Here is a 115,343-nt window from a genome sequence, read left to right as displayed (position 1 = left end):
GATTGGTTGGTATATGCGCAGTGTGTACACCAAAGAGCATTTATTAAAGGAAAAGCACAATCCGAGCTATTTGAGCTCTGTGGAGTTTCATCTGGAGCAACTAAAGATTAGTAACGATATCAATGAAATAGCAGATTGGGCAGACGTACTCATCTTTGTGATTCCTTCTGCTTTTATTCATGCTGAACTCCAGAAACTAACCACAGATATTAAAGACAAAATTGTAGTGTCTGCCGTAAAAGGGATTATCCCAGAATCTGGCTTATTAGTTGGTGAACACTTCCATGATATTTACGGAATTGCTTTTGAAAATATTGGTGTCATCGCTGGACCTTGCCATGCTGAAGAAGTTGCTTTAGAACGCTTATCGTATTTGACCATTTCTTGTGCTGACGCTCAAAAAGCACAAGCCATTGCAGATTCTTTATCGAGTCGTTATATAAAGACCAAAATCAGTGATGATATAATTGGTACTGAATATGCCGTAATGCTGAAAAACATATATGCCATTGCCGCAGGAATTGCGCATGGTTTGGGCTATGGAGACAACTTCCAAAGTGTATTGATGAGCAATGCCATTAGAGAGATGAAGCGTTTCATAAAGAAAATGCACAAGATGAAACGCAATATCAATAACTCGGCTTATTTGGGAGATCTACTCGTTACTGGCTATTCGGTATTCTCTAGAAACCGAATGTTTGGAAATATGATTGGTAAAGGCTACACGGTAAAGTCTGCACAAATGGAAATGAACATGGTCGCCGAAGGTTACTATGCTACTAAAAGTGCTCATTTGCTCAACCAAAAAAACGAAAAGAAAACGCGTTTGCCTATTATCAATGCGGTTTATGACATCCTTTATGAAGGGAAAAACCCTAAAAAGGTGTTTAAAAAGCTAACTGAGAAGTTGGATTAAAGCATTACATAATTTAATGAGGAGAGCTGAAAATTTAGAAAACTTCTTATACAATCAAACTACTGAAGAATCACTTGCAAATTACTTTGGGTTAAAATATCTTCATACGAATGGTCACATTGTTAGAAACGAAAAAGGATGGCGTGACAATGAACTAGAAATAGATTATATCTGGATAGCAAAAATCAACTTATCGTTTAAAGAACCTCTTGGATTGATAACTATTAAGTACAATAAAAGTAGTTTCCGTGATATTCATAATCCAGAAAAACTTTCTCAAGCAATTTTTTTATTTAATGAAAATGGTAGTATAAAAGACATCTATTCTGAAGAGTTAATAAGCACAACCAATGACCCTATATGGAATATGAAAAATCTAAGTTTAGCTGATGATAATAGGAGTATAACTTTAGATGGTGTTTCTTACAATTATTGTATTATAACGCAAAATGTCAAAACTCAAATTATAGCAAATAACCCAAATAGCTCTGAATGGAAAAAATGGGAAAAAGAAATTTGGGATTTAGGGAAAAAACTCGCTGCTAGCTCTGGTAAAGAAAAAATAATCAACCTATTTAAATAAATCCCTTCATCACAACTATTCTTGTTCTTTTTTAAAAGAGTATTATATGAAAAAACTTCTTTCTTTTATTTTTAGTTTAGTTTTCATTCTTTATTCTTATTCACAAGAGTCACAAAATCAGAATCTAATTTTCACTGGAAAATCAATTGATGATGCCATCAAATTTGAAATAAAAATTAATTCTAAGGTTGAGAAAAACTATGCAACAATCGTATTAGCTCCAGAACTTTATCCATATGTAGATAAATACGAACTAGTTAATCCTAAACAAATATCAAGAGTATTACCAAAAAACATTCCTGCTAATGTCGAATATTTCTATGATAAAAATTCTAGAGAAATAAAGTACACATCATACAAATGGGCATTTATAAATAAAATTGACGACAAGACTTTGTTTGACAGGAAAAAACTTAAAGAATTAGTTGAAAAAGAATGTGGTGAACTTGAAACTTATACTAAGCTGTTTTCTGAATTAGAGGAAATAATTACTAAAAAATACGCTTTAGGGAAAAAGTCTGTTTTAGAAAACAAACCAAAAGACAAATTGATAGAGTGGGAGAATGCAAATTCTAAAGGAACTTTGAAGTTAGAATTTCAAGATTGTAGTAATAATAAAAATTTATTACCTGGATGGTTCGTAGTCAGCTTTATCGAATATTCAAAATAATAAATGGAGACATACAGAAGGATTATTGAAATAGTTGATGCCAATATTATTTATTGCCTTATTCCAATAATCTTGACATTAATGCTTGTCGAGCTTTTCTTCAAAAATCGATTCGAAACAAAAAAGGCCCTGAATCTAGTTCGTTGGACAATTATTTTCTACGCAATCGTCACATTTACTGTTTATTTGATTGGAATGGCTATTTATCCTGATGAATATGCGTTTATTAACCGAGCAACTGGGCCTTATGCAATAGCATATTGGATTATGTTTTTCGGTGCTTTAATTTTACCTCTTACTTTATTCGTTAAAAAATTAGCATCAAAATTTTGGTATGTTCTTTTAGTCGCATTTGGGATGAAAAGCGGATTATATTTTGAAAGATTTGTAATTTTTGTAACTAGCTTTCATAGAGATTATTTACCCGAAAATGAGAATACCAAGCTCATAGATTTACTCTCTTTTGATATTGGTATCATATTCCTTCAAGGTATGCTAATCGCTATTTTGACTTTGATACTATTAGAAATAATAAAAAGAAGTGCAAACACAGCATGAGGCGATAAACTCTACCTCACCAAAACATCCTTTACCTCCAGAACGTTATCTAAAAGGATATTATATTTTTCTTAAATTGATTGATGTAAGGAAGATTCCTTTTATCAAATAGTTGGGTTTAATTATGAAAACTAACATTATAACATATTTGTTATTTCTAGCTTTTTTACTGATTTCTTGTAAGCCAAAACAAAACTTAGTTTACGAAATTAGTTTTCCTGGTTTTTTCGGGAATGAACTTGATTTTTTAGGAAGTTTTAAGTCGTCTAGTAAAATAGAAAATGAGCAAAAAATATTTCATTACGATAGTTTAAATTTAAAAACTGTACTAAATGAAAAAAACTACGAATTTTGGATTGACAACATATTGGTTTACTCTATGCCGACAAAAATTGAGAATGAATGTCGAGTTATAGAAGTATTTAAGAAAAATTTTATTCTAATATCCTCTGGTAGTTGTGGAATAGCAACACCTGATTTTGTTGATAGAAACAATGTTAAAGTAATTGATTTAAATTCACATAAGGTTTACAATTTTTCACTTAATGAGTTTCGGCTAACTAGGTCTATTAAACGTTCCAGAATCGGTTATCCTAATTCAAAAAAATACTTTGGTATTGTAAGTTTTGATTTAGATTTTAATAAAATGAAAATTTATAATCAGTTTTCTGGAACACTGGAAATAAATCTGAATGAAATAACTAAGCTCAACAACGAACACAATTAACTGTCTTTATCGTTGTTTATTTTATCGCATACGTGTTTGTTTACTAAATTAGTTGCTCAAACACGCAACTAATCATACTCAAAACCGTTGTAAAACATTAAAAACTAAATGAAAATTACATTAACAATAATTGCTGCAATTGGAATCATCTTACTAATAGTTTCTTGTGGCAGCAAAACAAAAAAAGAAGAGAGGGAAACGATTATGATTGACCCAAGTGAACTAATACCTGGACCAATCCAGCATAAAGATTTATCCGAAAACCAATTAACCAAAATTAAATCGATTCATAAAACTTTCGAAGAAGTTTATCCTATAAGTCTGGAAGAGACAATAACGAACTTTAAACGTGACCTCAATATTGACAAAGAAATTAACCTTTGGCTGAAAATGGAAGAAACGTTTCAAAATATTATAAATGAAAAAGAATACGGAAAAACTGAAGAAAGAAAAGAAGTTTTTAAAATTATCCTCATGCGAACTATGATGCCAAAACATGAAGTAAAGAGTAATTTAGAAATTAAAGAATTATCAGAAAATGATGCTGATTATGTGCTAGATGAATTTGAATCGCGAATGAATAAATAAAATGCATTACAACAATGATTATAATTCATTTTGGCAAAGAGCTAAAACAATGTTTAATTTATAAATCAAAAAGCTGGATTTTGTTGTACGTAATGTTGACCCAAATGAGAAACTATTTTCTTTTATTAATGTTTTTGACTTTTATATCATGCGATACAAAAAATCATATTGAACTTGATGGGAATTGGATAATAACAAAAATGACCTACAAAGGCAAAATGGTATATCCAAAAACTATAAATCAAACAGTTCGGATTGTATATAGCGGATATGAAAACTCTGAGAGTATGACTTTTCGAATATCTGACTCGACTCTGACTCTTCCTGGTTTTGAATCGGAACAATTGAAAACAGAATTTGCTTTTGAAAAAGGAAAGTTAAAAATTGATTCTAATACTACAAACTCCGAATCTGCATTGACTAATGAAATTTTTAGCGGAATTTATGAATGGTCATTTTCGAACACCGAAAAAACATTGGGATTGAAATCTGATAAAACAAATATTGATTTGATAAGTCAAAAGAAAATAATAAGCGACGCTGTTGATAAAACATTTGAAGGATTTTAAACACTAAGAAGAACAACATGTTTAGCTCATTGCTGCTAAATTCCTTATACAAAACTACCTCACCAAAACACCCTTTAGCTTCATCAACGGAATGGTTTGTAGAGCATTCTCATTAATCGTGTTCTTTCTGAATAGATAGGTTTTATCAAACATGGATGTGCCTTCAAAAAACGTTACTTTAAATTCATTATTTAAGGCTAATACCTCATCTTGTAAGAATTCAACCTTGGCATAAGACTTTGCAGGAAGTTTATCTAGCTTGTGACGCATCAATGAGGTTTCTCTATCTTGGTCATAGCCTTTCGTAACGATTAAAACCATGTCTAAATCAACCTCTTTATCGTTGATGATATAGGCATTCCAATCGTTGGTTCTATGCGTTTCGTTAAACTCACGAACTACAGCGACATAAACGTCTTTAACTTCTGGAATTTGAATGTCTTTTTTCATATTCTGCAATGTCGCTTCGAGAACCTCAGCGACCATGAAGAGATTTATTACTGATGCCTGAGGTTCTCGAAGGCATCATGTTTAGTTCACTATAAGCTACTCTTAAACTGTTTCAAGAAACGCACATCGTTTTCACTCAATAAACGAATGTCACTGATTTGATGAAGTAATAGTGCAATACGATCGATTCCCATTCCGAAGGCAAAACCAGAGTATTCTTTAGAATCAATACCACAGTTTTCCAATACATTAGGATCTACCATACCACATCCCATAATCTCTAACCAACCTGTTCCTTTAGTCATCTTGTAATCGGTCTCGGTTTCGAGTCCCCAATACACATCGACCTCAGCACTAGGCTCAGTAAACGGGAAGTATGAAGGACGTAATCTAATCTTGCTCTTTCCAAACATTTCCGTAGTGAAATATTGAAGTGTTTGCTTCAAATCAGCAAAACTTACATCCTTGTCAATGTACAAGCCTTCAACTTGATGGAAGAAACAATGCGAACGTGCAGAAATAGCCTCGTTACGATATACTCTACCAGGAGAAATCGTTCTGATAGGTGGTTTGTTGTTTTCCATGTAGCGTACCTGTACAGAACTTGTATGTGTACGCAATAAAATATCTGGATCGGTCTGAATAAAGAAGGTATCCTGCATATCTCTAGCTGGATGATATTCAGGTAAGTTCAGTGCTGTAAAGTTGTGCCAATCGTCTTCAATTTCTGGACCTTCACTCACATTGAATCCTATACGAGAAAAGATATCAATGATTTGATTCTTCACTATTGAAATCGGATGACGAGACCCAATGTTGATAGGCGCTCCAGGACGTGACAGATCGCCATAAATACCTTGTTCTTCTTGTTGGCTTTCAAGCTCAGCTTTTAGTGTATTGACTTTGTCTTGAGCAGCTACTTTTAAAGCATTAATGGTTTGACCAAACTCTTTTCTTTGGTCTTTAGCAACATTTTTTAATTCAGCATAAAACTCATTTAGCAATCCCTTCTTCCCTAAGAACTTAATTCGGAATGCTTCAATTTCATCCTTAGTCTGTGCTTTAAATGCTTGTGCTTCTTCGGTTAATGCTTTAATCTTGTCTATCATTGATCTAGCTCAAAAAATTGAAAGGCAAATTTAATAATTATTAGTCTATAAACTCTGTTTCGACAAAATAGTTTACAATGGCCTCTTTCATTAAGATGCTTTGCTCACCTGCTTTAAGGAATGGTAATTCTTCTTTTACTTTGTAGTGTGGCCATCCCTCTTCATCCACAAAATCGAATTCGTAATAACCATATGGTTCTAGAAGTTTGCATATTGCTATATGCATTAAGTCTAGCTTATGATCCTTCTTGAATTTTCGATCCAACTGCCCAAGTTCCTGTACACCAATAAGGTAGATAATGGCGTCCAAATCCAAAGTATCTCCATCTGCAAATTGCGCAGATAACTTGTCGACTACCAGGCCCCATCGTTCTTTTAATTGCTCGTCTCTTGCCATAATTGAGCGCAAAGTTACTGACTTATAAAATATTGAAGAAGAATTATCGTTATAATCCTATCAATCTATTTTTTTAAAGCTATTACAATACATTACTTTTAATCTTAGGGATTTCCCATAAATTTGTAGAAATCTTGGTTTGTATGACTGTAATTGATATTGTATTAGGCGCACTGTTGTTATTCGGATTAGTGCGTGGTCTGTTTAAAGGCCTTTTCGTAGAGGTTGCCTCTCTTTTGGCACTCGTGCTTGGTGTATATGGTGCTATTCACTTTAGTAATTTTGCTGCAGATTTTCTTCAGAGTCGAACCGACTGGACAGAGAAAACGATAAACATTACTGCGTTTGCAATCACGTTTGTGATTATTGTATTGGCAATAAGCCTTGCAGGTAAAGCATTGACAAAGTTAGCAGATTTTGCTTCGCTTGGTATCCTCAATAAGCTTTTGGGCGGTGTATTTGGCGCAGCTAAAATTGGACTTATTCTCAGTGTGGTATTGATTGTTTTTGATCGTATGAATAATACCTTGCCTTTTGTAGATGAAGAAGATGTTGAGGATTCGGTACTCTATAAACCTGTAAAATCCATTGCACCAATTCTATTTCCAAGCATCATTAATTCTGAAAGCTCAGAAACAGAGGTAGAAACTGAAACACAAGTATAAAAAAAGCCGTTGCACTTCGACTCTGCTCAGTGACCAACGGCTTTTATTTTCTGTATATATATCTTATTAAAGCATTTCTACTTTTCCTGTCTTAAGACTATAAACACCTCCAACAATTTGGATCTCTCCATTGTCTTCCATCTCTTTTAGAATTGGAGATCTTTCACGAATACGATCCATCGTTAAACGTACATTGTTAGCCACAGTAGCAGCAACAAAATTTGGATTAGACGAGTTTGCTTCACCTTCAACCTCTTCCGAAGATTTGTGAACTGCTGGCATAATGTTATCTAACATTGCAGTTATATTTCCTAGCTCTACGCTATCGCAAGCAGCTTTTACAGCACCACAAGCTTCATGACCCATAACAAGCACTAACTTACTTCCTGCTACCTTGCAAGAATATTCCATACTTCCAAGAATATCTACATTCTCAAAATTACCTGCAACTCTAGCTACAAAGATATCTCCAATAGCTTGGTCTAGTACAGTTTCAACAGGCACTCTTGAGTCTATACAAGATAGTACAACAGCCTTAGGGAATTGCCCAGATGTTGTTTGACTTACTAATGCGCCATTGTCTACTGCTTGTCCATTACCGCTTGTAAATCTATTGTTTCCTTCTAATAAATCTTGCAAAACACCTGAAGGCGTTAAAGCGCTTTGCATGTCTTTTGTTATTGCTATATTTTTCATTTTCTGTTTTTAAAAAATTATACTTGATCTTTTATATTTTCTTTTACCCAAGCCAGACATTCATCAAACGACTCAAAAATGTGCGACTCTGGTATAAAGTCTGGTATAATGTCGATACGTTCCATCATGTACCGTGGTTGTTTTAATAAGCCCACAAACAGAACTTCGACATCTTTAGTTTTTAAATCTTGAAGCATATCTTCCATAGCATAGAGCCCGGATTGATCCATATACTGCATACGCCCAAGACGCATGATTACAGTCCTGGCTGTGTCTGGAATCTGTAGCGATAATGCTTGAAAATCACTTGTAGAGCCAAAGAACAGAGGTCCTTTAATGTGCTTAATGAATACCTCTTCCTTAAGGTTTTCAGGGAAATCTTTTTCGTCTGCCCATGCTTTTTCTTTCTTCAAATTCTTGACATCAGACCGTTCGGCAGTGAGATCTCCAATCTTTTTCATGAACATTAAGGATGCAATTACTAAACCAATACCTACTGCAAATACTAAATCCCAGAACGAAGACAATATCAATACAACTAGCATTATAACAACTTCTGAACTAAACCTAATTGGTCCTAATTTGATATCCTTAGGTAACGATGGAATAGCTCTTAACCCTTTATAATCCATAACACCTATACCAACTGTGATTAGAATTCCTGCTAATACTGCTGCTGGAATTTTAGAAGCCAACGGTGCAATCGCTAATAAGATTACAAATAAAAGGATACCTGCAATCATACCAGATAATTTTGTCTTACCTCCAGAATTGATATTTACAACAGTTCTGATAGTTGCACCTGCTCCTGGTATTCCTCCAAAGAGTGACGCAATACTGTTTCCAATACCTTGACCTATCAACTCTTTGTTTGGCTTGTGCTTAGTCTTGGTCATGTTGTCTGCAACGATACTCGTTAATAATGAATCTATTGCTCCTAATAATGACAGCGCTAAAGCGGTAAAAATATACGGCTGAATACTACTGAGACTGAAATTGGTAAAAATTTCAGTTTTAAGCTCTGGTAGACCTTCCGGAATTTCAGGAATTGGTCTATAATCCAAACCTCCTAAAATAGCAATGGCTGACATTACAATGAGCGCCACAAGTGTGCTAGGTATTTTTGTAGTTATCCGCTTAAACCCATATATGATGAAAATGGTTGATAACGCTAATATTAGTTCTAGCCAATTAATATGCTTTAAAGCTCTTGGCAATACTTTTATGGCTCCCAAAACACCTGAAGCATCTTTACCTGCTAAGGTTTTTGATTCCATAAGAATATCATCTTGAGTTATCTTTTCTGCTCTGCTTATGGTCTCTCTAAAATCTTCTAGTACAAGAATTCCTTCTCCTGCTTCATCCTTGAGAATGTTTTCTAAAATAACTTCTTCGGCTTGCGGTTTATACTGGTTTACAAAATCCATATCTTCTTTTGGGTAATACCCTATTGAAGGTAGAATTTGCGTTACCAAAATAATGACTCCAATGGCTGTCATGAAACCTGAAACTACTGGATATGGTATGTACCTTATGTACTTACCCAGTCCAATCATTCCAAGACCTATTTGCATTAAACCTGCTAATAAGAACACTGTTAGTATTGCAGGTAAGGCTTTTTCAACACTTCCATCATTAGCTGCAATAATCCCAGCTATAATAACCATACTTACAGCTGTCATAGGCGCTGTAGGCCCAGATATCTGTGTGTTTGTTCCTCCAAATAACGCTGCAAAAAAGCTAATGAAAATAGCACCGTATAGTCCTGCACTTGGACCTAGACCAGATGATACACCAAAGGCTAATGCTAGTGGTAAGGCTACAATACCTGCTGTGATACCACCAAATGCATCACCTCTAATGTTCGAAAAAAGATTCTTCATATGAATTCCTGATTTTAGTCAGTTATTTCTCTGAAAATACGTTAATTTTTCAAAATGAGAAAATAACACTTAAATCAAAAAAAAACATTGGCTAAAAATTAACAAACGTTATCATATTCAATTGGTCTCTACTCGACATTTCAAAGAACTGATTCATGTACCCTAATTCGAAGCGTACATTTTTATTTAACCTAAACCCGACTCCTCCATATAAACGGTTTCTGTCAAAAATACTCGATTCGGTATTCAGGAAGATTTCATTGTAAGCTGATAAATACCATTTACTTGGCTGATCATCTTCTGTTGAACACAACGGAATATTGAAGCTTAGGAAGTAACGGAAACGCATTCTAAAGTCATCTTCTACAAAGCGTTGTTCAAACCTGTAGCGATGGCTAAGACCTACTTTTCCTATTTTTTGTTTTGTAATAAACTGTTGGTAAATACGATGTTCGTTGACACTAACTTTATCGTCTCCAACATAGTTTTCTGAAGCAATAAAACCATAACCTAGTAATACGTTGTTGTTATTTTCGGAAAGGTTGTAACCAATACCTGTTCTTAACAGTAATTGTTCTAAATCGCCAATGGCATCGTAGTTACGATATTGCACTTCATGATGCCAATTCCACTTTTGGTCAATCTGCTTATTTCCAAAATAAATAATCCAGTTCCCAAAGGAACTATCTTGACTCATTCCAAAAAATGGAAACACCAAACAACAAATTATTACTAGGCTAAACTTGGTTTTTATACGCTTCACTTTAGTTATCTCTTTAAATTACACTTTATCTATTGCAAAATACTAAACTTAAGCAACTTCTTGTTTCTTAGAGAGTAAAACTGGCACTTCAAGCTTTTTAATCACTTCAGACATTTTACCAGCCTTAGATTTATTGTCAGAGTTCTCTCTATCTAAACAAACCAAATTGATATTATTCTTTTGCAAGTAATTAGATAAATTCTTTAACGAGTTATCATTTTGTTCAAAAACATATTCAACTGTTTTATTACCAGAAACACTTTCGCTCTTCTTTTTATCAAAAGAACTATTTACAATATTGAATGATTTTAATGGTGTTTTGGCATGGCCTAGTAGTTCTTCAGCAAAATCAACTTTAAATACATCTTGCATGTTATTGATTAATCCTAATGACAACTCTTTGTTTGGCTCTATTGTATTCTTTTCTGAAGCTATTAAAATGGAGCCTTTGTATTTTTTCAAAACAAAATCTGTGACATTGTCTCCTGAAAACTTCAGTGGATTGGATTTTCTCTTGCCCAAAACAACAATATCTGGGTTAGACTTATTGATATGATTTTCTATCTCTACCTTAACATTCCCGAATGAAAAAGTAGAATTGATTTTCATGTCATATTCTTTGGAGACAGTATCTATTACATTCTGAATCTTTTTTTCAGTAGAGATATGTTCTCGGTTTATGGTTCTCATAGCAGACAATTGATTGTCTTGATCTACGATTTCTGTTGGCTTCTTTACATAGAAAAGCTCTATATCTGCATCAATCATCTTAGCTAAGCCTACTGTACTCTTTATTGTGCTTTTTGTTGAACTTTTTAAGTCTGAAAGCACTAGTATTTTATATTTATTTTTTTTCATGATTTATTTTTTAAGCTGATTTTGGTCTTAGTTTGAAAAACTCGATAAAACTATCTGGGTTTTCTATAATTCCTCGTTCAGAAATTAACTTAATATCAATATTCCTCTCTTTGGCTTTGAATGCAAAATCTTCAAGAATTTCAATAATATCATTATCGAGATATCTTGTCTTTCTTACATCTAGCTCCAAGTACGTGTCTATTGGAAGGCTATCTAATTCTTTTAAGATTGCTCCCTTGTTGAAGAATGTCACTTCTTCTGCTAAAGTCATTTTTATTTTGTGCTTACCGTTACTCTGATCTTCAATATGTAAGAAGTGAGAATTTTGGTAGCTCTTTATTAAGATCACAACAATACCTACTGCAAGTCCAAGTCCAATTCCTATTAATAAATCTCCAGTAATTACCATAGGTAAAACTGTAGCCATAAAAGGTATAAATTGCTTCCAGCCTTGGTCGTACATCTTTTTGAATAATGAAGGCTTAGCTAATTTGAATCCTACAATCAATAATACCGCTGCTAATACAGATAGCGGAATCATATTTAGCAGTCTTGGGATAAGGATTATTGAAGTCAATAAGAAAAATCCATGGATTATTGCAGACATTTTACTTCTTCCTCCAGATTGAATATTAGCAGAACTTCTAACGATTACCTGAGTAATTGGAAGTCCTCCAATCATCCCAGAAACAATGTTTCCTGTTCCTTGAGCTAATAACTCTCTATTGGTTGGTGTAACGTTTTTGTGCGGATCTAATTTGTCTGTAGCTTCAACACAAAGAAGTGTTTCTAAACTAGCTACTAAAGCTATTGTAAATGCCACAATCCATATATCTGGATTGGTTATAGCAGCAAAATTTGGAAAGCTAAACTGGTTTAAAAATGAGCTTGTATCTTCTGGTACAGGAACACTTACTAAGTGTGCTTCTGTGATTGCCAAAGTCTCGCTAGATTGTGTAAATACAAAGAATAAAATCCCAAATACTACAGCTACTAAAGGTCCTTGAACAATTTGAAATATCTTAGCTTTTTTAGCCAATACTTTCTCCCAAAGTAATAGAATTAAAAGTCCAATGACTCCTACGATAGTCGATCCAATTTGGATCTGATCGAAAATACTTAGAATCTGGCTAACTACTCCTTCTCCACTTCCTTTGAATAGTGTAAAGGCCTTATCATAACCAAAGAAGTGCGGTATTTGCTTTAAGATAATAATGATACCAATACCTGTAAGCATTCCTTTAATTACTGAGGATGGAAAATAGTATCCGATAATACCTGCTTTTAGAAGTCCGAATATTAACTGGATAATTCCTCCAAGAACTACAGCAAGTAAAAAGTTTTCAAAACTTCCAAGAGTAGCAATTGCAGCTAATACGATTGCTGCCAAACCTGCTGCAGGCCCACTAACTCCAATATTGGATCCACTTAAACTACCAACTACTATACCTCCTACAATCCCTGCAATTAAACCAGAGAACAGAGGGGCTCCACTTGCCAATGCGATACCTAAACAGAGTGGCAACGCCACAAAAAATACCACAATACTAGCTGGCAAGTCATTTTTTAAATACTTGAACATAAAATATACGTTTTGCCTCGGCGTTATTGCCAAGAACTATAATTAAACTAAAAATTGATTGGTGCGCGAGGTGCGCTAAAAACGGGATTAAACGACGTTTTGTTCGGGTGGTGGGGATACCAATTCCTTGTCGTTTGATGAATAGGATTTCGAATAATAAGCTTCTGCCAATGCCAACTGTTCCGAAAGCATATTATACAAAGGGAATAAGTCTTGAAATAATTTTACTTCTTTATCTTTGGAGGATTCTTTCCCTTCCTTGCCTTCTTTCTCTTCTTCTTCAGCATCCAAAAACAGGGAAGCCTCAGCATTACAGTCTATAACCGACACTATTGTTGGAGCCGCAGTGACTCCAAGTAATATGGTTATAAAAAATAACGTGATTAGAGATTTGAGCATTGGTTTTTTAGTTATCGAAACAACAAATATAAGTTTTTATTTGTTAAACAAATATTAAAAAACCTTAAACAGTTCAATTATAGGAGTTTATTGATTTTTCGTTCAATTTTCTTGAAAATATTTAAGCTCAAAACTTCGCTAATATATTCGACTTTCCCGTTCTGATCTATTATCATATTATAGGGATAATGGGGTATTTTAAATCTTTTACTAAGCTTTCCGTCTGAAACTACAGTATAATCTAATTGATGCGTTTCTAGGAACTTCGTTAGCGATTTTTTATCATTCCAGGCTACTGCAAAAAACTCTACTGGCTTGCCTTCGAACTTTGCTTTTAACTTATTCAAATCAGGAAACTCTTCGACACAGGGTTTACATTGAATAAACCAAAAATTCATAACGACTACTTTTCCCTTTAACGAGCTTAAGGTATGCTTATTCCCTTCAATATCTTCAAAACTTAATTCGGTAAGTGTAGAGCCATCAATCTCTTTTCGTTGCTTTTCGTTTTCTTTTAGAATGGCTTTATACTTTTCTTCTTGTGCTTTCCTAAACTGTACTTTTTTGTCTTGGCAAAAGGTGTTTACGGAGAGTAAAAAAGAAATGGTTAGGGCAAAAATCTTAAATATCATTATTTTAAAAAGGGTTATAGTGGCTTTATATCCTCGCTTTCCACCCAACCTTCGTTGCCGTTGGCAAGTTGAATCTTTTTCCATTGGTCAACAGAATCTAAGACTTGGACTTTGGTGCCTTCGTGAAGACGGAACGATTCTTCGCTCCTTTTATTAGGCTCACTCATAACTCTACTTTCTTGAGAAAACACTATGGCTGGCTTATCTTTTTTTACTAGGTTGTACTTTTTGAAAGCGAATGATAAAGCAATAAGCCCAATAAATAAAACTAGAAAGCTACTTACGAAGCTTAAACGCTTTCGTGTTTCGCTATAAGAAAAATAATATAGTAAGAACAACACTATTGAGAGTATTACTAGAGCTATGGATATCTTTGACCAATTATCAAAGGAGAAGGTATTGGTAATATCCTTCATTATTTTTGAAAACCCAGCTTGTGGTAGTACCTCGATATCATCAATAGTCATATTTCTTGCAAAAGCTGCATTATTCCTAATGTCCTTATCATTTGGCGCAAGACGTAGTGCCTTTTCATAATTATAAATGCTTGGCGCTATATGATTGAGTTTGTAGTGCGCATTTGCCAAGTTGAAATATACTTCTGCGGAATGTTTACCATTTTCTAAGATTAGATTATAGGCATCAATAGCTTCTGCATATTCTCCATCATTGTATAAGGCATTGGCTTTTTCGAATAATGCTTGGTTCTGAGCAATTACAAAATTGCTAATCAACAGTATTACTATGTATGATAAATACTTCATGTAATGTCTATACGCTATCTAATTTGTCGATCTATTGCCGAAATTGCATCAGCAGACCTACTATAATCTTGTTGCATTGTAACATTGGTCGTTGGTGTATATCTCGCCAATTCGCAACTTTCTAAAAGCGAGATAAACTCTCCAACTACATCTTGCTCAACACTTCTATCACTAAGCAATGTTTTAATCTTATCCTTACTCATTTCACTGGTTTCAATAGCTAACTTCGCCTTCAGGTAATTGTGCAAGGCCTTTTCTAAAGCAATGTAAAATGCTTCTTTCTTTCCTAAGGCTTTCTTAGCTTCTCCCAGATATTTCTTAGCCAATCTATCGGCTTTTCTTATTCTATTACCATGTACATCTGCATCTCTTTCGGCTTTCTTTCTACGGACAACTATAGCTATTGGTATGGCTAAAAACGGTGTTAGTAAAAGTGCCCAAAAGGTTGTGGTTTTAAAGAAATACTTAGGCTTTATTGATGTGAAATTTGTACTGGTTTTAATGAACGCAAACTGATCGCCTTTAAGGGTTACTGCTTGTTTCGTTGATGTGTTTGAAGACGTGTTAGAGTTAGACCCATTGAGAGGTCCATCTAAAACATCGATAACAATCTCATCAGAATTTAAACGTCTGTAAGTCTTGGAGTTTAAATCAAAATAAGAGAATGAAATACTTGGTATTGGATACTTCCCTTTGTATTGAGGTACAACGGTATAGCTTTCACTCTTTGTCCCTTGCATTCCAGATAATGGTGTACGAATCTTATCATTCTTTTCTGGTTCGTATACTTCTAGCGAGCTTGGTAAGGTAAGCTCTGGTAACTCAAAAAGTTTCAAATTTCCTTTCCCCGATACTTCTACTTTTACTTGTAAAGATTCTGAAGCATCTAATTGAGATTTTGAAGCTGAAACATTGAAATCGAAATCCCCAACCGCTCCAGTAAAATCTGATGGTTTTCCAGCTTCTGGTAATGGTTTCACATTAATGGTTCTACTACCTGCAGAAACCACCTTATGAACCTGAGTCATTATACGACTACCGAAAAGATCTCGTCTATTAGTAGGAACTTCGACGGTAATATCTAAACTCAATGGCTCAATATCCAGTTTTCCAATTTTTTGAGGATAGAGTACAACGCGCTTTAAAACCACATAGCGATACTCTTCTCCTTTAAAGGTTCCTGTTTCTGCTTTTATGGCTTTTACTGGGATGTTCTGACTCCAGAAATCATTGTATCTAGGGTTGTCGATTTCTCTCCAGTTACTCACTCCTGTCGAAGGGTGAACGTATAGTTTGTATACGACAGTAATTGGTTCGTTGAGATAGGGTTTAGTTTTGGAAACTTCTGCTACCAAATGAACATTTTCTGAGGCAACATAGTCTGCATTATTACCATCTTTTGGTTTTGAAACTGCAGCGGTAACTTCGACCGTTACTGGAATAGTTTTGTAGATATTACCTTCAATTTCTATTGTGGCTTGCTTTATAGTAAACCTGCCTCGCTTTTTTGGTGCTAAGAAATAGGTATATGTCTTTTTGTAAGAGCGTTTTCCGCCTACCCACGAATTACTTACGGAAGTGTTTGGACCTCCTATAACTGCAAAATTTTTGAAACTAGGTGGATTAAAGTTGTCGCCATCTTTGTCCATTTCGAAGTCTATTCGAAGGCGTTCATTAATCCCTAATTTTTTCTTGCTTACTTTGGCTTCGAACTTAACTTGGGAAAATAAAGATGTTGATGATAAAATCATCAAGCATACGAATATGGGCTTCAACATCTTCATTCTAAATAGCAATTGCGTTGTTTACCAATCTTTATCTGTTTTTATTTTTTGGCCTTTTTGTTTCTTGGCATTCATCTTCTCTTGAACTTTTTGTTCTTTATCATTCATGGCCTGTAGCAAGTTCTTTATTTGCTGCTTAGATAATTTTCCTGGTTGTGGTTTTGGCTTTTGCTGCTTTTTCTCCTTATCACCTTTGCCCTCATCTTTTTGATCTTGCTTCTTTTCATCTTTTGGCTTTCCGTTTTCATCTTCCTTTTCTTCGCCTTTTTCTTTCTTGTCTTCTCCTTGATCTTTTTTCTGCTCTTTATTATCCTTATTCTCGTCTTCCTTCTTTTGCTGATCTTCTTTGTTTTGGTCTTTCTGATCCTTCTTATCTTCATTTTCATCTTCACCACCTCCGCCTTGGTCTTTGGCGCATTCTTTTGCTAAAGCAAAATTGTAGCGGGTTTCATCATCTGTAGGATCGTTTCTCAATGCATTTTTAAAGGCTTCAACAGCTTCTTTACACATTTCATTCTGCATCAAAATATTACCAATATTGTGATAGGCTTTGTGTTTTTCTTCTTTCGTCTTAGCTAATATGGCTGCTTGCTGTGTTCTATATAGCGCCTCTTCAAAATTACCTTTGTTATAATATGAGTGTGCTAAATTGTAGGTGCCTGCTGCATTGGATTGTTCTGAAATGGCTTTACGATACTCCATCTCTGCAGCTACAAAATCACCATCTACCAAATTATTTCCTTCGTAAATGAAGTTATTGGCTTTCTTCTCCGCCTTTATCTTTTCTTTATCCTTTTTCTCTTGTGAAAAAGATATAAAGACACTCAATGATAATAAAACTGTAATGACTGTTCTCATGTTCATTAGTATTATTTCTTTTGAATGAATTTAGTACTCAAATACACTTGTTCCCATTTTCCGTCCTTATAACTTCCTACTTTGAAATTATAGGTTGAATCATCTACATATTCCCACATATCTGTTACAATACTAGTGCCATATTTATATTGATAGACAATATTCTTACCCTCTTGCATAACGGTACCTTCTGTAACACCTCCAAAAACATCGAACTCCCAAAACTTGATAGTATTAGACGATTTATCAAATTTTCTAATGCCTAAGTTTCTGTCTCCTATTTTTGTTTGTTCGGCATCAACAAACCCTTTAGATTTTGCTGTAACTATGGCTTTGCCTAAATCATACTCAAAAGTCACTTCTTGCTTAAAAGCACTTCCATCTCCCCATTTACCTTCTGCATACCAGGTTTTGTCCACCAGATTATCGAAAACTGAAAGTTGGGAATCTTGAGCCGCCATTATTAGTGGTAGACCAAGAAAAAAGAGTATGTATTTAATTTTGTTCATGTTTTGTGTTAACCAAGATATTAAACCTATTCTGTAAATCGTTTTAATGTTTTCTTAAAAGTTTTCATTGAATAGATTAAGTTTCTTTAACCAGGCTGTTTTACGCTCTAAAAGGAAAATGTCTAAAAACAGTAATAAAATCCCTAAACCTAAAAACCACTGGAACTGTGATTTGAAGTCTGCAAATTGTTTTGCTTCAAATTCTTTTTTATCCATTTGTATTAGAATATCCTTAATGGATTCTACAACATCCTTGGTGCGTTTTCCATTAATATAGGCTCCATTTGCTTCATCTGCTATAGTTTGAAGCGTCTCTTCATTGAGCTTAGTAATTACCGTTTCGCCATTATTGTCTTTCTTGTAATTCAATACAACACCATTTCTCTTTATAGGAATTGGTCCTCCTTTAGGGTCTCCAACACCAATAGTAAATATCCTGATGCCTTCTTCACTGGCAGCTTCGGCAACTTCAGCAGCTTCATTACTATGGTCTTCTCCATCAGAAATGATGATTAAAATTCTACTGGTTTGCTCGTCATCGCTGTAATAAGTTCTCGCTAATTGTATGGCTTCGTTTATGGCTGTTCCTTGAGAAGACAGCATATCTGTATTCATGTTTTGTAAAAACATCTTAGCCGAAGCGTAATCTGTTGTGATTGGTAATTGCGGAAACGCCTTACCTGCATAAGCAATGATACCAATTCTATCACTTACCAGATTATTGATGATTTGCGTTACCAACTGCTTAGATTTTTCTAATCGGTTTGGGGCAATATCTTCAGCCAACATACTTTTGGATACGTCTATGGCAAATACAATATCTACCCCTTGACTCCTTACAGTCTCTAACTTAGTACCAATTTTAGGGTTTACTAAAGCAATTGTAAGGCATGCAAAAGCCAAACTCAGTACTACGATTTTTAGTGCTGACTTGAATAACGACTGGTTTGGGCTTAACCTTTTCAATAAGGTAGAATTAGCAAACTTGCGCTGTGCGTTTCGCTTCCAAATTTGTAAAATGAGGAACAACAAAACTAGCGTTGGGATTGCCAACAGTGTCCAGAACCATATTTTTTCTTCTAATTGATACATTTACTAAATGCTTTAAATAAAGCTTCTGAAAATTGTAAAACGCAATAACAATTCTAACATCAATAAAAGGCCAGCCAGTAATACTAACGGTCTATATTTTTCTTGATAATTATAGAATTTAAATTCTTCTATTTCTGTTTTTTCAAGCTTATTAATTTCATCATATATCTGAGCTAACTTTTTGTTATCAGTCGCTCTAAAATATTTTCCTCCTGTAACTTCAGCGATTTCTTCTAACAGTTCTTCATCTATTTCTACCTGAACTCTTCCGTAGTGAAAATCACCATTATGTTTAAATGAAATTGGAGATAATGCCATACCATTGGTTCCTAATCCAATTGTATAGACTTTAATCCCAAATTCTACTGCTAAATCCGAAGCAATCTTTGGGTCAATCTCACCAGAATTATTCACACCATCTGTTAATAGAATAATAACCTTACTTAAGGCCTTACTGTCTTTCAATCGATTTACAGATGTGGCTAATCCCATTCCTATGGCTGTACCACTTTCTATAATTGTATTGTACTTCACATCATTTAAGGAACGTAATACAATGGCTTTATCTGTCGTAATTGGCGTTTTTGTAAAACTTTCTCCTGCATATTCCACCAAACCAATTCTATCATTAGGTCTTCCTTTAATAAATTCTGAGGCTACATCTTTGAGTGCTTCTAACCTGTTTGGTTTAAGATCTTTGGCCAACATACTTGCTGACACGTCGATTGCCATTACAATATCAATACCTTTAGTTGTCTTTGTCTTAGAACTCACATCTACAGTTCTCGGTCTTGCCAAAGCTGTGATTAATAATCCAAGGGCTAATAACCTGAACACAAATAGAAGATGCCTGAATTTTGGGAGTATTGAACTTCTTACTTTAAAGCCTTTAAGGCTAGACATTTTTAGTTCTGCTGTTTGACGCTTGTATTTGAATAGATACCATATCAGGGCCAGAGGCAATAATAACATTGCCCAGAATAACTTCTTATTTAAAAACTCAATCCCTTCTAGCATTATTCGTCTTCTTTTTGTTCTTTTTCTGGTTGTTTATTTTGAAGCTCAATGGAATCTATGATGCGTTCTATCATTTTGTCTGCATAAACATCATCTTTCTTCCAAACTAATACAATCTGCTGAATTACATTTTCATTAGAAAAGGTAAGCATCGTATAACTTCCTTCGTTAAAATCATCTGGGATAACTGTTGGAAATTCTGCTGTACCATGAGTTCTTAACCCTTCTGCTCCATTTGGTGTAACAAACTTATCATTTTTAGTAATAATGTTTTTTACCCCGTTGCTTTCCCAAGTCTGTAAACTTCCTTCAATGGCTAAGCTCAAATCAATTTCTTGTTGTTGCTCCTGTTCGTCTTTGGATGCTGGTTGATTTATTCTTGTCGTGGCAACAACAATATTGAACTGATCAATTAAACTACCATATCCAAACATGGCAATTTTCACCTTATCCTTCATCTCTGGAGGAAGTGGTGCTTCCATACGCTTAAGCACTTTTGGTGTTTCTATAGCGATAGGTGGGAAACCATATTCACTTTTTACCCAATCACCTTCAAGCAATTCTTTGCTTTCGTGACCTATGACTGTATCTTTTACATACTCAAAACCATACTTAATCCCAAATCCAACAAATGTCGCTACGAGTAAGAATAGTGAAATGAGAGTCGTAATAAGGATCTTCTTGCGTTTCTTTTTTCGCTCTTGTGCTTCTCTGTATTGCTGATCTAGTAATTTTTCTTCTTCTGTAGGTTCAGGCAAAACTGCTTTAACCTCATCAACTTCTTTGGCTACTGTAGATAAGTCTATTTTTGCAAGTTCTATATCTGGAGTAGACTTGGCGAACTTTACTAAATCTGCACGTTTTAGAATGGTATCAATATTTTTTATGGTATTGTTTGAAAAATCAAACTGATTTCCATCTTTTAGCAAGTTTAAGCGATCAATCAATTGATCGGTAGTACTTTCTAAAGCGTGGTCATAAACTTTTTCGTCTAAAAATTTCCTTATGATTAGTGTTAATTCAGAATAAAAACGTTTTATCTCCGAATTTTCTAAATAATTACTGTCTTCTAGTTTTTGGATAGCGAGTTTGGCTCTATCGTAAGGTGGCAATAATGCCTCTTTTTCTTCTTCAGTAAGAGGTTTTTGTCTCCAAATGAACCAGTATAATAAGAACGCTACTAACCCAATGATAAGCAGTGTGAGAAGTAAGTATTTCCACCAATTACCTCCTCTTTTGTCTACTTCTATAATTGGCTTTATGTCATAAAGCTTTTGCTTAGAGGTGTCTACTTCAACATTATTGACTTCAACCCTCAAAGAATCAGTAAAGAACAATTTTTCGCCTACCAGAATCTTTTGTTTGGGAATAATGTAAGCTCCAGAATCGAACTGAGTAAGCCCATATTTTTTGATGAGCTTATAGCGTGCATCTTTTTTGGTCGTATCAATTTTGTATGATTCTATAACTTCTAAAGGCAAAAAAGTTTGTCCTTCTGGGAATACTACAACTTGTGTTGTATCTGCTTCAACCTGAATTTCATACTTAATTTCTTCACCTATTTTAATCTTTGTAGAATCTATAGATGACGTGACTTGGGCTGTTAAGGCATTTGTGAATAGCAACAAGAAAGTAACGGACAGAAGGCATATTCTGCTAAAACTACTTTCAATACTATTTGACTTATCTCTTTTCACTTATATCTTACTACTTTTAGAACTATCCTCTTCGCTTAAAATATCCCAATAACTTTTTCACATAACTCTCATCTACTCTACAGTTTATTGTTCCTGCTCCAGATTTTGAAAAACTATTTTTATAATAGTCTACTTTGTCTTTGTAGAATGTTGAGTAATTCCTTCTCACACTTTTTGAAGCTGTGTTTACCAACAATAGCTCTCCTGTTTCTTCATCTTGCATTTGTACCATTCCTAAATTTGGAATCGCTTCTTCGTGCTTATCATAGATTCTAATTCCTGTAACGTCGTGACGTCCTGATGCTATTTTTAGAGTATGTTCATAATCATCTGCAATGAAATCGCTCATTAAAAAGACTATGGCTTTCTTTTTCATGACGTTGGACAAGAATTTCAAAGCCTCTGCAATATTGGTTTGTTTGCTCTTTGGCTGAAATTCTAAAAGCTCTCTAATAATCCTGAGAACATGTGATCGTCCTTTCTTTGGTGGTATGTACAACTCAACCTCATCAGAAAACAGTATGAGACCAATCTTATCATTATTCTGTGTTGCAGAAAATGCCAAGGTTGCAGCAACTTCTGTAATGATTTCATTTTTGAATTGCTGCTCTGTTCCAAATAATTCTGAACCAGAAATATCTACCATGAGCATCATCGTAAGCTCTCGCTCTTCTTCGAATACCTTTACGTAAGGTTCGTTATAGCGTGCTGTTACATTCCAATCGATGTTTCTTACATCATCACCATATTGATACTGTCTTACTTCAGAAAAAGTCATACCTCGCCCTTTGAAGGTAGAATGATATTCTCCTCCAAAAATGTGATCAGACAAACGGCGTGTCTTAATCTCTATCTTTCGTACTTTCTTAAGTAATTCCTTAGTATCCATTGTTCTTTTTGTCATTCCGCACTCGATGCGGAATCTAATGCATTTAAGCTCTTGAAATAATTATGAGATTCCTGCTTTCCCTTCGACTGAGCTCAGGGTGACACACAGGAATGACAATCCTATGGCACTTCTATTTCGTTAACGATTTTATTAATGATGTCTTCTGAGGTAACATTTTCAGCTTCTGCTTCGTATGTAATGCCAATTCTATGACGAAGTACATCATGTACTACTGCTCTAACATCTTCGGGTATGACGTACCCTCTTCGCTTAATAAATGCATAGCACTTAGCAGCAGTAGCTAAATTGATACTTCCACGAGGGGAAGCACCAAAAGAAATTAAAGGTTGTATTTCGGAAAGTTTATATTTTTCTGGGTATCGTGTTGCAAAAATGATATCAAGGATGTATTTCTCTATCTTTTCGTCCATATACACATCTCTCACTGCTTTTTGAGCTTTTAGGATTTGCTCGATGGAAACCACAGGGTTTACTTTTTCGAAGCCTCCCTTTAAGTTTGCTCTAATAATCAATTGCTCTTCATCGATTTTTGGATAATCAATAACGGTCTTGAGCATAAAACGGTCTACCTGAGCTTCTGGTAATGGATATGTTCCTTCTTGCTCCACTGGGTTTTGAGTTGCCATTACCAGGAATGGTTTGTCCAAGATGAAAGTTTCGTCACCAATTGTTACTTGCTTCTCTTGCATTGCTTCAAGTAAAGCGGATTGTACTTTGGCTGGTGCTCTGTTGATCTCATCCGCTAAAACGAAATTGGCAAAGATTGGCCCTTTCTTTATAGAGAAATCATTTTCTTTAATGTTGTAGATTAATGTACCTACGACATCGGCAGGTAATAAATCTGGGGTAAACTGGATTCTACTAAAACTTCCGGCTACTGCCTGAGACAGTGTGTTAATCGCCAAAGTTTTTGCTAGCCCAGGCACACCTTCTAGTAGAATGTGACCTTGACCAAGTAATCCTATTAATAAGCGTTCGACCATTTCTTTTTGGCCAACGATAACCTTGTTCATTTCCAAGGTCAGTAAATCGACAAAAGCACTTTCCTGTTCAATTTTCTCGTTAATCGACTTAATATCAATTGTACTGGTTTCTTCCATTTTTAAAAATTTTTAAAGTCCCGAATATAATTAGTGAAATCGAGGCTTGCAAATTGTTAAAATTATTTCGGGGATGCTGTTAACAATTGGTTAAAAATTCAGTATTTAAAACAGGTTTAAGACTTTTTAGTTTTCTATTTTTAAAGTTTAAGAAAAGCTTATGAATTCTGGAGATTTTTCAAAGATTATTGCTGGAACCATGACCTGGGGAAAATGGGGTAAGGCAATGGACTCAAAAAGTATGATATCAATCATGAATCATTGCCTTGATCAAGGCATTACTACTTTTGACCATGCCGATATTTATGGCGCCTATACTACTGAGGCTGAATTTGGTGATGCTTTTGCCAATAGTGGGATTAATAGAAGTGATATTCAAATTATTAGTAAGTGTGGCATCCAATATCTGTCTGATAACAGATCTAACAAAGTAAAACACTACGATTATAGTAAGGATTATATCATTTGGTCTGTTGAGCAATCGCTTCAAAACCTAAAAACTGATTACTTAGATCTTTTGCTTTTACATAGACCTAGCCCATTGATGGTTGCCGAAGAGATTGCAGAAGCGATTACGCTTTTGAAAAAAGAGGGTAAAATAAGAGGCTTTGGCGTGTCTAACTTCACACCGAGTCAAATGGAAATGGTTGGACTAAGAGCTGATGTAGATGTAAACCAAATTGAATTTTCCTTAACGCAATTTTCGGCCATGCATGATGGCACTCTGGATTACATGATTACAAATGGCATTACACCAATGGCTTGGTCTCCTCTTGGTAATGTGTTTAGAGAAGACACTGAGCAAACCAGAAGGATACATCGACAGCTTGGTGAGCTTATGGATAAATATAATGCCACTGAAGACCAATTGTTATTGGCTTGGATTTTGAAACATCCTTCGGGAATTCATCCAGTAATCGGAACTACAAATACGCAAAGAATTACTGATGCGGTGGCGGCTACAAAGATAGACTTGGAGCTCGAGGATTGGTTTTTAATATTGGTTGCTAGTCAAGGACACAAGGTGCCTTAATTATTAGTGATTATGGTTGAAGATTTAAAACATGAATTCACGTCACTTGTAAGCGAGTATGCAAATAGTAATGATTGTTACGTCTATTATGAAGAACTAGCACGTGCATATAATGGTAACAATCGACATTACCATAACTTAAACCATATAGCGCACATGCTCAACTTACTCAATGATGTTGAAGCTTATGTTTTTGATTTAGATGTTCTAAAATTAACCATCTGGTATCATGATGTTGTTTATTCTTCAAGAAAAAATGATAATGAAGAAAAAAGTGCAGAATTAGCCAAAAATCGATTAAATTCGATCAATTTTGATGGAAATCGAGTAAAAATCATTCAAAATTTGATTATTTCAACAAAAAAGCATGAGGTTATTTTAACTGAAAATGATGATAATGCTTTCCTTTTGGATATTGATTTGTCGATTTTGGGTTCAGATTGGGAAACTTACTTAGAGTATTCGAAAAAAATAAGAAAGGAGTATGCCATCTATCCTAACTTTATGTACAAAAAAGGAAGAAAGAAAGTTTTGAGTCATTTCTTGGAACGAGAACATTTATACTTTACTAATTATTTTAGAAACAAACTTGAAAACCAAGCCCAAGAAAATCTGAAGAAAGAACTTAACATGCTATGATCAATAAACGCCTACTCATAAAAAATCTGTTAGCTCACAATGATGAGAATAGTTTTTATGACAAAAAGCGTAAAATTGATATTAGCGAAAAAGAGGGCAAGGCAAAATTCTTAAAACATATTTGTGCACTATCCAATAGTAATCCTAAAAATAATTCTTACATAGTTATTGGTGTACAGGATGAAGATAACAAGATCATTGGTGTAGACTTTTTTGATGATAGTAAAATTCAGAATTTAATTAATGCATATTTAGACAATCCTCCTATTGTTCAGTATGAGAATATTCCTTTTCCACATTTACCAGATCATAAAGTCGTTGGTTTAGTAACCATTAGACCTATAGAAAAGCTAACATCTCTTAGAAAAAACATCTGGAAATATTATGGAGGTTCTGTGTTTTTTAGGGATGGAAGTATGAGCATGCCCAAGGTATTTGACATAAAGATTGAAGATGTCAACTCAGAGATTGTTTCTGCTATTGAAGCTCATGCCCAAAACAACATTGAATACACCTTAGATGGTGTGTTTGATTTTATGGAGAAACGTCGCGATTTTAATCCGCAATACAAAGTGTTTAAAGAATATTTTGTGGTTTGCTGGTCTGGGCAAAAAAAAGCTATAAAGGGAGAAACATTTTTCTCTAGAGTAGATATTGAGCTTATCAATGAGCAAGTGCGCTTGTTCTTTTCGACTTTAGATGAAGTGACTATTTCTTATGACTCTGACACATTTAAAATTGTAGAGTATGTAAGTCTGGGATTGCAGAATTCTTTTAAATATTATCCTTTGGAAGAGACGATAATTAGTTTTGACAATAATGCTAATTACAGTATCGATTCAAAATTATTGTTCGAACCTCCTCAATACGATAAAAAACCATTGTACCATATTCTCAATGCTAATAATGCACTTCTGGAGAAACTAAAAAAAGGTATCACATTAACCAAAAACGAAGAGCAAGATGTTCTTAATCTACCTGCTACATATCTTATTTGTTATCTGAATAACTTTAATGATGCCTTAGAGAAACTTCATGAAGCAAAACCCTATTTAAAGTCTAAATATAAGACTGCTTATATTTCATATAAAGAAGCAATTCGTATTTTGAGAAAAGTAAAATACAGTTAGGTTTTACAAACTTAGCCAACTATACACTATTTTTTACCAACTATAAATTTTAAGGCAAATTATCGCTTTATTTTTACGATGTTTATAGCGCTATTAATCAATGAGATAAATCTTGTAGGAGCTGATATTATTCAGTTAATACAAGATTTTTTCTTTTAATATAACTCGGTGATTTTAACGATAAAATACCTTAAAAATCGATGAAATTTTTGCAAATACCGTTAGTAGATTATTTCTGCAATTTGTAGTTTTTTTTAGAATTCAATCCTCTTTATTACGATTTTTGTCTTGCTATTAATCAATAAAATAAATCTTGTGAGGAGAGGCGACGGTCTTACTAAGCAAGATTTTTTTTTCGCCCTAATTTGGAGTAATTGTAAATTCTAACACTTGTGGAATTACGTGACACTGATCTGCCGTAACTTCGATAACCTCTGAAGTAAATGTTTGATATCCTTCTCCTGTAACTTCAATCGTATAATTACCTGCACGTTCTCCTGCTCCAAAGAATCTACCACTATTATCAACTCGCATTAAAGGTTCTTGATATGTTCCATCTATTGCTGTCACTGTTATATCTTCAGTGATTTCTGCATTTGTGGAACTGTCTATTATCGTTACATCGAGCCCATACACAAATACTAAAGTACATATCACTTGGTCGCCGTTATTATCATCATCATTATTACAACTAAAAACAATAGTAAATACTAACAGTAGGCAAAGAATTCTCTTCATGGCAAATCAATTTTATCTTTAAGATGCAATAAACTAAAAAAGGTTGCGTAGAATTTTAAATAAAATCTAAGGTTTGGAAGGCTCCATTGAGTATTAAATCATCATCTGCTTCGAGCCACTTTTTTAATATGGTAGCGTATATTCTTCTAAAGTCAATTTCATACTTAAGATCACCATTTTCATCCAAATCTTCAAGGCTTACTAAGTCATTGTAAAACCCTTGGGTTTTTAAGTTTTCCCCTATTATGAAAACATTATTTGCGGTACCATGATCTGTTCCATTGGCTGCGTTTTGAGCAACTCGGCGTCCAAATTCCGAGAATGTCAAAATCAATGTATCTCTAAATGTGTCTTGAGATTTTAAATCATCAACAAATGCTTCAATACCTTTAGCATATATATCTAAAAGCCTCTTCTGTCGATTGGCTTGGCTCGCATGTGTATCGAATCCATCTAAGGATGTATAGTAAATCGAAGTGTCTAGTCCAGAATTGATAAACTGGGCTGTAGTTTTTAATTGCTTCCCAAAGTTATGGCTTGGATATTCGGCTGTACCTAACTTAACCTTGGTTTCCTCATAAATATATTTTGCGGAAGATTTTGCTTCTATGAATGTCTTATACAAATACCCTAGGTTATGCTCGCTTAAATGTGTATCGTTATAATGTTCAACAATTTTATTCAAAAATGGATCCCTGGATGTATTATACAATACCCTATAATCCTTGGTTGCTATTCCATTCTTATAACTTCCTTTCATTGCTAAAGAAAGTGCTTCGTTAACTTCTATAGCATTGTATGGCTTTTTACCATATTTGTCTAAGTACCTTCCAATCCAACCGTTTTGCAAGTACACATCCGAATCACTTGCTGATTGCCATATGTCCATAGATCTAAAATGTGAACGGTTAGGGTTTGGATACCCAACATTGTTAATAATACAAAGATGACCATCATCCCATAATCGTTCCAAAGGTTGTAGGCTTTGATGTAATCCTAGCGTATCATTCATTCTGATAATATCACTGTCTATAGCTAGACTAGGTCGGGCTTTATAGTAAAAATCATTTGTGTAAGGAATTATAGAGTTCAAACCATCGTTCCCTCCAGTGAGTTGAACTATTACAAGTCTTTTAAATCCTCTGGTTCTGAAACTAGTATTATCTAATGCCTTAACAAAGCTAGGGACTAAAACTACGCTACTTGCTAATGCCGAATTCTTTATAAACTTTCTCCTATCCATAATTAGCACATTTGATATTCTGGTAAAGACATTAACTGTATGCAATAATCTCTTAATGACGACTTATTGAGAGAACGTAAAAATGCTTCAGTACCATTATTCAGTTTTGTGTTCAAAAGATTTTGTTGCAACGTTGCATTAGAATAATGCCCATAGTTACTAAAGAATGCATCCCAGTTGGCTTCTACTTTAAAAGGCAATTTCTTCTTGTTTTTTTTGAAATAATATTTCCTAAAGGCATCATTAAAATCTCCTTTTTCTTTATGAGGAATTTGAGCATGGTTAACCAATAATGAAGCCATTCTCAATCGTACCATTATCGTATTAACGTCTATCCAAGAGCTTCCTCCTTTCCAGCCAGCAACATTTGGTGGTCTTAATAATACTTGACCAAGTAGATGCTGAAGCTTCATCAAATCTCTTTCTCCTTTGAACTTTAAAGGAATTGTTCTATGGACTCCAACTAAAAAGTCGATAGGTGATTTTATTTTAGTGCCAATATTTTTCTCATCATAAAACCAATCTTGTAGAAATACGAATCGCATCAGTTTACTAATGTCATAATCTCCATAGAATACACTTACCATCTCATTAATATGCTGCTTAACGATGTTTTCATTAACGAAATAGCGATATATTTTTTCACAAATGAATCGTGCACACTGCTTTTGTTCTAAAATGATGTCTATAATGTTGTCACCATCAAAATCTCCTGTTTGCCCAAAGAATGTTTTCTGCCCATAATCATGTTGAAGTCTTCTCAAAACAAAGTCTCCTCTAAAATTATGGTTATACCCAGTAAATGCTCTAGCACTTTGTTTTATATCTTCTTCAGTATAATTGCCTACTCCAAGAGTAAATAGCTCCATTAATTCTCTCGCAAAATTCTCGTTAGGTTTACTTTTTCTATTTTGCTTTGCATTAAGGTATTTTATCATAGCAGCTTTTTTTGAAACTGCCTTTACAAATTCTCCAAAATTACCTAGAGCATTGACCCTGAGAACATTAATAAATTGCTGAATATGCATTGCATTGCTTTCTTGGCAAACAAAATGGTTAGCCCAAAATAAAGTCATTCGCTCTCTTAATTGAGCTTTATTATTAGCTATCTCAGTAACCCAAACTTTATTGAGTTCTACACCTTTTTTTTTATTGAACTCAACAATCTTCAATCTAAGCTCCTTATTTTTCCTAAGCTCTAAAGGATTCTTAATACCCTTCAACTCAGACAAATCAACAGATATCTTCTTCACCGATTCCGATTCAGTAAATAATTGATCAACAACTTCTTGTCTAGTAAGGTTTTTTAAATTGAATAATTGATTTGGTAGGATTCCAAATCCTGCACGCCAATATAAATGTTGAATATGACTCGTCTGCATAACTTTAAGACCAAGATAGGTGATTAAGGTTTAATCAAAAGCTTCAAAAGTCATTCCAAAAGTCTAATATTATTGTATCTGACCTAGAATTAACAATATTACTGGAGCAAAACCAACAAGCGCAATACGAAACTTAAGTTTTGACTTCCTAAAGCTTAAAAACAGTATTAATGGTAATATCATAAAAACTATGGTGTAGATTATGAGGGCTATCCAGTCTCCAGGCATAGTGAGATATTCAAAGGTTCGTATACCTTCATCAAGGTATGCAACAACATTACACAGTAAAAAACTGATGATAACTAGTAGAATGAGTTGCCTTCGTTCCATAAAAAAACCGTTTGAATATCAAACGGTTTTTAGAATTAATATATTGTTACAATGTTCTATAAATCGAACTTAATTCCTTGTGCTAAAGGCAAATCAGTTGTATAGTTAATTGTGTTGGTTTGACGTCTCATGTATACTTTCCAAGCATCAGATCCAGACTCACGTCCTCCACCTGTTTCTTTTTCACCTCCAAAAGCACCACCAATCTCAGCACCTGAAGTTCCAATATTAACATTGGCAATTCCACAATCAGAACCAGCATGAGATAAGAAACGTTCTGCTTCACGCAAATTATTAGTCATAATTGCAGAAGATAATCCTTGCGCAACACCATTCTGTACATCGATAGCATTTTCAACATCTCCAGAATACTTCAATAGGTAAAGTACTGGTGCAAAAGTTTCATGCTGAACAATTTCGAAAGCGTTATCTGCTTCAGCAATAGCAGGCTTCACATAGCACCCACTTTCATAACCTTCACCTTCTAAAACACCACCTTCAACAACAATGTTTCCACCTTCTTCAACAACTTTATCTAAAGCTGCCTGATACATTTTCACTGCATCTTTATCAATTAATGGCCCAACATGATTGTTTTCATCCAATGGGTTTCCGATTCGTAATTGACCATAAGCATCAACTACTGCATCTTTAACTTTATCATAAATGCTTTCGTGGATAATTAAACGACGTGTAGACGTACAACGTTGTCCTGCAGTACCAACTGCTCCAAATACTGCACCAATTACAGTCATTTTTATATCAGCATCTGGTGTTACTATAATAGCATTGTTTCCACCTAGTTCTAATAACGATTTTCCTAATCGCTCACCAACGGTTTTAGCAACAATCTTACCCATTCTCGTAGATCCTGTTGCAGACACTAATGGAATACGCTTGTCAGTAGTCATCATTTCACCTACTCTATAATCCCCATTGATAAGACAAGAAATTCCTTCTGGCAATCCATTTGCTTTAAAAACCTCAGCAGCAATATTCTGGCAAGCCACACCACACAAAGGTGCTTTTTCTGATGGCTTCCATATACACACATCACCACAAATCCAAGCTAGAGCTGTATTCCAAGACCAAACTGCAACTGGGAAGTTGAATGCTGAAATGATTCCAACAACACCAAGTGGATGATATTGCTCATACATTCTATGTCCTGGTCTTTCAGAATGCATCGTAAGACCGTGTAGCTGACGCGACAATCCAACAGCAAAATCACAGATATCAATCATTTCCTGTACTTCCCCAAGGCCTTCTTGATAACTCTTACCCATTTCATAGGATACCAACTTACCTAGAGGCTCTTTTAGCTCACGTAACTTTTCTCCAAATTGTCTTACAATTTCGCCACGCTGTGGTGCTGGCATCACACGCCATGTTTTGAATGCTGAAGTTGCAGCATCCATAGCTTTATCATAATCTTCACGAGTCGATGACTTTACTTTTCCTATCAATTGTCCATCTACTGGAGAATAGCTTTCAATTAATTCACCATTAGAAAACCAATTAGAACCTGTAGAAGTTCCTTCATTTATAGCTTTTACGCCTAGTTGCTCTAAAGCTTCTTGTATTCCGAAATCAGTTGCAACTGCTTCCATATATATCGTTTTAGGTTGTTATTAAAATGTGTCGCGAAGATACTAAAATTAGTATAGTTCATTTCTTAAAAAACATTATAAAATATTACCTTTAGAAACCATCTTTTTAATTAATGCTATTATGAAAAAAATAAGCTTTCTTTTTATTGTGATTCTATTCTGTTTTGGATGCTCCAATAAGACTTCTAATTCTGAAACTAAAACAGAACAATCTACTGAATCTGACACAATCATAAAGCCAGAATTTGCAATCATAATTCATGGTGGTGCAGGCACCATCTTGAAGAAGAATATGACTCCAGAAAAGGAAGCTGCTTACAAAGCCAAATTAGAAGAAGCCATAAGAACTGGTTACGAGATATTAAAAAATGGAGGGACAAGTTTGGATGCTGTAACCAAAACTATAAATATTATGGAAGATTCGCCGTTGTTTAATGCTGGTAAAGGTGCGGTATTCACCAATGCGGAAACCAATGAGTTAGACGCATCTATCATGGATGGAAAAACATTGAACGCTGGAGCCTCAGCAGGAACTAAAACCGTAAAGAATCCTATTGACCTTGCCAGAGCAATTATGGACAATTCTCCTCACGTTATGATGGCTGGTGTTGGAGCAGAAACCTTTGCTAACGAACAAGGTTTGGAAACAGTAGAGCCTGAATATTTTTACACCACGCGAAGATTTGAGTCTTTGCAGCGTGTTAAGGCTAAAATGAAGGCAGAAGAAAAAGATATTGATACAGAATCGGCTTTCTATGACCCAAACATTAAAGATTCAAAATTTGGTACTGTTGGGTGTGCTGCATTGGACAAAAACGGAAACTTAGCTGCAGGAACTTCGACTGGTGGCATGACTAATAAACGTTGGGGACGTGTTGGAGACTCACCAATTATTGGCGCTGGCACTTATGCTAACAATGCTACTTGTGCTGTATCGAGCACAGGTTGGGGTGAGTATTTTATTAGAGCTATGGTCGCTCACGATATTTCTGCACTCATGGAATACAAAGGATTGTCTTTAGAAGAGGCTGCAAAAACTGTTATTAGCAAAGTTGGTAATCTTGGTGGTGATGGTGGTATTGTTGCAGTTGATAAAAATGGAACTATGGTTGCTGAATTTAATACTGCTGGGATGTATAGAGCCACAATGAATGATAAAGGTGAGTTGGTAATCGGAATCTATGGAGAGTAATTATGGATTCTGAAGATATCAAAACGAAAATCCTCGAAGAAATTGCTAAAACTGAAAAGCAGATTGAGGACTACGAAAACCTAACCAAGCCTATTTCTCCTAGTGATGCTATTGGTCGTGTAAGTAGAATGGATGCCATCAACAACAAAAGTGTAAACGAGGCTTCTTTGCGACAAGCTAAGCTAAAGCTCGTTAACCTAAATCGTGTTTTAGACAAATTTGGGACTGAAGATTTTGGCATTTGTTTGAAATGCAAACAACCGATTCCTGTTGGTCGAATCTTGATTAGACCCGAAAGTTTATTGTGCGTTAATTGTGCTAGGTAATCACCCTCTAAACAAGAAGAAATCATCTTTTATGTGTTCGATCTTGGAATCGTCATTGGTAATGATATAGTCAATGGCTTGGTCAGTAAAACTTTTACCCTTTTCGGTAAGTGAAACAATATTATTATCAATCTCAATCATATTGTTCCTGATGGCCAAGTCCAGAACTGTTTTAGAGCGCACTTTTTGCCAATTGATATGCTCATTTAAGTGATTGACATGGCGTTCACTTTCCTCATTATGATTTCTAAGATGGAGTAAGAATGTTAATAAGGAAACTTCTGTACGTTGTTGTTTTTCACGATACAAAACAGCGATAATTCCTTTTGAAGGTGCAAACAAATAGACCATTAAGAATAATAGTCCTAAAACTGTTGTAATCGATCCAGCTATAGATGCATCTAACCAATGCGCTACCCAATACCCTAGAATAGCACTAAACACACCAAAAACACAAGCTAGTAATAACATCTTCTTGAGGTCTTTAGTAATGAGGTATGCCGCCGCCGCTGGTGCAATCATCAACGCAACTACTAGAATTGCCCCGACTGCGTCAAAGGCACCAACCGTTGTCACTGAAGCTACTGACATCAATCCATAATGCATAATTACTGGTGAGAATCCTAACGATGCTGCAAGACCTGCATCAAAGGTACTTACCTTCAACTCTTTGAAAAAAGCAAATAGCAATCCAATAGTTACTAATAATATACTACCAATAATCCACAAGGATTTTGGTCCAAGATCAACTCCCGAAATCAAAAACCTATCAAAAGGAGCAAATGCTAATTCCCCAAGCAATACTGCATCAACATCGAGGTGTACATCATTTGCATTTTTGGCGATCATAATAACTCCTATACTAAACAATGCCGGAAATACCAATCCAATAGCTGTGTCCTCTTTTACTAATCCTGTCTTTTGAATATACTCTACTAAAACTACTGTGATAATTCCTGTGATGGCAGCTAGTAATATTAATAATGGCGAATTGAGATCGTGCGTAATGAAGAAACCAATAACAATTCCTGGCAGAATAGAATGGCTAATGGCATCGCTAATCATGGCCATTTTCCTAAGTACTAAAAATGTTCCTGGAATAGCACAAGCAAGAGCTACCAAACTTGCAATCAATTGTATTTCTATTTGTGCACTATTCATTGTTTGCTTGTTGATTATACAAATTTGCTGCTGTTTCAAAACCATCTTTGGTAAGACTCCAATTATTGCCTTCAAGGGTTATGTAATCTTTCTTTACAAGCTTCTGCAAAGTTCCTTTTGTAAATCCTTGAAAGTTATTCAATAACCTAATAGCGTGAGGATGGGAAATGTCTTCATGCGTTTTGGCAATGTCATGCATAAACGCCAAGGTCTTGTGCAACTGTAAGTCACGACGATTTTTGATGAATCTTATTTGTTTGAACAATAATCCTCTACTAGGAGAAAACACAAACGATACTATTACAAAAACTGCTGCAACTATAACTATTACTGGTCCTGTGGATAAGTTATTTTGACTAGCACTAATTGCCGTCCCAAACACTCCTGAAAATGCTCCAAATAATGCTGCCAAAAACACCATCTTGGCTAAGCTATTGGTCCATTGTCTTGCCGCCGCAGCTGGTGCTAACAACATTGCACTCATAAGCACCACACCAACGGTTTGTAACCCGAGTACGATTGCTAAAACAATAAAACTTGTGATTAAAATATCTATTGCCTTTGTATTAAATCCTAAGGTCTTGGTATAATCTGCATCAAACAAAAGTATCTTGAATTCTTTCCAGAATAGCAATAAGATTAAGAGACAAATTCCAGTGACAATTGCCATCAACCACACATCACTTTCTACTAAGGTTGCAGCCTGTCCGAATAGATACTTATCCAATCCTGCCTGATTGGCATTGGGTTGCTTCTGGATAAAGGTCAATAGTAACATCCCAAAGCCAAAAAACAAAGACAATATTAATCCTAAAGCTGTGTCTGATTTCAAGTGCGTTTTGGTAATAATGCCTCGTATCCAAAACGTGCCTATAAGTCCACTCACCAAAGCACCCAATAATAAAATATTACTATCCTTTGCTCCTGTAATCAAAAATGCAATAGCGATTCCTGGTAACGCGGCATGTGAAATAGCATCACCAAGTAAACTTTGCTTTCTGAGTACGGCAAAACTCCCTAACATACCAGTAACTGCACCAAGGATTGCTGTACCCAACGTTATAGTTCGTAAGGTATAGTCTGTAAAGACAAGTTCTATGTATTCTAGTATATCTATTCTTCTTTGCTTTTGTCATTCCGCACTTGATGCGGAATCTATTTAAGTTTCAGTTTTTGCAGAATCTCAATTCTTATCATGAGATCCTGAATCAAGTTCAGTATGACATAAATATCATTCCTGAATACTTACCTTATAATTAATACCATAGGTCTTAGTAAGGTTATCATCATTAAATATATCCTTTACTGGACCAGTAGCAATTTTCTTCACATTCAAAAAAGTTACCCAGTCGAAATACTCGGGAACTGTTTGTAAATCGTGATGCACGACAATCACTGTTTTTCCAGCTTTTCGTAATTCTTTCAATATGTTGATGATTGCTATCTCAGTGGTGGCATCAACCCCCTGAAACGGTTCGTCCATAAAATAGATTGAAGCGTTTTGCACTAAGGCTCTAGCTAAAAAAATACGTTGCTGTTGCCCTCCAGATAATTGGCTGATTTGCCTGTTTTTGAACGGTAGCATCCCAACTTTTTCTAAGGCTTCTAAGGCTGCCTTTTTTTCTTTTTGATGTGGGCGCTTTATCCATCCTAAGCTTCCGTAAGTTCCCATCATCACCACATCTAATGTCGTGGTTGGAAAATCCCAATCTACACTTCCTTTTTGTGGTACATAGGCAACCTGTTTGCGTTGTTCATCGTAGGGTTTCCCATAGATACTTATGCTTCCTGCAATGGGTTTTAATATTCCTAATACCGCTTTAATAAGCGTAGATTTTCCTGCACCATTAGGTCCAACTATAGCCATAAGTACACCTTCTGGGATCTCAAGATCTATATCCCAAAGTACAGGCTTGTAGTTATATGCTACAGTAAGGTCATCTACTTTTACAGCTATATTCTTCATAATTTAATTCTATTGTCATTCAGAAGGAGGAACGACTGAAGAATCTTATTACGCTTAAACTACTCTCTAGATTCTTCGCTACGCTCTGAATGACATTCAATTCATTTTAATGCATTAACTATAGTATTCACATTATACTCAAACATACCTATGTAAGTCCCTTCAACAGTTCCTGCACTTCCAAGCGCATCCGAATATAAAGTGCCTCCAATGACAACTTCATGATTTTTTGATTTTACAGCTGCTTGTAATGCTTCAATGGTTCGCTTAGGCACTGAGCTTTCTACAAAAATAGCCTTAACATTCTTTTCAATAATAAATGCCGCCAACTTCTGGACATCTTGAACTCCCGCTTCGGTTGCTGTTGATAACCCTTGAAGCCCAACTACTTCAAATCCGTAAGTTCTTCCGAAGTAATTAAAAGCATCGTGTGCTGTAACAAGAATGCGCTGCTCGGCTGGTAAGGTTTCAATAATACTATTGATATCACCCTCTAGCTTCGATAGTTTTACTAAATAGTCAGCTTCATTCTTTGTATAGGCTTCGGCGTTTTTTGGATCTTGCTCCGAAAGTACCTGAGTAACTTTCTTTGCAAACTGCTTGAAGTATCCAATATTGAACCACACATGAGGATCAAAATTTGACGCAAAATAATCTGATCCTATTAAAGTGCTTTTATCTAATTCTTCTGTCAATGCAATTGGTGTTTTACCTTGTTGCTCCATCTTTTCGAACACCTCAACCAACTTACCTTCTAGGTGTAGTCCATTATAGAAAATGATATCTGCATTCACCAGTTTGGTTACGTCACCTTCGCTTGCTTTGTATAAATGTGGATCGACGCCGCTTCCCATTAGTCCTTCTACATTAATCAAATCGCCTCCAATATTCTTTACCAAATCGGTAATCATAGTCGTAGTAGTCACTACATTGAGTTTACCATTATCTTCTTTAGTATTCTTACAACTGAATACTGCTAATACTAAAGCTATTACAAATACTTTTTTCATCATTCTAAAAATTTCCAAATTTAAGCCCTATAAAAAATGTTCGTGGTCGGTTAGGACCATAGATAAAGTCTGAATCTCGAGTTGGACCAGAATCGAAATCGTCTTGATAGCTACCAAACAAGTTTTGTACACCTCCGCTCAATTCGACATGAAATTCTTTCTTTAAATCAAAATGATATGTCAATTTAGTGGTCATGTCAAAAAAGGCATTAGTATCTACCAAATCCATAAAACCAGATTCTCTCACCACAAACGGAACCACCATTGGTCCTGTGTAGTTTCCTGTGATATCTAGTTTAAATGCCTTATTAATATTCCAATAAGACGTTAAAAAACCATAAACATTTGGCGTTCGAACAAATTCATCGATGATTACATCGGTTTCATTTGGGACGGAACCATCAGTTTCAAACAGAATTTGTGCTTCGTCATATACTGCCTCTTGAATCGTTATACCTGCTTGAAATGCTAGCGCAGGACTAGGAACAATACTAAGTTCAACATTAGCACCTGCAACATAAGCGCTAGAACCATTTCTGGTTTCTTCCAAAATAGAACCATTAGGTAATGATGTTCCAGTACTAACAATCGTGAAAGGATTTTCGAGTGACGTGTAAAAGCCTTCAACCAAAAGGTTAGTTTGGGTTTTTCCAAAGTCCTTGGTGAAATCCAAAGACGCCGTAAATGCATTTGAGAATTCGTTTTCTAGATTATTGCCCAAAATCACAAAACGTTGTTCTCCACCAACCGAGGAAATATGTAAATCTTCATTAAAGGCTTGTGGTGCTCTAAAACCTCTTGCATAACCTCCTCGTAGTTGCAGCTTATCTGTTACATTATAAAGCAACGTAAGTCTAGGACTTAAAACGGTTTGAGACACATTAGAGGTTCTTGAAATATCCTGAATATTATAAAACCCATCCACATTTACATGATCAAGTCTTGCGCCCAAAAGAGCTATGAATTTTTTAGAAGGTTTCCACTCATATTGACCATAAAAACCAAAACTATTAACCTTTTGGTCAACGACTCTGTTATAGCCTAAAATTTCATCATCTGTATCATTTAGCTGATATTCTAATCCTGTAGTGATCACATCATTATTTTTGAATTTATGGCTAAACTTTGCTCCACTAACGAATGCTAAATCTGTTGTTGCTCCAAAAGCATTATTGGCGAGTTCAAAATCCTCAGGAGCAGTACCTCCTCCTAGACCACCATAATAGCTATCTCTATCAGTATGTTGTATAGAGGTATAGATTGAAAACGTGTTGGTGCGCTCATCATTAAACAACTCATAATCCAAACCAGAAAATATTGTGTTATGATCTAATTCTTCAGTAATATTCGTGAACTGAGGCGCAAGTTCTAATTGATCTCCACCTCGCCTGTACTCTCTAATGGCTGTAAAATCAAAACCAATACGGCTGTTGTCATTAGGTCTCAAAAACGCTTTTGCGCCAAGCGAATTATTTTCTAAAACAGTTATTTCAGTAAATCCATCACCATTGGCATCAAAACCATCTCGATTTCGGTAAATTCCATAAAACGTTACTCCACTGCTTAAGTCGTCACTCACAATTGAGGCATTAAGATTTACGTTACGATCTGCTGTTTTCCCATCAATCAATGCCAATGTAGAAGACACTTCCCAATTATCATCTGTCGGCTCCTTGGTAATGACATTTATGGTTCCTGCAATAGCGTTCGACCCAAACAATGCCGAGCCTCCACTTCTTACAACTTCAACACGGTCAATAATGCTTACAGGAATTTGTTCTAATCCGTAGACCCCATTTAATGCGCTAAACACAGGGCGACTGTTTACCAATATCTGAGTATACTGCCCTTCGAGTCCATTCATTCGAACTTGAGTAAAGCCACAATTTTGGCAATTGGTTTCCATACGAACACCTGGTTGAAAATTCAACCCGTCAGCAAGTGTAAAAGACTGTGTTGCCTTAAAAACTTTTGGTGTTAAGACTTTCACGATAACTGGGGCTTCTTTTTTGCCAATTTGGTTTCTGGTGGCACTTACAACAACCTGATCTAAACCAAGCGCATCTTCAATTAACTCAAAGTTTAGTGTTTTGCTTTCATTTACATTTAATCTAAATTCCTCTTCCAGAGTACGATAACCTTGTGACTTTACAATCAATATCAGGTTTCCTGAACCAACTGAAAGTTCATAATTCCCATTTTCATCAGCTATGGTTCCTGTGCTACTGTTTTTAATATAGATTGAAGCATAGGGAACTGGGCTATTATTTGAGGTCACTTTCCCTGATATTTGTTGTGCAAAAATCAAGAAAGGTGATAAGAAAAGTAGTAATGCTATATTATACTGCTTCAGTAACATAAATAATTGTAGTGAAATCTTGGTTAAGTAAAATGGTATTATTGCTGATGCTGATTTGAGTCATTTTGTTATTGCTGAATTGCTTCACCACTTCTAATGTGTTTCCAAATCTTAATCCGTTCATAGCGCAAAAGTCAAAGAACTCTTTATCATCACTCATCAATCGGGAAATGGTATATCGCCTACCTTCTTCAGCTCCAGATAAAGCTATAGAAGTATCTTTTGTAGTAATTTCACCATCGGCGTTTGGGATGGGATCACCATGCGGATCGAATTTAGGATACCCTAAATACTCACTGATTTTATCAGCAAGAAAATCTGAAGTTTCGTGTTCTAATAATTCTGCTTCACGGTGAATATCATGTAAGCTCATATCAAACAACTTAAATAAAAACGATTCCCAAAGACGGTGTTTTCGTATCACTGAAAGTGCCATCTTTGTTCCTTTATCGGTCAATTGAAGTTCCTGATACTTCTCGTACTTTAGCAAACCTCTTTCAGCTAACTTTTTTGACATATCCGTTGCTGCTGCATTAGATATACTCAGTTTTTTTGCAATTGTTCCAGGCTTAGTGTCTTTATGATCCTGATGCTTATTTTTATAAATTGCTTTTACAAAATTTTCTACAGCTACCGACATTTGTATACTTTAATTAATTTTTAAGTAAGCTTAAATATTTTTCAAAGATAGCTAAAATTATTGTATTGATAATCCTTTTCTAAATCAGTATCTTTTGTGCTTATTTAAAAGTCCACTATTATGCGTAAAATATGCGTTGTTGTCATCAATATCCTTTTCATCCAATTGAGTGTTGCTCAAGTGGAAAAAGAACCTTTTCAGTTTCTTGATGTTTTTGAATTAGAATATGTGTCTGATCCTCAGATTTCACCAAATGGTGAGCAGATTGTCTATAATCGTCGTGGATTTGATATCATGAAAGATGGTTCCAAAGGATCACTTTGGGTTATCAATGCCGATGGTACTAATCACAGGAAATTAACCTCTAGAGAAGTTGGAGAATCCCAGGCCAGATGGTCACCCTCTGGAGATCGTATTGCATTTTCTAGTGCTACTAATGAAGGGAATGAATTATACATGTATTGGGTAGCTTCTGGTCAAATTGCAAAATTATCACAGTTGCCTGCATCTCCGGGTTCGCTTACTTGGTCACCTGATGGTAAACACTTAGCATTTGTAATGAAAGTTGAAACTAAAGCACCTGTCATTGCGAAAATGCCATCTGCACCCAAAGGCGCCGAATGGGCAAAACCAGCACGTATTACGGATCGCCTAAAGCACGAAGCTGATGGTAGTGGTTACATTACTCCTGGATTCTCTCATATTTTTTTAATTTCTGCTGAAGGTGGCACAGCCAGACAAATCACTTCAGATAATTTTAATCATGGAGGTGCATTATCATTCTCTCAAGATGGAAAATCCATTTATTTTTCATCCAATAGAAATGAAGATTGGGAGTATGATTTTAGAAATAGTGAAATCTATAAAGTAGATACTCAAACAAAAGTCATACAGCAATTAACTTCTCAAAATGGTCCAGATTATAATCCAAAAGTATCTCCCGACGGACGAAAAATTGCTTTTATAGGATTTAAGGATAAGGTACAGGCCTACCAAACCAGAAAGCTATTTGTGATGAATAGCGATGGTTCGCAACGCAAATTAATATCGGGTAACTTAGATAGAAGTGTTAGTAACATTACCTGGGATAAACAAGGAAAAGGATTGTACTTCATATACGATGACAAAGGGAATACCAAAATTGCACACATTAGCCTAGGTGGAACCGTTAAAACTATTGCTTCAGATGTTGGCGGAACCACACTTGGTAGACCTTATGCTTCTGGTTCTTATTCGGTATCAAATGATGGTACTATAGCTTATACTGAAACTCGTCCAGAATTTCCAGCAGAGTTAGCAGTGGTATCTCAAAAAAACAAATCCTCTCGCATTACCAACCTTAACGAAGACATCTTAGGACATAGAACCTTGGGCAAGGTAGAAGAAATCTGGTATAAATCCTCTTACGATGGTCGTGATATTCAAGGTTGGATTGTAAAACCTCCAAACTATGATGCCTCAAAAACATATCCTTTACTGGTTGAAAATCATGGTGGTCCAATTTTAAATTATGGTGATCGATTTACAGCCGAGATACAATTGTATGCGGCAGCCGGCTATGTGGTATTTTACCCGAACCCTAGAGGAAGTACAAGTTATGGTGAAGAGTTTGGTAACCTACTTTACAACAATTATCCAGGACAGGATTATAATGATGTAATGGATGGCGTGGACGCTTTAGTGAACAAAGACATTGTAGATAATGACCGTTTATTTGTAACTGGTGGTAGCGCTGGTGGAATCATGACTGCTTGGATGATTGGTAAAAACAACAGATTTAAGGCTGCTGTGGTGGCTAAGCCAGTGATGAATTGGATAAGCAAAACTCTGGTTGCAGACAATTACTACGGTTATGCTAATTCAAGATATCCAGGTCAACCTTGGGAAAACTTTGAAACCTATTGGAAATTTTCACCAATATCCTTAGTAGGCAATATCGAAACACCTACAATGGTCATGGTTGGGTTAAATGATTTACGTACACCACCAAGTGAAGCAAAACAACTGTATCATGCCTTAAAGCTGAGAAAAATAGAAACGGTATTGGTTGAATTGCCTGGCGCATCGCATGGCATTGCAAGACGACCGAGTCAACTGATAAGTAAAGTAGCTCATACTTTAGCATGGCTGAAGAAGTATGATGAATAAAAGATGCATCTCGAAGTAACTGCCCAATTACCTTAGATATTATTTAGTACCTTTAAAAGGCTATTAATTGGGTTATGCAACGTGCTCTACTATTTATATTTTGTCTTGTTACATGTCATATTCTTGCCCAAAATCAAGAGGTAAAAATTCTTGATTCTATTGATCGATCTATTATTGAACTGACCTTAAAAAAAGCAGATGATTTCTATAAGACCAATTTAGATAGTGCGCTTTACTATATAAATGAAGCCAAAAGCCTTATAGAACCATACGATGATGTTGAACTAAAAGCTAAATCCTTACTTTACCAATCAAAATACCTTCTCTATAAAAGAGAGTATGGCAATATTATTCCTTTACTGCAACCCAACATTAATAATTACAGGTTATTAAGTTATGAGTCCCTAGGTAGAACTTATAAAGATATTGGGCATGCCTACAAGCAAGAATGGATTCCAGATAGTGCTTTGGTAAACTATATTAAGGCACTAAAGTGTTTTGAAAAATCTGGAAATAACAGAGATATTTCATTGACGTATTTGTCTTTGGGCTTGGTTTATTCTAAAATGGGCAATAAAGAATTGTCTAGTGATTTCTACGATAAGTCAATGGCTTATTCTGAAAATTCCGAGGTTATTAAAATGCACAAAGAGCGAATCACAGATCAACCGATAAGACCTGTTACTTATCAAGGAACTATTAACCTATCATTAGATATTGCTAAAATCGCGCAAGAGAGAGGTGACAAACGGCTTTTGGCCGTCACATATTCTGATATCAAAAAAGACTATTTCAGAATTAAAGATTATAACAAGGCTCTTGAGTATGCCGAGAAAGAATTAGTAATAAGAAACGAAACTAAGTTCACATCAACCATTCCTGTTACACAATATTTTATTGGTAATATTCATTTGATCAATAACGATTACGGTAAGGCGATTGATAAGTTTAATGACGCTTTACCCAAAGCTACAGACAGCTTAAAATTATCTATTTATAAAGGGTTAAAATCTGCTTATGTAAATACTGGAAACACTAAAGAAGCTCTGAAGTATATGGAGTTATATGATGTTTTAAAAGATTCGATCAATATTTCAAAAACAAAGGCCACGATTGCTGAAATCACTTCTAAGTACAATGATGAGCAGCAAAAGCAAGAAATTCAAACACTAAATTTTCAAAATAAAGCCAATGCTGAAAAAATTTCAAACCAGCGTCTAACGCTTTTCAGTATAATTGCCGTAAGTGCGCTACTGCTTTTACTCGGTGTTTTCATCTATAGAAACTATCGTTCTAAACAAGAGCTCAATTATTCGCAACTCAATTTCAAACTTCTTCAAACACAATTGAATCCTCACTTTATGTTTAATGCTTTAAACGAAATAAAGTTAAACTTGGATTCAAAAGACGCTAAGAAAAGTTCTGAACACTTAACAGCCTATAGCAAGCTAATGCGTTTGATTTTGGAAGGATCTAATGAAGATTTTGTAACGCTTCAAGATGATATTAGTTTAATTTCCAATTTTCTACAATTACAGCAACTCGTATATAACCACAGTTTTGATTATGACATTGAGGTCGATGACAATTTAGATCTCAATTACCTCAAGTTTCCACCAATGCTAACACAACCTTATGTTGAAAACGCCATAATTCATGGTGTAAAGCAAATTGAAAATGGCGAGATTAAGATCAATTATGCCCAAAATAATGATGCCATAGTCGTAACTATTTCAGATAATGGAAAAGGAATTGTTGACAGTAAAACTGTAAATGGTAAAGCACTTCATAAGTCACTTGGGACAACAATTACCAAACAACGACTAAAAAATTACAAATCACTGTATAACTTTAATATTGAAACTAAAACTGAAAACTCTAATGGGACACATGTAACCATTACCTGTCCTATTCAAACCGTATAAGCTAATGGCTGTATCTTGCTTGATTATAGAAGACGATAAAACGCAAAGCGACTTTAATAAGGATACGTTACAAAGTCATTTTGAAGGCATTGGTACTATTGACCAATCCTACAATCTTATTGAGGCAGAGCATATGCTTACTAAGAACGTGTATGATATTATTTTAGCAGATATTCATCTAGGAGATGGAAATGTATTTGAATTGCTGAAGAAAATACCCCTTAAAAAATCCAAAATCATATTTACGACTTCATACAGTGAGTATGCTATTGATGCATTTAAGTACAGTGCCATTAGTTATCTTTTGAAACCTTACACAGAGAAAGATCTAACCGACGAAGTTGCAAAGACCATTACCATAATTGATCAAGAAAGCTATCATAAACAACTCGAAGTTCTATTTTATAACCTAAAACCTCAAAACCAATCGCAGCGTATTGTCCTTAAAAATCATGATTTAATTCATGTTGTTGACCTACAAGATATTTACTACGCTCAGGCAGACAATAACTACACACATTTTTATTGTGATAATGATAAGAAGATTTTAGTCTCCAAATCTCTAAAAACGTTTGAAGCGGAGCTTGTAAAAGAACAATTCTTTCGATGCCATCATTCTTACCTCATTAATCTTCAAAAAATAAAAGCACTTCACAAATCAGCAGACGCTGTCATTCTGGACAATAATACTACCATCCCTGTTGCAACTAGAAAGAAAAAACTACTGCAACAGCTTTTAAAGTTTTAACACTTACCATTAAAATCTCTACACTTACAACTCCATACCCTGTAGCCAGTAACTCTTTCATTTTCAAAGGCTTTAAAACCATACTTTTAATAGGCAAATCCTTTAAATTTCTGAGTTATGAAAACAAAAATTACACTTATAATTACGTTTATATTAGCGCAATGTCTTTGCCATTCTCAACTAATTGATGTTGATCATTGTGTCTCTGCAAGTAATTTACTTCAATCTGGTACTGTATCTGTTATTGATCACCCTGTTTTAAATGGTGATCCCGATAGTAAAGTAGTATTACAAAAAATACGATTAGAAGATAATGGCATTGAAATCAATAACCCTGGCAGTATCTCTCTGGGGTACGATAGTGCTTTACAGCGCTGGGTAATATTCGATGAAGATAATTCGCAACTTGTTGTTAATGCATGTTACAACATCATAAGGGTGGGGGATGGAAAAGATTATGCTTTCGAGGTAAAATGCGATGCTGCTTCCATAGATCCAGCATTTCCAAATAGCTGTACTATTGACTATCCCGAAATTAATGATGATAGTAATTCTAGATGTATCTACTCATCAGTTAGGGATTTGGACAATGTCATTAATGATCTCGACATCGATTTATACTATAATTATTTGTCCCCAGGGAGCTGGATCCTATGGACATTGACCTCTGCGACCCTTCCTGTCAATGCTAACTTCAACCTTATTTGCAATCCACCGGGAATGATCTATTATGAGCATTATAGTGATTTCAGTAATATAGATAGAGTAATCACTTCCGTGACGGTTTTTTCACTTTGGACGATATTGACACATCCATTACTGGACAATAACCCAAATGCCAAAATTTTTGTTTCCCATAGACGAGAGCCTTCTACGGACTTCTTCCTTGATTCCCATTCTGTAAAGTATAATTCTATTACTGGCTTTTGGCAAATTCACTGGGAATTAGAAACACTTACTTCTAGTGACCTTATCTTCCCTACTAATAGATTTTGGAATGTGTTTATTGTAGATGATTCTTTAAGTACTAATGAAACTACTTTGTCATCAACTACAATTCACCCTAATCCTTCAAATGATGTATTTAATTTAGAATCAGAAAAACCAATAACTGAAGTAACACTATACAATCTTTTAGGGCAAGAGCTTCAAACCATTTATGGTAATGGAAGGCAAAACTTTCAAATAGACCTTACTAATTATCATGCTGGACAATACTTAGCCAAAGTAAAGCTGGATAATAATATAGAGACCGTAAGACTGGTGAAAAACTAGATTTTCATTTAAGAACAACCACAACCATCATTGCCACAAGCTTTGGTGGTTTTGGCTTTTTTAGGTTTCCAAAGAAATTTTTGAACCAAAAACCAAACAGCAGCAGAAACTGTTAGCACAACCAATATGTTTTGTATAATTTGATTCATTCCGTAGAAGTTTCCGACAAAGTTATGAATTCCTAGTCGTTTTACCTCCCAAAATCCTTTCAACTTCATTAAATTTGCAGGCATTATTGACAGGGCATTTTTTAAATGAATTGCAATGTCATTCCGACTTGGTGACTGAGCGGAGTCGAAGTTAAACAGAAGAGTCTTGTAAAAGATTTCTCGACTGCGCTCGAAATGGCACCATGATTTAAAATTATAAATAACACGAAATGTATAGGAGTCATACTTGTGGCGAATTGAGAGCTACTGATATCAATAAAGAAGTAACACTATCTGGTTGGGTTCAAAAAACACGTGATAAAGGATTCATGGTTTGGGTGGATATTCGTGATCGATATGGTATTACCCAGTTGATATTTGATGAAGAACGTTCTTCAAAAGCATTGATGGAACAAGCCCAAAAATTGGGTAGAGAATTCGTAATCCAAGCAAAAGGGACTGTTATTGAACGTGCTTCAAAAAACCCTAATATACCTACAGGTGATATTGAATTATTAGTATCTGAACTCAATATCCTTAATGACGCTTTATTACCTCCATTTACAATTGAAGATGAAACCGATGGTGGAGAAGAATTGCGTATGCAATATCGTTACTTAGATATTCGTCGCAATCCTGTGAAGAATAACCTCATCTTTAGACATAAAGTTACCCAAGAAGTTCGCAACTATCTATCAAAGCAATCTTTTGTTGAAGTAGAAACACCTTATTTAATTAAGTCTACGCCTGAAGGCGCTCGCGATTTTGTTGTGCCTTCACGAATGAATGAAGGTGAATTTTATGCATTACCCCAATCGCCGCAAACCTTTAAACAGTTATTAATGGTTGGTGGCATGGATAAATACTTCCAGATTGTGAAATGCTTTAGAGATGAAGACTTGCGCGCAGATAGACAGCCAGAATTCACACAAATAGACTGCGAAATGGCATTTGTAGAACAAGAAGACATCTTGAATACTTTTGAAGGTCTTACACGTCATTTATTGAAAGAAATCAATGGTGTTGAAGTTGATACATTTCCACGTATGACATTCGATGATGCTATGCGCCTCTACGGAAACGACAAACCAGACATTCGCTTTGGGATGGAGTTTGGAGAGCTCAATGCAGTTGCACAACATAAAGATTTTAATGTCTTTAATAATGCTGAACTAGTCGTAGGTATCGCTGTTCCTGGCGGAAATACATACACCAGAAAAGAAATTGATAAACTTATCGATTGGGTAAAACGTCCGCAAGTAGGTGCTTTAGGCATGGTATATTGCCGTTGCAACGATGATGGTACGTACAAATCGTCTGTAGATAAATTCTACGACCAAGACGACCTTGCAAAATGGGCAGACGTAACTGGTGCAAAAGCAGGTGATTTGATTTGCGTATTGTCTGGAGACACCAATAAGGTTAGAGCACAACTTAGTGCTTTGCGTATGGAGCTAGCGGAACGATTAGGTTTACGTAAGTCAGATGAATTTGCTCCGCTATGGGTCGTCGATTTTCCACTTCTCGAATGGGATGAAGATACAGAACGTTACCATGCGATGCACCATCCATTTACATCACCAAAACCAGGTCAATTAGAATTACTAGACTCAAAACCAGGAGAGGTAAAAGCCAATGCTTATGACTTGGTATTGAATGGAAATGAAATCGGCGGTGGTTCTATTCGTATTCATGATAAAAGTACACAAGCCATAATGCTGAAACACTTAGGTTTCTCCGATGAAGAAGCGAGAGCGCAATTTGGATTCTTAATGGATGCTTTTGAGTATGGTGCACCTCCACATGGCGGTATAGCCTTCGGTTTAGACAGATTAGTAGCTATCTTGGGAGGACAAGAAACCATTAGAGATTTTATCGCGTTCCCAAAAAATAATTCTGGTCGCGATGTGATGATTGATGCGCCTGCGCCCATTGACAATGAACAACTGCAAGAATTGAATTTGAAGTTGGATTTGTAACCTTCTATCAATTCTATTTGGTGACTGAGCGGAGTCGAAGTCAAGTCGAGAAATCTATTTACTATTTTTTGAATTCCTGCTTTCGCAGGAATGACAAGTATTTTTATTAGCTTTAATCCATGGCAAAGCCAACCTTGCTAAAGCGATTCCTTATCTGGAAATACAAACATATTTCCCAACGTAACTTTGTCCTTATTCTAAGTGGACTCATTGGGTTTATTGCAGGATTAATCTCTGTAGTACTCAAAAACCTAACATTTGGTATCGCTTGGCTTCTGGAAAAGAGCATTATTTTTTCTGAAAACAAAGCTTATTTTATTTTACCAGTTCTAGGATTGGCTTTGGTGTACATTTTTGTAAAACGTATTTCCAAAAAGCCTTTAGAACCGGCAATTCCGTCCATCCTGTATGCCTTGTCCAAACGTAGTGGGAAGATTGCCTCGAACAAAATGATTTTGCCTTTAATCACTGCACCACTGACCGTAGGTTTTGGAGGTTCGGTTGGTCTACTTAGTCCCGCAATATTTTCTGCTTCAGCTGCCAGTTCTAATATTGGAAACTTATTTCACATTAGCAGAAAAACCCGAACGCTACTCATTGGTTGTGCAGCGGCAGGAGTGATTGCAACGAGCTTTAAATCACCTATTGCGGCAGTAATCTTTGCTATAGAAGTATTTAGTCTTGATTTAACTTTTGCGTCTTTACTGCCACTATTAATAGCATCATTAACTTCTATCATCACATCCTATTTTTTTGTGGGAAATGAGATCCTATTCAAGTTTCAGGTTACAGAAATATTTGAAGTGAAAGATACTCTGTTCTATATCCTTCTTGGGATTGGTACAGGAGTAGCCTCCATATATTTTTCAAAAATATACTTTGCGATTTTTAAATTTTTTGACCGCTACAATACACGTCTCAAAAAGCTACTAGTTGGTGGATTAGCCATTGGTATTATGCTATATTTTATTCCACCACTTTATGGTGAAGGATTTAGTTTTATTAATAACCTCCTATCTGGCAATCATGTGGATGCTTTGGGTAAATCGCTCTTTGATAATTACATTGATAATATTTGGATTGTCATTGCATTACTTATTGGCATTACCATTTTTAAAACAGTAGCCATGACCACAACATTTGCTGCTGGTGGAACCGGCGGAATAATCATTCCAACTTTAGTAATGGGAAGTTCTTTGGGCAATGTTGTTGCAAAAATCATCAATAATCTAGGCTTTGGCTTTCAGGTTTCGGAATCTAATTTTACGCTTATCGGTATGGCTGGACTTATCGCTGGTGTGCTTCATGCTCCGTTGACTGCTATCTTCTTAATTGCGGAAATTACAGGTGGCTACGAACTCTTTGTGCCTTTAATGCTTACCGTTTCTATGTCCTTCCTCATCACCAAGAATGCAATGGAACATACTATTTATACCAAAGAACTGGCAGAACAGGACGCTTTACTCACTCATGACAAGGACAAAAGTGTATTGACCCTAATGAATTTGGATAGCGTAATTGAACAAAATTTTATTGTATTACATCCTGAAACTTCTTTACGAGATATGCTGCATGAAGGCGTTGCAAAATCTAGTAGAAACCTCTTCCCTGTTATTGATGATGGTGAACGTTTAGTTGGCGTTCTCTTGCTTGACGATATCCGAAATGTAATGTTCGATCAAAGTTTATACGATTCTACTTCTGTTGAAACCTTCATGAACAATCCACCAGACGTGATTATCTACGAATCGGATTCCATGCAAAAAGTAATGCAGAAATTTCAAGGATCTGGAGCATGGAATCTACCAGTTGTTAAAGACGGAAAGTATTTTGGTTTTGTGTCAAAGTCAAAATTACTAACCGCTTACAGACGCGAATTGATTAATTTTACCAAATAATTATATCAATGAAGCTTTCTTCAATCCATATTGTAATTATTGTCTTTTCCTGTTTTTGTATGTCTTGCAATAGACCATCAAAAGACGAAAATGGGATTCTACTTTTTGAGAATTTAGAATCGAGAACCGACACCCATTGGACTGCTGGACATTCTTCATTTTGGTTTCCAACTCAAAAAAGAACTGGGCCATATATGTATTTGGGAGATGAAAAATATTCTGGCCCAATAGTTAAATACCACCCGAATGGCAAACTAGAATTCAAAGGCACATATGATTATGGTTTTAAGTCCAATGAGTGGTCTTACTATGATGCCGAAGGCAATCTATTCTCTGTTGAAGAATATGGCGATTTTGGAACGTTGCATGATAAAAAAGTGTTTTTCCCTGATGGAGAGTTAAAACTGAAACTCATACAGAATCGTTCAAATGATACACTATATTTTATTGAACGGTATGCCGATGGTTCTCTGAAGTATATGCATCATTTTCATTCCTTAGAAAATGATATTGAACGGTATAAACGTTTGAATGAAAAGGGTGAAATCTATGAATTTTTTAATGAGGATTCCATTTACTATAAATTAGATCCTGAAACACTAGAACCTATTAAGTCTGGAACTTTTATGAATGGTAGACGTGTTGGCTCATGGTTATCCTATTTTGACAATGGCTTATTAATGGAGTCAAAAAACTATCAGGATGGCGAATTGCATGGCGATTATAAATCGTATCACTATAATGGCAGTATCAATCGTTACGGCACCTACATCGGCGGTGATAAAACCGGGGAATGGATTGAGAAATATGATGATGGAACTACTAAAATAATCGCCAATTTCAAGAGAAATAAATTAGAAGGACAATACAAAGAGTTTCATGAAAATGGCGCTCTCAAAAGCCTTAAAGAATACTATGCCGACCAACGTATTGGAACTTGGAAAACATTTTACGATGATGGTACGTTGATCAGAGAAACCAATTATGACTAATTAAAATTAATGTCAGTAAAAGCCAAAAAACACTTAGGTCAGCACTTCCTTAGAGATGAAAATATTGCTAAAAAAATAGCTGACTCTCTTAGTCTAAACAACTACAATAAAGTCTTGGAAATTGGCCCAGGAATGGGTGTTTTGACAAAGTATTTGTTGGAAAAAGATATTGAAACATATGTCATAGAAATCGATACCGAGTCTGTCGAATACCTCAAAGCCAACTACCTTAATCTTGCTCCCAGAATCATAGAAAAAGACTTCTTAAAGTATGATTTAAATGCAGTTTTTAATGGTGAATCTTTCGCCATTATAGGAAACTATCCTTATAACATTTCTTCGCAGATTGTGTTTAAAACCTTAGACATGCGAGATCAAATCCCAGAGTTTTCGGGTATGTTCCAAAAAGAAGTTGCCAAACGCATTTGTGAAAAAGAAGGTAGCAAAACTTATGGTATCCTTTCGGTATTGACCCAAGCATTTTATGATGCAGAATACTTGTTTACGGTTCCACCTTCAGTTTTCAATCCGCCTCCAAAGGTAGATTCAGGTGTCTTGCGTCTTACCCGAAAGGAAAACCATACACTTCCTTGCGATGAAAAACTCTTCTTTAAAGTTGTAAAACAAGCATTTCAGCAACGTCGAAAAACACTTCGTAACAGTTTAAAAACATTCAATCTTTCCGATAATTTAAAAGCAAATGTTATCTTTGGCCAGCGTCCAGAGCAACTAAGTGTAGAGACGTTTATTGAACTCACACAGCTTATTGAACAGGACGCATAATTTTTTCATACTGAAAAAGCGTGTCTGAAGAAAAAGAACATATCGCATTTGAGATAAGTGATGAGCTTATAGAAAAGGTACAGCATCTCATTGAAGCAAAAAATGATGATGAAACTAGGGACTTTTTTAATGAGTATCACTATGCTGATATAGCCGAAATTTTAGAAGAACTAGATTTCGACCAGTCTGTCTATGTGATAAAACTTCTTGATTCTGAAAAAACATCAGACATTCTTGCAGAGCTCGATGAGGATCTTCGTGAAAAGATTTTGAAAAAACTTTCCGCAAAAGAAATTGCGAAAGAGATTGACGAGTTAGATACAGATGATGCTGCAGATATCATTGCCGAACTTCCTGAAGAACGACAAGAGATCGTAATCTCTCAGATTGAAGATGAAGAGCACAAAGCTGACATTCAGGAGCTTCTTAATTATGATGAAGATACTGCCGGTGGTCTCATGGCAAAAGAGCTGGTAAAGGTCAATGAAAACTGGACTGTAACACAGTGTGTTCGCGAAATGCGTGCTCAAGCCGAAAATGTGACCAGAGTACACTCTATCTATGTGGTGGATAATGATGAAAAGCTTATTGGTCGTTTATCACTTAAGGACTTATTGATGGCTCCAGACAGAGCCAACATCTCTAGTGTTTATATCCCAAAAGTAGATTATGTTCATGTCGATGATGATGATGAAGAAGTTGCCAAGGTGATGCAAAAGTATGACTTGGAAGCAATCCCTGTAGTCGATGATAACAAAGTGCTTCTAGGACGTATTACGATCGACGATATTGTTGATGTCATTAAGGAAGAAGCTGAAAAAGATTACCAACTTGCGGCAGGTATTACACAAGATGTAGAATCTAGTGATGGTATTATTCAGTTAACGAAAGCACGATTGCCATGGCTCTTCTTAGGATTAGTTGGTGGTGTTGGTGCGTTCTTAATCATGGAAGGCTTTCAACAAGCATTTGAGAAGTATGCCGTATTGTTCTTTTTTACACCGCTAATTGCTGCAATGGCAGGAAATGTAGGTGTACAGTCGAGTGCAATTATTGTTCAAGGATTAGCCAATGATGATGTAAAAGGCAGTATCAATAACCGATTGCTTAAGGAAATGTTCTTAGCTGCACTTAACGGTATTATCCTAGCCATATTCCTTTTCTTTTTTGTGTGGTTGTATGATGGCGATGTCAATAAAGCATTTGCAATTTCTGTATCGCTTATTGCTGTGATTATCGTTGCAGGTCTAGTTGGTACATTCATCCCACTATTTTTAGACAAACGTGGTATCGACCCTGCCATAGCTACTGGTCCTTTTATTACGACTAGTAATGATATCTTCGGAATTCTTATTTATTTCTGGATTGCCAAGTTAATTTTAGGCATTTAGTAAATCTACTATCTCTTGATATCCTTTACTTTTAGCAATATCTATTGGTAAAACACCTTCATTATCGGCTTGATTGACAGCTCCTAATTCAATTAAAAGTTTTATAATCTCTAGATGCCCTCCCTCAACTGCAGCATGAAGCGGAGACTTACCATCTGAATCTGTTTCATTGATATCACTCCCATTATTAATCGCCTTTTTGACCATAAACATTTTTCCAACTAAACAAGCATATAAAACTGGTGGTACTGGTTTAAAACTGGGTAATGAGGATAGTGGTGATTCATAAGAATTGTTTTTAGCATTCATACTTGCTGCAATAGATAAAAGCAACTCATCTTTGTCTAGCTCATTTTTTTCCTTATCCGTTAATTCAATTTTATTTTTCTTTTTTCTTCTGAAAAACCACTTCATACTTTTTGTCAGTCTTAATATTTTAAAGAAACTAATATAAACATTTGTCCTCTTTTAAGCATTTTGAAAATGAGCCTTAGCCAAAAAGCTTTTGTATTTTTACACTATGAAAGCAATAAATATCAAAGACAAATTTTCTAAGTTCAGTAAGAATTGGCATCCTCATCAAGTAGCAGTGGTAGATAACATGCAGGTGATTTTAGCTAAGCTAAAAGGTGAGTTTGTGTGGCATAGTCATGATAATGAAGATGAACTTTTTCAGGTTATAAAAGGCACTTTACATATGCAATTTAGAGATAGAACCGAAGTCGTTAATGAAGGTGAATTTATTGTAGTCCCAAAAGGTGTTGAGCACAACCCAACGACTTTAAATGATGAAGAAGTTCATGTACTACTGTTTGAAAAAATAGACACAGCGCACACAGGTAATGTTCAACATGAACGTACGCAAACAGAATACCCTAAAATCTAAGCATGACTATTCTTCATATAGATTCTAACCATCCCTTATTACTAGAGCAACTAAATGATTTAGGCTTAACCAACGAGGAAGATTATTATAGTTCAAAATCGGAGATTGAAGCAAAGATTCATAACTATGACGGAATTATTATACGTAGTCGATTCAAAATTGATAAGCCCTTCTTAGATAAAGCTATCAATCTAAAATTTATCGGTAGAGTTGGTGCTGGATTAGAGAATATTGATTGCGACTATGCAGAACAAAAAGGTATTCACCTCATTGCTGCTCCAGAAGGCAACAGAAATGCAGTCGGCGAACATAGTCTTGCTCTACTTTTGGCGCTTTTTAATAAAATTACCAAAGCCAATGCCGAAGTAAACAGAGGATTATGGCTAAGAGAGGAGAATCGTGGTGTAGAACTCGATGGAAAAACTGTTGGGCTTATTGGTTATGGTAATATGGGAAAAGCTTTCGCGAAAAAGCTGAGAGGTTTCGATGTTGATGTACTCTGTTATGATATAAAACCAGATGTCGGTGATGAGAATGCAAAACAAGTTTCACTAAAGGAACTTCAAGAAAAAGCAGATGTGTTGAGTCTTCATACGCCTCAAACTGAATTGACTATCAATATGGTAAATTCAGAATTTATAAATGGGTTCAAAAAACCATTTTGGTTAATAAATACAGCTCGAGGAAAGAGCGTAGTTACAAAAGACTTAGTCGCCGCATTACAGTCTGGTAAAATCTTAGGTGCTGGATTGGATGTCCTGGAATATGAAAAATCCTCGTTTGAAAGCCTTTTTAATTTGGAAGTGCCTGAAACGTTTAGATACCTCATTGAGGCAGATAATGTCATTCTTTCTCCACATGTTGCAGGTTGGACAGAAGAAAGTAAAATTCTTTTAGCACAAACAGTTGTCGATAAAATTAAAAATTTTGTCGCTCGGAAAGCATAATAAAATGTTAGTTCGAATAAAATTGTGTTAACAATCGATGCTTAAAAACCTCGTTAAATTGACAAATTTCTTCTGCTCTATTAATTAGATTCTTCGCTACGCTCTGAATGACATTAATTTCGGCTGTGATTCAAAAGAAATGAAAAAATTTAAAGACATCTTTTAAATTCTATCGTTCAGGAAAGACCAATTTTTATTGAATTCCGATATTATATTTTCTTTTTTCTTTCGACTCAATCCTTTAATTTGTTTTTCTCGCTTTATAGCATCATTTACATCATGGAAATGTTCATAATAAATAAGAAAGAAACATTTGTACTTAGCAGTAAAAGCTTTGGAAAATGGCTCGGGATTTTGATGAAAGAATAATCGTTCTTTGAGATTATTAGTGATACCAGTATAGAGGACAGTTTTAGATTTATTAGTTAGTATATAAACATAATAATTATGAGATCCTTTTGTTTTCATCCTTCCAAAATAACTAAAATAGAGATTCTTCGCTGCGCTCTGAATGACATTAATTTCAACTGTCATTCAGAAGGAGTGAAACGACTGAAGAATCTATTTCAAAATACTACACGATCCTCTGTTATATTACTTTGTCTTTAATGACAATTAACTTTGTATTTTTATACCATGAAGAAAACCGTTTTAGTTTTTTCAGCTTTAATCATTTCATTGCTTTTACTCTTTCAGCTTGGTCAATATTCTATCATTTCTAAAGACATGAATATTGAAATCGTCATTGCTGTAGTGGCTGTTGTTTTTTTCATTATTGGTGTTTACCTCAACAAAAAGTCACTACATAAGAATCGGGTTGAATCTATCGAAATTGATTCAAAAAAAATTGAAGAACTAGACATTAGTAAACGTGAATATGAAGTGCTTCAACTGATCTCCAAAGGATTCTCTAACAAAGAAATTGGTGAAAAGTTATTCCTTTCGGAAAGCACTATAAAGACTCATGTGTCTAACTTACTCGTTAAACTAGACGCAAAACGACGCACGCAAGCTATTCAAATTGCTAAAGAGCTAAGAATCCTTTAAAATCCCTATTTTTAGACTAAAGTATGAGTGCTTTGGTACTTTAGTATGACCACTTTTTTTCTGCCTAGAGATACATTTGTGGTGTTCAATTTTAATAAATCAGTCATTATGAAAAATTCAGTTTTAAAGTATGGTTTTTATGGTCTTTTAACCGCAGTTGTTCTATTTCTATTAGCACTTTGGTTAGGAAAAGGGTTAAGTTATACTACTCAAGAGGTTCTAGGTTATACAACCATGGTAGCTTCGTTATCTTTTATTTTTTTCGGAGTTAAACATTACAGGGACAAAGTAAATAATGGTTCGGTATCATTTGGTAAAGCACTTGTTATTGGACTCCTTATTTCTGCTTTTGTAGGATTAGGCATCGGAATAGGAGATTACATCTATACGACTTCCATTAATCCAGATTTTATGACCGAGTATATGGATTATACTTTGAAAGGTATGGAAGAAACCTTAAGCCCTGAAGAATTTGCTGTAAAAAAGGCAGAACTAGAACAGCAAATGGAAATAATGGGTCGTCCAATTATGTTAGCTGTTGTAATGTTTGCAACGGTCTTTGTTATAGGACTGATAATTTCATTAATTTCAGCACTTATTTTACAACGTAAATAAAATTATACATTATGCATTACGACGCATCATCACCAGAAGACTATATCAGTCAGGTTCCTGAAGAACGTCAGGATATTTTAAAGCAATTGAGAGCTACAATTAACGATAACCTCCCTAAAGGTTTCGAGGAAGGTATTCAGTATAAAATGATAGGCTATTACGTACCACATTCTATTTATCCAAATGGATATCATTGCGCACCAGAAGAGCCACTTCCATTTATGAGCTTTGCATCACAAAAGAACTCTATCAATTTATATCATAGCGGTATTTATGCAAATCCGGAATTACACAAATGGTTTGTGGAGGAGTATCCAAAACACAGTAAGTATAAGCTAGACATGGGAAAGAGCTGTATACGATTTAAACGTATTAATGACATCCCTTTCGATCTTATTGCCGAATTGTGTACAAAAATGACCGTTGAGCAATGGATAGACTTGTATGAAACTAACCTCAAAAACAGCAGAAAAAAATGAAACGCGTTACTGGAATAGGCGGAATGTTCTTTAAAACTAAAGATCCAAACGCTACAAAAGAATGGTATAAAAAACATCTTGGATTCAATACCGATAATTACGGTTGTACCTTTTGGTGGAAAGACAAGGAAGGTAATGATTGCTCTACGCAGTGGAGTCCATTCCCAGCAGATACAAGCTATTATGAGCCTTCAAAGAAAGACTTCATGTTTAACTATAGGGTTGATGATTTGGTTAAGCTTTTAGAGGTTTTGAAAGAAGAAGGTGTAGAGGTTATCGGCGATATTCAAGAATACGAATATGGAAAGTTTGGTTATATCATGGATAATGATGGTAACAAAATAGAGCTCTGGGAGCCTGTAGATGCTGCATTTCAGTAAATCTGTAACATAATTGAAGTAAAATATACTAATAATATACAATTCATAATGTTCTGAGTTATAGACTGAATGAATTTTTTTAGTAATTTTAAAACCCTAATCGTAATTCAATTATTATGTCAGATGAAAAAAGTTTGGGCGACGACCTTAATGATATGCTAGGCGACGCCAAAGAAGGAGCTAAGAAAGCAGCAGACAAAGCTGGTGAGTTTGCCAGTGATGCCGCTGATAAAGCCAAAGAGTTTGCTAGCGACGCTAAAGAAAAAGCTTCGGAGTTCGCCGACGACGCAAAAGAAAAGTTCAATGAATTTTCTGATGATGCCAAGGAAGTGATGAGTGATGGTAAAAATGTAGCCATCATTGCTCATATTACGCTTATAGGGTGGATTATAGCCTTAATTATGAATAGTGGTGAAAAGAAATCCGAATTCGCCTCATTCTACATTAGACAAATGTTAGGTATATTCATAATAGGTTTCATCTTAGGAATCATTCCTGTGATAAATTTATTTGCATGGATCCTTACGCTAATCCTTTGGATTATGAGCTTAGTTGGAGCAATTGGCGGAAAGAAAAAGCCAATCTTCTTACTTGGAGAGCAATTCCAGGATTGGTTTAAATCCTTATAAAATATAAAGACCAGAGCTATACGTTCTGGTTTTTTTATAATTTTTATTATCGTAATATTGCAATATTACGATAATATTGTATCTTTGTACCATAAAACAAACATTATGGGAGTTTCAAAGTTTAGTATTCATACAGAAAACATCAACCAAATCGCAAGCATTGCCAAGGTATTTGCACACCCTGCTAGAGTTGCTATCCTTAAGCATATTAGCGAGCAAGAAGGTTGTATTTGCAATGACTTGGTCGAGGAAATAGGACTGTCTCAAGCAACTATTTCTCAACATCTTTCAGTAATTGATGGTGCTGGCTTATTGCAAGGCACCTATGAAGGTAAAAAGAAATGCTATTGTTTGAATATAGAACGCTTTGAAGAATTCCAAAACTTATTGAACTCATTCTTTTTAACGACTAAATCCAATTGTTGTTAGAAATAAATATCTAAGAATTTCATATTAATCTATAATATCATGAAAACACAAGAATTTTTAAACCTGCTAGAATCCAACAAAGACAAATCTCTGGTTTTTGAATACACTCCAAACCAGTACGTTGGAGCCAATTATCACATCACAGAAGTAAAACATATAAAAATAGATTCTGTAGATTGTGGGGCAAGGACAGATGCCTGGAACGAAACTATTATTCAATTATGGGAAAGCCCTAAAGAGTTGGACAAAAGAGAGTATATGACAACGCTCAAAGCATTAGGTATACTAAATAAGGTAGGTAAGATGAAACCTTATGATCTAGATTCTGAAGTAAAGTTTGAGTATAGTAATGCTTCTTTTCATACAGCGCAACTATTTGTTAACGATTTCGACATACAAGGTCAACATCTTATTGTTAAGTTAGCCGTAGAAAAAACAGATTGTAAGGCAAAAGATGCCTGTGGGGTAACTGAGGCACCTCTGACTGTAGAGGCCATGCAAGGTGAGCCTTGTTGTACACCAGATGGTAACTGTTGCTAAATAATATTAATAATTAGTTTCTGAATTAAATTCAGAATAACAAGCATATGGAAAACATATTAGTCCTGTGTACAGGAAATTCGTGTAGAAGCCAAATGGCTCATGGGTATTTAAACCATTTTTTAGATAATAGAAGTGTCAAAGTTTATAGTGCTGGTATTGAAACGCATGGTTTAAATCCAGGTGCTGTAATGATTATGAAAGACGATGGTATCGATATTACGAGCCATACTTCTAATCATGTTGATGAATACTCGGATGTTGATTTTAATTACATTATCACTGTTTGTGATCATGCCAATGAAAACTGTCCTTTTATTCCTAGTAAAAATGCTAAGCGATTACATCATAACTTCTTTGACCCTTCGAAGGTTGAAGGTACCGAAGATGAAAAGTACAATGCTTTCTTAAAGGCCAGAAATGAAATAAAACAGTACTGCCAAGAGTTTTCTCAAGAAAACTTCAACTAATAAAAAAAGCCTTGCTGATTTAGCAAGGCTTTTTTTATATACTCTTTATATAACTATTTCTGCATATTCTTTGCTTCAATACTAAGCGTAGCATGAGGCACAAGCTTTAATCGTTCAGGATTAATGAGTTTTCCTGTAACTCTGCAAATTCCGTACGTTTTATTCTCAATTCTGATCAACGCATTCTTAAGATCTCTTATGAACTTTTCTTGCCTAATAGCCAATTGAGAATTTGCTTCTTTACTCATCGTAGCACTTCCCTCTTCGAACGCTTTAAACGTTGGTGAAGTATCATCTGTACCATTATTATGATCGTTCATATAAGCACTTTTAATTAATTGTAAGTCGTGCTCTGCTTTATCTATTTTTTCTTGTATAAGTACTCTAAACTCTTCTAACTCTTTGTCTGAGTACCTGTTGTTTGTATCTACTGACATAGGCTTAATGTTTTTGTATAAACAATTTTGTATTGATATCGTCGAAAGCTATATCTATACCATTGTTTACAGTGTCCATAATTTCCAGTTCTTCGGTTAAGGTTTCTGTTTTAATATAATCAATATTAGAATGGACGGCATTTACAATGGCATCATTACTTTGAAGTACTACGTCTATTCTATCTGTTACCTCAAACCCTGAGTCTTTACGTAAATTTTGAATTCGGTTTACGAGCTCACGTGCAATACCTTCTTTACGTAAATCGTCAGTGATTGTAACATCTAGAGCAACTGTAATTCCTCCCTCACTTGCAACAAGCCATCCTTCTATATCTTGCGATGTTATCTCAACGTCACTAACTCCTAAAATAATATTTTTCCCGTTAATGTCAATAGCTATTTCGCCATTTTGTTCTATTTTTTTGATATCCTCAGCCGAAAACTGGTTTACAGCACCAGCAATAAGCTTCATATCCTTACCAAATTTTGGCCCTAATACCTTAAAGTTTGGCTTTATTTGCTTCACCAAAATGTCTGATGCATCGCTCAAAAGCTCAATCTCTTTAACATTAACTTCATGTTTTATCAATCCTGAAACCGCTTCTATTTCTTGCTTTTGTGATTCAGAATCAACAGGAATCATTATTTTTTGTAGTGGCTGACGCACTTTTATTTTTTCCTTAGCCCTTAACGATAATACCAATGAAGATATTGTTTGGGCATTCTCCATCTTACGCTCCAGAACTTTATCTACAAAACGTTCGTCATACTTAGGGAACTCGGATAAATGAACACTTTCGAAGTTTTCTTTATTGGTCACAGACATTAAATCTAGATAGAGCCTGTCCATAAAGAAAGGGGCGATTGGCGCTCCCAATTTAGCTATTGTTACCATACAGGTATAAAGTGTCTGGTAAGCCGAGATTTTGTCTGTTTGGTAATCGCCTTTCCAGAAGCGTCTTCTACTTAATCTTACATACCAATTACTTAAGTAATCTTGAGTAAAGTCCGAAATAGCTCTTGCAGCTCTTGTAGGCTCGTACTCTGCATAGAACTTATCTACTTTATTAATTAGTGTATGAAGTTCTGAAAGTATCCAACGGTCAAGCTCTGGTCGGTCTTCAATGGCTATATCATCTTCGGAATAGTTAAATCCATCGAGATTTGTATACAGACTGAAGAATGAATAGGTGTTATATAATGTTCCAAAGAATTTTCTTTGAACTTCTTCAATTCCAGGAGAAAACTCTTCAAAGTCTTCACCCTTTTCTTCATCTGGTTTTTCCCATGAAAACTTGAGATTATCCCAAGGATTCGCATTCGCGATCATATACCAACGCGTGGCATCTGACCCATATTTGTTTAAAGTGTAAAACGGATCAACTGCATTGCCTAAACGCTTAGACATTTTCTGACCGTTTTTGTCTAGTACCAATCCGTTAGACACAACATTTTTGTAAGCTACTGAATCAAAAACCATTGTTCCAATAGCATGCAGTGTATAGAACCAACCTCTTGTTTGGTCTACACCTTCTGCAATAAAATCGGCTGGGAAAGACTTGTTGTTATCTATTAGCTCTTTATTTTCAAAAGGATAATGCCATTGAGCATAAGGCATACTTCCTGAATCGAACCACACGTCTATAAGGTCACTCTCACGATACATTGGCTTCCCTGTTTCTGAAACTAAAACGATTTTATCAACAACATTTTTATGAAGGTCTACAGTATCGTAGTTGCTTTCAGACATGTTCCCTACTTCAAAATCCTTGAAGATATCTTCATCCATCAAACCTGCTTCTACTGCTTTAAGCATTTCAGCTTTAAGTTCTTCAATAGAGCCAATACATTTAGCCTCCTTACCATCTTCTGTTCTCCAGATTGGTAACGGAATTCCCCAAAATCGTGAACGAGACAGGTTCCAGTCATTGGCATTTGCCAACCAGTTCCCAAAACGTCCTTCTCCTGTAGATTTTGGTTTCCAATTGATGGTAGTGTTTAGCTCATACATTCTTTCTCCAACGTCTGTCACTTTGATAAACCACGAATCTAAAGGATAGTAAAGAATTGGTTTATCTGTTCTCCAGCAGTTAGGATAGCTGTGTTTATATTTTTCAACCTTAAAGGCTTTGTTTTCTGTTTTTAGTTTGATTGCCAATTCGACATCTACAGATTTTTCAGGAGCTTCTCCATCGTCGTAATATTCATTCTTTACATACTTCCCTGCAAATTCTCCCATTTCTGGTCTAAAGCGTCCTTGAAGATCTACCAAAGGCACTAAATTATCGTCATTATCTTTTACCAACATTGGTGGCACTTCTGGTTTGGCTTGCTTCGCTACCAAGGCATCATCGGCTCCAAAGGTTGGTGCAGTATGTACAATTCCGGTACCATCTTCAGTGGTTACAAAATCTCCAGTAATAACTCTGAATGCATTTTCTGGATTATCATTTGGCAAGGCATAAGGCAATAATTGTTCGTATTTAATACCAACTAAATCTTTTCCTTTGAATTCTTTAACCACATAAAATGGTATCTTTTTATCTCCAGACGTATAAGCCAATAGGTCTGATTTCGCTTCAACCTCAACATACTTTCCTGAGAATTGTTTTCCAACTAGGTTTTTGGCTAAAACCACATTCATTGGTTCGAATGTATACTGGTTGTAGGTTTCAACTAAAACATAGTCAATCTTTTTCCCAACGGTTAATGCTGTATTACTTGGCAAAGTCCAAGGTGTTGTCGTCCACGCCAAGAAATAGATTGTACCTTCATTTTGAAGAAACTCAGGCAAGGTATCTTCTATAGCTTTGAACTGTGCAACTACAGTCGTGTCTGTAACGTCCTGATAGGTTCCTGGCTGGTTTAATTCGTTATTACTTAAACCTGTTCCAGCTTTTGGAGAATAGGGTTGGATGGTGTAGCCTTTGTACAACAAATCCTTATCATAGATTTGCTTGAGCAACCACCAAACCGATTCCATATATTTGGATTTATAGGTAATGTACGGATCGTCCATATCTACCCAATATCCCATTTTCTGGGTAAGGTCGTTCCAGATGCCTGTGTAGCGCATTACCGCCTTTTTACAGGCTTCGTTGTATTCTTCTACGGAAATCTTTTTGCCAATATCTTCTTTGGTAATTCCTAGCTCTTTCTCCACTCCAAGCTCAACAGGGAGACCATGAGTATCCCAGCCAGCTTTACGTTTTACCTGAAACCCTTTCATGGTTTTGTATCGTGGAAATATATCCTTAATGGCACGTGCCAAGACGTGGTGTACACCCGGTAATCCATTTGCTGAAGGTGGCCCTTCAAAAAATACAAATGGCTCCTTTCCTTCTCTAGTGCTTACACTTTTTTCGAAGATATTATTCTCTTGCCAATAGCTTAGAATCTCTTCTGCTACTTTTGGCAAGTTAAGTCCTTTATATTCAGGGAACTTTTGGCTCATATCACACTCGTTTTTAACAAGAGTGCAAAATTATGAATTTTGACGGAATTTGTTTGCTTTTAACACTAAGCAAATAGCCTTATTGAGGGAATTATTACTTAGAAGTGGTAATAATTAAAAATATGTTGGTGAGTTTAGCTTAGTAAACTCACCAACATTGCTATCATCAATGTCTTAATTAATTATGATTTTCTTTGTCTTGGTTCTATTATCGGTAGTAAAGTAAACGATATAAGTTCCTGTACTTAAGCCAGATATTTGAATACCATTATCTAATGCCTGAGCTGAAAGGTTGTCGTATTGTTGTACGATTTGCCCTTGAATATTGATCAGCATTAATTTATCTACAGCCTGAGTAAGGTCTTTAACAAACAACTGATCTGTTTGATTACTATAGTAAATCAAATTGTACTCATATTCAGACTCCTCAATACCTAAGCTATCTTCTTCTGATTGGAATACGATTTCGAATCTAGAATCAAATTCTCCTGCTTCTGAACTAAAACTACATCCTTGACTGCTCAAATCGTAATAGATTCCTGTAAGGTTATCTTTAAGATATATCTTTTGGTCTTGTGCTATGTTCTCTAGTTCTGTTATTTTCAATTCATAAGAATAGTCTCCAGATGCATTAAGCACTAGTGGCACCACTTTATCAGGTGTAATATCTGAATAAGCTTGCATAAGCATCTTCTGACCATCTAATACTGTACTAAGATCGTCAGCATTGTCATCTGCATTTTTCGCATCGTAACCATAATCGTATTCGTCAGTGGTAAACTCGCTAAACCCTAATAGTAATTCTCTTCTAGTTTGAGGACCATCAACTGAGGTAAACTCTAAACGAATCTTCTTCATCAATGGACCTTCTTCTACTTCTTCTTCATTTTCATTATCTGTTTCGTCTGCCGAAGTAGTTGCTTCACTTTCTTCGCTAGTTCTAAAGAACACTGAACCATTATTGTAGTTACCGTTAGCATCTGCTTCTTTGATGAACACACGTTGCGAGTTATTGAATTCTATATTACCAGAAGCTACAATTTCTGTCATGAAACCTTGTCCAACAGGAAGGTATTTTGTTGGTGTTTTAGTTCCATCTTGTGAACCATTGTTAGCACCTTCAATTCCTACGAACTGATATGCTCTTACTGATCCTAGTTTGTTTACTTGGGCATAGCCTCCGTCATATTCGTCCAAGTTGTGAGACGATCCACTCCATTGTTGCCATAGTTGTAATGTACCATCAATTATTCCTGCATTGTCATCTATAAACTGATGAATGTCTAAAGCTGAAGGATATGGATTACCTAATAGGAAATCTGTTTTTGACACACCAAACTCTGAACCTGGTGCAGCATCTGTAACGCTCACTAAAATAGTTCCATTGTTTGGCTTTCCTTCAAAAATGTATTGTTGCTCGCTACCTGCGTTTCCTGTTCCTTTCTGAGTATACCCAACACCTGGGTCTAAAGTGGTCAAAGAGTTAATGCGGAACCAATCGAAATAGGTTAGTCCGTTAATGTAAGTATAGGTCCATCGTGTACTGATTTTTCCAACTTCATCATGCTCGGCAGTAAATTGCACATTACTTCCGTTGCCTTCTTTTAGCATGTTTAGTGCAAAAGTAGTATTGTTTGCATTGTTACTAGAGGCGTTGTTATTGGTCAAAGTAGTAGCTGCCTGTGTTCCAACTGGTGAAGACCAATAGTTATACCAATATACACTTGTATTTCCTTCTTGACGACGCAATATCTTTCCAGATGTTGACGTCACTAAGTCACTATTTTCAGTTTGAATTAATTGAGAATCATCTTCTAAATCTAGAGTTCCGTTTAGTTCTAAATACCAACTATTATTAACCTGATTATCATTAGAAACAGTCAGTTTTTTGTTGTTATCAATGATTAGACCTAGGTTTTTGTGAGAGTTAGACGTGGTAACGTTTCCACTAATTTGTACGATACTCCAATCTTTATTACTACTTACATCTTCTATATCCCAAACATTACCATGCAACCATGTGTTTTCGTTTGTCCAGTTTCCATTAGAATCTGCAATGTATGGCATTGGTGCAGTTTGCTCTTGAACTGTTGTAATGTGATACAACCTCATCTGCTTACCATAACTTGAGTAATCTGAAGTTGTATTATTCTTTATATCACGCATTGGGTAGTAAGCAATCAGGTTGTTCCAAGATATTGTACTCTGCGTGTCCATATCGATAATATCTTTATCGATAACTGACCCTCTTACATTACCTGAATTGTTTTCAATCTCTTGATATACCATGCGTTGAATCTGGTCTTCTGTAAGCACAACATCAAATACTCTAACTTCATCAATAGCACCCTTAAAATATTCTCTATCTGCTGAAGCTCTGGAAGTACGGCCTACTTCAAACTTGCTTGTACTAAGCCCAGTAGTTATGATGTTTTTTCCTGTAACTCCAGAATTGTAAGTTCCTTTTAGCTTACCATCAATGTATATATTCATCACTCCAGTAACATTAGAATATGTTCCTGCGATATGGTGCCATTCGTTTCTTGGTAAAGCCGCAGAAGATACAGATCGCATAGGATTACCTTCTACCATAATGGAGAATCTCGGTAATTCACCATCTTTAAGCCATAGCTTACAGCCTCTATCTTCACCAGCAATAGTTGTTACACCACTGTTAGCATTATCGATTTTTACCCATGCCATTATAGTGACAATCCCTGTTCCTTCTATGAATGAATCTGTAGATAAATAATCGTCTATACCATCAAAATCCAATAAAGCATTTGCAGCTGGGTTAGTATCGAATAAATCTCTGTAATCTAGGTCTCCACCTGTATTAACATCACCGTCAGCATCTGGTAAAATTGAAGATGAAGGATTACTAATTTCATCATTAGGATCTTGTCCATCATTAAGGTTAGACCCTTCAAAAGCATTGTCTAATCCATCGGAATCTGTATCTACACCAAGTGTAGAGTTTGCCATTCCGTTTTCTTGAATATCCGGAATTCCGTCGGCATCTGAGTCTAAATCTATAATATCATTAATCCCATCATCATCTGTATCCACAGGAGTTAATCCACTTCCGTAGACTAATAGCATTCCTTTTCCAGTATCTACAGCTCCAGTAGGAGCGATATATCCTATAGTCAATTGGGCTTCAACATTATCTGGAATACCATCATTATCTGAATCGATATCAAGTGAATCTATCAATCCATCACCATCTGTATCTCTTGTCGAAAGACCATTTAATTCATCTTCATCAGTAACACCATCGTTATCATCATCAATATCACATACATTAGAAACACCATCGCCATCTGTATCAGTAGGGTCTAAACTACAAATCACAGTAAGATATGATACCTCGTCATCACACGAAGCCCCTGGAGGGTCTACTAATGAGCAATTTTCTGAAATAGGCATATTAACACCATTACCATCTATTGTACACCATTCGATGTTACTACTATAGTTACCAGAATTTGAATCTTCTATATTTCCGTTTTGAGAAAAAATACTTCCTATACCAAATGTTCCTTGCGGGCTACTACTTTCATCCTTATAACCATCATTACACATTTGGATACGTCCGTAATTGAAGTTAACGGTTCCTTTTTTATTGAGAACGTTACCATTAACTGTAATTATTAAACCAAAGTCGATATTAACAACATCTGTAGTTTCTTCAATCTCAATAGAACCTGAATCCAATCTAAGAATGTGGTTTACATTCAGGGTATTATTTCCTTGAAGTTTTAACGTAGCACTTCTTGTAACTCTATGATTGATATTAACAACATCATTCGATAAGTTAGATGGAGGAACACCATTAGCATCCCATGTGGATGCGCTTGTCCAGTTACCGTCTTGTACCGTTGTAAATGTTTGTCCTTTAACTATTACTGTAAAAAGAACAAACAACATTGAGAGTAGTGTTGTTCTCATAAGCAGGATTTTATAATAAATGTAAAGGGGACTAATTAATATGAGGTAAAACTACTCCGAGAACCACAGTAATTAAAATATCCTCGATAATCGGCATTAATACAGTGATTATTGTAAAAAAAATCGATGAAAGGGAAAAATATCCGATAATATAAAATTGATTATCAACTAATTAGATAATTTATAATCGACAAAATGGACAAAACACCTATAAATGACCAATCTTAGACTAAAAAGCCTACCACATCTTCAATCTTAGAGATTTTTTGAACTTTTATTGATGTGTTTTTTAATGAAATGGTATTGTATTTAGATACAAATATGGTTGCATATCCTAGCTTTTCTGCTTCTAAAATACGTTGCTCTACACGTTGTACAGGACGGATTTCTCCAGATAATCCTACTTCGCCTGCAAAACATATGTCACTTTGCAATGGTTCATCTTCATTGGATGATAAAATCGCAGCAACTACAGCCAAATCAATTGCTGGATCATCGACCGTAATGCCTCCTGTGATGTTTAAAAAGACATCTTTTGCTCCGAGACGAAAACCAGCTCGTTTTTCTAGAACAGCTAATAGCATATTGAGTCGTTTGGCATTAAATCCTGTGGCACTCCTTTGCGGAGTTCCATATACTGCTGTACTCACTAATGCTTGTACTTCGATAAGCAATGGCCGCATACCTTCTAGAGTTACTGCAATGGCATTACCAGATAATGCTTCGTCCTTTTTGGAAATCAATACTTCGCTTGGGTTTACGACTTCTCGTAAGCCTGAACCTTGCATCTCATAGATGCCTAGTTCATTGGTAGACCCAAATCGGTTTTTATTGGCTCTAAGAATTCTAAAAACATGGTTACGATCACCTTCAAACTGAAGTACAGTATCGACCATATGCTCCAATATCTTTGGTCCTGCGATATGTCCATCCTTAGTAATATGCCCAATTAGTATCACTGGTGTATTGGTTTCTTTGGAAAACTTCATCAATTCGGAAGCACATTCTTTGATTTGCGAAATGCTTCCTGCTGAAGATTCTATATAATCGCTATGCAACGTTTGAATTGAATCTACTACCACAATATCGGGCTCAATGGCTTCAATTTGTTTGAAAATGTTTTGCGTTTTGGTTTCGGTAAGGATATAGCAATTACTATTGTTTGGGTTAATGCGTTCGGCGCGCATTTTTATTTGCTTCTGACTTTCTTCTCCAGAAATATAAAGTGTCTTATAGGGTAGTTTTAAAGCAATTTGAAGCAGTAGCGTACTTTTTCCTATTCCTGGTTCGCCTCCAAGCAATGTCAACGACCCTTGTACTATTCCTCCGCCAAGTACACGATTGAATTCTGAATCTGAGGTTTGTAGTCGAGTCTCTTTTGTGGAATCGATTTCATTGATTAACAATGGTTTTGAAACACGCTTAGAATTTGAAGTAGATGATTTCCAATCGTTTTTTTCTGCTTTTTGGACAACCTCTTCAACTATGGTGTTCCATTCTTTACAAGTAGTACATTGTCCCTGCCATTTTGCATATTGGCTGCCACAATTTTGACAAAAAAAGGTAGTTTTTACTTTAGCCATTTATTGTCTAATTATTCTCTTCATTATTTTCCTCATTCTCCTCCTCTTCTTCTTTCTTCTTTTTCTCTTTTGCCTTTTTTTCTTCTTCTTCTATCTTTTTAAGTTCTTTTTCTAATTGCTTCAGCTCTTTATCATCTCTTTTTTTCGCTTTTTCGGCTTCCTTCTCTGCGCGCTTCTTCTCTTTCTCCGCAATCTCTTGCTCTTCTTCCTCCATAATTAAATTTTCTAAGCCTTCAATTTTAGTCATGATGAAGTCTACTGTAATATGCCCTTCTTCATTAAGCTTTAAAGCTTCTTCATAGTTCTTCAACGCTCTCGCTTTTTTGCCATTTTTTTCAGAATAAACTCCAGAATAATAAGGCCCTAACATAGATTCTGGGTCCTGCTTTTTGGCTAAGGCAGCCAAGCCTTTAAACGACTCAATATCTTTGCGTTCTTCTGCTACTTTTGCAACTTTTTCGAACTCTTCTAAAGGTATTGGTTTGTCCACTCCAAACATCTCATTAATGCCTTTGTAGCGTTCAATAAGGTATTTATCTAAGGTACCTTCGTATGGCACAACTTTTTCTTTGATTTCCTTATCATTTAATGGTTTATAAAGATTGAAAATTTTATCGAACGCTCTAGTAATACCGCTAGTTACTAAGGTGTAGTGCGATTCGTTATCAAAGTCATCGAAGTAGTAGGTAATTTTGTCATTATTAACCTCTTGAAGCATTTGATTGGCTTGCAAAACACCGTCTCGTATTGGTCGTATATCATTATCGCTAGTTGCCATATAATAGAAGAAGTCGTTTTCCATCCATGCTAATCTCGCCGCCAAGCTTTCACTAATATTTCCTCTAAAATCAGGACTCAAGTTTACATAGGCTTGAAACAAAGGATTTGGTTTCATGATAAATGCATTTGCGAAACTTCCCATAGCATTGTGACCTACAACAACTCTAAAATTACCTGTATTATACTTCCCATCTATATATGGTATTAACTCGGTCTCTACAAACTCATAAAATTCCATACCAGATTCGTATGGTAATCCCGTGGCTTCATCAACATAGGAATCGTAAAATCGATCTTTGCCTTGCATAATACCAACTATTATAGAGCTTGGCATATCGTCAAAATAGGTTTGAAATTCTACTTGCCCTACAACTGGCTCAAATAGATAATCGCCATCAAAAACAATAATCAATGGATGCTTTAGCTGGGATTCTTCGTCATAACCCTTGGGTAATTTGATTTTTAGTTGTCGGGTCGTATTTGTTTTAATCGACTCAATGTCTTCATAGATGACTTGCGCGTTTATAGAAAAGCATAAAAAACATATGATGATAGAGGCTATTGTCTTTTTCATGATTAACTGATTTAATCGGTTGCTTAGGTTAATTCTTAAGTTCTTCTTTAAGACCATAAATTTTTTCTAGCATCATCTCTTTATCGATATACTGAGATGGCTTCAACATTAATCCTGATTGGTATGTTTTTAGTGCTCTTTGTAGTTCCCCATTCATTTCGTAGTACATTGCTGAATAAAATGGCCTAATCATAGATTCTGGGAATGACTTCCCAGCTAATGCAGATAGGTTTTTTAATGATTCTATATCATCTTTCTTTTTAGAAGCGGAAGCAATGGCTCTAAGGTCATTCTCTGAAACTAACTTTTTAAATCCATAGATGTTTTCTACATCTTGATATTTCTTCATTAAATACTCATAGGGAGAACCTTCAAAAGTGAGTACTTTTTCTGTGTACTCTTTTCTGGTAATTGGCTTGTAGAGGTAAAATATACTATTCAATGCTTTGGGTATTCCTCGTCCTACCAAAGAATAGTGGTTAGCATCTGTAAATTTATCATACTTATAGTGAAACTTTTCGTTTTCTACAGTAGAGAGCTTGAGGTTACAGGCTTCAATATCGTTTCTGAGCATAGCTATATCTTCGTCTGCTGTAGCCAAATAATAGAACGTATCTTTAGTTACATTAGTTAGTTTTTCTTGCAGCTTATCTGCCAGTTCTGGGATAATTTCTGGACTGAGGGCTATATATGCGCTAAAAACTGGACTTGGTTTAAACAGAAAATAGTTCACAAAATTTGCACCTTGTTCATGACCTATAATAATTCTAAACCCTGAGGTATTGTAGTTTTTCTCTATGAAAGCGAGAAGTTCTTTCTCTACAAATTGATAAAATTGGTCTCCGGTTTCTGTTGGTAATAGATTTAGGTCGTCATAGACAAAATCATCTTCGCGAGTATCGCTTTGCTTGATTCCGACAAGTATGCAGTCTGGCACATCTTCCCAATAGGCTTGGTAATCTATATTTCCAGCAACAGGATCGAACAAATAATCGCCGTCCAAAATCACTACTAGAGGATAGCCATAGGCATCTTTAGCATCATAGTTTCTAGGGAGTTGGATTTTTATTTTTCGCTTTTCGCCTAGTTTGTCTGAATCAATTTCTTTATAAATTGCTTGCGCAGATAGAGTTTGGGTCATAACACAAACCAAAAGCAAGGTGATAAGGTTTCTCATTTTGGTAAGATTGAATGTCAAGGCAATTTAAAAAATTATTCCTTAGCAATCTTGTTCTTTCTATTATAAATAGGTAAATATAATAGTGAAGTTCCCCCGAGAATAATGATCATCAATGTTTGAGACGCCCACATTATCCAGCCAAATGCAAAGCTAGGGTCTTTTGCTATCCCAAATATTGAAAATGCAGCGAATACTGCTGCTGGAAATGAACCAATACCTCCATTGGTCGCTGCTATACTAAATGAAGCAGAAATAAACCCAATAAGAATTGCGCCTAAGGAAACGTCTTCTAAGCCTGGTATTGCCAAGCTTGCAGAATAGAACATGGCTAAATACATAATCCAGATAAACAAAGTATGAAAAATGAAAGCCCATTTCTGTTTCATCTTAAAAATAGAAACAGCGCCTTCTATAAGACCATTGACAAACTTTTTAACTTTAATTGCCAATTTAGATTTTCCTGTTTTTATAAACCTGATAAAAACGAGAGCTGCCAATGCTAATGCGGCTAGCCCTATACCTATTATAGTCGGGTTGAATCGCTCTGCAAAAAATTGATAGATAAAGTCGAATTGCAGAAATAACGCAATAACGATAATCAATACCATAACTAGCATATCTGCAATTCGTTCTGAAACTATGGTACCAAATCCTTTTTCAAAAGGGACGTTTTCATAATTGGTTAAGATTGTAGCTCTTGCTACTTCTCCCGCTCTTGGAATAGTGTAGTTAATAAGATACGTAGCCATTACAGCCATGAAACTATTCGGAAACTTAATCTTATATCCTAAAGGTTCTAGCATGAATGGCCATCTGTAGGCTCTTGACAAATGGCTTAAAACACCAAAACACACACCAATAACCACCCATTTTTTATCTGCATTTTGCCAATATTCCAGGATTGTTGATAGTGGTACTTTTGACAAAGAATACCATACTAAAAAAACTCCCAACAAAATTGGGAGTGCTATTTTTAATATTTTCTTCAATAATTTCAAAAGTTACTTTAATAAGTTTGTAGCCTCATCTGGAAAAACTACTGAAGGCTTAAATGTTTTTGCTTCTTCAATATCCATAAACGCATACGTCATAAGGATCAATGTATCTCCTTTAGACACTTTTCTTGCTGCGGCACCATTTAATGTGATTTCTCCAGAGTTTCTAGGCCCTGGAATAGCGTAAGTTTCCAGGCGCTCACCATTATCATTATTCACAACTTGAACTCTTTCTCCCTGAATGATATTAGCAGCATCCATAAGGTCCTCGTCTATGGTAATGCTTCCTATATAATTAAGATCTGCACCTGTAACTTTTACACGGTGAATCTTGGATTTTACAACTTGAATTTGCATGAGGCAAAGATAATTATTTTAAAGCGATATTATCGATAAGTCGTATATCGTCTGCATATGCTGCAATAAACGCTCTGTAAGATTTTGTTTTAGACTTTCTTTTGATAGGTTTTAAGGTTTTTTCGTCTGCTATTATGAAGTATTCTAGTTCTAATAAGTTGTGTTTTGCAAACTCATCTTCGACCCATTTCGTCACCTTAGTGGCACTTTTCGAACCAAATTTTGTTTTAGCAGCTTTTAGGGTTTTATAGATAAAGGGTGCGGCTTTTCTATATTCTGGCTTCAATCGTTCATTTCTCGAACTCATGGCGAGACCATCATTCTCTCTATGTATTTTGCAACCAATGACTTTAACGGGAATATCATAGTTTTCTACAAGTTTTTTAACGATCTGTAACTGCTGAAAATCCTTCTCTCCAAAGTACGCAAAATCTGGTTTTATGATTTCGAACAAACGTTTCACAATGGTTCCTACACCATCAAAATGTCCTTTTCTGAATCTTCCTTCCATCTCATGTTCTAAGCCCGAAAACTTAAAGTGCTCTGAAGCAACATCGTCACCATAGATATCATCTACGGTTGGTGCATATACTATGATTTTGTCTTTTGAAACTGTCTTTAATAATGTAACATCGCGCTCTAATGTTCTAGGATATTTCTTTAGATCTTCAGCATTATCAAATTGAGTAGGGTTCACAAAAATGCTGACAACTACATGAGTGTTTTTATGAAAGCCCTCTTTTATTAAAGATAGGTGTCCATCGTGCAAAGCACCCATTGTCGGCACAAAACCAATGGAATTATTGTTCTCCTTTAGCCTTCCTACTAAACGGATTAATTCATTTTTATCTTGAAAGACTTTCATTATATAACAAAAAATTAACAGCTAGCAAACTTAAGATTTTACAGCCAATCTGCATAAAATTTTGTACTTTTGCCTGTTTTTTATTCTAAAATCAAAGCCTAGCTGTATGAAAGATAAACGAATATTGTATGTGTCGTCCGAGGTGGTTCCTTATTTACCGGAAACAGAGATTTCCTCAATGTCCTTTGAGGCTCCAAAAATGGTAAACAAACAAGGCGGTCAGATACGAATATTTATGCCAAGATTTGGAAACATTAATGAACGTCGTCACCAGCTTCATGAGGTTATAAGACTTTCTGGAATTAATCTAGTTATTAATGACTTAGATATGCCACTTATTATTAAAGTTGCATCAATTCCAAAAGAACGTATTCAGGTTTATTTTATAGACAACGAAGAATACTTCAAAAGAAAAGCTACACTAACAGATGAGGATGGCAACCTGTTCCCAGACAATGATGAACGTGCCATATTCTTTGCTAAAGGTGTTATCGAAACTGTAAAGAAACTAAACTGGGCTCCAGATATTATTCATGTAAATGGTTGGTTAGCTTCGTTGCTGCCACTTTACCTTAAAGAATACTATAAGGACGAACCTTTATTCACAGATAGTAAAATTGTAACCTCAGTATACAATCAAAGCTTTAATGGTTCGTTAGATAAAAACATGATTAATAAGGTTCGTTTCGATAATATCGATGATAATGCTATTGAGGTCTTAGAAACAGCGAATTATAATAATTTAATGAAGGTAGCTATCGACTATTCTGATGCTTTGATAAAAGGATCGAGTGAATTACCAGAAGAATTAGTCACTTACCTCGCAAATTCAGACAAACCTGTTTTAGAATATCATTCTATTGAAGAGTTTATGGAACCTTACACAGAGTTTTATAAAAACGAGGTTTTAGGTTAAACATTTTAGGTAAAAAAGATGAACATGAAAATTGCCTTTAAATATGTTGTTGCAATTGGGTTTATAATTACAACATTTATTGCTTGCGATAAGGATTTTGCAAGTTTGGATTCAGATATTATTAATAGTGGTAACGCTTCAAATTTCAATACAGAACGAGCAGTCTATAGAGACGACGTTATTGCTTACACAAAAAAATTAGGCCCTGCACAGACAAATACGATGCCTATTAATCCATTAGGTTTCTATAATGATCCTGTATACGGAAGTACTACGTATAGCTTTGTTACTCAACTTAGCAGTTCTTTAATTGACCCAGATTTTGGTGATGAAGTTGAGTTAGATTCAGTAGTATTAACTATTCCTTACTTTGCTACTAATGATGGTGTAGATGAGGACGGAAATCCTGTTTTTATTTTGGATTCTGTTTATAATCCACTATTCCCAATTAAGCTCAGTATTTATGAGAACAATTATTTCTTAAGAGATTTCGATCCAAATTCTACGTTTGATGATCCTCAGGGTTATTTTTCAAATCAATCTAGTTCTGAAACAGATCCTATTTCTTCTACTGCTCTTGAAGGCACACCTATAGTGACTTCTGTAGATAGTAATGTGGATTTAAATTTTTTCACTCCAAACAGTTCTATAATTCAATTAACAGATGTTGATGGTAATGTTACCTCAACACTTACGCCATCTCTTAGAGTGAAACTAGAAAAGGAGTTTTGGCAGCAGAAAATCCTAGACATGGAGGGACAACCTGAATTGAGCAACTCTAATAACTTCAACAACTACTTTAGAGGGCTTTATTTCAAAGCAGAGTCTCAAGCTGGCAATGGAAATTTAATGCTACTAAACTTTGGATCCACCAGTGCTAATGTAACATTATACTATACCAGAGCTCCATTCACTGAAGGCGCAGATAGAGACGAAGTAACATATGTTCTCAATTTTAGTGGCAACAAAGCTACTTTTATAGAAAGTAATCCTTCATTTGTGGTGCAAGATGGTGATGAAACCAATGGCGATCAAAACCTGTTCCTTAAAGGAGGGCAAGGTTCTATTGCAGAAATCAAACTATTTGGAGGTACAGATGTCGATGAAGATCCTCTAGATGATAATATTTTTGAAACTTTCAAATCTCAATTCGTTAATGTTGATGAAGAGGGGAATTACGTTAGTAGAAAACGATTAATTAATGAAGCCAATCTAGTAGTGAAACTAGATGAAACTTTCGATCTTGCTGAAGAGAATACTAGGCTTTATCTATATGATGCTGAGAACAACATATCTTTATTAGATTACAGTTTTGATATTACAAACTCTATATCTCCTTTCGATTCTAGAACCGAGCATTTGGGTCAGTTACAAACCATTGAAAATGAACAAGGACAGGAAGAAAAAGTGTATAAGTTTAATATCACTCAACACATAGTTAACCTGTTGACAAATGATTCCACCAATGTAAAACTTGGGTTATCAGTATCCAATAACGTTAATTTAGAAGGAGAGTTTGTACAACCAGACGTACAATTGACTCCAGAGACAACAATAGAAAATGCTCCAATAAGTTCTATATTATCTCATCGTGGAACAGTTTTAGGCGGAAGTGCTCATCCTAATGAAAATAAAAGAGTATTTTTAGAAATCTTTTACACCGAACCAGAAAACTAAAATTTTATGTGTGGTATCGTTGGTTATATAGGACATAGAGAAGCCTATCCAATCATAATGAAAGGGCTAAAGCGTCTAGAGTATCGTGGTTATGACAGTGCAGGAATTGCATTATTTGATGGAAATGATATAAAACTTTCTAAAACGAAGGGAAAAGTTTCCGATTTAGAGTCTAGAGTATCTCAGGAAATTACCACAGAGGGCTCCTTAGGTATTGGCCACACAAGGTGGGCAACACATGGTGTTCCTAACGACATTAACTCGCATCCACATTATTCAAATTCTGGGAATCTGGTAATCATTCATAATGGAATTATAGAAAATTATGAATCATTAAGAACTGAGCTTACTAAGCGAGGATATTCCTTCACTTCTGATACAGATACAGAAGTATTGGTAAATCTCATAGAAGATGTAAAGAAAAACGAAGACACCAAACTTGGCAAAGCAGTTCAGATAGCGTTAAACCAAGTTGTAGGAGCTTATGCTATTGCTGTATTCGATAAAACAAAGCCTAATGAAATTGTGGTAGCAAGATTGGGAAGTCCATTAGCAATCGGAATTGGTGATGATGAGTTTTTTGTAGCTAGTGATGCTTCACCATTTATTGAATACACCAAGAATGCCATCTATCTTGAAGATGAACAAATGGCTATCATAAGAAGAGGTAAGGATGTAAAGATTCGCAAAATAAAAAGTGACACTCTGGTAGATCCTTATGTTCAAGAACTCCAAATCAACTTAGAGCAAATTGAAAAAGGTGGGTATGATCATTTCATGCTTAAAGAGATTTATGAACAGCCAAGCGCTATTAAAGATACATATAGAGGAAGACTTAGGGTGAAATCTGGCATTATAAAAATGGCAGGTATTGATGATAATCTTGACAAATTCCTTAAAGCCAATCGCATCATTGTTGTGGCTTGTGGTACGTCCTGGCATGCAGGGTTAGTTTCTGAATATATTTTTGAAGACCTTGCACGTATTCCTGTAGAAGTTGAATATGCTTCAGAGTTTAGATATCGTAACCCAGTTATAAATAAAGGTGATGTGGTCATTGCCATTTCTCAATCTGGTGAAACAGCAGATACATTAGCAGCCATTAAACTTGCAAAATCTAGAGGTGCATTTGTATTTGGTGTTTGTAACGTGGTAGGCTCTTCTATTGCTAGAGAAACAGATGCAGGTGCTTACACCCATGCAGGTCCAGAGATTGGTGTAGCCTCTACAAAAGCGTTTACTACTCAAATCACTGTATTAACACTTATCGCTTTAAAGTTAGCTAAAGAAAAAGGCACGATTACACAATCAGCATATCAAAGTCATTTAGAAGAACTGTCATTAATCCCTGAAAAAGTTGAAACAGCGTTAAAGTCTGATGCTCATGTTCAAATGATTTCAGATATATATAAAGATGCCCGTAACTTCCTTTACTTAGGTCGTGGTTATAACTTCCCAGTAGCATTAGAAGGTGCACTTAAACTTAAGGAGATTTCATACATACATGCGGAAGGATATCCTGCAGCTGAAATGAAGCACGGTCCTATTGCACTTATTGATGAAAACATGCCAATCGTTGTCATTGCAACACGAAAAGGACACTACGATAAAGTTGTAAGTAATATTGAAGAAATTAAGTCTAGATCTGGTAAGATTATTGGTATCGTTACTGAAGGCGATGTGAGTGTTAAAAAACTGGCTGACCATGTTATTGAAGTCCCAGAAACTCTCGAATCATTAACACCTTTATTGACTACAATTCCATTACAACTACTCTCTTATCACATTGCAGTGATGCTCGATAAAAATGTAGACCAGCCAAGGAATTTAGCCAAATCTGTTACAGTAGAATAATCTTAAAATTCTATTACATTTTTCGGTAACTTTTGCCAATAAAGTAATTTATTCATACCTTTTTTGTTATAATTTTATTATGCGTGCATAATTTTAATGAAATTTTCATTGATTTATGCTAGAATTATTTATATTGGCTTAATATTAAATTAACTTTCCCTAAAATGAAAACAACTTTAAAGATTTTAATGCTGTTTTGCTGTGCTTTTTCGTTTGCACAAACAACAGTAAAAGGTACTGTTAAAGACAATAGTGGACAACCGCTTCCTGGCGCAAACATTATTGTTGTTGGTACAACCACAGGAACGATATCCGATTTTGATGGAAACTTCACCCTAACAGTAGATCAAGACCCACCTTTTTCTATTCAAGTGAGTAGTGTTGGATTCGAAACTGTTACTCTAGAAGTTACAACTAACAATCAGGTATTAGATTTTGTAATGAATGAAGGTACTGAGTTGGATGAAGTTGTTATCTCAGCGTCCAGAACTCCAGAGCGTATTTTCGAGTCGCCTGTAACTGTAGAACGTTTTGGGCTTAAAGCCATAAAAAATACTGCTTCAGTAGATTTTTATGATGGCTTAGAAAACCTTAAGGGAGTTGATATAAACACTAATAGTTTAACTTTTAAGTCTATTAACACCAGAGGTTTTGCAACATTTGCCAACACAAGATTCATGCAGTTGGTTGACGGAATGGATAACTCTGCTCCAGCTCTTAACTTCCCACTGGGTAACCTTTTGGGGATGACAGAAACTGATGTTCAAAGTGTTGAGATTCTACCAGGTGCTGCTTCTGCATTATATGGTGCAAATGCCTTTAACGGAATTCTATTTATGAGAAGTAAAAGCCCTTTTGATCATTCTGGCATAAGTGCATATTACAAGCAAGGGATTACTTCACAAGAGGCTGCTGGTGATAATGACTATACTGATCTAGGTGTAAGAATGGCCTACAAGTTTAGCGATAAGTTTGCTGCTAAAGTAAACTTCGGATACCTTAAAGGTACTGACTGGGCTGCTAACAGCACCTTTGATAAAGACATGGTTGGGGGAACCAGAGCTACAAACTTAAATTACGACGGTCTTAATGTATATGGAGATGAAGTAAGTACAAATATCAATGGCGTTGCTCAATTACTAGAAAGTCTTGGTTTGGCTCCTGCTGGTTCTTCAGCTTTAGTACCATCTGTTGATGTGAGTAGAACAGGATATGATGAAGGGGATTTAACCAACTATAATGCAGAGAGTATCAAAGCTGATTGGGGCTTATACTACAGACCTTGGGGAACTGATTTTGAAATACAATATGTTGGAAAAGTAGGTTCTGGTAATACAATCTATCAAGGTGCTAACAGATATAATATTAAAGATTTCTTCTTACAACAACACAAGCTAGAAATTAGAAACGACAACTTCTTCTTAAGAGGTTATGTAACAGAGGATAAGGCCGGAGACTCTTACGACATGGTCTTCACAGGAATTAATATCAACAGAGCATGGAAAGACGACCAAACATGGTTTGGAGAATATGTAGCAACTTATATTGGAGCTACTCTTGGTGGTGCTACAGATGCTGGAGCCCATGCCGCTGCACGTCAAGCTGCAGATACAGGTCGTTTAATACCTGGAACTCCAGAATTCCAAAATGTTTTTAATGGTATTATTAATGATCCAGACCTTACAACGGGTTCTAAGTTCCAAGATAATTCAAAGATTTATCACGCTGATGCCAACTATAACTTTGGGCATTTATGGGATGCTGCAGAAATACAAGTAGGTGGTTCATACAGAAGATATGAGCTTAACTCATTCGGCACAATCTATACGGATACAGATGGTCCTATTGATTATTCAGAAGTTGGTGTATATACTCAAGTTCAAAAGTCATTAGACTTAAATGAAAGTTTAAAGCTGAAATTAACTGGATCTGTACGTTACGATAAATCAGAATTATTCGACGGATTCTTCTCTCCTAGAATCTCTGCTGGTGTCACGGTAAATCAAAACCATAATATTCGTGCTTCGTTCCAAACAGGTTTCCGTAACCCAACCACACAAGACTTGTACATTGGATTGGACGTAGGTAGAGCAATATTAGTTGGTGGAGCACCAGATAACCCTGCTAGAGATGTTAGAAACTACAACCTTAGTGCTACTGGTGCTGCAATCTTAGGTCAATCGAACATTAACTTTGATGGTCAAGGTGCTTATAACAACTCGTTCTTTGCGAGTTCTGTACAAGACTTTTCTGCATCTACAAACCCTGCTGATTTAGAAATTGCAAACTCTAACTTAGCACAACCTGAACAAGTAAGTTCTTTCGAATTAGGATATAGAGGTAAAGTTGAAGGGTTTATTATAGATGCTTCTGCATACTATAACTCTTATAAAGATTTCTTAGCTAACGAAACTGTAATCGCTCCGTTCTATGGTGATGTTCAATTAACACAAACCATTCCTGGAACTACTACACCTTTAGCACTTGCTGCAATTGCTAATGGCGATTTCCAAGCATATCAAACATACACGAATTCTGATGCGGATGTTGCCTCTTATGGTGCTGCACTGAGTGTATCAACCAAAGTATTTAAAGATTTTGATCTTAGTGCAAACTATACGTATGCTAAATTAGATTTTGATGTTAATGCTAATCCTGATTTTAGAACCAACTTCAATACACCAGAGCACAAAGTGAAAGCTAGTTTTGGTAATACTAACTTATTCAAGAATTTTGGTTTTAACCTTTCTTGGAGATGGAGTGATAACTATTTCTGGGAAGCATCATTTGGTGATGGTGAGGTTCCAGCATATAGTGTGTTAGATGCTCAAATAAATTTAAGAGTGCCTAGCTTAAAGTCTACGTTCAAAGCTGGTGCTACAAACTTGTTACAAGATGAGTACTTTACAGCCTTTGGAACTGGATTAATCGGTTCTCAATACTATGTATCATTGACTATTAATAACTTATAATAACGAAAAAGAAAACACGAGATGAAAAATATTAAATACATATTATTATCGCTTCTCACGTTAGGTTTATTTGCCTGCGAAAATGATACGCTCGATGATCTTAGAGAAAGAAACAATACTACTGAAGCTCCATTACCAGATTTAACCGCTGGTACAGCAGATTTCTCAAACTATATTGCTATTGGTGCTTCTTTTACAGCCGGTTTTACAGATAATGCATTGTTTATTGCTAGTCAAGAAAGTTCTTTTCCGAACATTATGGCGAGTAAATTCAGAAATGCTGGAGGTGGTGCGTTTACGCAACCTCTAATGAATGATAATTTTGGAGGCTTGGCTTTAGGTGGCATGCGTATTACAGAACCTAGATTAGTGTTTGGCGGTGCTGGCCCAGTGCCTTTAGAATCTGTGATTGGTCCTGTAACTGTAAGCACAGATATTGCATTAAATAATCCATCAGGGCCTTTTAATAACTTAGGTGTGCCTGGTGCTAAGAGTTTTCACTTATTAGCTAATGGTTATGGAAATATTGCTAATTTCCCTTTTGCAGCTAATCCATATGCGGTGAGATTAACTGGTTCTACTCCAGATGCTTCTATTATAGAATTAGCTGCAGCACAAAGTCCAACCTTTTTTACACTATCTGAAATAGGTGGAAATGACGTTCTTGGTTATGCGCTTTCTGGTGGTGATGGCTCTAATCCAATTACTGACACAGCAACTTTTGATGCATCTTTAAATGCTATGGTTGCTGCATTGACTGCTAATGGTTCTAATGGTGCCATTGGAAATGTACCTTATATTACAAGCCTTTCTCACTTTACAACTGTACCTCATAATCCTTTAGATCCGTCTAATGATGCCTTTGGTCCATTAATTCCAACGCTAAATACATTGTTTGGAGCAATGAATCAAGTATATGCATTCTTAGGGGTTCCTGAAAGATCAATTGTATTTGCTACTGATGAAGCTAGTGCGGTAGTCATAAGAGATGAAAGTATTCCAAATCTTGGACCACAGATAACACAAGTATTATTGGCTGATCCTAATTTTCCTGCTTTCATAGGACAATTTGGTCTTCCTCCACAAGCAGCTCCTTTAGTAGCTGGTCTACTTGGAGGTACTTATGGACAGACCAGACAAGCTACTGCTGAAGATTTATTAGTACTTCCTAGTAGCTCTGTTATCGGAACTGTGAATGAGGATTTCTTCCAACTTTTATTATCTCAAGGACTTACTCCTGAATTAGCTGGACAGTTCTCAGTAGAAGGTGTTACTTTCCCGCTAGAAGATAATTGGGTATTATTACCAAGTGAGCAACAAGAAATATTTGCTGCTACAGACGCATACAATGCTTCTATTAGTGCTGTTGCTAATGCCAATGGATTAGCATTGGTTGATCTTAATTCTATTCTTGAAGAAGCTTCTACTATCGGCATTCAGTTTGATGATTACTTTATGAACACAGATTTAGTGTTTGGTGGATTAGTAAGCTTGGATGGTGTACATCTTACTGCTAGAGGATATGCTTTAATGGCTAATAGTTTCTTAAAAGCTATTGACGATACTTTTGGTTCTAATTTTGAAGCTTCAGGGAACTTAGCTAAAGCTGGAGATTTCCCGACAAATTTCTCTCCGACTTTACAATAGATAAAATAAATAATCTAGATATAAAAAAAGCTCATGAAATTCATGAGCTTTTTTGTTTCTATAAGTTATAAGGCTGTTATAATTCTAAAGCCTTTTTAATATCATTATCCATCAATAATTCTGTTGGGTTTTCTAGTGCTTCTTTTACTGCAACCAGGAATCCTACAGACTCTTTCCCATCAATAATTCTATGGTCATAAGACAATGCTACATACATGATTGGTCTTATTTCTACTTTCCCATCTATTGCTACTGGACGCTCAACGATATTGTGCATTCCTAAAATTCCGGATTGAGGTGGATTAATAATTGGTGTTGATAGCATACTTCCAAATACACCTCCATTAGATATAGTAAATGTTCCTCCAGCCATTTCGTCAACAGTAATCTGACCATCTCTAGCTCTTATAGCTAATCGTTTTACTTCACTTTCAACTCCTCTAAAAGTTAAGTTTTCAGCATTTCTAATAACTGGCACCATTAACCCTTTAGGTCCAGAAACAGCTATAGAGATATCACAGAAATCATAACTCACCATTTCTTTACCATCGATCATAGAGTTTACTGCTGGGTACATTTTTAATGCTCTAACAACAGCCAATGTAAAGAAAGACATAAACCCTAAGCTTACACCGTGTTTCTCTTTAAACGTCTCTTTATATTGTTTTCTTAAGTCGAAAATTGGAGACATATCAACCTCATTAAAGGTCGTCAGCATTGCTGTTTCGTTCTTAGCGGACACTAAACGCTCAGCTACTTTTCGTCTCAGCATAGATAGCTTAGATCTGGAAACACCTCTTCCCTCTCCTCCGACAGCTTCACCCATAGATGGTACTGCTTTGACGGCATCTTCTTTTGTGATACGACCACTGACACCTGTTCCATTAACTTGAGAAGCGTCAATTCCTTTTTCTGCTAAAATCTTTTTTGCAGCTGGGCTTGCTGTTCCTGTTGCGTAAGTCGCAGCCTGTGGTTGAGCAGCCGTTGCAGTAGAAGCCACTGCTTTTTCTTCCTTCGCTGGTTCGGCAGCAGGAGCGCTTCCACCTTCTGGTGCTTCAGCACTTGTATCTATTAAACACACAACTTCACCAACAGCTACTGCATCTCCTTCTTCAGCTTTTAGGGTAATTGTACCACTTGCTTCTGCAGGTAGCTCTAATGTTGCTTTATCGCTATCTACTTCTGCAATAGCTTGGTCTTTTTCAACATAATCTCCATCTTCAACTAGCCATTGAGCAATTTCAACTTCTGTGATGGATTCGCCCGGTGAAGGCACTTTCATTTCTAAAACCATTGTCAACTTAATTTTAGTTTTTTAATATCTCTGATTGTTTTTTGTCTTATCAAATACGAAGTCAATAACCTGTTGGTGTCTACGTTTGGAACGAGTTGAACTACCAGCAGCAGGAGCTCCATAAGATCTTCTGGTTGCAGCTCTCCAAGTTTTTGCTTCTTCTAAATGCATCATCATGAAGCTATAGGCTCCCATATTTCGAGGCTCTTCTTGTGCCCAAACGATGTCATCTGCATTCTTATATTTTTTCAAAATAGCTCTAATGTCTTCTGTAGGTAATGGGAATAATTGTTCTATTCTCACTAAAGCTACATCATCTCTATTCAGCTTTTCTTTCTCTTCTAGTAAATCGTAATAAAACTTTCCTGTTACGAAAACAAGAGTCTTAACCTTGTCTACATTAGCCTCTTCATCATCAATAAGCATCTGAAAACTTCCATTAGCAAACTCATCTACTGATGATACTACTCTTGGATGGCGTAATAAGCTTTTTGGCGTAAATACGATAAGTGGTTTACGATAATTGGCTTTCATTTGTTTACGCAATAAATGGAACATATTTGCTGGTGTAGTACAATCTGCAACAAACATATTGTCCTTAGCACATAGTTGTAAATAGCGCTCCATTCTGGCAGAAGAATGCTCTGCTCCCTGACCTTCGTAACCATGAGGAAGCAACATTACCAATCCATTTTGTGTCTTCCATTTATCTTCTCCTGAAGAAATGTATTGGTCTAGCATAATTTGCGCACCATTACTAAAATCTCCAAACTGTGCTTCCCAAATGGTTAAGGTATTTGGACTTGCCATAGCATAGCCATAATCGAATCCTACAACACCATATTCTGAAAGCAATGAGTTATAGATGTAAAAATCGCCTTGGTCCTTCCCTATATTATTTAATAGGATAACCTCTTCTTCACTGTCTTCTACTTTTACAACTGCATGGCGATGAGAGAATGTCCCTCGCTCTACATCTTGTCCAGATATACGAACATTGAATCCTTCTTGCAACAGACTCCCGTAAGCTAAATGTTCTGCCATTGCCCAATCTAGTTTGTTCTCATCGAACATGGTTTGTCTAGATTGTATTAATCGCTGTATCTTACGAATAAACTTTTTATCTTCTGGTAGTGTAGAAATCACTTTAGTAATCTCTTCCAGATTCTTTTCAGGATAGGTTGTATCAACCTCAGCTATCATTGTATTCTCATCTGCTCTAGAAAACGATTTCCAGTTTTCTTGCATAAACTCAGTAATGATAGTCTTATCTTCTTTCCTAGAATCTTCTAACTCTTCTTCTAATGAAGCTTTATAGTTTTGCTCGAGAGATTTTACATAAGTATTGTCTATGATACCTTCGCTAATCAATCTTTCTGCATAGATATCTCGAGGGTTTTTGTGCTTAGCTATTGCTTTGTACAGTAATGGTTGCGTAAATCTAGGCTCATCTCCTTCATTGTGTCCATACTTTCTATAACCTAGTAAGTCTATAAAGACATCTCGCTTAAACTGCATTCTGAAGTCTAAGGCAAACAATGTTGCATGAACTACAGCCTCTGCATCATCGGCATTGACATGCAATACTGGAGACAGTGTTACTTTACCAACATCTGTACAATATGTACTAGAGCGTGCATCTAAGTAATTGGTAGTAAACCCTATTTGGTTATTCACTACAATGTGAATGGTTCCATTAGTCTTATAACCATCTAACTTCGCCATTTGTACAACTTCGTACACCAGTCCTTGTCCTGCAATAGCAGCATCGCCATGTACAACAATCGGTAATACTTTAGATGGATCTTCTTTATAGAATCTATCTTGCTTAGCTCTAGTAATGCCTTCCACAACTGCTCCAACCGTTTCTAAGTGTGACGGGTTTGGTGCAATACTCAGGTTGATTTCTTTTCCTGAATCGGTTTGTCTATTACTTGTCCAACCAAGGTGGTATTTCACATCACCATCAAATACTTTTTCTTCATAATCTTTTCCATCAAACTCACTAAAAATATCCTTGGCAGACTTTCCAAATATGTTTGTAAGTGTACTTAAACGACCTCTGTGTGCCATTCCCATGACAAATTCCTTCACGCCATAATTTGCTGCTTTTTCTATAACAGCATCTAGCGCAGGGATTAAAGATTCGCCTCCTTCAAGAGAAAAACGTTTTTGCCCAACATATTTTGTATGTAAGAAGCTTTCAAAAGATACGGCTTCATTAAGCTTTTTTAGGATATGTTTCTTTTGGTCAGCGGAAAATTTTGTGTGATTATCATTAACATTGAGCTTATTCTGTATCCACTCAATCTCTTGTGGCTTACGAATATACATGTACTCTACACCTATAGCATCGCAGTAAATAGCTTCTAAATGATTTCTAATCTCTCTAAGTGTGGTTGCTCCCAAGCCTAAGATATCTCCTGCGTTGAAAACCGTATCCAAATCACTCTGCGATAAGCCAAAGTTTTCAATCTCTAGCGTTGGTGCGTATTTTCTTCGATTACGAACTGGGTTAGTCTTAGTAAATAAATGTCCACGAGTGCGATATCCGTCTATAAGTTTTACAACTTGAAATTCTTTCTGAACATGCTCTGGAATCTGAGTACTTACACCTTCAACAATCTCACCATCGAATCCGTAATTTTCGCTACCAAAATCGTAACCTTGAAAAAAGGCTCTCCAACTAGGTTCAACTGAATCTGGGTTTTCTAGATATTGGTCGTACAAATCGGCAAAATAAGCTGTGTGTGCCGCATTTAAAAAGGAGTATTTATCCATGTATTTTGAAACCTTCTCGTTTTGTCAAAATTTATACAAAAGTACAACTTTTACATAAATCGACTATGGTTTTAGTATATTTATAACGTGTATTTTATTTCCGAAAAAAGACTATGAATTTTTCAATTTTGAAGTTTAAAAAAACGCTATTATTCCTTTGTCTAACAATAGCTGTTTCTGGCGAATTATTAGCTCAAAATAATTCCACCAAAGAGCCAAATACGTTTTGGAGAAATGTTCAGTATGGAGGTGGTGTCGGTTTAGGGTTTGGCGATGGCTTTTTTAGTGCTACAGTTGCACCACAAGCTGTTTATAATTTTAATGAGCAATTTGGACTTGGCTTGGGTCTTAATGGCACTATTAATAATCAGAAAAACCGTTATAAATCTACTATTGTTGGCGGAAGTGTTATTGGATTATTTAACCCTATTCCTGAAGCACAGCTTTCACTTGAATTTGAGCAACTCAATGTAGATCGAAATTTTGATGAAAACTTCGTAAGCAATGTCGACGACAATTTCTGGAATTCGGCATTGTTTGTTGGAGCTGGTTATAGAACAGGAAATGTAATCTTTGGTGTTAGATACGATGTATTATACGATGAAGACAAAAGTATCTATGCTGAGCCTTGGATTCCTTTTGTGAGGTTTTGGTTCTAACTTCGACTTCGCTCAGCTAACAATTGGTGTTAAGAAGAATATTGATTTCTGTACCAAACTTTTTGCCACTCACGCTTTAAAATCAAAAACGTCACTTGCTCAGAGAGTGCCACAGTATCGCTTCCATCTAATGCTTTAATGACTTTCTCAGACACATCAATGATATAAAGCAGGTTGAGATAGTCGCCAAATTTTTCATTGATAAGCTTATAAATCGCTTCATGTAGTACAAGTTTCAAACTTGTTGGAAGCGTATCAGCATCGAACTCCAAATCGACGTTTGCATACAATAAATCCTTATTAAGTTGGGCGATTAGCTTCTTGTAGAGATCTAATCGGTTCGCTTCTTCAATCAGACTCGAAAAGGTTTCTGGCCACTGCATTAAGAGTTTCTCGTCATTAAGTATTCTCCAAAGTTCTTCAAGAGTGTTTTTCTTTCTTCAGGTATAGATAAGTTATCCAATACCGAAAAAGCCTTGTTGGTATAGTCTTCTATCGCTGCTTTTGTTGCTTCAGCAGATCCGCTAGCTAGATATAGTTGCTTTACTGTAAGTATCTTATCCTCATTGTCCACAGGATTAATACTAAATAAATGCAGGAGTTGTTGCTTATCATCATCGCTCGAAAACTCCAAAGCTTTCAAGTAGAGGTATGTCTTTTTATTTTCTATAATATCTCCGCCAACTTGCTTACCAAATGTTTCTGGATTTCCAAAAGCATCTAAGTAATCATCTTGCAATTGAAATGCTATTCCCAGATTTTTTCCGAACTCATAGATCATCTCTTGGTCAGTATTAGATGCTTTGGCAACTATCGCTCCCATTTTCATAGCAGCTCCCACCAAAACCGCTGTTTTGTATTCAATCATCTTGAGATACTCATCAACCTCAACATCATCTCTGGTTTCAAAATCCACATCGTATTGCTGGCCTTCACAAACCTCTAATGCTGTTTTACTAAACAGTTTTGCCAAAGCTTGAAAAACTTCTGGATCGTAATTTTCAAACAGCCTGTAAGCCATAATCAGCATCGCGTCACCAGATAGAATTCCTGTATTAATATCCCATTTTTCGTGCACAGTTTGCTGTCCTCTCCTCAGTGGAGCATCGTCCATAATATCATCATGTACCAAAGAAAAATTATGAAACACTTCTATACTCAATGCCGCATCCAAAGCTTTGGAATAATCACAATCAAAAACCTCAGCAGACATTAGCGTTAACACTGGTCGTAATCGCTTTCCGCCTAAATTGAGGATATAATCTATCGGCTGATATAAATTCTTTGGTTCTTTTGAAGTTGAATACTTACTCAAGTATTCCGTAAACACCTTCTGGTAGAATTCTATGGTTTGCATTACGCAAATGTAAAGCAAATGATGCTTTTATGACATAAGCTTTTCTTAAATGTTAAAAAATCATTAAAACCATGGAAACTTTTTTGGTTTATAAAGTTTCCGTTCGTAGTTTTGCCTTGAAATTTTAATGCCTATGCAAGAAAAAATTACAGATAAAGCAGGAGAAATGTTTTTGTCCTTTGGGTTCAAAAGCGTTACCATGGACGATATTGCTAATGAGATGGGTATATCTAAAAAGACCATCTATAAATACTTTAACAATAAAGACCACTTGGTAGATGAGACTGTAACCTATATCCAAGTGACTATCGATAACATCATCGAGGATATTATTGCTAAAGGATATAATGCTATTGAGGAAAATTTTGTGATTAAGAATGTGTTTAAAAACATGTTCAAGAATGCCAAAACGTCTCCTATGTTTCAGTTGAAGAAATATTATCCTGAAACTTATACAAAGCTGATGGCTCGTGAGATTTGCACATTCAGTGATTGTGTGACTCAAAACCTAGAAAAAGGGATAGAAGAAAAACTTTATAGATCAAATATTAATAAAGATATGGTCATGAAGTTTTACTTCATCTTGGTTTTTGGTATTCACGAAAGTGAGCTTTTTGACAACACATTATCGGAAGTTGTAAAAACCGAAATTAAAGTTCTAGAGTACCATACAAGGGCAATTGCTACGCTCCATGGACTCACAGTTTTAGAACAGGAATTAATCAAATACAAAGAAAATCAATCATAACTAAAAGCCCGTAAAACGGCATTGATCTAATGAAACATAATTTTATATTAATAATAAGTATCTGCTTCTCATTTATTGGGTTTTCACAAGATAACCCTATGAGTTTCTCTTTGCAGGAGGCTATTGATTACGCTTTACAGAACAATAGAACTGCCAAGAATGCTGCAAGAGATATTGAAGCTGCCAAAGAGCAAAAATGGGAAACCACTGCAACTGGTTTGCCTCAAGTAAACGGTACTGTTGATTACCAAAATCAAATTAAGCAACAGTTTGAAGCCGTGGATTTTAACCAAGACGGTATCCCCGATTTTGGTGCTAAGCACTCTATGACTGCTACAGCGAGTCTTACTCAGAAAGTCTTTGATGGTTCTTATTTGGTAGGTCTACAATCTGCCAAAGTATTTCTGGAAATTTCAGAAAATGCCAAAGAAAAAACAGACTTAGAAGTTAGAAAAGCGGTTATCAACGCTTATGGCAATGTACTACTCGCCGAAGAGAGCATCCAAATACTAGAGCGCAATATTGCTGTTCTGCAAAAGAATCTGGATGAAACCACTAAAATCTATGAAAACGGTTTAGAGGAAGAAGAAAGTGTAGAGCAATTACAAATAACATTGGCAGGTGTTCAAAGTAATCTTAACAACACGAACAGATTAAAGAATATCGCTTATCAGATGTTCAACATCACTGTTGGTTTAGATATCAATGCGACATCTACACTAACGGATAATCTTGAAAATTTAGCAGAATTTAATATTGTTTTAGGCTTACTAGATGCTGAAGAAGATTTTGAAAACTCTATCGATTACAAGATTGCTGAAAACAATAAACGTTCTAGTGAATTACTGCTTAAGCTTGAAAAAAGCAAAGCCTTACCAACACTAGATGCCTTTTTAAATGGTTCTTACATTGCCAACAGAAACGCTTTCGATTTCACAGATTTTGATAACAAATGGCAAGGTGTCGCTTCATTTGGAGCTACATTAAGAATTCCAATCTTCAGCTCTCTTGGTAGAAGTTCAGCAACACAGCGTGCTAGAATTAATCTTGAAAAATCTAAAGATGACCTTCTAGAAACAGAACAGCAACTTAAGCTTCAGATAAAGAGTGCCAAAAGCAACTATCAATTTTCTATAGAAGATTATGGTATCAAAAAACAAAATCTGGCTTTAGCAGAACGCATAGAGCAAAAAAATCAAACCAAATTCTTTGAAGGTATCGCTTCGAGTTTCGAGTTACGACAAGCACAAACACAACTGTACAGTGCTCAACAAGAATACTTACAAGCCATGCTAGATGTCATAAATAATAAAGCAGAATTAGAAACTGTACTCAATGAAATCACACAAAACTAATCGTTCAAAATATATGAATACTATGAAAAAGTTTATCACCTTATCCATTGCATTACTTGTTTTGTCATCATGTGGTGGTAAAAAAGCAGAATCATTAGACGATTTATTAGCCTCTGAAAACTTAGAGCAAATCAGAGCTAAGAAAGCTGAACTGGACACTGAACAACAAACCTTGTCAGCAAAAATCAAACAACTTGAAGAAAAAATTAAAGAATTAGATCCTCAGGAAAAGATTCCTTTAATAACAACTATTGCTACAAAAGAAGAAGTATTCAATCATTTTGTAGAGCTTCAAGGGAACGTAAGCACAAAACAAAACCTAGTAATTTACCCAGAATATTCAGGAATCTTATCTAAGGTATATGTAAAAGAAGGGCAAAAAGTCTCTAAAGGACAAATGCTTGCCAAAATTGACGATGGCGGATTAAGTCAACAAGTTGCACAATTGCAAATTCAAGCTGATTTAGCAAAAACGACTTACGAGCGTCAGGAGCGCCTTTGGAATCAAAAGATAGGAAGTGAGATACAATTCCTTCAAGCAAAATCAAACTACGAAGCACAGCAAAAAGCAGTGAATCAATTGCAACAGCAAATTGCTAAAACTGTTGTAAGAGCACCTTTTACAGGAACTATTGACGATGTTATCACTGACCAAGGAAGTGTTGTTGCTCCTGGGCAATCGATGCTATTCAGAATTGTGAACCTTAAGGATATGTATATCGAAACCGATGTTCCAGAAAGCTATATCTCTAACGTTACTGCTGGTAAGAATGTCGAAGTAGAATTCCCAATTCTTGGAGAGTCTATGGAAGCTAAGGTGCGTCAAGCAGGGAATTTTATAAATCCAGCAAACAGAACCTTCAAGATTCAGGTAGATGTACCAAATGATAATAATCTTATTAAACCAAATCTTACGGCTAAACTTAAGATAAATGATTATACAAACGATAAGGCCATTTTAATTCCTCAAAGTATTATTTCTGAAAATGCCGAAGGAAAACAGTACGTCTATACCATTGTAGATAAGCAAGACAACAAAGCCAAAGCAAAGCGTGTATTTATCGAAACTGGAAAGACTCAAGGTGATAATATTGAAGTGCTTTCGGGTATAAAAAATGGCGATGAGATTGTGGATGAAGGCGCAAGAAGTGTTAAGGATGGACAAGAAGTGAAGATTCTAGTAATTGAATAATCCAGATAACGCGAAAACATTAAGACATGACCAAAAAAGAGAAAAACGTAAATAAGGAATTTGGATTATCCTCTTGGGCAATCAATAACAAAACCACAATGTATGTGTTGATTGCGTTGATTCTTTTCCTTGGTGCATCTGCTTATCTAAGCATGCCAAGAGAGAATTTCCCAGAGATTAAAGAAACCAAAATATACATAAGCTCTATATATCCTGGAAACACTGCAGAAGATATTGAGAAGCTTATTACAGATCCTATAGAAGATCGCTTAAAGACTGTCAGTAACGTTATTGAAATCGCATCCACATCACTAGAAGACTATTCTAGTATTATGGTTGAGTTCGATGAGAATATTACTGTTGAAGCTGCTAAGCAAAAAATAAAGGACGAAGTAGATATTGAAACTGCAAGTGAAGATTGGCCAACCTTCAATGGTGCTAAAGTAAAGCCAAACATCTTTGACTTAAGTATGTCCGAAGAAATGCCAATCTTAAACATCAATATCTCAGGAGATTACCCTATAGATAAACTCAAAGAGTACGGCGAGTATTTAGAGGATGAAATAGAAGGTCTTCCAGAAATAAAGCAGGTTGACATTAGAGGCGCTCAGGAGAAAGAAGTCGAAGTCGCTGTAGACATCTATAAAATGATGGCTGCACAAGTAAGCTTTGATGATGTTATAGGAGCGATAAGCAGAGAGAATATGACGATGTCTGCCGGTAACCTTATTGCTAGTGGTCAGCGACGAACTATTAGAATTCTTGGGGAGATAGAAGATCCTTCTGAACTTGAAGACTTTGTTGTAAAGTCAGAGCAAGGTAACTCCATCTATCTAAAAGATATTGCTCAAATCAAGTTCAAGGATGAAGATAAAACCACTTATGCAAGAGAATTTGGTGCTCCAGTAGTAATGCTCGACGTTAAAAAACGTGCTGGTAAAAACATGGTTGCTGCTGCAGAACAGATTAAAGTCATGGTTGACGATGCAGTAGAAAATGTATTTCCTCAAGACCTACAAGTAAGCATTTCTAACGATCAATCCTCAAAAACTATTGGGCAAGTAGATGACTTAGTAAATAATATCATCTTTGGTATCATCCTGGTGGTTACAGTACTAATGTTCTTCCTTGGATTTAAGAATGCCCTTTTCGTAGGATTTGCGATACCAATGTCTATGTTCATGTCTTTAATGATATTGAATATGCTTGGTTATACCATGAACACCATGATTCTATTTGGTCTCATTATGGGGCTAGGAATGCTCGTGGATAATGGTATTGTAGTTGTAGAAAATGTGTATAGGTTGATGGATGAAGGAATGCCTCGAATTGAAGCTGCTAAAAAAGGTATTGGCGAAATAGCATTCCCTATTATTATCTCCACTGCAACTACTGTTGCGGCATTTATTCCATTAGGATTGTGGCCAGGTGTAATGGGACAATTCATGATTTATTTTCCTGTAACGCTTTCCGTAGTTTTAGGGTCATCATTGTTTGTTGCAATTTTCTTCAATTCAGTATTAGTATCTCGCTATATGACTACTGAAGATAAAAAGATGCCTGTAAAACAAATCATTAAGATTACAGCCATAATGGGAGTTATTGGTGCACTTATAATGTTCTTTGGAGGTGAATATAGAATCTTAGGAACGTTAATGATATTTACAGCCATAATGCTTTGGGTCTATCGCTTATTCTTAAGAGGTTGGGCTAACGGATTTCAGAACAAAATTTTACCACGTTGGGAACGTTTTTATGAAAAGGTACTTCGAGCTGCATTAAGTGGTCGTAAACCAGCTGCTATTGCTATTGGGACATTCGTCTTATTGATAATCGCTTTCATGGGCTTCGGAGCTTCAGTCGGAAGTCAACGTACCAAAGTTGAGTTCTTCCCAGATAACACACCAAACCAAATTATCGCTTATATCGAATATCCCGAAGGTACAGACATTGAGAAAACTAATGCTATTACAAAAGATATCGAAGAACGTGTCTATAAGATCATTAATGAAGAGGCTTATAAGCATGGAGATTTCAACTTCTTAACAGAAAGTGCAGTATCTCAAGTAGGTGAAGGTGCTGGAAATCCACAAACCGATGGTGGGTCACAAGCCGAAATGCCACATAGAGGTAAGATCACTGCTACAATGCGTGAATACAAATTTAGAGAAGGTGCCGATAGTAACGACCTATTGAAAAAAGTACAGGAAGATCTTAAAGATGTTTATCCTGGGGTTTCAATTTCTGTTGAAAAAGATGCTGTTGGACCTCCTGCTGGATACCCAATTAATATTGAATTAGAAGGAAATGATTACGGTGAATTGATTGCTACTGCTGAAAGAATGCGTGATTTCATTAACTCGAAAAACATTCAAGGTATTGATGAATTAAAAATCGATGTTAACAAATCTAAGCCATCCATGATGGTACAAGTTGATCGTAAAAAGGCAGGGGAGTTGGGTGTTTCTGCAAGTCAGGTAGGACAGCAATTGCGTAACTCAATATTTGGAAGTAAAGCAGGTATCTATAAAGAAGACGGTGAAGATTACGATATCTATGTCCGTTTCAATAAGGAAAATCGTTATAACACCAGTGCCATTTTCAATCAGAAGATAACCTTTAGAGATATGGCTTCTGGACAAATTAAGGAAATTCCTGTGTCTGCAGTCGCTAAACAAAATAATGCTTCAGGATTTAGTGCGATAAAGCATAGAGATGTTAGACGTGTGGTTACTGTATATTCTGCTTTAGCACCAGGATTTACAGATGCAGGCGCTATTGTATCCAAAATCCAAAATGAGATGCAGACATTTACTGATTTACCTTCAACGATAAAGGTAGATTACACAGGACAAATTGAAGAGCAAAACAAACAAATGGCTTTCCTTATGGGAGCATTCTTCACTGGTCTGGGTCTTATATTTTTCATCTTAATATTCCAGTTTAACTCTGTATCTAAGCCTGGAATTATCATGCTGGCAATATTCTTGAGTTTAATTGGTGTATTTGGTGGTATTGTGGCAACAGGAAGTGCCTTCGTTATCATGATGACCATGATGGGTATTATTTCGCTCGCCGGAATTGTAGTAAATAATGGTGTAGTACTGCTTGATTATACACAATTACTTATCGACAGAAAGAAAGTTGAACAAGATCTTGAAGATGATACTTATTTGGCTAATGATGATTTACTGGAAGCTATTGTTAAAGGAGGGAAAGCGCGTCTAAGACCTGTATTGCTTACCGCAATTACAACAATCTTAGGATTAATCCCATTAGCTACTGGATTCAATATTAACTTCTACACACTGTTTAGTGAGTTCAATCCTCATATTTACTTTGGTGGTGATAACGTAATTTTCTGGGGACCGTTAGCTTGGACTGTAATCTATGGCTTGTTCATAGCCACATTCCTTACACTTATTGTGGTTCCTATATTATTCTACTTAGTTACTAGATTAAAGATGAGAATGTATAGCCATAGAGTAGCTGTTACAGAAATTGCTCCTGTTCAGCAAGAAGTTTTTAATATGGATAAACGTATTGGCGATGCCCCAGCCTAAAAATATCTTTCTCTTCTTTTACAGAAGGATTGATTAATAGCAGAAAAGCCTTGGCAATGCCAAGGCTTTTTTATTAAAATAACTTGTGGTTAGAGTTTAAAATTTAATCTTGCAAATAAGAATCTTCCGGTATATCCAAACTGAGATGTTCTCCTAGAGTATACAAACTGATCTCCTGCCGTTCCTCCAGCCCTATTTTCGTCTGGGTATACATCAAGAAGATTATTAGCACCAATTGTAATATTAGTGTTTTCGAAAATGTCATACGAAACTGTAAAATCTGTAACGATCTTTCCTCCGTAAACAGCATCATCTGATACTGTATGATTTTCTACACGATCAGTACCAGCAAAATCATCTGGGTCTTGAACCTCTCCAAAATAAGTGTTTCTTAGCAAGAAATTCCACTTCTTAAAGGATAAGTTATTTGATAAACTTCCTTTTGTTCTTGGCTGCGCTAGTGTTAAGAATGCCTCCTCCTGAGCATCAAAAAAGTTTCCTTCTTGCCCAGCATCCACAATTGCTTGAGGAACATTTAAAGCATCTACTTCTGTTTCATTTAAGCTAAGTGCAAAATCTGAAGTCAACCTTAATTCTTCGTTTAGATCTGCCTTATGACTAAGAACTATATCTAATCCTTTTGTCTTTGTATCTATTGCATTTACAAAAAATCTAGCACTTGTTGCTCCTGCCGAATCAAAAATTTGCGCTGCTTCTGCGCTGGTTCCTGGTCCAAAACTACCACTATATACAATTCGATCATCGATATTAATTAAGAAACCATCAATGCTAAATGTTAAGTTCCAATCAGATATTTTTCCTGTTAGTCCTAAACTAAAACTATTTGAGGTTTCTTCTTTTAGCTGGTCAATTCCTAACAAATCAGCTAAACGACTATCATTTGTAAACGTCCCTTGTTCAAATGGTTGGTTATCCACAAAGACGGTACTTGTTCTACTAAAAAATTGCTGATGCAATGATGGAGCCCTGAAGCCAGTATTATATGCTGATCTAACATTTAGCCCTTCAGTAATCTTGTACCTAGCTGCTAATTTTCCATTAATGGTACCTCCAAAATCCGAGAAATTCTCATAACGCCCTGCTAAACTAACTAAAAATTCTTCTGTCAAGTCTGCTTCAAAATCTACATAAGCCGCTATACTATTTCTCGTTTTATTAATAGCATTGTTGGGATCAAAACCTCTAAATACTTGAGCTCCTCCTCCAAGTACTGCCCCGGTAAAATTATTTGTTACTAAAAGATCATCTGTAGTTGAAGCAGTAACGACATCTCCATTGATATCATAACTTAAATATGATGCTTCTTCACCTTCTTCAATAAAGTAGTTTTCTACTTTATATTCTAATCCAAGAGCAACATTGAATCCTTCGAAAGTATCTTCAAAGAACCTTGAAACATCTAGGTTCGTTGTATTTTGAGAAAAACCTATTCCACCAGCATCAAAACTTCTAGGTGTCCCAGTGCCTAAAGTACCATTACTCGAGTTCCCTACAGTAAAGTCAAAGGTGTTTTGCCCATAAGTATTTGAAAAATCAACATTCCAATTATTAACCTTTCCTTTAATTCCCACAGCAACAGATTTGTCTACAATATCACTACCAATATTCGGTAAAAACCCATTAGGAAATGCAGGCGTATTCGCTCTACCATCTCCTTGGGCTGGTCTTCTGTAAAATCCAGAAGCTAACCCATTTCTGTACGACAATCCTCCAAAAGAATAAATTTCTGCATTTTCACTAACAGGAATACTAGCGTTGAAAAAGAATTTCCCTTCTCTTAGTTTTGAAGTTCCTACTTTGAACCTGAAATCTTCTCTAGTAAGTCCTCGAGCTGCTAATTCTTGTTCATCAGCATCAAAATCCAATAAATCTCTGAAAGTATCAATATCTGTTTGATCATTTAAGTTTAACCCCGCTATTTGTGCTGCTACTGCAGGATCTAAATAAGATAAAGATTGAGCAGCTGTTTGGTAGTCGAAAAGTGTCATTTCTGCAACATTTCCTCCATTTGCCGCGAAGATTCTTTCTGCTCCATGGTAACCTCTAAAAATATCTCCAGCATAATCTTTGTTTCTTAAGGCTGGTTCTCTTGTTGACAAAGTCCCTGTAAAGTTTACAAACCCTCCTTTGTCACCTAGAGGAAGCCCATAATTTGCGTCTATCTTAAATTTTTCACCATCACTTCCTCCCTCAAATTGATTCGAATTTTCACTAAAATTTGCTCCACTGGTAACCATCAAATCTAACTTTTTCGTGTCTTTTTTCAACACAATGTTTATCACACCTGCAATTGCATCAGATCCATATTGTGCTGCTGCACCATCTCTCAAAACCTCTATTCTTTTTATTGCAGCAGTAGGAATTGCATTCATATCTGTTCCTACGCTTCCTGCACCTACCGTTCCGTTAACATTTATTAGTGCAGTATTATGTCGCCTTTTTCCATTAATTAATACAAGTACCTGATCTGGCCCCAATCCTCTTAATGAAGCCGGATCGATATGATCAGTACCATCAGAAACTGTCTGAGTTTGAGAGGTAAATGATGGTGCAACATAATTTAATATTTCATTGACAGATGCTTGTGGACTTTTATTAGCCAATTCAGTTACATCAACAACATCAACAGCTACAGCAGTATCAACAGACGTTCTGCTTGGGTTTCTAGATCCCACTAAGACAATTTCATCTAAAGCAACACCAGGTTGCATTGTTACATTAAGCGTATTACCTGTAACGATTATTTCTTGTGTTTCAAAGCCCACATAAGAAAACACTAATGTATCCCCATTACTTGCTGCAATAGTATAATTACCATCAAAATCTGATGTTGTTCCTGTGGATGTTCCCTTTATTACGATAGAGACTCCAGGTAATGGTTGAGAGGTATCATCTAATACTACTCCTGATACTTCTTGTGCATTAACTATAAATGTACCTAAGAGCATCATTAAAAAAATTGCGTAATTTTTAATCATAATTTTTAGTTTTAAATATCCTGTGAAAATACTATTTTTTAGTAAAATTCTTACATTTTTATGTTTTACGTCTTCATATTTTGTTTTTAGCAGAAAATGCTAAGCGTTTTTTATAGCATACTCAATATTTTCTAAAAGAAAAGCTTTAGCACTGAAGGGGCTAAAGCTCTTCTAACCTAACAAAACTTACTCAAAAATTAATTAGAAGCATTTTCTGTAAACGGTGTTGGAAATTCATTAATTACATTATCTCCTGGTCTGTCTAGTGGAATATACGTATCGTTCAATCGATTTAAACGTCTTAAATCTACCCATCGATGACCTTCGGCAAGTAATGAATAACGTCTTTGTCTTAATATCTCTTCTATCAATGATGTATCGTCTGTAGCTCCCAAATAATTTGGAAGTCCTGCAGCATTTCTTACTCTATTGATGCCAGCCAATACTTCATTTACATCAGAACCTATTTGAGCTTCAGCATAAATCAAAATCAATTCTTCATTTCTAATTAAATATACTGGAGCTACATTGCTATCGTATACAGCGATTTGATAATCCGCTGACAAGCCATCGAACGTTGTTGTTCCTCCTGTAAGTTGGAAAGCTTTTTCTGCTACTCTAGTATCTCCTGCTTCAGCATCGGCAATCCATGAATCGTGTATCATGAATTCTTGTCCCGATTGGTCTGGCACATGAAATTGTGCATTGGCAATATCGTTTCCTGTTAATCCAAAAACATGAGCTGGACCATTAAATAAATCACCATTAATATTAAAGAATGAACCTGCTATTCCAGATATAGCTCCGGAATTATCGCCTTGATACAAAGCTACACGAGCAAATAAGGCTCTATTAAATTGTCTAAATGTAGCAGGGGTATTAAAGTTTGCAAAGCCTTCGCTAATGTTAAAATCAAACTCGGCACCGCCATTTGAAAGATCGGCAGCAGCTTCATCTAACAGATCTCTTATTGCCTGTAAAGCTTCAGGATAACTTACAAAAGGACCTAAGTTTGTCGGATCCGCCACATCGAGTCGAATACCATTAGAGAATTGCCTATTCGCTACCATTAGTAAGGCATATGCTTTTAAAGTTTTGGCATAGCCGAAGTAACTATTCTTAACAGCATCTGAAAATCCGGCCGAAGAGTTTTCTACTGCTGTGACTAAAATATTTGCAGATTTCACAACCTTATACCAAGCAGCAAAAGCTCTTGTGGTTAAGAACCCATTATTGTCTAATGGTCCTTTTAATAACTCTCCCGTATAGCGAGGGTCTACACCACTAAGGTCATAGTACTCTCTACCTAAGATGCTCACAGTATCGTAATGGAATTCTAAATCTACCCTCATTACTGCTTCAAGACCTGTTGCTAATAGTTGAATATCTGCCTGACTGGCTCCACTAAAAGCACTTTCTACAGAAGGTGCATTTGGGTTTTCAACCTCATCCAATTGACATCCCGATGCTATGAAAATTAGCATACACAGGATCAATTTTGATATTATATTTTTCATAATTTAATTTTTTATTGATTAGAAATCTACATTCAAATGAAAGTTAACGAACTGTGATGCTGGGTAAGGTGTCACCTCAACATTGTTAGCAAGGACATTGTTTCCGAAGTTAGATACTTCTGGATCATAACTGTTATAATCGAATATATTGATAAGGTTTCTACCAGAAACACCAACTCTGATTCTCTGAGCATACTTTATGAGACCTTTAGGTAGTGTATAGAACAACCCTATTTCTCTTAATCTCAAATAACCTGCATCTTCAATAACTGGATCTGGATTTACAAAGGCCTGACTTGCTCTGTAAGGTCCATTGGTTAACTGACCTGTTGGATCTAACCCTGTATCGTCATAATCCCAAGTGGTTCCTGCTAAATCGTAAAGAAGTGTGGTAAGGTTGATACCATCTCCGCCTTTTTTCCAATGCCATAAGAAAGACAGGTCAAAGTTTTTATAGCTTATTTCGTTGAACCAAGTCATTTGGAAATCTGGCTCTGCATCACCATACACAAAGAATCCATCGCCTTCCGGGTCTCTCAATGCAATCTCTTCTGCTGTAAATGCAGTTGCATCATATGTTCCTACAATCTGTGTAGCACTTTTACCTTGTTGGATTAAGAATGTTCCTAAGGACGCTGCAAATCCACCTTCGGTAAATGCAGGAACGTCTAGGCGTGTGATTTCAGATTTATTCTTCCACCATCTTAAGTTTGCTGTCCATGAGAAATCTTCCTTATCAATAACATTTGCAGTAAGTCCAAGTTCTATTCCTTTATTTTCTAATTCACCTCCATTAATTACTGTAGCGGTAAATCCTGAAGTTGTTGGGAAATCTGCTTCGATCAATAAATCATCAATCGTTTTATTGTAGAAACTAACTTCAAAATTATACTTGTTATCAAATAATCCGAAGTCGAGACCAAACTCTAATTCAGTTTGGCGCTCTGGCCCAATGTCTGAATTACCCAATAAGTTATCTGGGCTTAATCCTGAGGTACCGCCAATAAATTGAGGGTCAAATAATGTAAAACGATCATTGAAGTTAGGGAATCTTCCTGATTCACCATAAGCGATTCTAGGTTTGATGTAACTTATTTCCTCTACATTCCAAAAATCGAACTTATGTATATTGATTGCTAAGTTAGCCTTAGGGTAGTAATACAATTCGTTAGCATCACCATTGTTAGTAGACTTATCACCTCTAACACCAACGGTTCCGATAACCATATCGTTATAGTTAATCTCTGTTTGGGCAAAGAATCCTGTGTCCTCTTGAGGTCGAATAGTTTGTTGCGTAGAAACACTAGTGGATTGTCCTAGATTGGTTTGCGAACCGTTTAACCCTGTTGCTATTGTAATTACAGTGTTTCGGTCAAAATCCTGAAAGAAGTTACCTAACTGAGTTGTGAAGCTTAGTCCATTATCTAAATTAAGCTCATGTACTAAAAACGCCGAGAGGTTAAAGTTTGTATTGACTGTTGTTCCAGAAATAGCAACACCTCCTAAAGATGAAGGGTCTCTAAAATACGAGAGTGCTCTCGGGAAAATACTGGTCGTTCTCAAAGTATATTGATCAAACCCACCTTCAAGAACAAGCTTAAGCTTATTCATATCTGTAGTGAGTAACTTTATATTTGATGTTGCACTACCAATAAAACGATTTACCTCTTCTCTATTTGTGGTAATTGCCACTGTTTCTAAAACATTTGATCCTGCTCCTCCCGCTGGATAAACACCATCAACTGGTGATAAATCTTCCCATGGATAAGTAAATGCTAAAGCATATCCTATGGTTCTATTGGCATTACCATTATTAAAGAACCCTCTGTCAGCTTCAGAATTAATGTAATTAGTCGTTACATAAAGATCTAACCAATCGTTAAACCTTTGACCAACATTAAGTCTAATAGAACTCTTTTTATAACCTGTGTTATCTACTAATCCTGGTTCATTTTTGTGCGTAACACCAAAGAAATAATCTGTGTTCTCAGTAGCTCCAGAAGTAGTAAATCGAGATGTTGTAGATACTCTTGTATGATCGAAAAGCTCAGCTTCGTAATCTCTTAATGTAGCATTTGCTGGCCCTCCAAAAGCTACAATTTCATCTGGATCCCAATCTCTGAGCCCTAGTAGTTGCGTTGGACTTCTGAGCCCTAAGGTCTGTGAGAATGACACCTTAGGCTTTCCTAGTTTACCTCTTTTGGTTTTGATGATGACTACACCTCCTGCTGCTCGGGAACCGTAAATAGCAGCAGCAGATGCCCCTTTGAGTATCTCGACGCTTTCGATATCTTCTGGGTCTATGTCTGCAATCCTGTTGGATGCATCGTCTTGGTTAGTGGAAGCATTTCCTCCTCCAGAGGCTTCACTTACTACATTATTTCCTAAACCTATTGCTGAGTTGTCTACATAAACTCCATCAACAATAAATAAAGGCTGTTGATCTCCAAAAATAGATGTAACTCCTCTAAGTCGCATTGAGATCCCTCCTCCTGGTGCTCCTGAGTTAGCTTTGATTTCTGCACCATTGAATTTTCCATAAAGCGCACTACCAAGTCCAGACTGGACTGTAACCCCAGTAAGGTCTTGTGCAGATACCGAAGCTACTGCATTTGCAGCATTGGATCGTTTTGTCGAAGTTGCTAAACCTGTTACAACAACTTCATCTAAGCTAGTTAGGGACTCTGAAAGCGAAACATCTAGGGTTGAAGCTGATGTCACTTGAATTTCCTGAGTTTCATAGCCTAGATAGGAAAACACTAATGTGGCAGGAAAACTATTGACAGTAATGGAATAGTTACCGTCAAAATCTGAAGATTGTCCATTAGAAGTACCTTTTTCTAAAACTGTGGCACCACCAATTGGGAGACCTGTAGCTTTATCGGTTATTGTTCCTCTAACTTCTTGGGCAAGAAGAAAACTAGGAACTAAAACAACGAAAACCACAAGCCACTTGAAGAATAATTTTTGGCTCATAATTGGATATTTTGAATTAGTCAGTGTTAAATATCCAAAGAAAATTCAAGAAATTTAAAGATTTTGTGAAAAAAATTTAACTTTCTTTTAACAATATTAAATACTTTTTCAAGATTTAACAGTTTTGAAAGAAATAATTTAATTCAAAATTTGAAATGCTAAAAGTGCTGCTAGATAGGCAATTACGGTCATGCTTCCAAGTTGAATCATTGGCCATTTCCAGCTATTGGTTTCTCGTTTCACAATAGCCAGCGTACTCATGCATTGCATAGCAAAAGCGTAGAATAATAATAAGGAAATGCCTGAAGCTAGTGTAAACACCTTGCTACCATCAGGTTTTACTTCAGCAGCCATACGCTTTACAATAGTATCCTCTCCCGAGTCTTCATCGTCATTAGCACTTCCTACACTATAAATGGTCGCCAATGTACCAACAAACACTTCGCGAGCGGCAAAAGAGGTTGCAATACCTATTCCTATTTTCCAATCATAGCCTAAAGGTTCTATAGCTGGCTCAATAGCTTTTCCAACTAAACCAATGTAAGAATGTTCGAGTTTATGAGCGGCGAGTTTGTCTTCGAATTCTTTTTCGCTTATTGATGGGTAATTTGCTCTTACTATGTTTTCAGCATCGTTGAATTGTTTTCCTGGTCCATAGGATGCCATAACCCATAACACTATAGAAATCGCAAGGATTATTTTACCTGCTTCAAAAACGAATGTTTTGGTTTTTTCTACAACTGTAATCAGGACATTTTTTAGTAACGGGACTTTATAACTTGGCATCTCTACCACAAAGAAACTTTTGCTCTTTATCTTCATGACTTTGTTTAGAACTAGAGCAGAAAAGACTGCCATCAAAAAGCCCAAAATATATAATGCCATTAAGGTTAATGCCTTATAGCCAAAGCCTAAGAAACTCCCTTCTGGAATTACTAATCCTATGATAATGATGTACACAGGCAACCTTGCAGAACAGGTTGTAAAAGGAGTAACCAAAATTGTAATGAGACGCTCTTTCCAGTTTTCAATATTCCGCGTAGCCATAATTGCAGGAATGGCACAAGCTGTCCCCGAAATCAAAGGCACTACACTTTTTCCGCTCAAGCCGAAACGTCGCATAACGCGATCCATTAAAAACACGACTCGACTCATATATCCGCTTTCTTCCAAAACAGCGATGAGCAAGAACAGGAAAGCTATTTGAGGAATGAAAATGACCACACCGCCAATTCCTGCGATAATACCTTCAGCCAATAAGTTGGTAAACACTCCCGAAGGCAGCGTGTCTTTTACCCAATCGGACAGTGCTGCGAAACTTTCATCTATAAAATCCATAGGCACTGTTGCCCAATCATATATTGCCTGAAACATCAATAATAAAATGGCAAAGAAAATGACATACCCAAAGACCTTATGTGTAAGCACTCTGTCCAACCTTGACCTAAAATCTGTTGCTTTAGATTTATCTATAGTCTGCCCTTGCTTGAGTACATTATTAATAAACTGATAACGTTTTACAGTTTCTTTTTGCTGAAGTCTTTTAAGTTCTGCATTAGACTTGGTTTCAAATTTTTCAAGAGCTAATTGACTCCTTGCTACCTTTCCAAAGTTGACGTCTTGCGTAATGACAATCCAAAGTTTATATAAATCTTCTTTCGGGAACGCTTCGGATAATCGATTGAAATATGCTTTATCAATTACAGAAACATCTAAACATGGTATTGTGTTTAATGAGGTGTAATTAGAAATGAGTTCTTTGAGATTATCAATGCCTTCTCCTTTTCTTGTGCTCACTAAAGCAATCTTGGTTTTTAATTCAGCTTCAAGATGTTCGATATCCAAGGAAATCCCTTTTGGCTTCATCCTGTCACTCATATTAATCACCAAAATAGAGGGAATCTTTAAATCTTTTATCTGGGTAAAAAGCAACAGATTACGCTTCAGATTTTCTACATCGGTGACAACGACAGCAACATCTGGAAAGTCCTTATCATTCTTGTTGAGTAGTAATTCGATGACCACATTTTCATCAAGAGAAGATGCATTCAAACTATAAGTTCCTGGTAAATCAATAATGTGTGCTTTTAAACCTCTAGGCAACTTACACACACCTTGTTTCTTTTCAACTGTAATTCCAGGATAGTTCCCAACTTTTTGGTTGAGACCTGTTAAGGCATTAAAGACTGAAGTCTTTCCCGTATTCGGGTTTCCGATTAAAGCAACATTAATCTGTTTTGGCATCGATGAGTTCTATGGTTATTAATGCTGCGGTTTCTTTTCTAATAGCTAAATAACTTCCGTTAATATTGAGGTACATAGGATCCTTGAAAGGTGCTACTTGCAAAAGCTCAACTTCATTGCCAGGTAAGCATCCCATTTCTAGCAGTTTTAACGGTATTTGCTTGGAAGACACATCAGTTATAATTGCAGTATCTCCTTTATGTAAATCGGCAATTGTTAATGCCATTGTTATTTAGATTGATTATAAAGAAGCAAAAGTAACAAAAAATTAATCTTTGTAAGATGCTTTTAGAATTTTAATATCATCCATAAGCTTTTCAATCTCTTCTGGATTGGTACCATCATAAAATCCTCTTATTTGTCGCTTCTTGTCGATGAGCATAAAATTCTCTGTATGAATCATGTCATATTGGTCTCCGTTGCCATCTGTTTTTACAGCGAGATAACTCTTTCTGGCCAACTCATAGATTTGTTTTTTGTCTCCTGTAACCAGATTCCACTTCTTATCATTTACTCCTTTTTTCTTTGCATAGCGTTTCAACTGTGCTACAGAATCTATTTTGGGCGTTACGGAATGCGATAATAACATCACCTCATCATCATCCATAATCTCTTTTTGGATTTGATACATGTGATCTGTCATGATTGGACAAATCGTTTGGCAAGTCGTAAAGAAAAAATCAGCTACATAGATTTTGTCCTTATAATCATTCTGAGTAATCGTTTTGCCATTTTGATTAACCAAGTTAAAGTCTGCTATCGTGTGGTATTTTTTTTGATGCTGAATGGTACTATCTACCATTTCATAGTTTACCATTGATGGTTGATAAATTGGTAATACCGGAACAGGTTTTATAACGGAATAAATAACATATAAAATAATTGCTGAAAGGATTGCAAAGAAAATCGCGAACCGTTTGTAGGCTTTAAAAAATGATAACATAACTGGTGTTTCTCCTACCTAATTGTAAGATTTGCAGGCAAAAATACGACCGAATAGTGATAAAATGGGTAACTTTAACAGCAAAATTGCACTGCTATGAAAAATCGATTACTCCTTTTTTCTTTGTTAGTTTCTTTGACATGTGCATCTCAAATTGACGAAGATCTTTACCAAGGCATTATTGAAGCCGAGCGCAAATCTGCATCGAGTCTTATTCACTTTCGTGCCAATCAGAATACTGCCAATTACGACGTAAAATATCATCGCCTCGAATTTATTGTAGACCCTTCAGTTGCTTCAATTTCTGGGGATGTTACCACATATTTTGTTGCTAAAGAAAATCTATCCGAAGTTATTTTTGATCTTACGCCAAATATGACTGTGTCACAAGTTCTACAGCGTGGTAATAGTCTTGGATTTACTCAAAATAATGATGACGAATTGGTCATTACGCTTTCCGAAACACAAAACCAAGGCGTTCTAGACTCGCTCACTATATCTTACTTTGGTAATCCTGTGAGTTCTGGTTTTGGATCTTTTGCTACAGACATTCATAACGGAAACCCAGTGATGTGGACCCTTTCTGAGCCTTATGGCGCTAAAGCTTGGTGGCCTTGCAAGCAAGATCTTAATGACAAGATTGATTCTGTTGATATTTACTTGAATACACCAATATTTAATTCGCTCAACAATGAAAACATTGCGGTTTCAAATGGTGTTGAACAAAGCCAAACCATAGGAAATGCCAGTAAGGTTACACACTTTAAACATCGTTATCCTATTCCTGCATATTTAATTGCTATTGCAGTGACCAACTACGATGTTTATTCCCATACTGTTCCCAACAACGGAAATCCTTTCGATATTGTCAATTATGTGTATCCTGAAGATTTAGCTACTGCCCAAGCTAGCACTCCAGTGACCGTAGATATTATGAACTTTTTCATAGATCGCTTTGAAGCCTATCCGTTTGAAAACGAAAAATATGGTCATGCTCAATTTGGTTGGGGAGGTGGTATGGAGCATACCACTGTATCATTTATGGGAAACTATAGTAGAAATCTTATCGCTCACGAGCTCGCGCATCAATGGTTTGGAAATAAAATCACCTGCGGTAGTTGGAAAGACATTTGGCTCAACGAAGGTTTCGCAACTTATCTATCTGGTCTTGTTATTGAAGAACTCGACGGCAACAATCCCTTTACTGCGTGGAAGCAACAACGTGTAAATTCTATTACATCACAACCTGGAGGCGCTGTCTATCTCACTGATGCAGACACCACAAGTGTCAGCAGGATTTTCAATGGTCGTTTGAGTTACAATAAAGGCGCTATGGTGCTTCACATGCTTAGAAAAAAACTAGGCGAAACAGATTTTTACCAAGGTCTACAAAATTACTTGGCTGATCCTGACTTAAGTTTTGACTATGCAAAAACTGAAGATTTCATCCCCATTATGGAAGCAGCAAGCGGTGAAGACCTTACCGAATTTTTCGACGATTGGTTATACAATCAAGGATATCCTAGTTATACAGTAAATTGGAACCAACCAATTGCAAATCAAGTGAATATTCAACTGTTGCAAACACAGAGTCATCCGTCTGTGAGTTATTTTGAAGCACCTGTACCACTTCGACTTGTTGGAACTATGGGAGAAACCCAAGATATTGTTTTAGATCATGCGACCAATGGACAAGTCTTTGTCGAAAATGTTGGCTTTACAGTCAATAATATTCTTTTTGATCCCGAATTCGATCTTATTTCTTCAAACAACTCTGTGCAATTAAGCATCGATGAGTTTGCATTAGAGAATCAGCTACAGTTGTACCCAAATCCTGTTTCAGCATTATTAACTATAGAGAAACCAGATCGTTTGGTTGTAGACTCTATACGTATATACAATGTGCTTGGACAAGTGGTTCATCAGCAAGAGTGGTCGCCAAACTTGGATCTATCTAGTATCTCATCAGGGCTTTTGTTTGTTCAATTTCTTACAAACGAAGGGGTAATTAATAAATCCTTGTTAAAAAATTAAGCTTTAAACTCGTAATAGTTTTCTAAATAGGGTTAAAAAGTTAATTTTGTGCTGAAAATTTTACGAAAAGAGATACATGGAGTTTGTAATTCAAATTTCTCAGTTCTTACTGAGTTTGTCCCTACTTATAGTATTACACGAATTTGGACATTATTTACCAGCAAAATTATTTAAAACCAAAGTAGAGAAGTTTTACCTTTTCTTCGATCCTTGGGCAAAACGTCGTACCCCTTCTGAGCTCGAGTCTTATAGAGAACAAAAAACTGTTGAATATGCTGCTGAAGGTGAAACGTTTAAACCCTCATTCTGGGATAAGTTAAAGCCAAAAAGCCTTTCAATAATAAAGAAAAAGATAGGTGAAACCGTTTATGGTATTGGTTGGTTACCATTAGGAGGTTATGTGAAAATCTCTGGAATGATCGACGAGAGCATGGACAAAGAGCAAATGGCAAAGCCACCTCAACCTTGGGAATTCCGTTCTAAGCCTGCTTGGCAACGTCTTATCATTATGCTTGGTGGTGTAACGGTGAATTTCATCTTAGCATATCTGATCTATGTTTTCGCTTCATTTGCTTATGGTGATACAGACATTACTTCTGAAAGCCTTAAAGATGGATATTGGATAGAGAATCCTGTACTGGTTGATCTAGGCTTTAAAACAGGCGATAAAGTTTTAGCAATTAATGACACTAACATTATTAATGATTCTGATATTGTTTCAAATATTATTGGTGCTCAAAACATAACTATTGATAGACAAGGTGAAGTTTCTACAATAGACTTACCTGAAGATTTCTTAGGTCAATTATCTTCTGGAAAGGTAAGAGGTCTTTTTAAACTCAGAGTACCTTTTATGGTTGGTGAGGTTGCAGATTCGTCACTCAATAAATCTGCTGGATTGAAAGAAGGCGATATTATTGCATCTATCAACGGACAGGAGCTAAAATACTTTGACCAGTTAGAAAGTAGAGTACAAGGCTTGGAAGGACAGACGGTTACTGCTTCTATTATTAAAGCTGATAACTCTAGAGAAGAGATGCAGCTTAAGCTGGATAAAAATGGTAAAATAGGCATCATGCCAGCACGTAGCATAAAACGCGCTGAAGAATTGGGTTATGTTGATGTTGTTAGAAAAGAATATGCCTTTGGAGAAAGTTTTGGCGTTGGCTGGGATAAGTTCACGGGACAGATAAAATCTTACTGGGAGCAATTGGGAGTAATCTTTAATCCTAAGACTGGAGCCTATAAAGGTGTTGGTGGTTTTAAAGCTATATTCGATATTTTCCCAAGCACTTGGAGTTGGGCTGCATTTTGGTCATTAACAGCATTTTTATCGATTATGTTAGCGATACTAAACTTACTGCCAATACCAGCATTGGATGGTGGCCATGTAATGTTTACCTTATACGAAATGATTTCTGGAAGAAAGCCAAACCAGAAGTTTTTGGAGCGTGCGCAAACGGTAGGTTTCTTTATCCTAATTGCCTTAGTATTATTTGCCAATGGAAACGATATTTTTAAAGCGATAACCAATTAGTTTTTTCTTTAAAAATATTTGCCGAAAGTAAAAAATAGGCTATATTTGCGCTCGCTAAATGCAAAAAACACCTTCCTCAGTAGCTCAGTTGGTTAGAGCATCTGACTGTTAATCAGAGGGTCGTTGGTTCGAGCCCAACCTGAGGAGCATAGCCACGAAGCCCATTCTTTAATAGAATGGGTTTTTTGTTTTCAAAAAGTTGGGCGAGAAGTTTATGCTGAGCCATGTCGAAGTAAGTCCAACCTAAGGAGCAAATAAAACCACACTACTAGTAGTGTGGTTTTTTTGTTGTAACACTTTAGTTATTATAATTTCCAGCTATTATTTAAATCACATTTTCTGTCATTTTTTAATTATAGATTTAAGTTTGTATATTGATAAGTAAATCATTTTCAATATTGTGTCTCGCTATCTAATAATCGTTTTTGCTTTTATTTCGACTTTAGGTTATTCTCAGGAATGGGAGCACATAAGCACCTCAGATGATGGAAAAGAAGTCTTTATGAGACCTCATTCTAAAAGTTCAGCATGGATTAAAACCACCAATATTGATGTTTATAAAAGTTACTTAGATTCAGAACCAGTTAAAGGGGAAATAATCACACTTTATAGATTTGATTGTGAAAAGCTAAAGATAGGTACACTTGCTACGATTCAGTATGACAATGAAGGAAAGGTAGTGAGGTCAGACCAAACCGAAGAGATTCTTGTTAAGATGGAATACCCATATCCCGATAGTTACGGCGAGCTTTTTCTCAAGACATTTTGTAAATCACATAATTAACTTTCGCTATTCCTACAAAGCTACCTACTTCTTGCAGCTGTTTTGCAAATACATTTTATAATTCTGAATATGCTAAAGCCAATTTATATTGGAAAATCTTTAGCTGAAGAAGTATACCTCGTTAATAAATTATACGGAACAAATTATTGAAAATTCCAAAAGCGATAACAACATTATATTCTAAGTATCTTTATCACAGATTGTTGTAAATTTTATATTTTTACACTTTGTAAGAAATAACTTTCAATTAACTATTAAACTTTTACACAACATGAAAACAAAAAAAATCTTTATAGTACTATTAGGGTTGTGCCTTTTATTCTCTTGTAAGGAACATGAAAACGGCCAAGAAAAAAATAACACTACACTATATCATGGTGGAGATATTCTCACTATGGTAGGTAAAACTCCAAAATACGTAGAAGCATTAGTAGTAAATAATGGAAAGATTGAATTTGCAGGCCTATTGACTGAGGCAAAAGATGTTGCTGGTCAAGGGAGTACAATGGTAAACTTAGAAAATAAAACCATGCTTCCTGGATTTATAGATAGTCATAGCCATTATATCAATTCTTTATCAGTGGCAAATCAATGTAATTTATATGCTCCCCCATCTGGGCCAGGAGCTGATGTTCCTAGTATCATTAGTGAGCTAAAAAAATTCGCTGAAGAAAGAAAAATACCAGATGGAGAATTAATAATGGCTTATGGATACGATGATTCAGTAATGCCAGATGGAAGATTACTAAATAGAGATGACTTAGATGAAGCCTTCCCAAATAACCCTGTAAAGGTAGATCATGTCTCAATGCATGGCTGTGTTTTAAATAGTTTGGCAATGGAATATTACGATATAAGTGCAGATACTGAAACCCCTCCTGGTGGAATCATCGTTAGAAAGCCGGGAACCAATGAGCCATACGGGTTGATTATGGAAACCGCTTATATTCCAATTTTTGCAAAGACGCAGCCAATGACAGAAGCCCAAAAAGTAGAATTCTCAAAGGCAGGTCAAATGCTTTATGCCCAAGCAGGGATAACTACTGCTCAAGATGGTTTAACACATTTCAATGAGCTCAAAACTATGATTGCTGCTTCTGATGCTGGCGCTAATATTATTGACCTAGTAGTCTACCCTTTTGTTTTAGAATTGGATAGTGTTTTAACAATGGTGCCTAAATCTAAATGGCTATCATATAATAATAATTTAAAACTTGGAGGCGTGAAAATTACCTTAGATGGTTCTCCACAAGGTAGAACAGCAGCCTTTACAACTCCTTATTTAATGGGTGGCCCAGGGGGAGAAGACAATTGGACAGGTGAATTAACCTTTCCTCAGGAAACAGCAAATCAAATGGTAAAACGTGTCTACGATATGGATGTCCCTTTGATATTACATTGTAACGGTGACGCATCCATTGATGCATTTCTTGAAGCTTATGAGTATGTCCGTGATGGTGACTATAGTAAACCTTGGAATGTTACAACTATCCATACGCAATTTATGCGAAAAGACCACATCCCAAAATTTGTAGAATATAAAATCAGACCTTCATTTTACACGCTACATACATATTATTTTTATGAAGCACATCTAAAGAACAGAGGCTTTGAACAAGCCCAATATATTAGCCCTATGAGAGATGCCCTAGACGCAGGTTTAAAACCAACAAACCATACCGATTTTGTTGTGGCGCCTTTAGATCAAATGTTTATGCTTTATTCTGCTGTGAATAGAATTTCCAGAAAAGGTGCTGAAGCTGGTCCAGATCAAAGAATAACGCCTTATGAAGGTCTGTTAACTATGACTAGATTTGCAGCAGAGCAGTATGATGAACAAGACAGTAAAGGGACTTTAGAATCTGGAAAGAGAGCCGATTTGGTAATCCTCGATCAAAATCCATTAAAAGTAGAACCTAGTGCTATAAAAGATATTACCGTAATAGAGACCATTAAAGATGGACAAACTATATATAACAAGAAAAAGTTAGAATAATTATTTGTTAATACTTTACTTATACGGGCTTTCTGCCTTTTAAATCCTATATAACATTATTTAGCTTTTATACTATTTGTCAGGTATAGATAATACTACTATATCGTAAAAACCTATCAGGTTTAAAATGAATATTGGATGCTTCCCCAACTTTACAAGTGAGATCTATGCTTTAAGGGTTGGGGTCACCTTTTCCTTTAAAAAACCAGTAATAATTTATGTTAAATCCTAAAACCTCTTTTTTGAAACTTTTCTCTCCCTCTACTACTAGCCTACTCTTACTGTTACTACAGTCATTTTTGAGCTCAGCTCAAGATAAAGTGCATGATAAAAATTCAGAGCATACCAATAAACACTCAATAGCATTAATGCTAAGCCATACTCAAATTAATGAAGGGGTAAATGAACAAGGTAAGCGTCAATGGTTGTCACTCCCCTCTTGGGGAATTAACTACACCTATTTCATTGATGGGAAATGGGCTGTAGGGCTACATTCCGACATTATCATTGAAGATTTTGTGGTTGAGAGCATAGGGAGAAGCTCTCAAGAAACCATAGAACGTAGTTACCCTATAGCAACAGCATTAGTTGGCTTGTACAAACCAACTAAACATTTTAGCATTTTGGCTGGTAGCGGTATGGAAATCACAAAAGAACAAAATTTCTTTTTAGTACGTTTTGGGTTAGAGTACAGCTATCATTTCCATGACAATTGGGAATTAATAGCAAACCTTGTGAATGACTTAAAAGTAAATGGATATAATTCCTTTGGAATTGGTTTGGGTGTAGCACATCATTTTTAGTTTTATTGTATTCTTTTTTATTTGTGACTACTAACTCACTATTATTCAGCATTCTTTCCTTTAATTACAGAACTAGTACCGTTCCTGAATAATCTTATTTTTTGTAAGAAATTTTATCAGAGTTAGTAACTAATTAGGTAAACAAACCCTAAAGAAAAAATAACTACAGCGATACAACAGATAACAATCCAAATGACACCATAATTAGTTGTTTGCTTTTTGACTTTTTCCATCTCTTCATAATAAGTTTTAGTTCAAGTGAGCAGCAATCATCAAAAGATGATTGACTACTCACTTTCCCCTCTATAACAATTCAATTGTTGTTAACTCACAAAAATTAATTTTTAATAATTTTTGTTGTACTCAAAACACCTCTACTGCTGGCATTAAGTCTCATTAAATAAATACCTCTTTCAAGACTTGTTAAGTCAATGAGAGTGTCAGTATTGGATACAGTCTTAGATAAAACTCTTTGACCATTTATATTGAACAGATCCACAACCATTTCATCCGAAATGTTATTATTATTAATTCTGATATTTAATTTATCCACAACAGGATTAGGATAAACATTAAAGCTTATGCCTTCATCAAAGTCATTAACACTTAGACTATTACAATCCTCTCCAGTAACACGAATTATAGTAATAAAATTGTCAGAGATATCAGAACAGTTCACTGCATCAAGGTCTGCCACCGGACCTCCTATAAACCCTGAACCATTGCTCGGGGTACCTCTGTAAGACCATCCCCAGATCCTGCAAATACCAACTCCTGCACCTGATAAGTCAATTGCATTTGTATCTGTGATTGCTAATATTGTATCACTCTCATCCGTAATTACATACCTGTAAGACAAGTTCGTTTCATAACCTGTTTTTGATACTGCAACAGGTGAAGGACCATTATCTACACAGATTGTAGCTTGATCCCCTTCTATTAGTACAGAATCATTTATTGCATTAGTCTCGTCAACATCAATTAAAACAGTTCCCGCCTCTGGCGCAACGCGCACAACTGTCACGAAGTTGTCGGAGATATCAGAACAGTTCACCGCGTCAAGGTCCGCCACCG

Annotated in this window: 100 protein-coding genes and 1 tRNA gene (1 of these 101 only partly in view); 48 read left to right on the top strand and 53 right to left on the bottom strand. The window is 35.8% G+C overall.

All coding sequences use genetic code 11. The features are described 5' to 3' along the window. The 7 genes from NCE97_RS03225 to NCE97_RS03195 all read left to right on the top strand — a co-directional run. Nucleotides 1-916, top strand: the 3' portion of a protein-coding gene (locus NCE97_RS03225; RefSeq protein WP_353777427.1) for an NAD(P)H-dependent glycerol-3-phosphate dehydrogenase. Its footprint begins 83 nt before the window's first position; the window shows 916 of its 999 coding nt (coding positions 84-999); its start codon lies off the left edge, out of view; it ends in the stop codon at nucleotides 914-916. A gap of 16 nt (nucleotides 917-932) precedes the next feature. Continuing rightward, nucleotides 933-1,499, top strand: coding sequence for a hypothetical protein (locus NCE97_RS03220; protein ID WP_353777425.1), 567 nt, complete (start codon nucleotides 933-935; stop codon nucleotides 1,497-1,499). A gap of 46 nt (nucleotides 1,500-1,545) precedes the next feature. After that, a complete protein-coding gene (locus NCE97_RS03215) occupies nucleotides 1,546-2,169 on the top strand; it encodes a hypothetical protein (protein ID WP_353777424.1) in 624 nt (207 codons plus the stop codon). Nucleotides 2,170-2,172: 3 nt separating this feature from the next. Beyond that, nucleotides 2,173-2,727 (top strand): hypothetical protein, encoded by a 555-nt coding sequence (locus NCE97_RS03210; RefSeq protein ID WP_353777423.1) that lies wholly within the window; start codon nucleotides 2,173-2,175, stop codon nucleotides 2,725-2,727. Between the two features lie 124 nt (nucleotides 2,728-2,851). Further along, nucleotides 2,852-3,454, top strand: coding sequence for a hypothetical protein (locus tag NCE97_RS03205; protein ID WP_353777422.1), 603 nt, complete (start codon nucleotides 2,852-2,854; stop codon nucleotides 3,452-3,454). A gap of 108 nt (nucleotides 3,455-3,562) precedes the next feature. Further along, nucleotides 3,563-4,042: a hypothetical protein gene (locus tag NCE97_RS03200; protein WP_353777421.1), complete on the top strand. Its 480-nt coding sequence runs from the start codon at nucleotides 3,563-3,565 to the stop codon at nucleotides 4,040-4,042. A gap of 14 nt (nucleotides 4,043-4,056) precedes the next feature. Continuing rightward, on the top strand, nucleotides 4,057-4,611 hold the full coding sequence (locus NCE97_RS03195) for a hypothetical protein (protein WP_353777419.1): 555 nt from the start codon (nucleotides 4,057-4,059) through the stop codon (nucleotides 4,609-4,611). Nucleotides 4,612-4,665: 54 nt separating this feature from the next. Here NCE97_RS03195 and NCE97_RS03190 read toward each other — a convergent pair whose 3' ends face one another. From NCE97_RS03190 to NCE97_RS03180, 3 genes are all read right to left on the bottom strand, one after another. Beyond that, nucleotides 4,666-5,061 carry a hypothetical protein gene (locus tag NCE97_RS03190; protein ID WP_353777418.1) on the bottom strand — a complete coding sequence of 132 codons (396 nt, stop codon included), beginning with the start codon at nucleotides 5,059-5,061 and terminating at the stop codon, nucleotides 4,666-4,668. 89 nt (nucleotides 5,062-5,150) lie between these two features. Further along, on the bottom strand, nucleotides 5,151-6,170 hold the full coding sequence (pheS, locus tag NCE97_RS03185; RefSeq protein WP_353777417.1) for a phenylalanine--tRNA ligase subunit alpha: 1,020 nt from the start codon (nucleotides 6,168-6,170) through the stop codon (nucleotides 5,151-5,153). Nucleotides 6,171-6,210: 40 nt separating this feature from the next. Continuing rightward, the gene (locus NCE97_RS03180; protein ID WP_353777416.1) at nucleotides 6,211-6,567 is read right to left on the bottom strand and encodes a hypothetical protein; all 357 of its coding nucleotides are present in this window, start codon (nucleotides 6,565-6,567) and stop codon (nucleotides 6,211-6,213) included. 143 nt (nucleotides 6,568-6,710) lie between these two features. Between NCE97_RS03180 and NCE97_RS03175 the strand changes: the two genes are divergently transcribed. Then, nucleotides 6,711-7,232, top strand: a complete 522-nt coding sequence (locus NCE97_RS03175; RefSeq protein WP_353777415.1) for a CvpA family protein — start codon at nucleotides 6,711-6,713, stop codon at nucleotides 7,230-7,232. A 66-nt stretch (nucleotides 7,233-7,298) separates the two neighbouring features. On the opposite strand, the gene NCE97_RS03170 is transcribed toward NCE97_RS03175, so the two are convergent. From NCE97_RS03170 to NCE97_RS03095, 16 genes are all read right to left on the bottom strand, one after another. Continuing rightward, nucleotides 7,299-7,928 carry a carbonic anhydrase family protein gene (locus NCE97_RS03170; RefSeq protein ID WP_353777414.1) on the bottom strand — a complete coding sequence of 210 codons (630 nt, stop codon included), beginning with the start codon at nucleotides 7,926-7,928 and terminating at the stop codon, nucleotides 7,299-7,301. Between the two features lie 17 nt (nucleotides 7,929-7,945). After that, nucleotides 7,946-9,811 (bottom strand): SulP family inorganic anion transporter, encoded by a 1,866-nt coding sequence (locus NCE97_RS03165; RefSeq protein ID WP_353777412.1) that lies wholly within the window; start codon nucleotides 9,809-9,811, stop codon nucleotides 7,946-7,948. Nucleotides 9,812-9,902: 91 nt separating this feature from the next. After that, the gene (locus NCE97_RS03160; protein ID WP_353777411.1) at nucleotides 9,903-10,508 is read right to left on the bottom strand and encodes a DUF2490 domain-containing protein; all 606 of its coding nucleotides are present in this window, start codon (nucleotides 10,506-10,508) and stop codon (nucleotides 9,903-9,905) included. 114 nt (nucleotides 10,509-10,622) lie between these two features. Continuing rightward, complete coding sequence (locus NCE97_RS03155) at nucleotides 10,623-11,432, bottom strand: universal stress protein (RefSeq protein ID WP_353777410.1); 810 nt, start codon at nucleotides 11,430-11,432, stop codon at nucleotides 10,623-10,625. A 10-nt stretch (nucleotides 11,433-11,442) separates the two neighbouring features. After that, entirely contained in the window at nucleotides 11,443-13,014 is a 1,572-nt protein-coding gene (locus NCE97_RS03150; RefSeq protein WP_353777409.1) for a SulP family inorganic anion transporter, read from the bottom strand. A gap of 87 nt (nucleotides 13,015-13,101) precedes the next feature. Next, complete coding sequence (locus NCE97_RS03145) at nucleotides 13,102-13,413, bottom strand: hypothetical protein (protein WP_353777408.1); 312 nt, start codon at nucleotides 13,411-13,413, stop codon at nucleotides 13,102-13,104. Between the two features lie 77 nt (nucleotides 13,414-13,490). Beyond that, nucleotides 13,491-14,045 carry a peroxiredoxin family protein gene (locus tag NCE97_RS03140; RefSeq protein WP_353777407.1) on the bottom strand — a complete coding sequence of 185 codons (555 nt, stop codon included), beginning with the start codon at nucleotides 14,043-14,045 and terminating at the stop codon, nucleotides 13,491-13,493. 14 nt (nucleotides 14,046-14,059) lie between these two features. After that, on the bottom strand, nucleotides 14,060-14,809 hold the full coding sequence (locus NCE97_RS03135) for a tetratricopeptide repeat protein (protein WP_353777406.1): 750 nt from the start codon (nucleotides 14,807-14,809) through the stop codon (nucleotides 14,060-14,062). 14 nt (nucleotides 14,810-14,823) lie between these two features. Further along, the gene (locus NCE97_RS03130; RefSeq protein ID WP_353777405.1) at nucleotides 14,824-16,593 is read right to left on the bottom strand and encodes a BatD family protein; all 1,770 of its coding nucleotides are present in this window, start codon (nucleotides 16,591-16,593) and stop codon (nucleotides 14,824-14,826) included. A gap of 21 nt (nucleotides 16,594-16,614) precedes the next feature. After that, a complete protein-coding gene (locus tag NCE97_RS03125; RefSeq protein ID WP_353777404.1) occupies nucleotides 16,615-17,451 on the bottom strand; it encodes a tetratricopeptide repeat protein in 837 nt (278 codons plus the stop codon). Nucleotides 17,452-17,462: 11 nt separating this feature from the next. Then, on the bottom strand, nucleotides 17,463-17,960 hold the full coding sequence (locus NCE97_RS03120) for a hypothetical protein (RefSeq protein WP_353777403.1): 498 nt from the start codon (nucleotides 17,958-17,960) through the stop codon (nucleotides 17,463-17,465). A gap of 54 nt (nucleotides 17,961-18,014) precedes the next feature. Continuing rightward, nucleotides 18,015-19,052 carry a vWA domain-containing protein gene (locus NCE97_RS03115; RefSeq protein WP_353777402.1) on the bottom strand — a complete coding sequence of 346 codons (1,038 nt, stop codon included), beginning with the start codon at nucleotides 19,050-19,052 and terminating at the stop codon, nucleotides 18,015-18,017. Nucleotides 19,053-19,064: 12 nt separating this feature from the next. After that, nucleotides 19,065-20,069, bottom strand: a complete 1,005-nt coding sequence (locus NCE97_RS03110) for a vWA domain-containing protein (protein ID WP_353777401.1) — start codon at nucleotides 20,067-20,069, stop codon at nucleotides 19,065-19,067. Next, nucleotides 20,069-21,766 carry a hypothetical protein gene (locus tag NCE97_RS03105; RefSeq protein WP_353777400.1) on the bottom strand — a complete coding sequence of 566 codons (1,698 nt, stop codon included), beginning with the start codon at nucleotides 21,764-21,766 and terminating at the stop codon, nucleotides 20,069-20,071. Before NCE97_RS03105 ends, NCE97_RS03110 begins: the two co-directional genes overlap by 1 nt. Nucleotides 21,767-21,788: 22 nt before the next feature. Beyond that, nucleotides 21,789-22,655 carry a DUF58 domain-containing protein gene (locus tag NCE97_RS03100; protein ID WP_353777483.1) on the bottom strand — a complete coding sequence of 289 codons (867 nt, stop codon included), beginning with the start codon at nucleotides 22,653-22,655 and terminating at the stop codon, nucleotides 21,789-21,791. Between the two features lie 119 nt (nucleotides 22,656-22,774). Then, on the bottom strand, nucleotides 22,775-23,776 hold the full coding sequence (locus NCE97_RS03095; protein ID WP_353777399.1) for an AAA family ATPase: 1,002 nt from the start codon (nucleotides 23,774-23,776) through the stop codon (nucleotides 22,775-22,777). Nucleotides 23,777-23,936: 160 nt separating this feature from the next. On the opposite strand from NCE97_RS03095, the gene NCE97_RS03090 reads away from it, so the two are divergent. From NCE97_RS03090 to NCE97_RS03080, 3 genes are read left to right on the top strand one after another with little or no spacing between them, the layout of a single operon-like run. Continuing rightward, entirely contained in the window at nucleotides 23,937-24,809 is an 873-nt protein-coding gene (locus NCE97_RS03090) for an aldo/keto reductase (protein ID WP_353777398.1), read from the top strand. Nucleotides 24,810-24,821: 12 nt separating this feature from the next. Continuing rightward, nucleotides 24,822-25,448 carry an HD domain-containing protein gene (locus tag NCE97_RS03085; RefSeq protein ID WP_353777397.1) on the top strand — a complete coding sequence of 209 codons (627 nt, stop codon included), beginning with the start codon at nucleotides 24,822-24,824 and terminating at the stop codon, nucleotides 25,446-25,448. After that, on the top strand, nucleotides 25,445-26,578 hold the full coding sequence (locus tag NCE97_RS03080; RefSeq protein WP_353777396.1) for an ATP-binding protein: 1,134 nt from the start codon (nucleotides 25,445-25,447) through the stop codon (nucleotides 26,576-26,578). The genes NCE97_RS03085 and NCE97_RS03080 overlap by 4 nt, the downstream gene beginning before the upstream one ends. A gap of 360 nt (nucleotides 26,579-26,938) precedes the next feature. Here NCE97_RS03080 and NCE97_RS03075 read toward each other — a convergent pair whose 3' ends face one another. From NCE97_RS03075 to amaB, 5 genes are all read right to left on the bottom strand, one after another. Then, nucleotides 26,939-27,316, bottom strand: a complete 378-nt coding sequence (locus tag NCE97_RS03075) for a carboxypeptidase-like regulatory domain-containing protein (protein ID WP_353777395.1) — start codon at nucleotides 27,314-27,316, stop codon at nucleotides 26,939-26,941. A 55-nt stretch (nucleotides 27,317-27,371) separates the two neighbouring features. After that, on the bottom strand, nucleotides 27,372-28,559 hold the full coding sequence (locus tag NCE97_RS03070; RefSeq protein ID WP_353777394.1) for a DUF1501 domain-containing protein: 1,188 nt from the start codon (nucleotides 28,557-28,559) through the stop codon (nucleotides 27,372-27,374). A 2-nt stretch (nucleotides 28,560-28,561) separates the two neighbouring features. Continuing rightward, entirely contained in the window at nucleotides 28,562-29,941 is a 1,380-nt protein-coding gene (locus NCE97_RS03065) for a DUF1800 domain-containing protein (RefSeq protein ID WP_353777393.1), read from the bottom strand. 69 nt (nucleotides 29,942-30,010) lie between these two features. Then, nucleotides 30,011-30,271 carry a hypothetical protein gene (locus NCE97_RS03060; RefSeq protein ID WP_353777392.1) on the bottom strand — a complete coding sequence of 87 codons (261 nt, stop codon included), beginning with the start codon at nucleotides 30,269-30,271 and terminating at the stop codon, nucleotides 30,011-30,013. Between the two features lie 56 nt (nucleotides 30,272-30,327). Beyond that, complete coding sequence (amaB, locus tag NCE97_RS03055; protein WP_353777391.1) at nucleotides 30,328-31,881, bottom strand: L-piperidine-6-carboxylate dehydrogenase; 1,554 nt, start codon at nucleotides 31,879-31,881, stop codon at nucleotides 30,328-30,330. A gap of 121 nt (nucleotides 31,882-32,002) precedes the next feature. Here amaB and NCE97_RS03050 point away from each other — a divergent pair, with 121 nt between their 5' ends. Together NCE97_RS03050 and NCE97_RS03045 are read left to right on the top strand one after the other, a co-directional pair. Continuing rightward, nucleotides 32,003-33,073 carry an isoaspartyl peptidase/L-asparaginase family protein gene (locus tag NCE97_RS03050; RefSeq protein WP_353777390.1) on the top strand — a complete coding sequence of 357 codons (1,071 nt, stop codon included), beginning with the start codon at nucleotides 32,003-32,005 and terminating at the stop codon, nucleotides 33,071-33,073. Between the two features lie 2 nt (nucleotides 33,074-33,075). Continuing rightward, nucleotides 33,076-33,399, top strand: coding sequence for a TraR/DksA family transcriptional regulator (locus NCE97_RS03045; RefSeq protein ID WP_353777389.1), 324 nt, complete (start codon nucleotides 33,076-33,078; stop codon nucleotides 33,397-33,399). On the opposite strand, the gene NCE97_RS03040 is transcribed toward NCE97_RS03045, so the two are convergent. From NCE97_RS03040 to NCE97_RS03015, 6 genes are all read right to left on the bottom strand, one after another. Then, on the bottom strand, nucleotides 33,400-34,560 hold the full coding sequence (locus NCE97_RS03040; protein ID WP_353777388.1) for a metal ABC transporter permease: 1,161 nt from the start codon (nucleotides 34,558-34,560) through the stop codon (nucleotides 33,400-33,402). Next, the gene (locus tag NCE97_RS03035; RefSeq protein WP_353777482.1) at nucleotides 34,553-35,677 is read right to left on the bottom strand and encodes a metal ABC transporter permease; all 1,125 of its coding nucleotides are present in this window, start codon (nucleotides 35,675-35,677) and stop codon (nucleotides 34,553-34,555) included. Before NCE97_RS03035 ends, NCE97_RS03040 begins: the two co-directional genes overlap by 8 nt. Nucleotides 35,678-35,791: 114 nt before the next feature. Beyond that, a complete protein-coding gene (locus NCE97_RS03030; RefSeq protein WP_353777387.1) occupies nucleotides 35,792-36,526 on the bottom strand; it encodes a metal ABC transporter ATP-binding protein in 735 nt (244 codons plus the stop codon). 101 nt (nucleotides 36,527-36,627) lie between these two features. Next, complete coding sequence (locus NCE97_RS03025) at nucleotides 36,628-37,536, bottom strand: metal ABC transporter solute-binding protein, Zn/Mn family (protein WP_503065170.1); 909 nt, start codon at nucleotides 37,534-37,536, stop codon at nucleotides 36,628-36,630. 4 nt (nucleotides 37,537-37,540) lie between these two features. After that, nucleotides 37,541-39,895, bottom strand: coding sequence for a TonB-dependent receptor (locus NCE97_RS03020; RefSeq protein ID WP_353777385.1), 2,355 nt, complete (start codon nucleotides 39,893-39,895; stop codon nucleotides 37,541-37,543). Next, nucleotides 39,876-40,535, bottom strand: coding sequence for a metal-dependent transcriptional regulator (locus NCE97_RS03015; protein WP_353777384.1), 660 nt, complete (start codon nucleotides 40,533-40,535; stop codon nucleotides 39,876-39,878). Before NCE97_RS03015 ends, NCE97_RS03020 begins: the two co-directional genes overlap by 20 nt. 120 nt (nucleotides 40,536-40,655) lie before the next feature. Here NCE97_RS03015 and NCE97_RS03010 point away from each other — a divergent pair, with 120 nt between their 5' ends. The 4 genes from NCE97_RS03010 (at nucleotide 40,656) to NCE97_RS02995 (ending at nucleotide 46,631) form a co-directional block, all read left to right on the top strand. After that, the gene (locus tag NCE97_RS03010; protein WP_353777383.1) at nucleotides 40,656-42,683 is read left to right on the top strand and encodes a S9 family peptidase; all 2,028 of its coding nucleotides are present in this window, start codon (nucleotides 40,656-40,658) and stop codon (nucleotides 42,681-42,683) included. Nucleotides 42,684-42,757: 74 nt separating this feature from the next. After that, nucleotides 42,758-44,608: a tetratricopeptide repeat-containing sensor histidine kinase gene (locus NCE97_RS03005; RefSeq protein ID WP_353777382.1), complete on the top strand. Its 1,851-nt coding sequence runs from the start codon at nucleotides 42,758-42,760 to the stop codon at nucleotides 44,606-44,608. 4 nt (nucleotides 44,609-44,612) lie between these two features. Then, nucleotides 44,613-45,356: a LytR/AlgR family response regulator transcription factor gene (locus tag NCE97_RS03000; protein ID WP_353777381.1), complete on the top strand. Its 744-nt coding sequence runs from the start codon at nucleotides 44,613-44,615 to the stop codon at nucleotides 45,354-45,356. Nucleotides 45,357-45,473: 117 nt separating this feature from the next. After that, nucleotides 45,474-46,631 carry a T9SS type A sorting domain-containing protein gene (locus NCE97_RS02995; protein WP_353777380.1) on the top strand — a complete coding sequence of 386 codons (1,158 nt, stop codon included), beginning with the start codon at nucleotides 45,474-45,476 and terminating at the stop codon, nucleotides 46,629-46,631. An 8-nt stretch (nucleotides 46,632-46,639) separates the two neighbouring features. On the opposite strand, the gene NCE97_RS02990 is transcribed toward NCE97_RS02995, so the two are convergent. Further along, a complete protein-coding gene (locus NCE97_RS02990; protein WP_353777379.1) occupies nucleotides 46,640-46,864 on the bottom strand; it encodes a hypothetical protein in 225 nt (74 codons plus the stop codon). Nucleotides 46,865-47,010: 146 nt separating this feature from the next. Here NCE97_RS02990 and aspS point away from each other — a divergent pair, with 146 nt between their 5' ends. The 5 genes from aspS (at nucleotide 47,011) to mgtE (ending at nucleotide 53,823) form a co-directional block, all read left to right on the top strand. Then, on the top strand, nucleotides 47,011-48,759 hold the full coding sequence (gene aspS / locus NCE97_RS02985; protein WP_353777378.1) for an aspartate--tRNA ligase: 1,749 nt from the start codon (nucleotides 47,011-47,013) through the stop codon (nucleotides 48,757-48,759). 119 nt (nucleotides 48,760-48,878) lie between these two features. Further along, the gene (locus NCE97_RS02980; protein WP_353777377.1) at nucleotides 48,879-50,657 is read left to right on the top strand and encodes a chloride channel protein; all 1,779 of its coding nucleotides are present in this window, start codon (nucleotides 48,879-48,881) and stop codon (nucleotides 50,655-50,657) included. 8 nt (nucleotides 50,658-50,665) lie between these two features. Beyond that, a complete protein-coding gene (locus NCE97_RS02975) occupies nucleotides 50,666-51,649 on the top strand; it encodes a toxin-antitoxin system YwqK family antitoxin (RefSeq protein WP_353777376.1) in 984 nt (327 codons plus the stop codon). A 9-nt stretch (nucleotides 51,650-51,658) separates the two neighbouring features. Continuing rightward, entirely contained in the window at nucleotides 51,659-52,432 is a 774-nt protein-coding gene (rsmA, locus tag NCE97_RS02970) for a 16S rRNA (adenine(1518)-N(6)/adenine(1519)-N(6))-dimethyltransferase RsmA (protein WP_353777375.1), read from the top strand. A 20-nt stretch (nucleotides 52,433-52,452) separates the two neighbouring features. Then, nucleotides 52,453-53,823 (top strand): magnesium transporter, encoded by a 1,371-nt coding sequence (gene mgtE / locus NCE97_RS02965; protein WP_353777374.1) that lies wholly within the window; start codon nucleotides 52,453-52,455, stop codon nucleotides 53,821-53,823. On the opposite strand, the gene NCE97_RS02960 is transcribed toward mgtE, so the two are convergent. Then, nucleotides 53,812-54,237 (bottom strand): ankyrin repeat domain-containing protein, encoded by a 426-nt coding sequence (locus NCE97_RS02960; RefSeq protein ID WP_353777373.1) that lies wholly within the window; start codon nucleotides 54,235-54,237, stop codon nucleotides 53,812-53,814. The genes mgtE and NCE97_RS02960 overlap by 12 nt on opposite strands. Before the next feature lie 106 nt (nucleotides 54,238-54,343). On the opposite strand from NCE97_RS02960, the gene NCE97_RS02955 reads away from it, so the two are divergent. Together NCE97_RS02955 and NCE97_RS02950 are read left to right on the top strand one after the other, a co-directional pair. After that, nucleotides 54,344-54,709 (top strand): cupin domain-containing protein, encoded by a 366-nt coding sequence (locus tag NCE97_RS02955; RefSeq protein WP_353777372.1) that lies wholly within the window; start codon nucleotides 54,344-54,346, stop codon nucleotides 54,707-54,709. Nucleotides 54,710-54,711: 2 nt separating this feature from the next. Next, nucleotides 54,712-55,656, top strand: a complete 945-nt coding sequence (locus tag NCE97_RS02950) for a 2-hydroxyacid dehydrogenase (RefSeq protein ID WP_353777371.1) — start codon at nucleotides 54,712-54,714, stop codon at nucleotides 55,654-55,656. 162 nt (nucleotides 55,657-55,818) lie between these two features. Here the strand turns inward: NCE97_RS02950 and NCE97_RS02945 are convergent, their stop codons facing one another. Beyond that, nucleotides 55,819-56,124: a GIY-YIG nuclease family protein gene (locus NCE97_RS02945; RefSeq protein WP_353777481.1), complete on the bottom strand. Its 306-nt coding sequence runs from the start codon at nucleotides 56,122-56,124 to the stop codon at nucleotides 55,819-55,821. A 168-nt stretch (nucleotides 56,125-56,292) separates the two neighbouring features. On the opposite strand from NCE97_RS02945, the gene NCE97_RS02940 reads away from it, so the two are divergent. The 8 genes from NCE97_RS02940 to NCE97_RS02905 all read left to right on the top strand — a co-directional run bounded on the left by NCE97_RS02940 (nucleotide 56,293) and on the right by NCE97_RS02905 (nucleotide 60,245). Beyond that, the gene (locus NCE97_RS02940) at nucleotides 56,293-56,703 is read left to right on the top strand and encodes a response regulator transcription factor (RefSeq protein WP_353777369.1); all 411 of its coding nucleotides are present in this window, start codon (nucleotides 56,293-56,295) and stop codon (nucleotides 56,701-56,703) included. A 108-nt stretch (nucleotides 56,704-56,811) separates the two neighbouring features. Next, nucleotides 56,812-57,318 (top strand): DUF4199 domain-containing protein, encoded by a 507-nt coding sequence (locus NCE97_RS02935; RefSeq protein WP_353777367.1) that lies wholly within the window; start codon nucleotides 56,812-56,814, stop codon nucleotides 57,316-57,318. 11 nt (nucleotides 57,319-57,329) lie between these two features. Continuing rightward, complete coding sequence (locus tag NCE97_RS02930; RefSeq protein ID WP_353777366.1) at nucleotides 57,330-57,797, top strand: DUF1801 domain-containing protein; 468 nt, start codon at nucleotides 57,330-57,332, stop codon at nucleotides 57,795-57,797. Beyond that, nucleotides 57,794-58,177: a VOC family protein gene (locus tag NCE97_RS02925; protein WP_353777365.1), complete on the top strand. Its 384-nt coding sequence runs from the start codon at nucleotides 57,794-57,796 to the stop codon at nucleotides 58,175-58,177. The genes NCE97_RS02930 and NCE97_RS02925 overlap by 4 nt, the downstream gene beginning before the upstream one ends. Nucleotides 58,178-58,293: 116 nt before the next feature. Next, on the top strand, nucleotides 58,294-58,806 hold the full coding sequence (locus NCE97_RS02920) for a YtxH domain-containing protein (protein ID WP_353777364.1): 513 nt from the start codon (nucleotides 58,294-58,296) through the stop codon (nucleotides 58,804-58,806). Nucleotides 58,807-58,911: 105 nt separating this feature from the next. Then, a complete protein-coding gene (locus NCE97_RS02915) occupies nucleotides 58,912-59,235 on the top strand; it encodes an ArsR/SmtB family transcription factor (protein ID WP_353777363.1) in 324 nt (107 codons plus the stop codon). A gap of 39 nt (nucleotides 59,236-59,274) precedes the next feature. Continuing rightward, nucleotides 59,275-59,775, top strand: a complete 501-nt coding sequence (locus NCE97_RS02910; RefSeq protein WP_353777362.1) for a DUF6428 family protein — start codon at nucleotides 59,275-59,277, stop codon at nucleotides 59,773-59,775. Between the two features lie 47 nt (nucleotides 59,776-59,822). After that, complete coding sequence (locus NCE97_RS02905; protein ID WP_353777361.1) at nucleotides 59,823-60,245, top strand: arsenate reductase ArsC; 423 nt, start codon at nucleotides 59,823-59,825, stop codon at nucleotides 60,243-60,245. A 53-nt stretch (nucleotides 60,246-60,298) separates the two neighbouring features. Here NCE97_RS02905 and NCE97_RS02900 read toward each other — a convergent pair whose 3' ends face one another. The 9 genes from NCE97_RS02900 to panC form a co-directional block, all read right to left on the bottom strand. Further along, nucleotides 60,299-60,682 (bottom strand): TraR/DksA family transcriptional regulator, encoded by a 384-nt coding sequence (locus NCE97_RS02900; RefSeq protein WP_353777360.1) that lies wholly within the window; start codon nucleotides 60,680-60,682, stop codon nucleotides 60,299-60,301. 4 nt (nucleotides 60,683-60,686) lie between these two features. After that, nucleotides 60,687-64,136: an isoleucine--tRNA ligase gene (gene ileS / locus NCE97_RS02895; protein WP_353777359.1), complete on the bottom strand. Its 3,450-nt coding sequence runs from the start codon at nucleotides 64,134-64,136 to the stop codon at nucleotides 60,687-60,689. Between the two features lie 174 nt (nucleotides 64,137-64,310). Then, nucleotides 64,311-68,087: a DUF8693 domain-containing protein gene (locus tag NCE97_RS02890; protein ID WP_353777358.1), complete on the bottom strand. Its 3,777-nt coding sequence runs from the start codon at nucleotides 68,085-68,087 to the stop codon at nucleotides 64,311-64,313. A 224-nt stretch (nucleotides 68,088-68,311) separates the two neighbouring features. Further along, nucleotides 68,312-69,670, bottom strand: a complete 1,359-nt coding sequence (radA, locus tag NCE97_RS02885) for a DNA repair protein RadA (protein ID WP_353777357.1) — start codon at nucleotides 69,668-69,670, stop codon at nucleotides 68,312-68,314. 7 nt (nucleotides 69,671-69,677) lie between these two features. After that, nucleotides 69,678-71,024, bottom strand: coding sequence for an alpha/beta hydrolase (locus tag NCE97_RS02880; RefSeq protein WP_353777356.1), 1,347 nt, complete (start codon nucleotides 71,022-71,024; stop codon nucleotides 69,678-69,680). Between the two features lie 28 nt (nucleotides 71,025-71,052). Then, a complete protein-coding gene (locus tag NCE97_RS02875; protein WP_353777355.1) occupies nucleotides 71,053-72,201 on the bottom strand; it encodes an alpha/beta hydrolase in 1,149 nt (382 codons plus the stop codon). Nucleotides 72,202-72,236: 35 nt separating this feature from the next. Then, a complete protein-coding gene (locus tag NCE97_RS02870) occupies nucleotides 72,237-73,202 on the bottom strand; it encodes a lysylphosphatidylglycerol synthase transmembrane domain-containing protein (RefSeq protein ID WP_353777354.1) in 966 nt (321 codons plus the stop codon). 3 nt (nucleotides 73,203-73,205) lie between these two features. Beyond that, the gene (panD, locus tag NCE97_RS02865; protein ID WP_353777353.1) at nucleotides 73,206-73,556 is read right to left on the bottom strand and encodes an aspartate 1-decarboxylase; all 351 of its coding nucleotides are present in this window, start codon (nucleotides 73,554-73,556) and stop codon (nucleotides 73,206-73,208) included. A 13-nt stretch (nucleotides 73,557-73,569) separates the two neighbouring features. Beyond that, entirely contained in the window at nucleotides 73,570-74,421 is an 852-nt protein-coding gene (gene panC / locus NCE97_RS02860; RefSeq protein ID WP_353777352.1) for a pantoate--beta-alanine ligase, read from the bottom strand. A gap of 106 nt (nucleotides 74,422-74,527) precedes the next feature. Here panC and NCE97_RS02855 point away from each other — a divergent pair, with 106 nt between their 5' ends. The 5 genes from NCE97_RS02855 (at nucleotide 74,528) to NCE97_RS02835 (ending at nucleotide 83,487) form a co-directional block, all read left to right on the top strand. Continuing rightward, on the top strand, nucleotides 74,528-75,337 hold the full coding sequence (locus NCE97_RS02855; protein ID WP_353777351.1) for a glycogen/starch synthase: 810 nt from the start codon (nucleotides 74,528-74,530) through the stop codon (nucleotides 75,335-75,337). 24 nt (nucleotides 75,338-75,361) lie between these two features. Next, a complete protein-coding gene (gene bamH, locus NCE97_RS02850) occupies nucleotides 75,362-77,014 on the top strand; it encodes a BamH family beta-barrel-assembly machinery protein (protein ID WP_353777350.1) in 1,653 nt (550 codons plus the stop codon). Nucleotides 77,015-77,020: 6 nt separating this feature from the next. Beyond that, nucleotides 77,021-78,868, top strand: coding sequence for a glutamine--fructose-6-phosphate transaminase (isomerizing) (glmS, locus tag NCE97_RS02845; RefSeq protein ID WP_353777349.1), 1,848 nt, complete (start codon nucleotides 77,021-77,023; stop codon nucleotides 78,866-78,868). Between the two features lie 164 nt (nucleotides 78,869-79,032). After that, nucleotides 79,033-81,840: a TonB-dependent receptor gene (locus tag NCE97_RS02840; protein ID WP_353777348.1), complete on the top strand. Its 2,808-nt coding sequence runs from the start codon at nucleotides 79,033-79,035 to the stop codon at nucleotides 81,838-81,840. 21 nt (nucleotides 81,841-81,861) lie between these two features. Then, a complete protein-coding gene (locus NCE97_RS02835) occupies nucleotides 81,862-83,487 on the top strand; it encodes an SGNH/GDSL hydrolase family protein (protein ID WP_353777347.1) in 1,626 nt (541 codons plus the stop codon). A 76-nt stretch (nucleotides 83,488-83,563) separates the two neighbouring features. Here the strand turns inward: NCE97_RS02835 and odhB are convergent, their stop codons facing one another. Together odhB and NCE97_RS02825 are read right to left on the bottom strand one after the other, a co-directional pair. Continuing rightward, entirely contained in the window at nucleotides 83,564-84,781 is a 1,218-nt protein-coding gene (gene odhB, locus NCE97_RS02830) for a 2-oxoglutarate dehydrogenase complex dihydrolipoyllysine-residue succinyltransferase (RefSeq protein ID WP_353777346.1), read from the bottom strand. A gap of 21 nt (nucleotides 84,782-84,802) precedes the next feature. Beyond that, complete coding sequence (locus NCE97_RS02825; RefSeq protein WP_353777344.1) at nucleotides 84,803-87,562, bottom strand: 2-oxoglutarate dehydrogenase E1 component; 2,760 nt, start codon at nucleotides 87,560-87,562, stop codon at nucleotides 84,803-84,805. 113 nt (nucleotides 87,563-87,675) lie between these two features. Here NCE97_RS02825 and NCE97_RS02820 point away from each other — a divergent pair, with 113 nt between their 5' ends. Further along, nucleotides 87,676-88,221: an alpha-ketoglutarate decarboxylase gene (locus tag NCE97_RS02820; protein ID WP_353777343.1), complete on the top strand. Its 546-nt coding sequence runs from the start codon at nucleotides 87,676-87,678 to the stop codon at nucleotides 88,219-88,221. A gap of 29 nt (nucleotides 88,222-88,250) precedes the next feature. Here NCE97_RS02820 and NCE97_RS02815 read toward each other — a convergent pair whose 3' ends face one another. Both NCE97_RS02815 and NCE97_RS02810 read right to left on the bottom strand, forming a co-directional pair. Beyond that, nucleotides 88,251-88,604, bottom strand: coding sequence for a hypothetical protein (locus NCE97_RS02815; protein WP_353777342.1), 354 nt, complete (start codon nucleotides 88,602-88,604; stop codon nucleotides 88,251-88,253). Further along, the gene (locus NCE97_RS02810) at nucleotides 88,604-89,578 is read right to left on the bottom strand and encodes a polyprenyl synthetase family protein (RefSeq protein WP_353777341.1); all 975 of its coding nucleotides are present in this window, start codon (nucleotides 89,576-89,578) and stop codon (nucleotides 88,604-88,606) included. Before NCE97_RS02810 ends, NCE97_RS02815 begins: the two co-directional genes overlap by 1 nt. A 133-nt stretch (nucleotides 89,579-89,711) precedes the next feature. Between NCE97_RS02810 and NCE97_RS02805 the strand changes: the two genes are divergently transcribed. From NCE97_RS02805 to NCE97_RS02790, 4 genes are read left to right on the top strand one after another with little or no spacing between them, the layout of a single operon-like run. Continuing rightward, nucleotides 89,712-90,326 (top strand): TetR/AcrR family transcriptional regulator, encoded by a 615-nt coding sequence (locus tag NCE97_RS02805; RefSeq protein WP_353777340.1) that lies wholly within the window; start codon nucleotides 89,712-89,714, stop codon nucleotides 90,324-90,326. Between the two features lie 29 nt (nucleotides 90,327-90,355). Then, nucleotides 90,356-91,681 (top strand): TolC family protein, encoded by a 1,326-nt coding sequence (locus NCE97_RS02800; protein ID WP_353777339.1) that lies wholly within the window; start codon nucleotides 90,356-90,358, stop codon nucleotides 91,679-91,681. Between the two features lie 22 nt (nucleotides 91,682-91,703). Then, on the top strand, nucleotides 91,704-92,873 hold the full coding sequence (locus NCE97_RS02795; protein ID WP_353777338.1) for an efflux RND transporter periplasmic adaptor subunit: 1,170 nt from the start codon (nucleotides 91,704-91,706) through the stop codon (nucleotides 92,871-92,873). 26 nt (nucleotides 92,874-92,899) lie between these two features. Then, nucleotides 92,900-96,436, top strand: coding sequence for an efflux RND transporter permease subunit (locus NCE97_RS02790; RefSeq protein WP_353777337.1), 3,537 nt, complete (start codon nucleotides 92,900-92,902; stop codon nucleotides 96,434-96,436). Between the two features lie 89 nt (nucleotides 96,437-96,525). Here NCE97_RS02790 and NCE97_RS02785 read toward each other — a convergent pair whose 3' ends face one another. From NCE97_RS02785 to NCE97_RS02760, 6 genes are all read right to left on the bottom strand, one after another. Beyond that, complete coding sequence (locus tag NCE97_RS02785) at nucleotides 96,526-99,435, bottom strand: TonB-dependent receptor (RefSeq protein ID WP_353777336.1); 2,910 nt, start codon at nucleotides 99,433-99,435, stop codon at nucleotides 96,526-96,528. A gap of 197 nt (nucleotides 99,436-99,632) precedes the next feature. Then, nucleotides 99,633-100,919 (bottom strand): RagB/SusD family nutrient uptake outer membrane protein, encoded by a 1,287-nt coding sequence (locus NCE97_RS02780; RefSeq protein ID WP_353777335.1) that lies wholly within the window; start codon nucleotides 100,917-100,919, stop codon nucleotides 99,633-99,635. Nucleotides 100,920-100,970: 51 nt separating this feature from the next. Further along, nucleotides 100,971-103,928 carry a SusC/RagA family TonB-linked outer membrane protein gene (locus NCE97_RS02775; RefSeq protein ID WP_353777334.1) on the bottom strand — a complete coding sequence of 986 codons (2,958 nt, stop codon included), beginning with the start codon at nucleotides 103,926-103,928 and terminating at the stop codon, nucleotides 100,971-100,973. 138 nt (nucleotides 103,929-104,066) lie between these two features. Further along, nucleotides 104,067-106,172, bottom strand: a complete 2,106-nt coding sequence (gene feoB, locus NCE97_RS02770) for a ferrous iron transport protein B (RefSeq protein WP_353777333.1) — start codon at nucleotides 106,170-106,172, stop codon at nucleotides 104,067-104,069. Next, nucleotides 106,156-106,398: a FeoA family protein gene (locus NCE97_RS02765; RefSeq protein WP_353777332.1), complete on the bottom strand. Its 243-nt coding sequence runs from the start codon at nucleotides 106,396-106,398 to the stop codon at nucleotides 106,156-106,158. The genes feoB and NCE97_RS02765 overlap by 17 nt, the downstream gene beginning before the upstream one ends. A 42-nt stretch (nucleotides 106,399-106,440) precedes the next feature. Further along, nucleotides 106,441-107,115 (bottom strand): SCO family protein, encoded by a 675-nt coding sequence (locus NCE97_RS02760; protein WP_353777331.1) that lies wholly within the window; start codon nucleotides 107,113-107,115, stop codon nucleotides 106,441-106,443. A 96-nt stretch (nucleotides 107,116-107,211) separates the two neighbouring features. Here NCE97_RS02760 and NCE97_RS02755 point away from each other — a divergent pair, with 96 nt between their 5' ends. The 6 genes from NCE97_RS02755 (at nucleotide 107,212) to NCE97_RS02730 (ending at nucleotide 114,269) form a co-directional block, all read left to right on the top strand. Next, a complete protein-coding gene (locus tag NCE97_RS02755; RefSeq protein ID WP_353777330.1) occupies nucleotides 107,212-109,149 on the top strand; it encodes a M1 family metallopeptidase in 1,938 nt (645 codons plus the stop codon). A 76-nt stretch (nucleotides 109,150-109,225) separates the two neighbouring features. Beyond that, nucleotides 109,226-110,686: an RIP metalloprotease RseP gene (rseP, locus tag NCE97_RS02750; protein WP_353777329.1), complete on the top strand. Its 1,461-nt coding sequence runs from the start codon at nucleotides 109,226-109,228 to the stop codon at nucleotides 110,684-110,686. A gap of 73 nt (nucleotides 110,687-110,759) precedes the next feature. Then, nucleotides 110,760-110,833 (top strand) — tRNA-Asn (locus NCE97_RS02745). 253 nt (nucleotides 110,834-111,086) lie between these two features. Beyond that, nucleotides 111,087-111,470 carry a hypothetical protein gene (locus NCE97_RS02740; RefSeq protein ID WP_353777328.1) on the top strand — a complete coding sequence of 128 codons (384 nt, stop codon included), beginning with the start codon at nucleotides 111,087-111,089 and terminating at the stop codon, nucleotides 111,468-111,470. 271 nt (nucleotides 111,471-111,741) lie between these two features. Continuing rightward, entirely contained in the window at nucleotides 111,742-113,466 is a 1,725-nt protein-coding gene (locus tag NCE97_RS02735; protein WP_353777327.1) for an amidohydrolase, read from the top strand. A gap of 242 nt (nucleotides 113,467-113,708) precedes the next feature. Further along, the gene (locus NCE97_RS02730) at nucleotides 113,709-114,269 is read left to right on the top strand and encodes a hypothetical protein (RefSeq protein ID WP_353777326.1); all 561 of its coding nucleotides are present in this window, start codon (nucleotides 113,709-113,711) and stop codon (nucleotides 114,267-114,269) included. A gap of 337 nt (nucleotides 114,270-114,606) precedes the next feature. Here the strand turns inward: NCE97_RS02730 and NCE97_RS02725 are convergent. Continuing rightward, on the bottom strand, nucleotides 114,607-115,343 hold a 737-nt coding region (locus tag NCE97_RS02725), incomplete at its 5' end, for a T9SS type A sorting domain-containing protein (RefSeq protein ID WP_353777325.1).

Source organism: Winogradskyella sp. 3972H.M.0a.05 (assembly GCF_040493455.1).
Classification (GTDB): domain Bacteria; phylum Bacteroidota; class Bacteroidia; order Flavobacteriales; family Flavobacteriaceae; genus Microcosmobacter.
This window is presented reverse-complemented; position numbering and strand designations above follow the sequence as displayed.

What these genes read in the sequence shown, in the direction of transcription:
- NCE97_RS03150 (WP_353777409.1), bottom strand. Translation starts at nt 13,014, where the DNA reads ATGTTCAAGTATTTAAAAAATGACTTGCCAGCTAGTATTGTGGTATTT.
- radA (WP_353777357.1), bottom strand. Translation starts at nt 69,670, where the DNA reads ATGGCTAAAGTAAAAACTACCTTTTTTTGTCAAAATTGTGGCAGCCAA.
- NCE97_RS03120 (WP_353777403.1), bottom strand. Translation starts at nt 17,960, where the DNA reads ATGAACAAAATTAAATACATACTCTTTTTTCTTGGTCTACCACTAATA.
- NCE97_RS02990 (WP_353777379.1), bottom strand. Translation starts at nt 46,864, where the DNA reads ATGCCTGCAAATTTAATGAAGTTGAAAGGATTTTGGGAGGTAAAACGA.
- NCE97_RS03180 (WP_353777416.1), bottom strand. Translation starts at nt 6,567, where the DNA reads ATGGCAAGAGACGAGCAATTAAAAGAACGATGGGGCCTGGTAGTCGAC.
- NCE97_RS03065 (WP_353777393.1), bottom strand. Translation starts at nt 29,941, where the DNA reads ATGCAGACGAGTCATATTCAACATTTATATTGGCGTGCAGGATTTGGA.
- feoB (WP_353777333.1), bottom strand. Translation starts at nt 106,172, where the DNA reads ATGCCAAAACAGATTAATGTTGCTTTAATCGGAAACCCGAATACGGGA.
- NCE97_RS03040 (WP_353777388.1), bottom strand. Translation starts at nt 34,560, where the DNA reads ATGAATAGTGCACAAATAGAAATACAATTGATTGCAAGTTTGGTAGCT.
- NCE97_RS02940 (WP_353777369.1), top strand. Translation starts at nt 56,293, where the DNA reads ATGAAGAAAACCGTTTTAGTTTTTTCAGCTTTAATCATTTCATTGCTT.
- NCE97_RS02900 (WP_353777360.1), bottom strand. Translation starts at nt 60,682, where the DNA reads ATGTCAGTAGATACAAACAACAGGTACTCAGACAAAGAGTTAGAAGAG.
- NCE97_RS02800 (WP_353777339.1), top strand. Translation starts at nt 90,356, where the DNA reads ATGAAACATAATTTTATATTAATAATAAGTATCTGCTTCTCATTTATT.
- NCE97_RS03215 (WP_353777424.1), top strand. Translation starts at nt 1,546, where the DNA reads ATGAAAAAACTTCTTTCTTTTATTTTTAGTTTAGTTTTCATTCTTTAT.
- NCE97_RS02920 (WP_353777364.1), top strand. Translation starts at nt 58,294, where the DNA reads ATGTCAGATGAAAAAAGTTTGGGCGACGACCTTAATGATATGCTAGGC.
- NCE97_RS03175 (WP_353777415.1), top strand. Translation starts at nt 6,711, where the DNA reads ATGACTGTAATTGATATTGTATTAGGCGCACTGTTGTTATTCGGATTA.
- panC (WP_353777352.1), bottom strand. Translation starts at nt 74,421, where the DNA reads ATGAAAGTCTTTCAAGATAAAAATGAATTAATCCGTTTAGTAGGAAGG.
- NCE97_RS03110 (WP_353777401.1), bottom strand. Translation starts at nt 20,069, where the DNA reads ATGCTAGAAGGGATTGAGTTTTTAAATAAGAAGTTATTCTGGGCAATG.
- NCE97_RS02880 (WP_353777356.1), bottom strand. Translation starts at nt 71,024, where the DNA reads ATGAAAAAGACAATAGCCTCTATCATCATATGTTTTTTATGCTTTTCT.
- NCE97_RS03010 (WP_353777383.1), top strand. Translation starts at nt 40,656, where the DNA reads ATGCGTAAAATATGCGTTGTTGTCATCAATATCCTTTTCATCCAATTG.
- aspS (WP_353777378.1), top strand. Translation starts at nt 47,011, where the DNA reads ATGTATAGGAGTCATACTTGTGGCGAATTGAGAGCTACTGATATCAAT.
- NCE97_RS03210 (WP_353777423.1), top strand. Translation starts at nt 2,173, where the DNA reads ATGGAGACATACAGAAGGATTATTGAAATAGTTGATGCCAATATTATT.
- NCE97_RS03140 (WP_353777407.1), bottom strand. Translation starts at nt 14,045, where the DNA reads ATGATATTTAAGATTTTTGCCCTAACCATTTCTTTTTTACTCTCCGTA.
- NCE97_RS03085 (WP_353777397.1), top strand. Translation starts at nt 24,822, where the DNA reads ATGGTTGAAGATTTAAAACATGAATTCACGTCACTTGTAAGCGAGTAT.
- NCE97_RS02915 (WP_353777363.1), top strand. Translation starts at nt 58,912, where the DNA reads ATGGGAGTTTCAAAGTTTAGTATTCATACAGAAAACATCAACCAAATC.
- NCE97_RS03135 (WP_353777406.1), bottom strand. Translation starts at nt 14,809, where the DNA reads ATGAAGTATTTATCATACATAGTAATACTGTTGATTAGCAATTTTGTA.
- NCE97_RS02810 (WP_353777341.1), bottom strand. Translation starts at nt 89,578, where the DNA reads ATGCAAACCATAGAATTCTACCAGAAGGTGTTTACGGAATACTTGAGT.
- NCE97_RS03170 (WP_353777414.1), bottom strand. Translation starts at nt 7,928, where the DNA reads ATGAAAAATATAGCAATAACAAAAGACATGCAAAGCGCTTTAACGCCT.
- NCE97_RS02950 (WP_353777371.1), top strand. Translation starts at nt 54,712, where the DNA reads ATGACTATTCTTCATATAGATTCTAACCATCCCTTATTACTAGAGCAA.
- panD (WP_353777353.1), bottom strand. Translation starts at nt 73,556, where the DNA reads ATGCAAATTCAAGTTGTAAAATCCAAGATTCACCGTGTAAAAGTTACA.
- NCE97_RS03115 (WP_353777402.1), bottom strand. Translation starts at nt 19,052, where the DNA reads ATGTATCAATTAGAAGAAAAAATATGGTTCTGGACACTGTTGGCAATC.
- NCE97_RS02765 (WP_353777332.1), bottom strand. Translation starts at nt 106,398, where the DNA reads ATGGCATTAACAATTGCCGATTTACATAAAGGAGATACTGCAATTATA.
- NCE97_RS03080 (WP_353777396.1), top strand. Translation starts at nt 25,445, where the DNA reads ATGATCAATAAACGCCTACTCATAAAAAATCTGTTAGCTCACAATGAT.
- NCE97_RS03155 (WP_353777410.1), bottom strand. Translation starts at nt 11,432, where the DNA reads ATGAAAAAAAATAAATATAAAATACTAGTGCTTTCAGACTTAAAAAGT.
- NCE97_RS02780 (WP_353777335.1), bottom strand. Translation starts at nt 100,919, where the DNA reads ATGCTAATTTTCATAGCATCGGGATGTCAATTGGATGAGGTTGAAAAC.
- glmS (WP_353777349.1), top strand. Translation starts at nt 77,021, where the DNA reads ATGTGTGGTATCGTTGGTTATATAGGACATAGAGAAGCCTATCCAATC.
- NCE97_RS03125 (WP_353777404.1), bottom strand. Translation starts at nt 17,451, where the DNA reads ATGAGAACAGTCATTACAGTTTTATTATCATTGAGTGTCTTTATATCT.
- NCE97_RS02760 (WP_353777331.1), bottom strand. Translation starts at nt 107,115, where the DNA reads ATGTTATCATTTTTTAAAGCCTACAAACGGTTCGCGATTTTCTTTGCA.
- NCE97_RS02980 (WP_353777377.1), top strand. Translation starts at nt 48,879, where the DNA reads ATGGCAAAGCCAACCTTGCTAAAGCGATTCCTTATCTGGAAATACAAA.
- bamH (WP_353777350.1), top strand. Translation starts at nt 75,362, where the DNA reads ATGAAAATTGCCTTTAAATATGTTGTTGCAATTGGGTTTATAATTACA.
- NCE97_RS03005 (WP_353777382.1), top strand. Translation starts at nt 42,758, where the DNA reads ATGCAACGTGCTCTACTATTTATATTTTGTCTTGTTACATGTCATATT.
- NCE97_RS03090 (WP_353777398.1), top strand. Translation starts at nt 23,937, where the DNA reads ATGAATTCTGGAGATTTTTCAAAGATTATTGCTGGAACCATGACCTGG.
- NCE97_RS02975 (WP_353777376.1), top strand. Translation starts at nt 50,666, where the DNA reads ATGAAGCTTTCTTCAATCCATATTGTAATTATTGTCTTTTCCTGTTTT.
- NCE97_RS02875 (WP_353777355.1), bottom strand. Translation starts at nt 72,201, where the DNA reads ATGAGAAACCTTATCACCTTGCTTTTGGTTTGTGTTATGACCCAAACT.
- NCE97_RS03015 (WP_353777384.1), bottom strand. Translation starts at nt 40,535, where the DNA reads ATGTCGGTAGCTGTAGAAAATTTTGTAAAAGCAATTTATAAAAATAAG.
- NCE97_RS02855 (WP_353777351.1), top strand. Translation starts at nt 74,528, where the DNA reads ATGAAAGATAAACGAATATTGTATGTGTCGTCCGAGGTGGTTCCTTAT.
- NCE97_RS03190 (WP_353777418.1), bottom strand. Translation starts at nt 5,061, where the DNA reads ATGAAAAAAGACATTCAAATTCCAGAAGTTAAAGACGTTTATGTCGCT.
- NCE97_RS02910 (WP_353777362.1), top strand. Translation starts at nt 59,275, where the DNA reads ATGAAAACACAAGAATTTTTAAACCTGCTAGAATCCAACAAAGACAAA.
- NCE97_RS02840 (WP_353777348.1), top strand. Translation starts at nt 79,033, where the DNA reads ATGAAAACAACTTTAAAGATTTTAATGCTGTTTTGCTGTGCTTTTTCG.
- NCE97_RS02905 (WP_353777361.1), top strand. Translation starts at nt 59,823, where the DNA reads ATGGAAAACATATTAGTCCTGTGTACAGGAAATTCGTGTAGAAGCCAA.
- NCE97_RS02925 (WP_353777365.1), top strand. Translation starts at nt 57,794, where the DNA reads ATGAAACGCGTTACTGGAATAGGCGGAATGTTCTTTAAAACTAAAGAT.
- NCE97_RS02785 (WP_353777336.1), bottom strand. Translation starts at nt 99,435, where the DNA reads ATGATTAAAAATTACGCAATTTTTTTAATGATGCTCTTAGGTACATTT.
- NCE97_RS03030 (WP_353777387.1), bottom strand. Translation starts at nt 36,526, where the DNA reads ATGAAGAATATAGCTGTAAAAGTAGATGACCTTACTGTAGCATATAAC.
- NCE97_RS02795 (WP_353777338.1), top strand. Translation starts at nt 91,704, where the DNA reads ATGAAAAAGTTTATCACCTTATCCATTGCATTACTTGTTTTGTCATCA.
- pheS (WP_353777417.1), bottom strand. Translation starts at nt 6,170, where the DNA reads ATGATAGACAAGATTAAAGCATTAACCGAAGAAGCACAAGCATTTAAA.
- NCE97_RS02790 (WP_353777337.1), top strand. Translation starts at nt 92,900, where the DNA reads ATGACCAAAAAAGAGAAAAACGTAAATAAGGAATTTGGATTATCCTCT.
- NCE97_RS02960 (WP_353777373.1), bottom strand. Translation starts at nt 54,237, where the DNA reads ATGAAGTGGTTTTTCAGAAGAAAAAAGAAAAATAAAATTGAATTAACG.
- NCE97_RS03220 (WP_353777425.1), top strand. Translation starts at nt 933, where the DNA reads ATGAGGAGAGCTGAAAATTTAGAAAACTTCTTATACAATCAAACTACT.
- NCE97_RS03020 (WP_353777385.1), bottom strand. Translation starts at nt 39,895, where the DNA reads ATGTTACTGAAGCAGTATAATATAGCATTACTACTTTTCTTATCACCT.
- NCE97_RS03025 (WP_503065170.1), bottom strand. Translation starts at nt 37,536, where the DNA reads ATGAAAAAAGTATTTGTAATAGCTTTAGTATTAGCAGTATTCAGTTGT.
- NCE97_RS03045 (WP_353777389.1), top strand. Translation starts at nt 33,076, where the DNA reads ATGGATTCTGAAGATATCAAAACGAAAATCCTCGAAGAAATTGCTAAA.
- NCE97_RS02735 (WP_353777327.1), top strand. Translation starts at nt 111,742, where the DNA reads ATGAAAACAAAAAAAATCTTTATAGTACTATTAGGGTTGTGCCTTTTA.
- NCE97_RS02820 (WP_353777343.1), top strand. Translation starts at nt 87,676, where the DNA reads ATGAATTTTTCAATTTTGAAGTTTAAAAAAACGCTATTATTCCTTTGT.
- NCE97_RS03165 (WP_353777412.1), bottom strand. Translation starts at nt 9,811, where the DNA reads ATGAAGAATCTTTTTTCGAACATTAGAGGTGATGCATTTGGTGGTATC.
- NCE97_RS02930 (WP_353777366.1), top strand. Translation starts at nt 57,330, where the DNA reads ATGCATTACGACGCATCATCACCAGAAGACTATATCAGTCAGGTTCCT.
- NCE97_RS02995 (WP_353777380.1), top strand. Translation starts at nt 45,474, where the DNA reads ATGAAAACAAAAATTACACTTATAATTACGTTTATATTAGCGCAATGT.
- NCE97_RS02955 (WP_353777372.1), top strand. Translation starts at nt 54,344, where the DNA reads ATGAAAGCAATAAATATCAAAGACAAATTTTCTAAGTTCAGTAAGAAT.
- rseP (WP_353777329.1), top strand. Translation starts at nt 109,226, where the DNA reads ATGGAGTTTGTAATTCAAATTTCTCAGTTCTTACTGAGTTTGTCCCTA.
- NCE97_RS02825 (WP_353777344.1), bottom strand. Translation starts at nt 87,562, where the DNA reads ATGGATAAATACTCCTTTTTAAATGCGGCACACACAGCTTATTTTGCC.
- NCE97_RS02935 (WP_353777367.1), top strand. Translation starts at nt 56,812, where the DNA reads ATGAAAAATTCAGTTTTAAAGTATGGTTTTTATGGTCTTTTAACCGCA.
- rsmA (WP_353777375.1), top strand. Translation starts at nt 51,659, where the DNA reads ATGTCAGTAAAAGCCAAAAAACACTTAGGTCAGCACTTCCTTAGAGAT.
- NCE97_RS03130 (WP_353777405.1), bottom strand. Translation starts at nt 16,593, where the DNA reads ATGAAGATGTTGAAGCCCATATTCGTATGCTTGATGATTTTATCATCA.
- NCE97_RS03000 (WP_353777381.1), top strand. Translation starts at nt 44,613, where the DNA reads ATGGCTGTATCTTGCTTGATTATAGAAGACGATAAAACGCAAAGCGAC.
- NCE97_RS03205 (WP_353777422.1), top strand. Translation starts at nt 2,852, where the DNA reads ATGAAAACTAACATTATAACATATTTGTTATTTCTAGCTTTTTTACTG.
- NCE97_RS03100 (WP_353777483.1), bottom strand. Translation starts at nt 22,655, where the DNA reads ATGGATACTAAGGAATTACTTAAGAAAGTACGAAAGATAGAGATTAAG.
- NCE97_RS03145 (WP_353777408.1), bottom strand. Translation starts at nt 13,413, where the DNA reads ATGCTCAAATCTCTAATCACGTTATTTTTTATAACCATATTACTTGGA.
- NCE97_RS02775 (WP_353777334.1), bottom strand. Translation starts at nt 103,928, where the DNA reads ATGAGCCAAAAATTATTCTTCAAGTGGCTTGTGGTTTTCGTTGTTTTA.
- NCE97_RS03095 (WP_353777399.1), bottom strand. Translation starts at nt 23,776, where the DNA reads ATGGAAGAAACCAGTACAATTGATATTAAGTCGATTAACGAGAAAATT.
- NCE97_RS02755 (WP_353777330.1), top strand. Translation starts at nt 107,212, where the DNA reads ATGAAAAATCGATTACTCCTTTTTTCTTTGTTAGTTTCTTTGACATGT.
- ileS (WP_353777359.1), bottom strand. Translation starts at nt 64,136, where the DNA reads ATGAGCCAAAAGTTCCCTGAATATAAAGGACTTAACTTGCCAAAAGTA.
- NCE97_RS02815 (WP_353777342.1), bottom strand. Translation starts at nt 88,604, where the DNA reads ATGCAGTGGCCAGAAACCTTTTCGAGTCTGATTGAAGAAGCGAACCGA.
- NCE97_RS03160 (WP_353777411.1), bottom strand. Translation starts at nt 10,508, where the DNA reads ATGAGTCAAGATAGTTCCTTTGGGAACTGGATTATTTATTTTGGAAAT.
- NCE97_RS03050 (WP_353777390.1), top strand. Translation starts at nt 32,003, where the DNA reads ATGAAAAAAATAAGCTTTCTTTTTATTGTGATTCTATTCTGTTTTGGA.
- NCE97_RS03195 (WP_353777419.1), top strand. Translation starts at nt 4,057, where the DNA reads ATGATTATAATTCATTTTGGCAAAGAGCTAAAACAATGTTTAATTTAT.
- NCE97_RS02805 (WP_353777340.1), top strand. Translation starts at nt 89,712, where the DNA reads ATGCAAGAAAAAATTACAGATAAAGCAGGAGAAATGTTTTTGTCCTTT.
- NCE97_RS03075 (WP_353777395.1), bottom strand. Translation starts at nt 27,316, where the DNA reads ATGAAGAGAATTCTTTGCCTACTGTTAGTATTTACTATTGTTTTTAGT.
- NCE97_RS02835 (WP_353777347.1), top strand. Translation starts at nt 81,862, where the DNA reads ATGAAAAATATTAAATACATATTATTATCGCTTCTCACGTTAGGTTTA.
- amaB (WP_353777391.1), bottom strand. Translation starts at nt 31,881, where the DNA reads ATGGAAGCAGTTGCAACTGATTTCGGAATACAAGAAGCTTTAGAGCAA.
- NCE97_RS02890 (WP_353777358.1), bottom strand. Translation starts at nt 68,087, where the DNA reads ATGAGAACAACACTACTCTCAATGTTGTTTGTTCTTTTTACAGTAATA.
- NCE97_RS03200 (WP_353777421.1), top strand. Translation starts at nt 3,563, where the DNA reads ATGAAAATTACATTAACAATAATTGCTGCAATTGGAATCATCTTACTA.
- NCE97_RS03070 (WP_353777394.1), bottom strand. Translation starts at nt 28,559, where the DNA reads ATGGATAGGAGAAAGTTTATAAAGAATTCGGCATTAGCAAGTAGCGTA.
- NCE97_RS03060 (WP_353777392.1), bottom strand. Translation starts at nt 30,271, where the DNA reads ATGGAACGAAGGCAACTCATTCTACTAGTTATCATCAGTTTTTTACTG.
- NCE97_RS02945 (WP_353777481.1), bottom strand. Translation starts at nt 56,124, where the DNA reads ATGAAAACAAAAGGATCTCATAATTATTATGTTTATATACTAACTAAT.
- odhB (WP_353777346.1), bottom strand. Translation starts at nt 84,781, where the DNA reads ATGGTTTTAGAAATGAAAGTGCCTTCACCGGGCGAATCCATCACAGAA.